General features: G+C 69.0%; 106 protein-coding genes and 1 pseudogene (1 of these 107 only partly in view). 47 read left to right on the top strand and 60 right to left on the bottom strand.

What is annotated here, in order from left to right; genetic code table 11:
* Positions 1-531, bottom strand: the 5' portion of a protein-coding gene (locus CLV71_RS37085) for an ABC transporter ATP-binding protein (RefSeq protein ID WP_208297941.1). Its footprint begins 327 nt before the window's first position; 531 of the gene's 858 nt are visible here — the first part of the coding sequence; its start codon is at positions 529-531; its stop codon lies beyond the left edge, outside the window.
* A gap of 177 nt (positions 532-708) precedes the next feature.
* On the opposite strand from CLV71_RS37085, the gene CLV71_RS37080 reads away from it, so the two are divergent.
* The 3 genes from CLV71_RS37080 to CLV71_RS37070 are packed head-to-tail and all read left to right on the top strand — an operon-like array spanning position 709 to position 2,950.
* Positions 709-1,146, top strand: a complete 438-nt coding sequence (locus CLV71_RS37080; protein ID WP_133907583.1) for a YbaB/EbfC family nucleoid-associated protein — start codon at positions 709-711, stop codon at positions 1,144-1,146.
* A gap of 23 nt (positions 1,147-1,169) precedes the next feature.
* Complete coding sequence (locus CLV71_RS37075) at positions 1,170-1,487, top strand: type VII secretion target (RefSeq protein ID WP_133907582.1); 318 nt, start codon at positions 1,170-1,172, stop codon at positions 1,485-1,487.
* The gene (locus CLV71_RS37070) at positions 1,484-2,950 is read left to right on the top strand and encodes a M15 family metallopeptidase (RefSeq protein ID WP_133907581.1); all 1,467 of its coding nucleotides are present in this window, start codon (positions 1,484-1,486) and stop codon (positions 2,948-2,950) included. Before CLV71_RS37075 ends, CLV71_RS37070 begins: the two co-directional genes overlap by 4 nt.
* 52 nt (positions 2,951-3,002) lie before the next feature.
* Here CLV71_RS37070 and CLV71_RS37065 read toward each other — a convergent pair whose 3' ends face one another.
* Positions 3,003-4,520, bottom strand: coding sequence for a glycerol-3-phosphate dehydrogenase/oxidase (locus CLV71_RS37065; protein ID WP_133907580.1), 1,518 nt, complete (start codon positions 4,518-4,520; stop codon positions 3,003-3,005).
* Complete coding sequence (locus CLV71_RS37060) at positions 4,517-5,116, bottom strand: TetR/AcrR family transcriptional regulator (RefSeq protein WP_133907579.1); 600 nt, start codon at positions 5,114-5,116, stop codon at positions 4,517-4,519. The genes CLV71_RS37065 and CLV71_RS37060 overlap by 4 nt, the downstream gene beginning before the upstream one ends.
* On the opposite strand from CLV71_RS37060, the gene CLV71_RS37055 reads away from it, so the two are divergent.
* Complete coding sequence (locus CLV71_RS37055; protein WP_133907578.1) at positions 5,115-6,776, top strand: FAD-binding oxidoreductase; 1,662 nt, start codon at positions 5,115-5,117, stop codon at positions 6,774-6,776. The two genes, CLV71_RS37060 and CLV71_RS37055, sit on opposite strands and share 2 nt — an antisense overlap.
* Here CLV71_RS37055 and CLV71_RS37050 read toward each other — a convergent pair.
* The 7 genes from CLV71_RS37050 to CLV71_RS37020 form a co-directional block, all read right to left on the bottom strand.
* Positions 6,773-7,207, bottom strand: coding sequence for a hypothetical protein (locus tag CLV71_RS37050; RefSeq protein ID WP_133907577.1), 435 nt, complete (start codon positions 7,205-7,207; stop codon positions 6,773-6,775). The two genes, CLV71_RS37055 and CLV71_RS37050, sit on opposite strands and share 4 nt — an antisense overlap.
* Positions 7,208-7,263: 56 nt before the next feature.
* Positions 7,264-7,878: a DUF4232 domain-containing protein gene (locus CLV71_RS37045; protein WP_133907576.1), complete on the bottom strand. Its 615-nt coding sequence runs from the start codon at positions 7,876-7,878 to the stop codon at positions 7,264-7,266.
* Between the two features lie 4 nt (positions 7,879-7,882).
* Complete coding sequence (locus tag CLV71_RS50515; RefSeq protein ID WP_133907575.1) at positions 7,883-8,932, bottom strand: gamma-glutamylcyclotransferase family protein; 1,050 nt, start codon at positions 8,930-8,932, stop codon at positions 7,883-7,885.
* Positions 8,933-8,945: 13 nt separating this feature from the next.
* A complete protein-coding gene (locus CLV71_RS37035) occupies positions 8,946-10,229 on the bottom strand; it encodes a C39 family peptidase (RefSeq protein WP_133907574.1) in 1,284 nt (427 codons plus the stop codon).
* 65 nt (positions 10,230-10,294) lie between these two features.
* Complete coding sequence (locus tag CLV71_RS37030) at positions 10,295-10,849, bottom strand: PadR family transcriptional regulator (protein WP_133907573.1); 555 nt, start codon at positions 10,847-10,849, stop codon at positions 10,295-10,297.
* A 63-nt stretch (positions 10,850-10,912) separates the two neighbouring features.
* Positions 10,913-11,314, bottom strand: coding sequence for a PaaI family thioesterase (locus tag CLV71_RS37025; RefSeq protein ID WP_133907572.1), 402 nt, complete (start codon positions 11,312-11,314; stop codon positions 10,913-10,915).
* A 29-nt stretch (positions 11,315-11,343) separates the two neighbouring features.
* Positions 11,344-12,981, bottom strand: a complete 1,638-nt coding sequence (locus CLV71_RS37020; protein WP_133907571.1) for a long-chain fatty acid--CoA ligase — start codon at positions 12,979-12,981, stop codon at positions 11,344-11,346.
* A 281-nt stretch (positions 12,982-13,262) separates the two neighbouring features.
* On the opposite strand from CLV71_RS37020, the gene mihF reads away from it, so the two are divergent.
* The 5 genes from mihF (at position 13,263) to CLV71_RS36995 (ending at position 20,099) form a co-directional block, all read left to right on the top strand.
* Positions 13,263-13,574 carry an integration host factor, actinobacterial type gene (mihF, locus tag CLV71_RS37015; protein WP_133907570.1) on the top strand — a complete coding sequence of 104 codons (312 nt, stop codon included), beginning with the start codon at positions 13,263-13,265 and terminating at the stop codon, positions 13,572-13,574.
* 109 nt (positions 13,575-13,683) lie between these two features.
* Entirely contained in the window at positions 13,684-14,814 is a 1,131-nt protein-coding gene (locus CLV71_RS37010; RefSeq protein ID WP_243867116.1) for an isochorismate synthase, read from the top strand.
* 64 nt (positions 14,815-14,878) lie between these two features.
* Positions 14,879-16,138 (top strand): ABC transporter substrate-binding protein, encoded by a 1,260-nt coding sequence (locus tag CLV71_RS37005; protein ID WP_133907568.1) that lies wholly within the window; start codon positions 14,879-14,881, stop codon positions 16,136-16,138.
* Positions 16,135-17,820, top strand: a complete 1,686-nt coding sequence (locus tag CLV71_RS37000; protein ID WP_133907567.1) for a sugar ABC transporter permease — start codon at positions 16,135-16,137, stop codon at positions 17,818-17,820. Before CLV71_RS37005 ends, CLV71_RS37000 begins: the two co-directional genes overlap by 4 nt.
* Positions 17,817-20,099 (top strand): hypothetical protein, encoded by a 2,283-nt coding sequence (locus CLV71_RS36995; protein WP_133907566.1) that lies wholly within the window; start codon positions 17,817-17,819, stop codon positions 20,097-20,099. Before CLV71_RS37000 ends, CLV71_RS36995 begins: the two co-directional genes overlap by 4 nt.
* Here the strand turns inward: CLV71_RS36995 and CLV71_RS36990 are convergent.
* The gene (locus CLV71_RS36990; protein ID WP_133907565.1) at positions 20,088-20,792 is read right to left on the bottom strand and encodes a 4'-phosphopantetheinyl transferase family protein; all 705 of its coding nucleotides are present in this window, start codon (positions 20,790-20,792) and stop codon (positions 20,088-20,090) included. The genes CLV71_RS36995 and CLV71_RS36990 overlap by 12 nt on opposite strands.
* Before the next feature lie 99 nt (positions 20,793-20,891).
* Between CLV71_RS36990 and pgfA the strand changes: the two genes are divergently transcribed.
* Positions 20,892-21,935, top strand: coding sequence for a cell envelope lipid trafficking protein PgfA (gene pgfA / locus CLV71_RS36985; RefSeq protein ID WP_133907564.1), 1,044 nt, complete (start codon positions 20,892-20,894; stop codon positions 21,933-21,935).
* 4 nt (positions 21,936-21,939) lie between these two features.
* Here the strand turns inward: pgfA and CLV71_RS36980 are convergent, their stop codons facing one another.
* Positions 21,940-22,668 carry a class I SAM-dependent methyltransferase gene (locus CLV71_RS36980; RefSeq protein ID WP_133907563.1) on the bottom strand — a complete coding sequence of 243 codons (729 nt, stop codon included), beginning with the start codon at positions 22,666-22,668 and terminating at the stop codon, positions 21,940-21,942.
* A 93-nt stretch (positions 22,669-22,761) separates the two neighbouring features.
* Between CLV71_RS36980 and CLV71_RS36975 the strand changes: the two genes are divergently transcribed.
* A complete protein-coding gene (locus CLV71_RS36975) occupies positions 22,762-23,835 on the top strand; it encodes a glycosyltransferase family 4 protein (protein ID WP_243867114.1) in 1,074 nt (357 codons plus the stop codon).
* Here the strand turns inward: CLV71_RS36975 and CLV71_RS36970 are convergent.
* Both CLV71_RS36970 and CLV71_RS36965 read right to left on the bottom strand, forming a co-directional pair.
* Positions 23,813-23,995 (bottom strand): hypothetical protein, encoded by a 183-nt coding sequence (locus CLV71_RS36970; protein WP_133907562.1) that lies wholly within the window; start codon positions 23,993-23,995, stop codon positions 23,813-23,815. The two genes, CLV71_RS36975 and CLV71_RS36970, sit on opposite strands and share 23 nt — an antisense overlap.
* 4 nt (positions 23,996-23,999) lie before the next feature.
* Entirely contained in the window at positions 24,000-25,586 is a 1,587-nt protein-coding gene (locus CLV71_RS36965) for an MmpA family trehalose lipid delivery protein (protein ID WP_133907561.1), read from the bottom strand.
* 90 nt (positions 25,587-25,676) lie between these two features.
* On the opposite strand from CLV71_RS36965, the gene CLV71_RS49750 reads away from it, so the two are divergent.
* Complete coding sequence (locus CLV71_RS49750; RefSeq protein ID WP_243867112.1) at positions 25,677-26,900, top strand: lipopolysaccharide biosynthesis protein; 1,224 nt, start codon at positions 25,677-25,679, stop codon at positions 26,898-26,900.
* 1,413 nt (positions 26,901-28,313) lie between these two features.
* On the opposite strand, the pseudogene CLV71_RS49745 reads toward CLV71_RS49750, so the two are convergent.
* Positions 28,314-30,692 (bottom strand): annotated as a pseudogene (locus CLV71_RS49745) (alpha-(1->3)-arabinofuranosyltransferase); the annotation flags it as partial.
* A gap of 77 nt (positions 30,693-30,769) precedes the next feature.
* Between CLV71_RS49745 and CLV71_RS36955 the strand changes: the two are divergent.
* Entirely contained in the window at positions 30,770-31,486 is a 717-nt protein-coding gene (locus CLV71_RS36955) for a class I SAM-dependent methyltransferase (RefSeq protein ID WP_243867111.1), read from the top strand.
* Here the strand turns inward: CLV71_RS36955 and CLV71_RS36950 are convergent.
* The 9 genes from CLV71_RS36950 to CLV71_RS48135 all read right to left on the bottom strand — a co-directional run bounded on the left by CLV71_RS36950 (position 31,483) and on the right by CLV71_RS48135 (position 43,831).
* Complete coding sequence (locus tag CLV71_RS36950; RefSeq protein ID WP_133907559.1) at positions 31,483-33,156, bottom strand: hypothetical protein; 1,674 nt, start codon at positions 33,154-33,156, stop codon at positions 31,483-31,485. The two genes, CLV71_RS36955 and CLV71_RS36950, sit on opposite strands and share 4 nt — an antisense overlap.
* Before the next feature lie 143 nt (positions 33,157-33,299).
* Positions 33,300-33,716, bottom strand: coding sequence for a DUF6924 domain-containing protein (locus tag CLV71_RS36945; protein WP_133907558.1), 417 nt, complete (start codon positions 33,714-33,716; stop codon positions 33,300-33,302).
* An 83-nt stretch (positions 33,717-33,799) separates the two neighbouring features.
* Positions 33,800-35,485 (bottom strand): substrate-binding and VWA domain-containing protein, encoded by a 1,686-nt coding sequence (locus CLV71_RS36940; RefSeq protein ID WP_133907557.1) that lies wholly within the window; start codon positions 35,483-35,485, stop codon positions 33,800-33,802.
* A gap of 79 nt (positions 35,486-35,564) precedes the next feature.
* Positions 35,565-37,352: an AMP-dependent synthetase/ligase gene (locus CLV71_RS36935; protein WP_133907556.1), complete on the bottom strand. Its 1,788-nt coding sequence runs from the start codon at positions 37,350-37,352 to the stop codon at positions 35,565-35,567.
* Positions 37,353-37,500: 148 nt separating this feature from the next.
* The gene (locus CLV71_RS36930; protein WP_243867108.1) at positions 37,501-38,646 is read right to left on the bottom strand and encodes a trypsin-like serine protease; all 1,146 of its coding nucleotides are present in this window, start codon (positions 38,644-38,646) and stop codon (positions 37,501-37,503) included.
* A 71-nt stretch (positions 38,647-38,717) separates the two neighbouring features.
* On the bottom strand, positions 38,718-40,361 hold the full coding sequence (locus CLV71_RS36925) for a M14 family metallopeptidase (protein ID WP_243867106.1): 1,644 nt from the start codon (positions 40,359-40,361) through the stop codon (positions 38,718-38,720).
* A gap of 804 nt (positions 40,362-41,165) precedes the next feature.
* Positions 41,166-42,710 carry a succinic semialdehyde dehydrogenase gene (locus tag CLV71_RS36920; protein WP_133907554.1) on the bottom strand — a complete coding sequence of 515 codons (1,545 nt, stop codon included), beginning with the start codon at positions 42,708-42,710 and terminating at the stop codon, positions 41,166-41,168.
* Positions 42,707-43,573: an SDR family oxidoreductase gene (locus CLV71_RS36915; RefSeq protein ID WP_133907553.1), complete on the bottom strand. Its 867-nt coding sequence runs from the start codon at positions 43,571-43,573 to the stop codon at positions 42,707-42,709. Before CLV71_RS36915 ends, CLV71_RS36920 begins: the two co-directional genes overlap by 4 nt.
* Before the next feature lie 99 nt (positions 43,574-43,672).
* Positions 43,673-43,831: a hypothetical protein gene (locus CLV71_RS48135; RefSeq protein WP_166664411.1), complete on the bottom strand. Its 159-nt coding sequence runs from the start codon at positions 43,829-43,831 to the stop codon at positions 43,673-43,675.
* An 86-nt stretch (positions 43,832-43,917) separates the two neighbouring features.
* On the opposite strand from CLV71_RS48135, the gene CLV71_RS36910 reads away from it, so the two are divergent.
* Positions 43,918-44,883: a helix-turn-helix domain-containing protein gene (locus CLV71_RS36910; protein ID WP_133907552.1), complete on the top strand. Its 966-nt coding sequence runs from the start codon at positions 43,918-43,920 to the stop codon at positions 44,881-44,883.
* Between the two features lie 5 nt (positions 44,884-44,888).
* Here the strand turns inward: CLV71_RS36910 and CLV71_RS36905 are convergent, their stop codons facing one another.
* The gene (locus CLV71_RS36905) at positions 44,889-45,680 is read right to left on the bottom strand and encodes a diacylglycerol/lipid kinase family protein (RefSeq protein ID WP_133907551.1); all 792 of its coding nucleotides are present in this window, start codon (positions 45,678-45,680) and stop codon (positions 44,889-44,891) included.
* Entirely contained in the window at positions 45,659-46,147 is a 489-nt protein-coding gene (locus CLV71_RS36900) for a MaoC family dehydratase (protein ID WP_133907550.1), read from the bottom strand. The genes CLV71_RS36905 and CLV71_RS36900 overlap by 22 nt, the downstream gene beginning before the upstream one ends.
* A gap of 172 nt (positions 46,148-46,319) precedes the next feature.
* Here CLV71_RS36900 and CLV71_RS36895 point away from each other — a divergent pair, with 172 nt between their 5' ends.
* Positions 46,320-46,967 carry a ScbR family autoregulator-binding transcription factor gene (locus CLV71_RS36895; protein WP_133907549.1) on the top strand — a complete coding sequence of 216 codons (648 nt, stop codon included), beginning with the start codon at positions 46,320-46,322 and terminating at the stop codon, positions 46,965-46,967.
* Between the two features lie 9 nt (positions 46,968-46,976).
* Here CLV71_RS36895 and CLV71_RS36890 read toward each other — a convergent pair whose 3' ends face one another.
* From CLV71_RS36890 to CLV71_RS36850, 9 genes are all read right to left on the bottom strand, one after another.
* Positions 46,977-47,633, bottom strand: a complete 657-nt coding sequence (locus CLV71_RS36890; protein ID WP_133907548.1) for an O-methyltransferase — start codon at positions 47,631-47,633, stop codon at positions 46,977-46,979.
* Positions 47,634-47,689: 56 nt separating this feature from the next.
* Positions 47,690-48,127 (bottom strand): nitroreductase family deazaflavin-dependent oxidoreductase, encoded by a 438-nt coding sequence (locus tag CLV71_RS36885; RefSeq protein WP_133907547.1) that lies wholly within the window; start codon positions 48,125-48,127, stop codon positions 47,690-47,692.
* On the bottom strand, positions 48,111-49,094 hold the full coding sequence (locus CLV71_RS36880; protein ID WP_208297940.1) for an N-acetylglucosamine kinase: 984 nt from the start codon (positions 49,092-49,094) through the stop codon (positions 48,111-48,113). Before CLV71_RS36880 ends, CLV71_RS36885 begins: the two co-directional genes overlap by 17 nt.
* The gene (locus tag CLV71_RS36875; protein WP_133907546.1) at positions 49,091-50,341 is read right to left on the bottom strand and encodes a family 4 glycosyl hydrolase; all 1,251 of its coding nucleotides are present in this window, start codon (positions 50,339-50,341) and stop codon (positions 49,091-49,093) included. The genes CLV71_RS36880 and CLV71_RS36875 overlap by 4 nt, the downstream gene beginning before the upstream one ends.
* 24 nt (positions 50,342-50,365) lie before the next feature.
* Positions 50,366-51,226, bottom strand: a complete 861-nt coding sequence (locus tag CLV71_RS36870; RefSeq protein WP_243867104.1) for a carbohydrate ABC transporter permease — start codon at positions 51,224-51,226, stop codon at positions 50,366-50,368.
* Positions 51,223-52,206 (bottom strand): carbohydrate ABC transporter permease, encoded by a 984-nt coding sequence (locus CLV71_RS36865; protein ID WP_133907545.1) that lies wholly within the window; start codon positions 52,204-52,206, stop codon positions 51,223-51,225. Before CLV71_RS36865 ends, CLV71_RS36870 begins: the two co-directional genes overlap by 4 nt.
* 1 nt (position 52,207) lies before the next feature.
* The gene (locus CLV71_RS36860; protein WP_133907544.1) at positions 52,208-53,527 is read right to left on the bottom strand and encodes an ABC transporter substrate-binding protein; all 1,320 of its coding nucleotides are present in this window, start codon (positions 53,525-53,527) and stop codon (positions 52,208-52,210) included.
* A gap of 9 nt (positions 53,528-53,536) precedes the next feature.
* On the bottom strand, positions 53,537-54,655 hold the full coding sequence (locus CLV71_RS36855; protein ID WP_133907543.1) for an ROK family transcriptional regulator: 1,119 nt from the start codon (positions 54,653-54,655) through the stop codon (positions 53,537-53,539).
* An 80-nt stretch (positions 54,656-54,735) separates the two neighbouring features.
* The gene (locus CLV71_RS36850) at positions 54,736-55,218 is read right to left on the bottom strand and encodes a MarR family winged helix-turn-helix transcriptional regulator (RefSeq protein WP_208297939.1); all 483 of its coding nucleotides are present in this window, start codon (positions 55,216-55,218) and stop codon (positions 54,736-54,738) included.
* Between the two features lie 64 nt (positions 55,219-55,282).
* Between CLV71_RS36850 and CLV71_RS36845 the strand changes: the two genes are divergently transcribed.
* Both CLV71_RS36845 and CLV71_RS36840 read left to right on the top strand, forming a co-directional pair.
* Positions 55,283-56,824: an LLM class flavin-dependent oxidoreductase gene (locus CLV71_RS36845; RefSeq protein WP_133907541.1), complete on the top strand. Its 1,542-nt coding sequence runs from the start codon at positions 55,283-55,285 to the stop codon at positions 56,822-56,824.
* Positions 56,825-56,992: 168 nt separating this feature from the next.
* Positions 56,993-58,282, top strand: coding sequence for a GGDEF domain-containing protein (locus tag CLV71_RS36840; RefSeq protein ID WP_243867102.1), 1,290 nt, complete (start codon positions 56,993-56,995; stop codon positions 58,280-58,282).
* Between the two features lie 163 nt (positions 58,283-58,445).
* On the opposite strand, the gene CLV71_RS36835 is transcribed toward CLV71_RS36840, so the two are convergent.
* From CLV71_RS36835 to CLV71_RS36825, 3 genes are all read right to left on the bottom strand, one after another.
* Positions 58,446-59,348 (bottom strand): LysR family transcriptional regulator, encoded by a 903-nt coding sequence (locus CLV71_RS36835; protein ID WP_208297938.1) that lies wholly within the window; start codon positions 59,346-59,348, stop codon positions 58,446-58,448.
* 79 nt (positions 59,349-59,427) lie between these two features.
* A complete protein-coding gene (locus CLV71_RS36830; RefSeq protein ID WP_133907539.1) occupies positions 59,428-60,273 on the bottom strand; it encodes an SDR family oxidoreductase in 846 nt (281 codons plus the stop codon).
* Positions 60,273-61,010, bottom strand: coding sequence for an SDR family oxidoreductase (locus CLV71_RS36825; RefSeq protein ID WP_133907538.1), 738 nt, complete (start codon positions 61,008-61,010; stop codon positions 60,273-60,275). Before CLV71_RS36825 ends, CLV71_RS36830 begins: the two co-directional genes overlap by 1 nt.
* Positions 61,011-61,109: 99 nt before the next feature.
* Here CLV71_RS36825 and CLV71_RS36820 point away from each other — a divergent pair, with 99 nt between their 5' ends.
* The 4 genes from CLV71_RS36820 (at position 61,110) to CLV71_RS36805 (ending at position 64,027) form a co-directional block, all read left to right on the top strand.
* The gene (locus CLV71_RS36820) at positions 61,110-61,448 is read left to right on the top strand and encodes a YciI family protein (protein ID WP_133907537.1); all 339 of its coding nucleotides are present in this window, start codon (positions 61,110-61,112) and stop codon (positions 61,446-61,448) included.
* Positions 61,439-62,647 (top strand): RNA polymerase sigma factor, encoded by a 1,209-nt coding sequence (locus CLV71_RS36815; RefSeq protein ID WP_133907669.1) that lies wholly within the window; start codon positions 61,439-61,441, stop codon positions 62,645-62,647. Before CLV71_RS36820 ends, CLV71_RS36815 begins: the two co-directional genes overlap by 10 nt.
* Positions 62,648-62,708: 61 nt before the next feature.
* Entirely contained in the window at positions 62,709-63,230 is a 522-nt protein-coding gene (locus tag CLV71_RS36810; protein ID WP_133907536.1) for a TIGR03086 family metal-binding protein, read from the top strand.
* On the top strand, positions 63,227-64,027 hold the full coding sequence (locus CLV71_RS36805; RefSeq protein WP_243867100.1) for an alpha/beta fold hydrolase: 801 nt from the start codon (positions 63,227-63,229) through the stop codon (positions 64,025-64,027). Before CLV71_RS36810 ends, CLV71_RS36805 begins: the two co-directional genes overlap by 4 nt.
* On the opposite strand, the gene CLV71_RS36800 is transcribed toward CLV71_RS36805, so the two are convergent.
* Genes CLV71_RS36800 through ybaK form a run of 3 tightly spaced genes read right to left on the bottom strand, consistent with a single transcriptional unit; the run spans position 64,010 to position 66,182 of the window.
* On the bottom strand, positions 64,010-65,293 hold the full coding sequence (locus tag CLV71_RS36800; RefSeq protein WP_133907535.1) for a cryptochrome/photolyase family protein: 1,284 nt from the start codon (positions 65,291-65,293) through the stop codon (positions 64,010-64,012). The genes CLV71_RS36805 and CLV71_RS36800 overlap by 18 nt on opposite strands.
* On the bottom strand, positions 65,290-65,646 hold the full coding sequence (locus CLV71_RS36795; RefSeq protein ID WP_133907534.1) for a hypothetical protein: 357 nt from the start codon (positions 65,644-65,646) through the stop codon (positions 65,290-65,292). The genes CLV71_RS36800 and CLV71_RS36795 overlap by 4 nt, the downstream gene beginning before the upstream one ends.
* A 59-nt stretch (positions 65,647-65,705) precedes the next feature.
* Positions 65,706-66,182 carry a Cys-tRNA(Pro) deacylase gene (gene ybaK, locus CLV71_RS36790; RefSeq protein ID WP_133907533.1) on the bottom strand — a complete coding sequence of 159 codons (477 nt, stop codon included), beginning with the start codon at positions 66,180-66,182 and terminating at the stop codon, positions 65,706-65,708.
* Positions 66,183-66,214: 32 nt separating this feature from the next.
* Between ybaK and CLV71_RS36785 the strand changes: the two genes are divergently transcribed.
* The 6 genes from CLV71_RS36785 to CLV71_RS36760 all read left to right on the top strand — a co-directional run bounded on the left by CLV71_RS36785 (position 66,215) and on the right by CLV71_RS36760 (position 69,792).
* Positions 66,215-66,532 carry a YciI family protein gene (locus tag CLV71_RS36785; RefSeq protein WP_133907532.1) on the top strand — a complete coding sequence of 106 codons (318 nt, stop codon included), beginning with the start codon at positions 66,215-66,217 and terminating at the stop codon, positions 66,530-66,532.
* 66 nt (positions 66,533-66,598) lie between these two features.
* On the top strand, positions 66,599-67,318 hold the full coding sequence (locus tag CLV71_RS36780; protein WP_133907531.1) for an alpha/beta fold hydrolase: 720 nt from the start codon (positions 66,599-66,601) through the stop codon (positions 67,316-67,318).
* Between the two features lie 45 nt (positions 67,319-67,363).
* Complete coding sequence (locus CLV71_RS36775; RefSeq protein ID WP_133907530.1) at positions 67,364-67,957, top strand: ArsR/SmtB family transcription factor; 594 nt, start codon at positions 67,364-67,366, stop codon at positions 67,955-67,957.
* Entirely contained in the window at positions 67,947-68,654 is a 708-nt protein-coding gene (locus CLV71_RS36770) for an SRPBCC family protein (RefSeq protein WP_133907529.1), read from the top strand. Before CLV71_RS36775 ends, CLV71_RS36770 begins: the two co-directional genes overlap by 11 nt.
* A gap of 49 nt (positions 68,655-68,703) precedes the next feature.
* Positions 68,704-69,495: an alpha/beta fold hydrolase gene (locus CLV71_RS36765; RefSeq protein ID WP_133907528.1), complete on the top strand. Its 792-nt coding sequence runs from the start codon at positions 68,704-68,706 to the stop codon at positions 69,493-69,495.
* Between the two features lie 111 nt (positions 69,496-69,606).
* Entirely contained in the window at positions 69,607-69,792 is a 186-nt protein-coding gene (locus CLV71_RS36760; RefSeq protein WP_133907527.1) for a hypothetical protein, read from the top strand.
* Positions 69,793-69,855: 63 nt separating this feature from the next.
* Here the strand turns inward: CLV71_RS36760 and CLV71_RS36755 are convergent, their stop codons facing one another.
* Positions 69,856-72,525: an alpha-amylase family glycosyl hydrolase gene (locus tag CLV71_RS36755; protein ID WP_208297937.1), complete on the bottom strand. Its 2,670-nt coding sequence runs from the start codon at positions 72,523-72,525 to the stop codon at positions 69,856-69,858.
* A 201-nt stretch (positions 72,526-72,726) separates the two neighbouring features.
* Here CLV71_RS36755 and CLV71_RS36750 point away from each other — a divergent pair, with 201 nt between their 5' ends.
* From CLV71_RS36750 to CLV71_RS36740, 3 genes are all read left to right on the top strand, one after another.
* Positions 72,727-73,734 (top strand): LLM class flavin-dependent oxidoreductase, encoded by a 1,008-nt coding sequence (locus tag CLV71_RS36750; RefSeq protein WP_133907525.1) that lies wholly within the window; start codon positions 72,727-72,729, stop codon positions 73,732-73,734.
* Positions 73,731-74,438 (top strand): GAP family protein, encoded by a 708-nt coding sequence (locus CLV71_RS36745; protein WP_133907524.1) that lies wholly within the window; start codon positions 73,731-73,733, stop codon positions 74,436-74,438. The genes CLV71_RS36750 and CLV71_RS36745 overlap by 4 nt, the downstream gene beginning before the upstream one ends.
* Positions 74,439-74,779: 341 nt before the next feature.
* The gene (locus tag CLV71_RS36740; RefSeq protein WP_133907523.1) at positions 74,780-75,199 is read left to right on the top strand and encodes a winged helix-turn-helix transcriptional regulator; all 420 of its coding nucleotides are present in this window, start codon (positions 74,780-74,782) and stop codon (positions 75,197-75,199) included.
* Here CLV71_RS36740 and CLV71_RS36735 read toward each other — a convergent pair.
* The gene (locus tag CLV71_RS36735) at positions 75,196-77,997 is read right to left on the bottom strand and encodes an MFS transporter (protein ID WP_166664410.1); all 2,802 of its coding nucleotides are present in this window, start codon (positions 77,995-77,997) and stop codon (positions 75,196-75,198) included. The two genes, CLV71_RS36740 and CLV71_RS36735, sit on opposite strands and share 4 nt — an antisense overlap.
* 115 nt (positions 77,998-78,112) lie before the next feature.
* On the opposite strand from CLV71_RS36735, the gene CLV71_RS36730 reads away from it, so the two are divergent.
* Entirely contained in the window at positions 78,113-79,027 is a 915-nt protein-coding gene (locus tag CLV71_RS36730; protein WP_133907521.1) for an SDR family oxidoreductase, read from the top strand.
* 247 nt (positions 79,028-79,274) lie between these two features.
* Positions 79,275-79,568 (top strand): hypothetical protein, encoded by a 294-nt coding sequence (locus CLV71_RS36725; protein ID WP_133907520.1) that lies wholly within the window; start codon positions 79,275-79,277, stop codon positions 79,566-79,568.
* 454 nt (positions 79,569-80,022) lie between these two features.
* Here the strand turns inward: CLV71_RS36725 and CLV71_RS36720 are convergent, their stop codons facing one another.
* The 5 genes from CLV71_RS36720 to CLV71_RS36700 form a co-directional block, all read right to left on the bottom strand.
* The gene (locus CLV71_RS36720; protein WP_133907519.1) at positions 80,023-81,033 is read right to left on the bottom strand and encodes a helix-turn-helix transcriptional regulator; all 1,011 of its coding nucleotides are present in this window, start codon (positions 81,031-81,033) and stop codon (positions 80,023-80,025) included.
* A gap of 50 nt (positions 81,034-81,083) precedes the next feature.
* Positions 81,084-81,518 carry an ATP-binding protein gene (locus CLV71_RS36715; RefSeq protein WP_133907518.1) on the bottom strand — a complete coding sequence of 145 codons (435 nt, stop codon included), beginning with the start codon at positions 81,516-81,518 and terminating at the stop codon, positions 81,084-81,086.
* Positions 81,519-81,575: 57 nt separating this feature from the next.
* Entirely contained in the window at positions 81,576-81,893 is a 318-nt protein-coding gene (locus CLV71_RS36710; protein ID WP_208297935.1) for an STAS domain-containing protein, read from the bottom strand.
* Between the two features lie 396 nt (positions 81,894-82,289).
* Positions 82,290-84,263 (bottom strand): ABC1 kinase family protein, encoded by a 1,974-nt coding sequence (locus CLV71_RS36705; RefSeq protein ID WP_133907516.1) that lies wholly within the window; start codon positions 84,261-84,263, stop codon positions 82,290-82,292.
* A gap of 91 nt (positions 84,264-84,354) precedes the next feature.
* On the bottom strand, positions 84,355-85,017 hold the full coding sequence (locus CLV71_RS36700) for a type 1 glutamine amidotransferase domain-containing protein (RefSeq protein WP_133907515.1): 663 nt from the start codon (positions 85,015-85,017) through the stop codon (positions 84,355-84,357).
* A gap of 70 nt (positions 85,018-85,087) precedes the next feature.
* Between CLV71_RS36700 and CLV71_RS36695 the strand changes: the two genes are divergently transcribed.
* Together CLV71_RS36695 and mug are read left to right on the top strand one after the other, a co-directional pair.
* Positions 85,088-85,945: a LysR family transcriptional regulator gene (locus CLV71_RS36695; RefSeq protein ID WP_133907514.1), complete on the top strand. Its 858-nt coding sequence runs from the start codon at positions 85,088-85,090 to the stop codon at positions 85,943-85,945.
* Positions 85,946-85,947: 2 nt separating this feature from the next.
* Positions 85,948-86,490 carry a G/U mismatch-specific DNA glycosylase gene (gene mug / locus CLV71_RS36690; protein ID WP_208297934.1) on the top strand — a complete coding sequence of 181 codons (543 nt, stop codon included), beginning with the start codon at positions 85,948-85,950 and terminating at the stop codon, positions 86,488-86,490.
* 41 nt (positions 86,491-86,531) lie between these two features.
* Here the strand turns inward: mug and CLV71_RS36685 are convergent, their stop codons facing one another.
* From CLV71_RS36685 to CLV71_RS36675, 3 genes are read right to left on the bottom strand one after another with little or no spacing between them, the layout of a single operon-like run.
* Positions 86,532-87,095, bottom strand: coding sequence for a DUF6292 family protein (locus tag CLV71_RS36685; protein WP_133907512.1), 564 nt, complete (start codon positions 87,093-87,095; stop codon positions 86,532-86,534).
* A 13-nt stretch (positions 87,096-87,108) separates the two neighbouring features.
* The gene (locus CLV71_RS36680) at positions 87,109-87,615 is read right to left on the bottom strand and encodes a GNAT family N-acetyltransferase (RefSeq protein ID WP_243867098.1); all 507 of its coding nucleotides are present in this window, start codon (positions 87,613-87,615) and stop codon (positions 87,109-87,111) included.
* Positions 87,612-88,520: an acyl-CoA desaturase gene (locus tag CLV71_RS36675; protein WP_424923937.1), complete on the bottom strand. Its 909-nt coding sequence runs from the start codon at positions 88,518-88,520 to the stop codon at positions 87,612-87,614. The genes CLV71_RS36680 and CLV71_RS36675 overlap by 4 nt, the downstream gene beginning before the upstream one ends.
* A 594-nt stretch (positions 88,521-89,114) precedes the next feature.
* Between CLV71_RS36675 and CLV71_RS36670 the strand changes: the two genes are divergently transcribed.
* Together CLV71_RS36670 and CLV71_RS36665 are read left to right on the top strand one after the other, a co-directional pair.
* Positions 89,115-89,303 carry a hypothetical protein gene (locus CLV71_RS36670; RefSeq protein WP_133907510.1) on the top strand — a complete coding sequence of 63 codons (189 nt, stop codon included), beginning with the start codon at positions 89,115-89,117 and terminating at the stop codon, positions 89,301-89,303.
* Positions 89,304-89,413: 110 nt separating this feature from the next.
* Positions 89,414-89,641 (top strand): hypothetical protein, encoded by a 228-nt coding sequence (locus CLV71_RS36665; RefSeq protein WP_133907509.1) that lies wholly within the window; start codon positions 89,414-89,416, stop codon positions 89,639-89,641.
* A 94-nt stretch (positions 89,642-89,735) separates the two neighbouring features.
* On the opposite strand, the gene CLV71_RS36660 is transcribed toward CLV71_RS36665, so the two are convergent.
* Both CLV71_RS36660 and CLV71_RS36655 read right to left on the bottom strand, forming a co-directional pair.
* Positions 89,736-89,939 carry a cold-shock protein gene (locus CLV71_RS36660; protein WP_133907666.1) on the bottom strand — a complete coding sequence of 68 codons (204 nt, stop codon included), beginning with the start codon at positions 89,937-89,939 and terminating at the stop codon, positions 89,736-89,738.
* A gap of 673 nt (positions 89,940-90,612) precedes the next feature.
* Positions 90,613-91,230: a hypothetical protein gene (locus tag CLV71_RS36655; protein ID WP_133907508.1), complete on the bottom strand. Its 618-nt coding sequence runs from the start codon at positions 91,228-91,230 to the stop codon at positions 90,613-90,615.
* A gap of 805 nt (positions 91,231-92,035) precedes the next feature.
* On the opposite strand from CLV71_RS36655, the gene CLV71_RS36650 reads away from it, so the two are divergent.
* The 4 genes from CLV71_RS36650 to CLV71_RS36635 all read left to right on the top strand — a co-directional run bounded on the left by CLV71_RS36650 (position 92,036) and on the right by CLV71_RS36635 (position 95,726).
* The gene (locus CLV71_RS36650; protein ID WP_133907507.1) at positions 92,036-92,782 is read left to right on the top strand and encodes a DUF2637 domain-containing protein; all 747 of its coding nucleotides are present in this window, start codon (positions 92,036-92,038) and stop codon (positions 92,780-92,782) included.
* Complete coding sequence (locus CLV71_RS36645) at positions 92,779-93,441, top strand: hypothetical protein (RefSeq protein ID WP_133907506.1); 663 nt, start codon at positions 92,779-92,781, stop codon at positions 93,439-93,441. Before CLV71_RS36650 ends, CLV71_RS36645 begins: the two co-directional genes overlap by 4 nt.
* Before the next feature lie 219 nt (positions 93,442-93,660).
* Positions 93,661-94,209 (top strand): hypothetical protein, encoded by a 549-nt coding sequence (locus tag CLV71_RS36640; protein ID WP_133907505.1) that lies wholly within the window; start codon positions 93,661-93,663, stop codon positions 94,207-94,209.
* 2 nt (positions 94,210-94,211) lie between these two features.
* On the top strand, positions 94,212-95,726 hold the full coding sequence (locus tag CLV71_RS36635; protein ID WP_133907504.1) for a hypothetical protein: 1,515 nt from the start codon (positions 94,212-94,214) through the stop codon (positions 95,724-95,726).
* A gap of 174 nt (positions 95,727-95,900) precedes the next feature.
* Here the strand turns inward: CLV71_RS36635 and CLV71_RS36630 are convergent, their stop codons facing one another.
* From CLV71_RS36630 to CLV71_RS36615, 4 genes are all read right to left on the bottom strand, one after another.
* Positions 95,901-97,604, bottom strand: a complete 1,704-nt coding sequence (locus CLV71_RS36630) for a hypothetical protein (protein WP_133907503.1) — start codon at positions 97,602-97,604, stop codon at positions 95,901-95,903.
* A 501-nt stretch (positions 97,605-98,105) separates the two neighbouring features.
* Entirely contained in the window at positions 98,106-99,926 is a 1,821-nt protein-coding gene (locus CLV71_RS36625) for a hypothetical protein (RefSeq protein ID WP_133907502.1), read from the bottom strand.
* A gap of 13 nt (positions 99,927-99,939) precedes the next feature.
* Positions 99,940-103,416 carry a DEAD/DEAH box helicase gene (locus tag CLV71_RS36620; protein WP_133907501.1) on the bottom strand — a complete coding sequence of 1,159 codons (3,477 nt, stop codon included), beginning with the start codon at positions 103,414-103,416 and terminating at the stop codon, positions 99,940-99,942.
* A 168-nt stretch (positions 103,417-103,584) separates the two neighbouring features.
* Positions 103,585-105,978, bottom strand: a complete 2,394-nt coding sequence (locus CLV71_RS36615; RefSeq protein WP_133907500.1) for a DISARM anti-phage system protein DrmE domain-containing protein — start codon at positions 105,976-105,978, stop codon at positions 103,585-103,587.
* A 259-nt stretch (positions 105,979-106,237) separates the two neighbouring features.
* Between CLV71_RS36615 and CLV71_RS36605 the strand changes: the two genes are divergently transcribed.
* Positions 106,238-106,684, top strand: a complete 447-nt coding sequence (locus tag CLV71_RS36605; protein WP_243867096.1) for an NUDIX hydrolase — start codon at positions 106,238-106,240, stop codon at positions 106,682-106,684.
* On the opposite strand, the gene CLV71_RS36600 is transcribed toward CLV71_RS36605, so the two are convergent.
* The 3 genes from CLV71_RS36600 to CLV71_RS36590 are packed head-to-tail and all read right to left on the bottom strand — an operon-like array spanning position 106,601 to position 108,340.
* Positions 106,601-107,485, bottom strand: a complete 885-nt coding sequence (locus tag CLV71_RS36600) for a helix-turn-helix domain-containing protein (protein ID WP_133907498.1) — start codon at positions 107,483-107,485, stop codon at positions 106,601-106,603. The two genes, CLV71_RS36605 and CLV71_RS36600, sit on opposite strands and share 84 nt — an antisense overlap.
* A gap of 11 nt (positions 107,486-107,496) precedes the next feature.
* On the bottom strand, positions 107,497-108,024 hold the full coding sequence (locus tag CLV71_RS36595; protein WP_243867138.1) for a DUF6879 family protein: 528 nt from the start codon (positions 108,022-108,024) through the stop codon (positions 107,497-107,499).
* Positions 108,011-108,340, bottom strand: a complete 330-nt coding sequence (locus CLV71_RS36590; protein ID WP_133907496.1) for a hypothetical protein — start codon at positions 108,338-108,340, stop codon at positions 108,011-108,013. The genes CLV71_RS36595 and CLV71_RS36590 overlap by 14 nt, the downstream gene beginning before the upstream one ends.
* Positions 108,341-109,205: 865 nt before the next feature.
* Between CLV71_RS36590 and CLV71_RS36585 the strand changes: the two genes are divergently transcribed.
* The 6 genes from CLV71_RS36585 to CLV71_RS36560 all read left to right on the top strand — a co-directional run bounded on the left by CLV71_RS36585 (position 109,206) and on the right by CLV71_RS36560 (position 113,821).
* The gene (locus tag CLV71_RS36585; RefSeq protein WP_208297933.1) at positions 109,206-109,310 is read left to right on the top strand and encodes an albusnodin family lasso peptide; all 105 of its coding nucleotides are present in this window, start codon (positions 109,206-109,208) and stop codon (positions 109,308-109,310) included.
* Between the two features lie 74 nt (positions 109,311-109,384).
* Positions 109,385-111,088 carry an albusnodin/ikarugamycin family macrolactam cyclase gene (locus CLV71_RS36580; protein WP_166664409.1) on the top strand — a complete coding sequence of 568 codons (1,704 nt, stop codon included), beginning with the start codon at positions 109,385-109,387 and terminating at the stop codon, positions 111,086-111,088.
* Positions 111,085-111,825 (top strand): lasso peptide biosynthesis B2 protein, encoded by a 741-nt coding sequence (locus CLV71_RS36575; RefSeq protein ID WP_208297932.1) that lies wholly within the window; start codon positions 111,085-111,087, stop codon positions 111,823-111,825. Before CLV71_RS36580 ends, CLV71_RS36575 begins: the two co-directional genes overlap by 4 nt.
* Complete coding sequence (locus CLV71_RS36570; RefSeq protein WP_133907493.1) at positions 111,825-112,424, top strand: GNAT family N-acetyltransferase; 600 nt, start codon at positions 111,825-111,827, stop codon at positions 112,422-112,424. The genes CLV71_RS36575 and CLV71_RS36570 overlap by 1 nt, the downstream gene beginning before the upstream one ends.
* 233 nt (positions 112,425-112,657) lie before the next feature.
* A complete protein-coding gene (locus CLV71_RS36565) occupies positions 112,658-113,185 on the top strand; it encodes a helix-turn-helix domain-containing protein (protein WP_166664407.1) in 528 nt (175 codons plus the stop codon).
* A 90-nt stretch (positions 113,186-113,275) separates the two neighbouring features.
* Positions 113,276-113,821, top strand: a complete 546-nt coding sequence (locus CLV71_RS36560) for a helix-turn-helix domain-containing protein (protein ID WP_133907491.1) — start codon at positions 113,276-113,278, stop codon at positions 113,819-113,821.
* The last annotated feature ends 83 nt before the right edge of the window (positions 113,822-113,904 follow it).

The raw sequence follows: 113,904 nt of genomic DNA, 5'->3' as shown, positions 1-113,904 counted from the left end.
CTCGTCGGTGGCCAGCAGGACGGCGGCCCCGGCCGTCGCGAACTCGCGCACCACGGTCACCACCGCCTCGGCCGTCTCCGGGTCGAGGCCGTCGAACGGCTCGTCGAGCACCAGCACGTCCGGCGCACCGACGAACGCGGCGGCCAGCCACAGACGTCGCTGGTCCTCGGCGGGGAGCTGCCGAACACGGTCGAAACGCACCGCACGCAGGCCGAAGCGGGCGGCCCACAGCTCCGCCGAGCGCAGTGCCGAGCTCGCGTCGAGGCCGTGCAGCGCCGCCAGGTACTCCAGCTGGTCGAGCACCTTCATCCTCGGGTACAGGCCGCGTGAGGCCGGCAGGTAGCCGAGGCGCTCGCCCGACCGCCGCACCGCGCCGTCGTCCGGCGTGAGCACGCCCGCCGCGATGCGCGCGACGGTGGTCTTCCCGCCGCCCGCGACGGCGTGGACCTCGCCGTACCGGACCGTGAGGCTGACGTCCGCGCAGGCCACCACGTCGCCGAACCGCTTGGCGACCCGGTCGAGCTCCAGCACCGCCGTGTCCTCCCTAGCCTGGTGTTCCACCCCAGTATCCAGGCCGGTGGGTTATGGAAGATTCCGGTGGTTACCTTTGAAAATTATTCCGCAAACTACATCCTTCGCCCGTGTCGGACCGCGTAGGTTCTGGCAGGGGTGCAGATGATCCACGAAGGACCATTGGAGTAACCAGGCATGGACCCGGAGAAGTGGTTCGCGCAGTACGACGAGAAGCTGAAGGCGGCCGCTGCCAGCGCGAACAAGGCTGAACAGGCGTTGCGCGAGGTCGGTGGGTCGGCCACGTCGCAGGACGGCGAGGTCTCCGTCCACGTGACCGCCAACGGGGGGTTGTCCGATCTCGTGCTGCGCCCCGGCGTCCGTGACCTCGAGCCGGAGCACCTCGCGCGCCTGATCCTCGAGACGAGCCGCAAGGCGCAGCGTGACGCCGGCCAACAGGTCGTGGACGTGATGACGAAGTTTGTCGGCGAGGGCGCGGCCCTCGACGCGGTGAAGGAACACCTGCCGCAGGGCTTCACGGGCGACGGCCGGGACAACCCGATGGACCTCGTGGCCAGGCGCGACAAGAGGTCCGACGAGGAGTACTTCGACAGCCCACCAGAGGTCATCAAATAGTTCTCAGGAGAGTGGCGGATCCCATGGGTGATGATTTCAACGTCAACGTAGGCGAGGTGCGCTCACACGCGCAGACCGTCGGCTCCGTCGCCGCGGGCGTCCGCTCGGTCGCGGGCGGGGCGACGGACTCGGTGTCCGGGGGTGCGTTCGGCGAGATCGCGGAGTTCTTCGCGTCGGCCATCACCGGGGCGGCGGACACCGTGCGGCAGAGCATGAACGACGCGGGCGCGACCGTCGACCAGGTGGGGGCCGGCCTCACGCTGGTGGCGGACGGCTACCAGGCGACGGAGGAGCGGCACGTACAGGTCTTCACCGTGGCCGAAGGAGAGGTCAGGAAGTGAACGACACGATCGTCGCGTCCACGGGTGGCACCGGCACGACCGGGACGACGACCGCCCAGGCGCAGAACCTGTTGTCGCACATCAAGACCACGGCCGACGCCATGGAGAAGGGCGACGTCCTCGGCTCCGCCATGGGGGTGGCGAACGTCGCGATGGACGTCATCGGCATCGCGGGCGACCCGATGGGCGCGATCACCTCGGCAGGCGTCGGGTGGGTGCTCAACGCGGTGTCGTTCCTGCGTGAGCCCTTCGACATCCTCAAGGGCGACCCGAGCGCCATCACGGGTTCCGCGCAGTCGTGGCTGTCCGCGGCAGGCGGCCTGACCACCACCGCGCAGCAGTACCGCGAGGCGTCGACGTCCCAGACCGCCAACTGGACCGGCACCGCGGGCAACGGCTACCGCACGGCGAGCGGCAACCAGGCCAGTGGCCTCGAGGCGCTCGCGAAGGCGAGCCAGGCGGTGTCCTCCGCGATCACCAACGCGGGGAAGGCCGTCGCGCAGGCACGCAAGACGGTGATGGACCTCATCAGCGAAGCGGTGTCGAAGATCATCCAGATCTGCATCGAGGCGCTGTCGAAGTCGTGGCTGTCCTTCGGCGCCTCGGTTGCCATGGGGATCGCGCAGTCGGTGCAGAAGGCCGTGTCCACGGCACAGAAGACGGTGTCGGAGATCCAGAAGGTCGTCCAGACCCTGCAGCAGATCATCAAGACCGTGCAGCAGATCGTCCAGACCGTGCAGCAGGTCAAGCAGCTGCTGCAGCAGATCGGGGTGCTGGCGAGCGGCGACCAGCAGGTGAGCCCGCAGGCGCAGGCCGTCGGGTACGCGCCGGACACGTCCGGCTACTACAGCACGACCGCCGCGGGCGCGTCCGGCACGCACACCCCGGCGGCTATCGAGTCGGGTGCCGGGCTCGGCGCACTGCCTGCCATCCCGCGGGTCCAGACGGCGACCGACGCCACGCAGGTCGCGCAGCTCGCCCAGCAGCAGGTGCCGGTGTCGCAGAACGGGTGGCCGGTCAACCCGCCGCGCGGCGCCAGGACGATCCCGGGCACGGACGTGCGGGTGAACGTGGCCGACGGCCCAGCGGGTGACGTGCTCATGCACGTGCTCGGCCAGGTGAACTCCCGCGTCGAGGGCGTCGCGTTGAACGGTCCCGCGGGCGAGCACGACGACTGGGGCTACGCGGAGCGCAACGTCCGGGGCAGCCAGGCGATCTCCAACCACGCGAGCGCGACCGCGGTCGACATCAACGCGACCCGGCACGTGCTCGGCGCGCAGGGCACGTTCACCACCGACCAGACCGCGGAGATCCACCGCATCCTCGGCGAGGTCGACAACGTGGTGCGGTGGGGCGGCGACTACACCGGCCGCCGCGACGAGATGCACTTCGAGATCATCGGCAGCCAGGAGCAGGTCGCGGCCGTCGCCGCGCGACTTCGCGCGGAACGGGAAGCGCCGTAGCCGGACACCCGGTGGACAGGACCCCTTCGGCAGCCTGCCGGAGGGGTCCCGCTCATCGGGGGACCGGGTCGGCGAGGGCCTTGCGGACCAGCTCGGTCACGGGTGTCACCGCGGCGGCCAGCCTCGCGGGCACCAGGCCGATCCGCGTGCGGCGGTGCAGGACGTCCTCGGCGTTCAGCGCGCCCTCGTGGCGCACGGCCCACTGCACCTCGCCTGCCGTCACGTCGAAGCCGGGCGCCACCGGGGTGGGGTCAAGCGCCGCCACGCGCTGCGCCTCGGTGCCGTACTTGGCGATGAGGCGTTCTGGTGCGTCCACTGTGGACAGAATGGACCTCGGTGCCGCGCCGACCAGGGGGAGATGGCGGGTGCGGGACTCACCCGCCGTCAGACCGCCCGCCGCGACGGCCGCGTCGACGGCGTCCTGCGCCATGCGGCGGTAGGTGGTCAGCTTGCCGCCCACGACGGTCAGGACCCCGTCCGGCGAGGTCAGCACCGCGTGCTTGCGGGAGAGGTCCGCGCTGCGGCCGGGCGCGTCGAGCAGTGGCCGCAGGCCGGCGTAGGTGCCGAGCACGTCCCGCGAGGTCACGGGGCTGGCGAGCACCGAGGACGCCACCAGCAACAGGAAGTCCACATCGGACGCCGGTGCGACGGGTTCGTCCGGGATGTCGCCGTCGAACGGCTCGTCGGTCAGGCCCAGGTACACCAGGCCGTCGCGCTGGGGGAGCAGCAGCACGAACCGCGAGCGGGAGCCGGGCACCGGCACGGTCACCGCCGCGCTGCCGAGGCCGAGGTCGGGGCCGGACAGCACGAGATGCGTGCCGAGCGAGGGTCGCAACCGGACGGACGGGACGAGTCGGCCCGCCCACACGCCCGCGGCGTTGACCACCGTCCTCGCGCGGAGCTCCACCAGCCGGTCGCCGTCGCGGATCTCCGCCGCGTCGCCGGTCAGGCTCACCACCGGGGTGCGGGTGAGGATCTTCGCGCCGAGGCCTGCCGCCGTGCGGGCGAGCGCCACCACCAGGCGCGCGTCGTCCACGAGCTGGCCGTCGAATGACAGCAAGCTGCCACGCAGGTCCGTGGCACGCAGGCCCGGCGCGAGCGCGAGGGTTTCTGGCGCGGACACGCGGCGCGGCGGCGGCAGGAGCGCGGAGGGCGTCCGGGCGGCGCGGCGCAGGACATCCCCCGCACGCAGGCCCGCCGCGATGAACGCGGCCGAGCTGCGGGAGATCTGGCTGTGCAGGGGGATCAGCTGTGGCAGCGGGCGGGTCAGGTGCGGCGCGGTCGAGGTCATCAGGATGCCGCGCTCCACGGCACTCTCGTGCGCGAGCCCCACGTCTCCCTTCGCCAGGTAGCGAAGCCCGCCGTGCACGAGCTTGCTCGACCAGCGCGACGTGCCGTGCGCCAGGTCGTGTGCCTCCAGCAGCGCCACCGACAGCCCGCGCGAGGCCGCGTCGAGCGCGATGCCCGCACCCGTCACGCCGCCGCCGACGACGAGCACGTCGACCACCTCGCCACCCGCGAGTGCCGCCAGCTCGGCGGCGCGCCTGCCCGCGTTGAGGGAGGTCGTCACGGACGTAAGGCGACGTCGAGCAGTCGCCCGAGCTCGGTCAGCAGGTCCTCCAGCTCGATGTCCGAAGTGGACGGTCGGATCGCGAACACGTACGGCTGCAGCAGCATGAAGATGGTGCGTGCCTGGACCTTCAGCGTCCCGGCCCGGATCGAGCCGTCGCCCTGGCCCGCGGCCAGCTGCGCGTGCAGGTACTCCTCGGCCATCCGCTGGCTCGTGCCGATGCGCTCGAAGATGTAGGGCACCAGCATCTCCGCGTCCCGCTCGATGATCGCGTGCATGAACGGGTTCGCGGCCAGCGCACGCAACGTGTGCACGGACGCGACGACGAGCTGCCCGCGTGCGGTGGTCTCGCTGCGTGCGGCCTCCGTCGCGGCGCCGAGGATCCTGCCGAACTCGCGGGTGATCAACGCGGACAACATGCCGCGCACGTCGGGAAACCTGCGGTACAGCGTCATCCGGCTCACACCGGCAGTGCGGGCGACGTCGCTCAACGTCGTCCTGCGTACGCCGACTGCGAGCACACACGTCAACGCCGCGTCGAGCAGAACGTCATCAGCGACACGGTTGGGTGACGGTGTGTGACGGATGGTGGCCATGTGTCACACTATACTCGTGAGTAAGAACTATGACTACCTCGACCGATCGGTTCGTCGCGCGTGGACGCCTACGGGTGGTAGTGACGCCATACTGCCTTCTCACGCCACTCGGTGGCTAGCGGATCGCACCGGTCTGCCCGTACGCACAACCCCGGCTGTCCCCGATTCCGCTTTGACGGTCCCGGAATCCGGGCTGCCCGAGGACGCGTTCGATGCACTGTGCACAGTGCTCGGGCAGGCGCACGTGCATACGGGCCGTGACGACCGGCTGGGCCGTGCCGGTGGTCTGTCCTATCTGGATCTGCTGCGCCACCGCGGGTTCGGCGAGCCGGCCGTGCCCGATGCCGTGGTGGCGCCCGGCGACCCGGACGAGGTGCTCCGGGTCGTGGAGGTCTGCGCGGCCCACGATGTCGGCATCGTGCCGTTCGGCGGCGGGACCTCGGTCGTCGGCGGTGTGGCCGCGCTGCGCGGTGACAAGGCCGCGGTCGTGGTGGTCGACCTGTACCGGTTGGACCGCCTGGTCTCCGTGGACCCCGTCTCGCGGCTGGCGGTCTTCCAGGCCGGCGTGACGGGACCGGAGGCCGAGCGCCTGCTCGCCGCGCACGGGCTGACTCTCGGTCACGTCCCGCAGTCGTTCGAGCGGGCGACGATCGGCGGTTTCGCCGCCACCCGTTCGTCCGGTCAGGCCTCCGCCGGCTACGGCAGGTTCGAGGACATGGTCGAGGGTGTGCGCATCGCCACACCGCGCGGAGACTGGCGGCTCGGCGCCGCACCCGCGTCCGCGGCGGGACCGGACCTGCGGCAGCTCGTGGTGGGCAGCGAGGGTGCGTTCGGCGTCGTCACCGAGGTGACCGTGCGGGTGCGGGAGCTGCCGACCATCCGCCGCTACGAGGGGTTCGTGCTCGACGGCTGGGACGCGGGGGTGACCGCGGTGCGCACGCTCGCGCAGCGGCGCGTGCTCGCGGACGTCACGCGACTGTCCGACCCGTACGAGACCGACGTCGCGTTCGCCATGTCCGGCGGCTGGAAGACCGCGCTGGTGCGCAGGTACCTGCGGCTGCGCAAGGTGCACGAGCCGTGCCTGCTGGTGCTCGGGTGGGAGGCCACCTCGAAGGAGGAGCTCGCCGCGCGCAGGCACGCGACACTGCGTGCGCTGGCCGGGTCACGGCCCGTCTCGCTCGGCACCCCGGCCGGGGAGTCGTGGCGCCACGGCAGGTTCGCCGGCCCCCGGCAGCGGGACGCGTTGCTGGACAAGGGAGTCTGCGTCGAGACACTCGAGACCGCCGCCTACTGGGCCAGACTGGGCGAGCTGCGCACCGCGGTGCGGGACGCGCTCGTCGGGTCACTGTCCGCGCCGGGCCGGACCCCCGTCGTCGCGTGCCACATCTCCCACGCCTACGAGACCGGCGCCTCGCTGTACTTCACCGTGCTCGTGCCGCGCGACGCCGACGACCCGGAAACCCAGTGGCGGCGGGCGAAGGCGGCCGCGTGCGCGGCCATCGGTCCACTCGGGACGATCACCCACCACCACGCGGTCGGCGTCGACCACGCGCCCTACCTCGCCGCCGAGATCGGCACCCTCGGCGTCGACGTGCTCGCGTCGGTCAAGCGGACGCTGGACCCGGACGGGGTGTGCAACCCGGGAAAGCTGTTGGGCTAGGGGGTTTCGCCGGGGGCGCGGACCACGCCCCGCCACGCGATCACGAGCACGCCCGCGAAGAACATGGGCCACGAGAACAGGAGGCGGGTGGTGATGGCGCTCTCGCACGTGTTCACGTAGGTGGCGAGGACGTCCTCGTCCGGCCGGCCCAGGCCGTCGCCGAGCGGTCCGGTCTCGACGCCGCCGATCGTGTTGCCGCACGCGACGTACCCGGGGTTGGCCGGGTCGGCGTTCGCCACGTGGACCGGCAGGAGTGCGAGCAGCAGGCCGAGCAGGATGCCTGCCGCGGCGAGGACGGCCCAGAACTGCCGCGGCGTGAGCATGACCTTCGCCAGCGGGTCGGTCCTGGCCGTGGTGGGCGGTGTCTCGGTGTACTCCGGCACCGGGTGCCGCACCGTCGGCTCCTTCGCGAGGTCGGGCTCGGTGTTCATGGACCAAGCGTGCACCCGGGGACGGCGGTCTGACCAGAAGAACCGGAGAAAAGGGCTCAGCGCGCGAAGTACGCGCTCGTGTCGAGCCTGCCGTGGTCGCAGACCGAGCCGAACGTGTACTCGACCACGAGCGGCGCGGTCTGGTCCGGCGGCAGGACGTTGATCGAGGCCGCCTTCGGCTGGCACGGGCCCGCCGTCGGCTCGTCGCCGGTCGCGACCACGGTCCAGCGCACGATCTTGCCCGCCTCGTCGCCCGGCTCGAGCGTGACGAGCGCGGGCTGCGGGTCGAGGGACCGCCTGGCGTCCGTCGGGAGCGGCCGCTTCGCGACGTCCAGCAGTTCGAGGCCGCCGAAGCCCCACAGCGAGCACGTCTGCCCGCCGGTGTTCCGCAGGACCAGCGTCACGTACCTGTTGCCGGGCGCGGCATCCATCGACTCGACCGAGCCGGTCAGCGACTCGGCAGTGCAGGGGTTGTCCTGGTTCGGTGGCGAGGACTCGCTGCCGGTCTGGGACGGCGGGCTCGAGGTGGTCGTCGTGGTCGTACCGCTCCCCGTGGTGGTCGTCAGCCTCGGCAGTGTGGATTCGCTGGCCGCGCCCTGCCGTGCGCCACAGGCGCTCAGCACCGACAACGACAGAGCCGCGATCACACAGAGTCGGTAATGTCGGGCCACGCCCTCACCTCCGAGACGGATCCGCGCCTCCCCACGGGGCCGTCAGCTTACGCATCCCCTCGGTCGAGTTGACCCACACGTATGTCCAGCACCACATTCCGCCTGGTAGAGCCACTCTGACCCGTCGGTACTCGCTGCCCTCGTAGCCGTCCAGCTCGGCGAGCGCCCGAGCCGGTTCGCCCAGATGGACGACCCATCCCTCGACACCGGGCCCGTCGCCGAGCAGTAACCCCGGGTAGCCGAGCCCGGTGTCGTACAGAGTGCCCGGCATCCGAGCCTGCCTGCTGCCCGTCGCGTGGGGTTCGAGGCGCCACCAGTCCGACGCGGTCGGCTGCAGGGTCCCGTAGACGAACACGCGGCCGGGGAAGTCCTCCGGCAGCGGGACGTCCACCTCGCGGACCGTCAGGCCGTCCGTGTCCGCGGCGACGCCGGTGAGGGCCGCCGCGCCCGCCTGGGGCACGTCGGCGCAGCGCACGGGCCTGCCGTCGCACAGCAGCGGCATGCGACGTGGTGCGGCTGCGGTGTAGGCGAGGGGGCCGTCGACGAGCGTCCCGTCGGTCAGGCGGACCTCGCCGGTGTCGACGCGGCCGAGGCGGTACCGCTCGCCGCGGCCTTCGCAGACGTCGAGCACCTCGACCTGTTCCAGCGTGGCGAACCAGAGCGCGTGGTCCTCGGTGTTGCCAGGCAGGGCGGCGAGGGTGGCGGGGCGCTGGTCGTCGACCACCCGCAGCCCGCTGGCCCAGACGGCGGCGAGGTCGTGGCAGCGGGCCCGCATGAGCACGGCGGGACCTCGCAGGCCCAGCGCGGAACGCAGCCAGGTGATCTTCGAGGGGCAGATGTTCGAGCCGTAGCACAGGAGCGGGACGCGGTCGGCCATCGGCGCCGCGCCCCGGGCCGTCAGCCAGTCGTCGAGGTCGGTGTCGCCGACCCGCCCTGCCCTGACGTACCAGCCGCCCCCGTCGTCGTGCACGAACGAGCCCGGTGGGCGGCGCCCCGGGTAGGGCGCCGCCGGGTAGTCGTCGTCGGCGAAGTCGGGAGACGGCGGTCCGCTCACGCCTTCGACTGTCTCAGAGTTTCGGCAGCCGCTTCCACGGCGGCGCGATGACGTAGGCCACGCCGCCGGGACCGCCGGAGATGCCGCCCGTCGCGTTGACGCGCTTGGTCCGCAGCCAGATCGTCGCGAACTGGTCACGCTTGTAGACGTTGCGCACGGCGTCGTTGCTGCTGGAGGCGGGGTCGTTGGCGATGACGTCCCCGTTCTCGGTGAAGCCGACGACGACCATGATGTGGCCCGACGTGCCGTAGCCCGCGCCGTCCAGCTCGCTGGCCATGAACGACTGCGACGTGATCACCGGGATGCCCGCCCTGATGAACCGCTCGATGTCGGTCAGCGAGGACAGGCGGGTGATGTGCCCGTTCAGGCCGAGCGACGCGGCATAGGCCGTGTTGAACGGCCAGTTTCCGGTGCCGTCGTAGTCGTGGTCGTAGGTGTGGCGGGCGGCGTGCGGGACGGTCGGGTCGGCGATGGCCGGGTCGACCCACGACAGGTCGTGCCTGCTCGGCCGCCTGCCCCAGTACTCGACGACCATCTCCGTGGACGTCGGGCTGCACCACGCCTCACCGCCACCGCCGTACTGGGGGTACTGGCCCGCGTGGATGTTCTGCGAGTAGCGCGGCACGGGAAGCTCGATGCCCCACGCGCCCGCGGACGGGCCGGCGGGCGCGGTGTAACGGTCGGGGATGTTCGAGGTCATCGCGCCGACCATCGAGACCGAGGGAGTCACGCGGGTGTGCCGCTCGCGGTAGAGCGTGACCCGCAGCTGGTAGCTGCTGATCGGCTGCGTGGCGACGAAGGTGTCCACGTCGATGTAGCCGACGGCGTCCTCCTGGTCCGGCACCGTCGTGCGGACGATGTCCGTGTCCTTCAGCGCCCAGCGGCCCATCGTGTACCACTGCGACTTCGCGCCCGCCGCCGTCGTGCCCTGCATCTCGACGGTCAGCCACGTGTCGTCCGGGGTCGACGCGTTCCACGAGGCGACCAGCTGGGTGGCGTCGAAGCCCTGGCGGTAGGCGGGGGAGGTCCAGCGGCCGTACTCGTACGTGCGGGTGGTGCCCAGGTCGGGCTCGGTGTGCTCGACGGTACCGACCGGACGGCTGATGACCAGGCCGGACGGGGTCGGCAGCACGCCTTCCGACCGGCCCTTCCTGAAGTCCGTCTGCGACGTCCACTGGTGGAAGTCGACCGGGGCGTCGTCCGCGGCGGGCTCGGCGACCACCGGCGCGGCGGACAGGGACATCACCAGAGCCGCTCCGAGACCTGCGGCGACCAGGCGTAAGGGGTGTGCACGCATGCCAAGGATTTTCCTGCTCGTCCAAGGTCATGTAAACAGTTCGCGCGAGCCGGTGCCGGGTCGAGTTAGCGGCGGTCTTCTTCCTCCTCCAGTTCCCGGAGGAAGTCGGCCCAGAACTGCTCGACGGTCCGCTCGTAGCGGACGCCCAGCTCGATCGTCTTCACCTGCCAGCGGTCGGCGTAGTCGACGATCTCGGCCCGCTGCTCCTCGTAGGCGTCGGCTCGCGAGCGGTGCGACTCCCTGCGGTCCCTGGCCAGCTGCAACAGGTCCTTGCGGGAGCCGAAGTTGACGAAGAAGAGCTTCAGCAGACCGAGGTCGCGCACTTCCGTCTGCTCGTCGGTCGTCGTGGACAGCCACTCACGCAGCGCCTCGCGACCCGCCGGGAGGATCGAGTAGGTGCGGCGCCTGCGGCCTCCCGACTCGACCTCCTCGCTGACCAGCCCGTCCGCGACCAGCCGCGCGGGCTCGTCGTACAACTGCGAGTGGGCGAACGCCCAGAAGTTGCCGATCGTGTTCGCGATCCACTGCTTCAGGTCGTAGCTCGTGGCGGGGGAGAAACTGAGCATGCCGAGCACGACGTATGACGTCGCGGTCAGCTTCCGCGTCCGAGGCTCGGGCACATGCGCGACGATACCGATCTCCAACCGTCGGTGCCGACCATTTGGGCTAGACCACGGAGAGTATTACAGCACCGCCTGGCTCTGCGTAACCCTCCCCACCAGGCGTTCTTCGTCATCGAGAACATCGGATTCGACTACGATGATTCGCTTGCCAACGTGAAGCGGACGGGCGACGGAGATGGTATGACCACTTCTAATCGCACGCAGAAAGTTGGTTTTGGACTCGATCGTGGTAGTTCCGCCCGCCCCGGCGGGCAGGTTGAGGAACGCGCACAGCGCGCCGATGTTGTCCGCCAGCGCCATGATCACGCCGCCGTTCAGCGCCCCGCCCGCCGTGCAGAGCTCCTCCCGCCAGGCCAGCCTGCCGGTCACCCGGGCCGGGGTCGCGGCCAGGACCTCAATCCCGAGATGCCTCGCGAAAGGCACCAACGCGTGCAGTGAGGCCGTGGCCGCGGCGTCGGTCAAGCTCCGCCTCCGAATTCAGTGAATTCGTTTCATGAAAGGTGCGCGATGTCGAGCGAGCCGTCGGCGGCCGCCGCGCGCAGGCGTTTCTTGTCGAACTTGCCGACCGACGTCTTCGGCACCTCGTCGATGAACGCCCAGTTCTCCGGGAGCTGCCACTTCGCGACCTTGTCGGCCAGGAACTCCTTCAACTCGCCCGCCGACACCGACTCGCCGTCGCGCAGCACCACCGCGACGAGCGGGCGCTCCGACCACTTCTCGTCCGGCACGCCGATCACCGCGGCCTCCGCGACCGCCGGGTGGGCCATCACGGCGTTCTCCAGGTCCACCGACGAGATCCACTCGCCGCCGGACTTGATGATGTCCTTGGACCGGTCGGTCAGGCGAAGGAAGCCGTCCGGGGTGATCGCGCCGACGTCGCCGGTGCGCAGCCAGCCGTCCGGCGAGAACTTCTCCGAGCCCTCCTGACCGGGCTCGACGCGGTAGTAGGCCGCCGCGACCCACGGCCCGGCGCACTCCAGCTCGCCGACCGCCTCGTTGTCCCACGGCAGCTCGTTGCCCTCGTCGTCCATGATCCTGGCCCGCACGGACGCCGGGAACCGGCCCTGCAGGATCCGGTACTCCCAGGTCTCCTCCGGCGGCAGCCCGGCGGGCGGCCGGGACACCGAGCCGAGCGGCGAGGTCTCGGTCATGCCCCACGCGTGGATGATCGTCACGCCGAGCTTGTCGAACGCCGCCATCAGCGACGGCGGGCACGCGGAGCCGCCGACGACCGCGCGGTGCAGCGGCGCGAGGTCCTGGGGCTTCTGGTCGAGCAGCGCGAGCAGGCCCTGCCAGATCGTCGGTACCGCACCCGCCATCGTCGGCTTCTCGGCCGCGATCATGGCGGCCAGCGGCTCAGGCTGCAGGAACCGGTCCGGCATGACCAGCGACGCGCCCACCATCAGCGCGGCGTACGGCAGGCCCCACGACATGGCGTGGAACTGCGGCACGATCACAAGAGCCTTGTCCGCCTGCGACAACGCCATCGAGTCGGTCATGCAGACCTGCATCGAGTGCAGCCAGATCGACCGGTGCGTGTAGACGACGCCCTTCGGGTCGCCGGTGGTGCCGGACGTGTAGCACATCGCCGCGGCGGAGTTCTCGTCCACGACGGGCCAGTCGAACTCGTCCGGCTGGTCGGCCAGCAGGTCGGCGTAGGAGTGGACGGTCACGCCATCCGGTGCCTGCAGCGAGCCCGGGTCGCCGTTCACGACCACCACGTGCCGCACCGTGTCGAACGTCGGCAGGACCTTGGCGAGCAGCGGCACCAGAGTGCCGTCCACCAGCACCACGTGGTCCTCGGCGTGGTTCGCGACGTAGGTCAGCTGCTCGGGGAACAGCCGGATGTTGAGCGTGTGCAGCACCGCGCCCATGGCGGGCACCGCGAGGTAGGCCACCAGGTGCTCGGTGTTGTTCCACATGAACGTGCCGACCCGCTGGTCGGACGTCACGCCGAGGCCGCGCAGGGCGTGCGCGAGCCGCGCGGCCTCCGTCGCGACCTCGGCATACGTGCTCCGCCGCGTCCCGTCCCCGGTCCAGGTGACGACCTCGGCTCCCGAGTGGACCCGGCTGCCGTGGCGCAGCAGGTTGGCGATGGACAGTTGACCGTCCTGCATGGTGCCCAACATCGCTGTTCAAGCTCCCTGTACTTCGGGCCGGTGTGGGGTGGCTCTCTACTACTGAACAGTAGTGCCGAAAGCGCGGGTGTGAATACGGGTAACGCTGCGTGTCAGACCACCAGAAGGTGGGTTACCTGCGGTTTCGGCGCGAAGTCTTCGCGTGTCGCGCGTATGTTCCGAGTCGTTGATGTGTTTACTGGCAGCGGCGCCGCGGGGGAGCGGTCCAGGTTTTGCCTGGTCGTCGGCCTGCGCGGACGTGCCAGAAAGTCGAGTTAGGAAGGAACACCACGGTGGCTCTGCCCACGTTGACTCCAGAGCAGCGCGCTGAGGCGCTTGCCAAGGCTGCGGAGGCGCGTAAGGCCCGCTCCGAGCTCTTGGCGTCGATCAAGTCCGGCGAGCGGACCATCGCGTCGGTGCTCGGCAAGGCGAAGGAAGACAAGACCATCGGCAAGACCAAGGTCGCCGCGCTGCTCAAGGCAGTGCCGGGCCTTGGCGCCGTCAAGGTCGCCGCTCTGCTCGAGCAGACCGGCATCGACCCGGACCGGCGCGCCGCCGGTCTCGGTGACCGCCAGCGCGCGGCGCTCATCGACGCGCTGAACTGACGACACGCCTCTTCGGGGCCCGTGGGTCATGCACCCACGGGCCCTGAACGTGTTCAAAATCCTACGCCGGGCCGGTTTCCACCGCCCGGATCGCGGGCATGATGGACAGGTGATCGAGGACTATCGCCCCGGCTCGTTCCTCCTGACCTCGCCCCGGCGGGCGCTGCTGGCGACCGGCGAACGCCAGGTCGTCACCGACCCCGACCCCGACGAGCTGGCCAAGCGCGTCACCAAGCTCCTGGTCGACTCCCCCGTGCCGGTCGCGGTCGGCGCCCTGCCGTTCGACGACCAGGCCGCCCCGCACATCGTGCTCCCGGACACCGCACGCTGGTCCGGGCCGCTGCCCGCCTACCCGCGCGCCCCGGTCGGCGCCGCCGTCTCGGTCGAGCCGGTGCCCTCCCGTGCCGGCTACGCCAGAGCCGTGGCCTGCGCCGTCGACTCCCTGCGGGCCGGTGAGCTGCGCAAGGTGGTGCTCGCCCGCTCGCTGCGGCTGACGATGGCCGCGCCGGTCGACGTCCGCACGCTGCTGGCCAACCTCGTGTCCGACAACGCGGCGGGCTTCACCTACGCCGTCGACCTCCCCGCCACGACCGGCCGCCGCACGCTCGTGGGCGCGACCCCCGAGATGCTGCTGTCCCGCACCGGCACCACGGTCGTCGCGAACCCGCTGGCCGGCTCGATCCCGCGTGACCAGGACCCGGACAAGGACCGGGCGAACGGCGAGGCCCTGCTCGCCTCGGTCAAGGACCACGAGGAGCACCGGGTAGTCGTGGAGGCCGTCGCCGACGCGCTCGCGCCGTTCTGCCGGTCGCTCGACGTGCCGGAGAAGCCGTCACTGATCAGCACGACGGCCGTCTGGCACCTGTCCACCCGCATCACCGGCGAGCTGCTCGACCCGGGTGTCACGTCGTTGCGGCTGGCCAGCGCCCTGCACCCGACCCCGGCCGTCTGCGGGACGCCCGTGTCAGCGGCCCGCGCGACGATCACCGCGCTCGAGCCGTTCGGCCGCGGCTTCTACGCGGGTGCGATCGGCTGGTGCGACGCCGACGGCGACGGCGAGTGGGTCGTGGGCATCCGCTGCGGCGAGCTGGTCGAGCCGGTGACCGGCCCGTCCACCATGACGCTGTACTCGGGCGCGGGCATCATGCCCGCCTCGGTACCGGACCTCGAGGTCACCGAGACCTCGGCGAAGTTCCAGACGCTGCTCCGCGCGATGGGGCTGCACCTCGACCTGACCTGAGGGTGCGCCCACCAGCGGCTCTTACATCACCTAGAGTTGTGTCCCAGTCGACTACTGGGGCGGTATGCGTCGAGAGGTCCACCGGAGAACCCTGCTGCGCACGGCGGCGCTGGCGCCGCTCGCGGGGCTCGTCGGTGGCTGCGGCGAGCTGGCCGCCGTCGCGGGTCTCGGTGACGACGTGCGGGTCGCGGTCAGCTGGAGTGCCGCGGAGCTGGCGGCCTTCGCGCACGTGCTCGACGGCCGGGGCGTCCGCGACTACGAGCTGATCCCCCTCGGCGACGACATCGGCGCCGCGCTCAACGCCCGCACCGCGGGCCGCCCGGACGTCGTCGCCGTGCCGCAGGTCGGGCACGTCACCGCCAACCTCGACCACGTCGCGCCGCTGCCGGACGGCGTCTGGCACGACGAGTACGAGCGCATCTGGCCGGCCGCGTCGGCGGACGGCCGCCACTACGCGCTGCCGTTCAAGCTCGCCAACGTCTCGGTCGTCTGGTACCGCGCGGACCTCGGCATCACGCCCCCGACGACGTGGGAGGACTGGCTCGAGCTGAACGAGGAGCTGATCGACCGCGGCGTGACACCGCTCGCGCTCGGCGGCGCGGACGGCTGGGTGCTGGCGCAGTTCTTCGAGAACGTCCTCCTGCGCACCTACCCGGAGACGTTCGACGAGCTGGCCGCCCGGCGCGACCCGAAGCTCTGGGACGGCACCGAGGTGTTCGAGGCGTTCGAGATGGTCGCCACCATGTGGGGCAGGCCGGCGGTGCTGTCCGGCGGGGCAGGCAACTCGCTCGTGCGGCAGTTCCCGGACGCCGTGCTGGAGATGTGCCGCTACGGGCGGGCGGCCATGGTGCCCGCACCGGACTTCGCCGAGTCGGTCATCCGCCGGTTCGCCCCCGACCCCGACGCGTTCGACACCTTCACCTTCCCGCCAGGCAACGGCGGCGACCCGCCGCTGGCCGTGTCCTCGGACCTGCTGGTGCTGACCAGGCCCGCGAGCGGCCCCGCGCAGGACCTCATCCGCTACCTCGCCACGCCGGACGCGCCGGTGCCGTGGATCCGGGAGACGGGTGGGTTCATCGCGGCCAACCCGCACACCTCCTTCCGCTACTACAGCCCGACCCTGGAGCGGCTCGCGACGGAGCTTCGTGAGCACGACATCCGCTTCGGGCTCGCGGACCAGCTCGGCAGGCTCGGCGGCAGTGAGGGGCTCCAGCGCGTCCTGCAGAACCTGTTACGTGGCACGGCGGCGGGCACCACGCCGTCGGTGAGCGCCCGTGCGGCCTGCCGGGCCATGGTCGACGCGGCACGCAGGACCGGGTCGTGAACGTCGAGACGAGGGACGGTCTGGTCCTCGAGGTCGCAGGCCGGGAGCTGACCGACGGGCTCGTGGTCGCGCAGCCGCACCGGCGCCGCGACCAGTACCTCTACGCCGTGCCCGCGGTACTGCTGATCGCGTTGCTCGTCGTCCCGATGGTGTGGACCTTCGGGTGGGCGCTGGACGCGGACGTGCCGGTGGTCGGCAACTTCCGGGCGCTGTTCACCGACCCCGTCGCGCTGCGGTCCGCGTGGCACAGCCTCCTGTGGGTGGGGATCGCGCTCGTGTTGATCGGGTTCGGCTACTGCGTCGCCGTGCTGAGCAGGCAGCTCGGCAGGCTGTGGCGGGTCCTGCTCTACGTGCTGATCCTGCCGTTCGGGGTGTCCGCGGTGGTGTCCGGCGCGGTGTTCCGGCTGATCTTCGACCCGACCCCCGAGCGGGGCATGGCGACCGCGTTGTTCGGCGGCAACGTCACCTGGCTCGGGCCGGACCTGATCTGGTGGGTGCTCGCGTCGGCGTTCGCCTGGTCCTGGCTGGGCTTCATCGTCGTGCTGTTCCGCGCGGGCCTCGACTCGGCGGGTGGCGCCACGTTCCGGCTGTGGCGGTTCGTGCTGCCGAAGGCCGGTTCGGTCACGGCCATCGTCGTGCTGACCGTGCTGGTGGCCGCGATCCGCGTGTTCGACCTGGTGCTGATCGTCGCGCCGGGGTCCATCCAGGACGACGTGGACATCGTCGGCCTGCACTGGTGGCGGATGACCCTGCGCTCGGCGGACACCGGCGGCCCCTCGGCACTCGCCGTGCTGCTCTTCGCCGTGGTCGCGGTGCTGAGCCTCGCGGGCATGCGTGCCATGCGGCGCGGCGACGGCGCGAAGGCGGTCCCGCTGTCCATCGAGTCCATCGACGACAGCAGGCCCGCGCGGTGGTGGAGCTGGCCGCTCGTCGGCGGTGTCGGTCTGCTGTGGATCATGCCGGTGCTCGTGCTGGTGCTGACCGCCTTCCACAGCCCCGAGTCCGCAGGCTCGGTCGGCTGGTGGCGGTTCGACCCGTTCAGCCTCGACTCGTTCGCCGCGACCGGCGCCACCTGGCTGTGGCCCGCGGTCGCGGGCAGCTTCCTCATCGCGGGGCTCGCGGCGGCGCTGGTGCTCGTCGCGGCCGTCCCACTGGCCTACCTGCTGACGTGGGTGGCACCCAGGCGGCTCGCGCGGGTGGTGACGGGGCTGCTCGCGATCCTCGCGGTGGCGCCGGTGCAGATGTACGTCGGCCCGCTCCGCGCCGTGTTCACCGACCTCGGGCTGGCCGGCGGGCGGGCGCCGCTCGCGCTCGTGCACGCGGCGGCGGGCCTGCCGTTCGCGACCCTGGTGCTGCGCACGGCCTTCCTCGCCGCACCCGCCCGCGACGGAAGGCCGGCGCTGGACGGAATGTGGCGGCGCGGGCCGTACCGGACGGCGCTGATCGCCGCGGGTGTGCTCGAGTTCGTGCTGGTGTGGAACGACTTCATCGTAGGCTTCCTGATCAGCGGGTCCGGTTCCGGCCCGCTGACACGGCTGCCCTGGGGTGAGGCGCGGCAGTTCGGCACGTCCGCGGGCACGGTCGCGGCGGCTGCTGTCGTCTCCGCGGTGGTGCCGGTCGTGCTGCTGCTCGCGACGTGGCGCAGGGTCGTGGTCGGGCTCACCGGGGGGATCGGCAGGTGAACAGGTCGGATCGCGAGTGGTTCCGGCGGCTGCCGGTCCTGATGATCGCCGTGGTGACCTGGTTCGTGGTCACGGTGTCCGGTGAGCTGATCGGCAACCAGGCCAACGACACCACGGCGGGCCGGACCGTCGGCCACTACCTGCTGCTGACCGCACTCGTCGTCGCGCCGCTGTTCCTGCTGTTGTGGGGCGGGATGGAGGTGTGGGAGCGCCGTCGCCGCCGCAGTGCGATCGCCGTCGACGAGACCCCGCCGCCACCCCGCCTGTTCGCCCCGCCGACCTGGCACGAGCCGGTCGCGTTGCGCGGCAGGCGGGTCGAGGTCGAGCGGGCCGTGGAGTCGTTGCGGAACAACGGGATCGTGGCGGTCGTCGGTGACCGCGACGTCGGCACGTCGGCCGTCGGACAGGCGGTCGCGCAGGAGCTGATCGACGACGACGGCGTGGATCCCCTCGCCACCACCAGGTTCGACCTGCGCAGCCGGTCGGCGAGTGCCCCGGACGACGCCCTCACGACAGCGGGCAGGCTCGTCTCGGTGTTCGGCATCGACGAGCCCGCCGACGAGGCGGCACTGCCTGGCGTCGCACGGGAGCTGGCCGGGGTGTTCCACGCGTCGGACGGAACCCTGTTGCTGGACAACGTGAACACGCCCGAGCAGGTGGCGTGGCTCGTCGACGCGTGGCCGTCGGGCGGGCCCCGGCTCGTGCTCGTCGGCGAGACCGTGCTCGAGGAACTGGTGCCCCACAGCGTGGTCAGGGTCGACGCCATGTCCGTAGAGGACATGCGGGAGCTGTGGCGGGTGGCACGCAACGCACCGCCCCCGCGCTGGTACCGGCGTTTCACGCGTGCGCCCGAGCCGGACCGCGACCTCGACGAGCTGCTGGCCGCGTGCCTCGGGCGGCCCCGCGCGGTGAAGGCGCTCGCCGCGGAGATCAGCAGGCCGGGCAGCACCGTCCAGTTCACGCACCTGCTCGACGAGCTGCGCGGGGAGGGCCCGGCCACCGGCACGTTCGAGCGGGTGTGGCGGGCCATCCTCGCGAACGTGCGTGCCGGGCTGTCGCCGGAGGCCGTGTGGTTGCTCTCGGCGCTCGCGAGCCTGCCGGTGACCGGGCTGAGCAAGGGCGCCGTCGCCGCGATGCTGGGTGTCAGCGACCCGGACGCGTTGGACGAGCTGCGGGCCCGCAACCTCGTCGACCTGGTGGACGGGCGCTACCGCCTGCCGCAGGAGTACCGGCGGGCCATCGAGGGCACGACCTCCGACGAGGAGCGCGGTGAGGTCGCCGCCCGTGCCCTGCCTGCCCTGCTCGGGTTCTACCGGACCTTCGCGGAGCTGTGGGTGACCCGGCTGGAGACCGATCCCAAGGGCGCGCGGCAGTGGTTCGAGGAGTCGGAGCCGTCGTTCCGCCCGCTGTACGCGGCGACCTACCGCGGTGAGGACCTGCTGCGGTCGGTGCTCGACGACCTGTGCGTCATCGCGGACGCCCTGGCCCGCTGGTACGTCCGCGCCGGGCTGCCGACGAACCTGCTGACCGTGCACCGGGGCCTGCACGACCTCGCGGTGACCGCGGGCTGGCTGGACATCGCCGCGCACGCCGCCATCCGCCAGGCCACCGCGCACCGGATGGCGGGCGCCCACGGCGCGCCGCACCGCTTCGGCGACGCGGTGAAAGAGCTGGACAACGCACGTTCCTACCTCGAGCAGGTGCAGAACCAGCGGGTGCGTGCCGAGCTGGACGTGCGGGAGCGCTCGGAGCGGGCGCTGGTCGCGATCGACCGGGGCACCGGGCTCTCCGACGCCTTCACCGACATCGCCGACCTGCACGTGGCATCGCCGTCGGTGCTGGTCAACCTCGGGGTGCTGCACCTTGGACGCGGCGACCTGTCGGACGCGGCGTGGCACCTGCTGCGTGCGGAGACCCTGGCCCAGGAGGCGGGTGACCACGGCGCGTGGGCGCACAGCCTCGAGCTGCTCGGCGTCGTGCTGTCGCACTGGCGGCTCGTCGACGCCGTGCGGCTGTGGCAGCTCGCGCGGACGACGTTCAACCGCATCGGCGAGAAGCAGGGCGAGGCCCGGTGCCTGCAGCACCTGGCGTCCGCCGCGCTGGTGGACTCGCGTGCGGCCGGTCAGCTGCTGTGGGGCGACCCGGAGCCGGTGGCGGAGCGGGAGGCGGCCCGTGTCGCGCTGACCCACCTGCTGGAGGCGAGGTCGCTGCGGCCACGCCAGCAGACCCCGCTGGCCGACCACTACCGCCTGGTGGCGGTGCGCCGCCTAGCCGAGTGAGGTGATCAGCTCCCCGGCCTCGTGCTCGTCGACCTTGGGCGCGGAGTCGGAGAAGACCGCTATGCAGGCGCGGTAACCGGGCCCCCGGTCCAGGTCGGCCATGCGCACGGCCGTGATGTCCACCTCTGTGGTCTCGGACGCGGTGACGCGGGGCGGCTCGTCGTGCGCGGCGAGGGTCAGCTTGCTCATCACGACCCACATGCCCTTGCCGGTGGCCTTCAGCACGGCCTCCTTGCGGGCCCAGTAGGTGAAGAAGGCGCCACGCCGCTCCTCCTCCGGGATCGACTTGAACGTCGTCAGCTCCGGCGGGGAGAAGCAGATCCCGGCCAGGCCGTCGACCTCCGCGTCCCGCACCTCCTCGACGTCGACGCCGACGGACGCGCCGTCGGTCATGGCCAGCACCACCCACTCGCCGGAGTGCGAGATCGACACCTCGAGCGTCGAACCGACGACCTGTGGCTTGCCGTGCGGCTTGCCGCACTCGAAGCAGGAGCTGTCCAGCACGACCTCGCCGGGCGCGATGCCGAGCTCCCGGGACACCACGCCGCGGATGAGTGCGCGGCCGGTCAGGAACCGCAGCTTGTCGGCCTCCCTGCGATATCCCGCGTAGCGCCCGCGCTCCACCTCGTCGAGCAGCTCGAAGAGAGCAGGAGTCCCCGCGGCCGGGTGGGCCCACCACACGTCGCATCGCATTCCTGAATCATGCCGTAACGATGCTCCAGATGGGCCTTGTGTTCGGGTTACTGTCCGGTAATTTGACGCCCATCGTCTACACCTCGACGAGGAGGTCCGGTGCGTCGCGTTGTCGGCTTCGTCCTGCTGGGACTGGGGGTCTTCGCGGTGGCGCTCGGTCTGCTGCTGCGGTTCTACGCCTTCCCGCAACTCGCCAAGGTCCCACTGGACAACGAGACGCTCTCGGTCGCCGAGGGTGTCGACATCACCGCGCTCGTGGTCGAGTCGGAGGACGGCGTCCCGGTGCCGGAGGTCCGCGACCACCTCAGCCTGAAGTCGACGACCTATGTGACCGGTGACCTGACCAAACCGGAGGTCAGGTCCGACGGCGACGTCGCCGTGTACGTGGAGGCGATCAGGACCGAGGACCAGGCGAGCCACATCGTCGTCAACGCCTCGGTGCGGTCGCTGTGCTTCGACCGCCACACCGGCGAGGCCGTCGCGCCGTGCGAGGGCCAGTACATCGAGACGCAGCAGGGCGAGCGGGAGACCGCGAACCGCAACACCGTGCAGCAGCCCGGCCTCTCGTTCAAGTTCCCGTTCGGCGCCGAGCAGCACGACTACGGGTTCTACGACCTGCAGGTGCGCAAGGCGGTCACCGCGAAGTTCGACGGCGAGGACACCGTCCAGGGCCTCGACACCTACCGGTACGTCATGCAGGTGGGCAACACCAAGATCGGTGAACGCGAGGTGCCCGGCTCGCTGGTCGGCCTGCCCGAGGAGCCGCTGGTCAAGGCTTCCCTGTACTACACGGGCAAACGAACGCTGTGGGTCGAGCCGGTGACCGGGGTCATCGTGCTCGGGCAGCAGGAGATGACACAGGAGCTCGTCCCGCCGGGTGAGAAGCCGGGCGACGGCACCGTGGTGTTCGACGGCACGCTGCGGCTCAACGACGCGACGGTCAACGACAACGTCGGCAAGGCCAACGACGCCATGGGGCAGATCAGGCTGCTCACGACGTGGCCGATCTTCATGTGGATCGGCGGTGCGGTGCTGGCGCTCGCCGGTCTCGCCATGCTGTTCCTGCGTCGGGGCGCCGACGGGTCCGGCCCGGTCGACGGGTCGCCGCCCCGGCACCGGCAACCCGTCGGCGCGTCCGGCTGAGGGTTCAGCGTTTCCGGAGTACCAGAACCAGGTTCCAGGAGGCGAGCTCACGCAGGACCGGCACCCGGACAATCCAGGTCGCCCACCACGGGTGATATCTGGGCAGCGCCCGGACGAGAACCGCGTCACTGGTTCCGCGTGCCCACCGGAGTGCTTTTCCGATGGTGAGCACGAACAGGCTCTCGCCGAATTTGTTCTTCGGCTCGTGTCCTTTTTCTCGAATATACCTCTGTCGTGCGTAACGGCCACCGAGAAAATGCCACGGCGCCGTCTCGTGGCCGCCCCACGGGGAGAACCACGGCGTGAACGACGCGAACACGGTGCCGCCCGGCCTCGTCACCCTGACCATCTCGTCGAGCATCCGGACCGGGTCGGCGACGTGCTCCAGGACGTTCGAGGAGTAGCAGATGTCCACTGAACCGGTGCGTATGGGCAGCTCAGTGCCGCTGGCGCGGATCATGCCGGCCGGTAGGTCGCCCCGGGCGGACAGCTCGCCGACGTCGGGGTCGATGCCGACATAACGGGCGCCGGCCGCCCGGAAGGCGTCGGCGAAGTAGCCGGGCCCGCCGCCGACGTCGAGAATGGTTGCGCCGTTCAGCGGCACGTACTCCGATATCTGGCGGACGGAGTCGGCGGCGAGAACCCCGTAGAAGTGGTCCGGGTCCGTCTGTTCCTTCAGAAATGCGCGGAACAGTTGGACCGAACGGTCGACGGTATTGGTCCGACCTACCATCGAGGGGTGTCTTTTCCGTGAATTTTCTGATCCACTGTACCGATCGGTAACCTTCCCGCTGGAGCATTCGTGAGTCGTCCAACGGTACTGCTCGTGAACTGGCGCGACACCCGGCATCCGGAGGGTGGCGGCTCGGAACGCTACGTCGAGCGCATGGCGGAGGGTCTGGCGCGGCGTGGCTTCGGCGTGACGGTCCAGTGCGCGGCGCACCCCAACGCCCCGGCGGACGAGGTGGTCGACGGCGTGCGGTTCCGCAGGCGTGGCGGGCGGTTCTCGGTGTACGTGTACGCGTTGGTGGCCATCGCGCGCGCACGTGTGGACCTGGTGATCGACGTGCAGAACGGGGTGCCGTTCTTCTCGCGGCTCGTCGCGCGCTGCCCGGTGCTGGTGCTGGTGCACCACGTCCACCGTGAGCAGTGGCGGGCAGTGCTCGGCCCCGTGCTCGGCAGGCTCGGCTGGTTCGTGGAGTCGAGGCTGGCGCCGCGGCTGTACCGCCGCTGCCGCTACCTGACGGTCTCCGAGGTGACCAGGGCGGAGCTGGCCCGGCTCGGCGTGTCGTCGAGTCGGACCACGGTGGTGCACAACGGTTTGGACCCCGTTCCGCTCACCAGGGCGGGCAGGGACGCGGACCCGACGCTGGTGCTGGTCGGCAGGCTGGTGCCGCACAAGCAGGTGGAGCACGCCATCGACGCGGTGGCCCGGCTGTCGACCCGCTGGCCGAAGCTGCGCCTCGAGGTGGTCGGCGATGGCTGGTGGCTCGCGAACCTGCGTGCACACGCGCTGCTGCGGGACGTGCGGGACCGGGTGACGCTGCACGGCTGGGTGGACGAGCAGGACAAGCACGAGATCATCGCGCGCTCGTGGCTGCACGTCTGCCCTTCCGTGAAGGAGGGCTGGGGCGTCGCCATCATGGAGGCGGCGGCACACGGTGTTCCCTCGGTCGCCTACCGGGCCGCCGGCGGTGTCGCAGAGTCCATAGTGGATGGTGAGACGGGCCTGCTGGCCACGGACTTCGACGACTTCGTCCGCAAGGTCGACCGCCTGCTGCGTGACGAGGAGCTGCGTGAGTCGATGGGTGTGGTCGGGCAGCTCCGGGCGGCCGGGTTCGACTGGGACCGGAGCGTCGACGCGTTCGAGAAGGCCGTCAGGGCGTCGATCCGTAGTTGACCGAGTCGGCCGAGCCGCCGCGCATGTTGTTGGGGGACGCGGGGTTCTCGAGGTTGACGCTCTTGTCCGGCGCGGACGCGTTCGACACCGCGAACGTGACACCGGTGGCGGCCGCGACCGCGACCAGCACTGTGGCGACGACGCCGATCAGCTTGCCCACGGGCTCACTCCTGTCCGCGACGATGCAGGGCTGTCAATCTACCGGTCGGTAACGCCAGCCACAACAAGCTGAACAGGATCAACGAACCCGCGGCGACGAAGGCGACGAGTACGGGCGCGACCGGTGGGCCATCCGGTGGATCGCCGACTGGTCCGCCGACCCGGTACAGGTCGAGCCAGCGCCCCCGGTAGACCGGTTCGAGCCCGGCGGTGTCGACGTGGCTGGGTGTCCCGCGTTCGACGAGCACCCAGCCGATCCCGAGCCTGCCGAGCGGCTCTCCCCGTCGCACGGCCGCGGCGCGGGGATCCTCGCCCGCGAGGGCACGTCCGTTCACGTAGAGCGTGTCGTCGACGACGGTCGACCGGGGCAGGAAACGCGGCGCGGGGTCGAGCTGTGTGCGGTCGGCGTTCCAGCCGAACTGCCGGAACGCCCCGAAGGGCATGGTCACGACGTCTCCCACACGATCGTCACGCGCCAGGATGTCCCGCACGGCGGCCCAGTCGGCCGGGTACTCGACGGGGTGCAGCCGTCCCCAGGCGCCGAACGCGAAGTCGGGCAGGAGGAGCACCGGCACCGCGACGGCCGCGGCAAGTACGGCCTTCCGGTTGAGTCTCCCGACGGCCATGGCCACCCCGAGCGCGGCGGGAAGCGCCCACCAGGCAACCCACTTCTGGGAGTCCCGGAGCAGGCCGCCACCCGGCACGTTGGCGACGGTCCAGCCGAGCAGCTCGCCGCCGCCCGGCACGGTGGGGAGCGCGGCCAGCAGGACCCCGAACGCTCCGAGCAGGGTGATCCGCCGCGCCCACCTCTCCCGGATCTCCCGCAACCCGAGCAGTGCCACCGCGACCGTGAGAACGGTGACGACGGGCAGCACGGGGTTGCCCCGGCTGCCCGGCACGACCTCCGCGTTCCAGATCCCACCCAGCCCGAGAACGCTGAGCACGGGTCCGCCCCAGGTCTCGCCGCGCGCGGCGAACGCGGCCACGCCGTCCTCAGTGGACAGGGAGTTGGCCGTGTGCGACAGGGCGGCCACGAGCCACGGCGCGTTGAGCACGAGTGCGACGGGTACGGTGACCCTGAGCCGCCGCGTGCCGCCACCCACGATCGCCGCCCCGGCAACGAGAATCCCGCCGGTGGGCGTGAGGATCCCCGGCACACAGGCGAGAACGAGCCTGGCGGTGCCGCTCCGCGAGGCCGTCACGACCCAGGGGAGGGCGGCGTAGGCGAGCAGGTAGGGCCAGTGCCCCATGACCAGCCGCTCGGCGAGGTAGGCGGTCCAGCCGTAGGAGACGGCCGCGACGACCCGCACCCCGATCGCCTCGGACGGCACGAGCCGGGCGGCGCCGAGGGGCCCGGCGAAGAGCGCGCCGAACAGCAGCACCTGCTGGACGAGGTCGCCAGGCACGAGTGAGGTCACGGCCGCCATGACGGCGTCGGCGGGGACGGACCTCGGCAGGGCCGACCCGAGCCCGAAGGCGTCGGCCAGGAGGAACTGCCGGGGCGTGAACACCATGTCGTAGGTGAGGACGAACCCGCGCCCCAGGAGCGGCCCGAGCACGAGCAGGGCCATGCCGAGACACACACCAGGCACGACCAACACCCGCGGGTTCACGTCCGAGATCCCACCACACGCCGGCCTCGGAACCCAGCTCTCGTGCGACGCCTCGGTTACAGTCCCGGCGTGACCGCGGGCGTTCCCACCAGTACGAAGGTGTCCGCGCTGCTCGTGTCGGCAGGCATCGGCGGCAACCAGCTCGCCTCCTACCTGCTCAACGTCCTCGCCGCGCGGCTGCTCGTGCCCTCGGCCTTCGGCGAGCTCGGGTCATTGCTCGCCGTGCTGGTCATCGGCTCCGTGCCCGCCATGGGAATGCAGACCGTCACCGCGCTGCGGGTCGCCAGGCGGGACAGCGCGGGCGAGCTGGTAGCACTCGGGCTGGTCACCGCGGGCGCGATCACGGTCGTCGCACTCGCGGTCTCGCCGCTGCTGGTCGTGTTGTTGCACCTCGGGTCGCCGGTCCCGGCGGTGTTCGTCGCCGTCGCGCTCGCCGGGGTCACGTTCACCGGCCTGTGTTACGGCATCCTCCAGGGGCGGCACCGGTTCACCGCGCTCGCCGCGTTGCTGCTCACCGACGCCGTCGTCCGGATCGGGGGCACGCTCGCCGGGCTGCTGGTCACCGGCACGGCCACCGGGGCGCTGGCAGGCACGGCGATCGGCGCCGCGGTCGTCGCCACGGCCGGGTGGGTGGTCTGCGGGCGGCCCCGGCCACGCGGGCACGGGAAGGCGCACGTCAGCGAGGTCCTGCACGCCGTGAGCGCCATGCTCGCGCTCGTCCTCCTCGTCAACCTCGACCTCGTGCTCGCCCGGCATTACCTGCCCGCGCACGAGGCAGGCGAGTACGCGGTCGGCGCGATCGTCGCCAAGATCGCCTACTGGCTGCCGCAGGCCGTGGCCATCCTCGTGCTGCCGCGCCTCGCCAGTGAGCGGGGGCGGCGGCGGATGGTGCCGATCGCGCTCGCCGTGTGCGCGGCGCTCGACCTGGTGGTCGTCGCCGGGAGCGCGGTCATGGGGCCGACCGTCGTGAGTGTCGTCGGCGGCGCGGACTACGCCGCGAGCCCCATCCCGGTGTGGCCGTTCGCGCTGGTCGGGTCGGCCCTGTCGCTGGTCCAGATACTGCTGTACTCCCGCATCGCGGGCAACGACCGGTGGTCAACGCTGCTGATCTGGGGCGCGGTCGCGGTCGAGGTCGTCCTCGTCACCGGCCGGCTCCACGGAGCCCTCACGCAGGTCGTCACCGCCGCCGTCGTCGCCACCGGGACGCTCGTGTGCGCGAGTGCCGTGGTCGAGCTTCGCTCGCGGCGCGAACCACTCCACGCACCCGGCGACGACCGAGGCCACGGCGAGTAGCAGCAACGCCTGCGCGACGGGTCCGTGCGCCCACTCCTGCCCGTTCCGCAGCACGCGGCCACTCACCGCGACCAGACAGGCGAGCCCGGCCGCTCCGACCGCCACCCACCGCGGTGCCGGCGGCCACAACGCCCTGACCAGCAGACACGCGATCAGCAACACGGCGGGCAGCATCCCCCCGAGCACCGCGAGGAGTACCACCAGCACGACCGGCACCCACCGCTCGCCCCCGGCCTGGACAGAGACCCGCGCACGGCGCCGAGTCGGGATCAGCAGCGACAGGACCAGAGCGGCCGCGGCCAGACCGCCGACCAGCAGGCCGGTCCGGTACTCACCGTCCGGGGCGAAGTCCAGCGTCACCGTCCCGCCCCTGCCTGCCGGGACGAGCCACGCCTGCTGCCAGCCGTCCACCCGGACCCGCCGCAGCTCCTCGCCGTTCAGGTGCGCGACCCAGCCGGGGTTCGCGTTCTCCGGGACGGACAGCACCGCCGCCGAACCCGCGCCCACCTCGACGCTCCGGTGCGTCACGTCCCAGGTCGTCGCCCTCGTGGCGCGGGTCGTCGGGCGGTCGGCGTCACCCGAGAGCAGCCACAGGTCCTGCACCACGAACGACGGCGACCGCGAGGTCGCCACCTCGTGCCGTCCCGACGGCAGGTCCAGCCCGCCGGTCAGGTCCTCGCAGGTCCGGAACCCGAGTGGCCGGTGTGCCAGGTAGTCCGCGAGCGAACCCGACACCGACGTCGCATAGGTGACGCCGTCGACCGTGACGGCAGGGCCCTGTCCACACGGGACGGTGAACGTCCTCGGCGGCGCAGGCAGGTCCATGCCGAGCAGGCGCAGCTCGTCCAGTGCGGGCGAACCGCCGATCAGCCGGACCTCGATCGAGCCGGTCGTCAGCGAGAAGCGGGCCACGCCGTCGTGGACGGGCACGGTCTGGACGCCTTGCGGGACCGTGATCTCCACGTCCGTCGGCAGCCTGGCGCCGGTCAGCCGCAGGCCGGTCAGTGCCCGAGGGGTGCCCCACGACAACCGCAGCGTCGGCCGCAGGTCCTGGACGTCCGGTCGCCAGGCCGACGACGGGTTCCCGTCCACCGAGGAGAGCGCACCAGCCGTCGGGTCGCCCGCCAGCTGGGAAGAGGCCGACACCGTGACTCCCGGCAGCGACACCGGGTTCTCGCCGCCGAGTGCCGGCAGCACCGTGCCGGACAGGCGGTAGTTCGCGGCGGACGTCGTCGCGAACAGGCGCCGCACGCCGCCGGGCTCCTCACCCGCCCGTGTCAGACCGGCGTCACAGACCCCGCCGACGCACGCGTACCTCGGCTGCGAGCCCCGCGTGAACACGTACTCCGCCCGCTGGTTCATCGCCGGGGTCGCGTCAGGGGGCGTCGTCAGCATCCGTTGTGGTGTCACGCCGGGGATCGTCAGCTCCGAGACGCCGACGTTGCCGTTGTCGCGGTCGGCCGCCACCGACAGGACCGTCACCCGCACTCGGCTCGTCACGCCTTTCGGCAGGGGAAAGCGTTGCGGTGCGGGCCCGGTCGCGACCTCGCTCTCGACCGAGCCCGCGTCGGTCGTCAGCCGGATCCTCGTGACCGGCCAGCCGACCCTGATGTCGTCCACTATGGACATGTCGACATACGGCACCGTGCGAGGCGTGTCCAGCTCCACCTCCAGCCACTGACCCGCCGGGCCGGTGAAGCTCGACGAGCGCCACGACGTCAGCGGATCCCCGTCCACGGCGGCGAAAGGCAGTCCCGACGGGTCGCTCCCGCCGACCGCGTCGGCGAAGGCGACCGACGTCGACGCCGTCACCCCGCGCACGCCGCGGTAGGCCGCCGTCGTGAGGTGCCCGGTCCCGTCGAACGGCAGCACGTCCGTCGACGGGCGGTCCTGCCGGGGCGCCTCGTCCGGCGCCAGCGTCTGGCTCAGGTTGTCCCGCACCCGCCCGATGTTCCGCTCGCGGTGCCGCAGGCCGTCCGTGACCAGCCAGTCCCGTGAGTCCGCCAGCCCGCCGTCACCCGCGAGCACGGTCGGCGTGGACGCGCCGAGCGCACCGGACTCGAGCAGCGGCAACAGCGACTCCGGTCCGCCACTGACCGTCGCCACGTCCGAGGTGGACACCGCGGACACCAGCGCCGCGGAGCGGCCGACCGAGTAGATCTCCAGCGGCCCGAACGTCGCCACCCGCGTGACCCCGGTCGACCTCGCGAGGCCGGCACGGATGACCTCGACGGGCGGCGCGTCCGTCGCCGTGCGGTCGATGTCGTTGCGCAACAACAGGAAGCGGTAGCCGCCGCGGTTCAGGAAACCGGCCAGCGCGGGCGAGCCCCGGCCGTCGGACAGCACGTCCTCGACCGCGTCCATCAGCCGCGTGTTGCCCTCGGAACCCAGCGGCACCTGACTGCGCACCCCCCACGGTGACTCGGCGAGCGCCTGTGCGGGCTCGTCGATCGTGCGGCCCCACGTGTACTCGCCGAAACCCGTGCCGGGCAACAACAGCGTGCGGGCGTGTCCGTCCTGGTCGGACAACCAGGTCATCGCCGAGTGCCAGTAGCCGGGCACCTCGGTCCAGCCGGGACCTGGCCGCAGCGTGAACAGCCACGCGGGCGCGGCCGTCAACGCCACCAGCAGCACGCCGATCGCGAGACGTGCCCGCACCGCGACCACCGGCGTCGCCGCCCGCGCGAGGCCGGGCAGGCGCCCGGTGAGGGCGTGGGTGAACGCGAGCATCAGCGGCAGGCGGAGCACCGGCTCGAACTTGTGCACGTTCCGGAACGGCGCGAGCGGCCCGTCCAGCAGGGTCCTGACCACGGTGGAGAACGGGCTGTCGAGCACGCCGACGTAGCCGATCGTCAGCAGCACGAGGCCCGTCACCGTCGCCAGCACGAGGAACCGCCGCTCGGGCAGCCGGTGGCGCGCGAGCCCGTAGAGCCCGATGGCCGCGACCATGCCCGTCGCCAGCATCAGCAGCGGGTTGTCGATCAGCATGAACCCCGACGGCCACCACGGCGTGCCCTCGACGACGTAGGCCACCCACTGGTTGGTGCCGCGCAGCACCTCGAACAGCGACATCGGCGCGGTCGTGTTCGTCGCGGACTCGATGTAGTTCAGGAACGGCATGCTGTACTCGCCGAGCAGCAGCAGCGGCAGGATCCACCACAGGCACACGGCGGCGACCGAGCCGACCCACCACGACACCAGCGCGACGTGCTCGCGTGTCCACCGGCGGGTCACGAGCCACAGTCCCGGCAGCACCAGTGCCATGAGGACCACCGAGGCGTTGATGCCGCCCATGCAGAGCACGGCCAGTGCCGACAACCCGGCCGCGCGTCGCGTCGAGCCGATCCGGTTGGCCCTGACCAGCGGTAACAACACCCAGGGCAGCAGTGCCGCAGGCAGCATCTCCGACGACAGCGGCCCGATCTCGGTGAGCATGCGGGGTGCGACGGCGTACCCGAGCGCACCGGCGAACCGCGCGGGCTCCGAGCCGACGTTCAGCGCACGGGCGAGGGCGAGCATGCCGCCGAACGCCACGCACAGCAGCAGCGCGCACCAGAGCCGCTGTGTCACCCAGGGCGGCAGCCCGAGCAGCTGCCCGCCCGCGAAGAACGGACCCATCGGGAACAGGTAGCCGTACGCCTGGTTCTGCAGCTCGCCCGCGGTCGCCTCGGGGTTCCACAGGTGCAGCGCGCGGCCGAGGAACGCGAGCGGGTCGACGACGAGGTCCAGCTTGGTGTCGAACGTCGTGCGGCCGGGCCGCTGGAGGAACGAGACCACCGTCAGTAGTGCCATGACCCACGCGGCCGGGTTGCGCGGCCAGGTCCGAACGGTGGCTAACATCCGTCGCATCCTAGGGCTAATGTGCCCTGGTGCCAGGAGGTACGACAATCGGTTTCGAGTCGGCGTGGGAGTCGGTGCGGGCGGTGCCCGGCTGGCTCACCGAGGGACAGGCCCGCATGCTGTGGGACGCCGTGTGCCGCCTGCCTGCCGGTGCGACGGTCGTCGAGATCGGCAGCCACCAGGGCCGGTCCACGATCGTCCTCGGCCACGCGGCGCGGACGATCGGCGCTCGCGTGGTCGCCGTGGACGCCTTCGTCGACGGCAGGCTGTTCGGCGGCGCGTCCACCCGCGCACGCTTCGAGGCGAACATCGCCGCGGCGGGCCTGACCGACGTGGTGGAGCTGGTCGTGGGCTTCTCGACCCGGTTGCGGCCGACGTGGACACGGCCGTTCGACCTGCTCTACGTCGACGGCAAGCACGACTACTGGACCTACGTGGACGACCTGCGCTGGTCGGCGCACCTGCCGTCCGGCGGGGAGATCCTCGTGCACGACTGCTTCTCGTCGATCGGGGTCACCTCGGGCACGGTGGCGAAGGTGCTCTGCGGGTCCCGTTACTCCTATGTGGACAGATCACGGTCGCTGGCCCGTTTCACCGTGCGCAGGCCGGGTTTGGCGGACCGGTGGCGGGTCGTGGCGCAGCTGCCGTGGTTCGCGGGCAACGTGGCGCTGAAGGTGTTGCTGCGCCTGAGGTTGCGGCCGGTAGCGCGGTTGTTCGGACACCGGGGTTCCTACGACCCGTTCTAGCCCTTCGGCAGGCCGACCGTGACGTCGGTGACGCACAACGGCTGCAGGTTCAGGTTCCTGGCCACCTCGACGTGCGTGTAGGTGCCGCTGACGACCACGTACAGCACGTGCAGGCCGCTGCGGAACTGGACGGGCACGCGGGTGTCGCCGACGGTGACCGTGCCGTCGCCGGTGTCGCCCGTGTAGTAGCCGAGCCGGAGGATGCGGCGACCGGTGACCGGGCTGGTCAGGGGGATGCGAACGGGTTGCTCGTCGACGAGGTGGCCGCAGTCCGGGGCGGGGCCGCGCTCGCCGAGGACCTCGTCGGTCAGTTCGGTGACCGGCTGCGCGTGGCCGGTGTCGTCGAGCTGGTACAGCGCCTCGGCCGGCCGGTCGAACCGCGGTTTCTCCGGCACGAGCCCGACGACACGCGAGCTGAAGTTGTCGTAGATGAACCAGTCGAGAATGATGCCGTTGGGCACGGTCGTGTCGTACAGGACGATGTGTGGTTGGTCGGTGAGCGCCTGTCGTGCGTTGGCCACGTAGTCGCGGGCCTGCCGGAAGACCAGACCGGGCGCGAGGGTGAGAAAACTGACGACACTGGCCGCGACCAGCAGGGCCGTGACCCCGACCATGGGCCACCTCCCGGCACGTCTGCCCTGGAACGCGAAGGCCGCGCACAGCACCGCGACGGGCACGGCGTCGGCGACGTAGCGGGGATCGGTGCCGATGAGCGGGCCGACGACCGAGAGCCGCGTGACCGCGACGAGCGCGAGGTCGACGGCGAGGTAGGCCGCGAGGAAGAGCCAGGGCTTCTTGCGGCTGAGGAGGACGAGCACGAGCGTGACGACCAGGGCGCCGACGCGGACCGCGAGCGGTGGTGTGGTCCAGGTGGCGCCCCCACCGGGCGAGGCGAACGGTCCGCCGAGCAGGCCCGGCAGGAAGACGTGGACCACCGCGTTGCTCGCGAACTCGGCGACATCGTCGGCACGCACGGGTTCCTGACCGATCTGGTCGGCCGTGAGTCCGAAGTAGAGGATCAGGTAGCCGAAGACGAGCACGAGGTGGGTGGCCCACACCCGCCAGTGCCTGACGAGCGCCTCGGCCGGTTTCTCGCCCCCGAGCACGGTGACGGCGAAGAGGATCCCGGCGAAGAGCGCGGCCTTCTCGTAGAAGAGCATCCCGACGAGGGTCCAGGCGATCGCGTTGGCCGCACGCGTTCCCGTCTCGAGGTAGCGGAGGTGCGCGAGCAGGGCCGCGGCCATGGTGGCGAGCAGGGGGAGCAGCTGCATCCCGTAGGCCCACCAGAGAGTGGGGTGCAGGACGAGAGGTGAGGCACTGAGGACGGCGAGAGCGGGGAGAAGCCCCCAGCGGTGGCCGAAGAGCCTGGTCAGGACGCGCCAGAAGAGCCAGAGCGTGACACCGTGCAGGGCCAGCAGGGGAATCGTGGCCACGGCGTAGTTGAGTGGCGCGATCGCGGTCTCGACCCACGCGACGAGGAACGTGCCTGGCGCGAGGTGCCCGTTGTAGTCCTGGAAGAGGTACCCGAAGTCGAGCGGGTCGGCGTGCGCCGCGTGGTAGGTGATGACGAAGTCGTCCTGCCCGAAGTACCCGTGCAGGGCGTACCAGGCATGTACGAGAAACGGCACCGCGGCGGTGAGCAGCGCCGCCACCCGCAGCTGGGACGCCACGGGATCCCGACCCCGAAGATGCCGCCGCCGGGCGGTCGCGACAACGGCCAACGCAGCTCCCGACATCCTCGAACAGGACCTTGCCAACTTATCGCCGGGCCGCCCGTTCCGTTACGCGACAGCCAGGTGCGCAGGGCGAAGCGTCAGAACCCGCGAAAGACGCCGTCGTCCCCGACGGACCCCGTGAAGTCCGCCCAGTCCATGTTCGCGATGTTGATGTTGTTCTCCACACTCCACAGTGCGAAGGGCACGACCCGGAACGACCTGTACTCGGCCTGGTCGTCGTCACTGGTCGGGAGTACCCAGACGGCCAGGACGGGGTGCTCGACACTGGTGAGGGTCGTCTCGTCCGCGAGGAACGAGACAGTTGCCCCGCCTGGCTGCATCTCCTTCAGCGCCTCGGCGTCGAGCCCCTCGAACGCCGGGTCGTCCACCAGGGTGACGTAGGCCAGGAAGCCGTCCTCGTTGGGGGTACCCACTTCCAGGACAAGCGTCTCCCACGCGTCGTCGTCACCGAACCAGGTACGGACGAGAACGGACTCGCGGGGCAACGTGGTCATGCGTGCACGCTACTGTGCCGCGACGCGGGGACTCTGTCCCGGCTCGCGGTGGATCACGACCTCGCGGCCCCCGCCCGGCTGGGTCAGCTGCCCGGTTTCGCCGTGCACTTCGGGGGTTGGCAGAGGGTGCGGGACAGCGCCGCGTAGAAGATGTCGCCGATCTTCGTCGGGTCCGGGGTGGTGAAGGCCTGACCACCCGTCGCGCCTGAGATCGCCTGTAGCTCGTCGACGTCGATGTCCGGACCGATGCCGATGCCGACGATGAGGATCGGGCGGCGCGGGTCCTGTAACTTCGCCAGCTCCGCCAGCAACGACTCCCGGCTGATGCTGTTCGGGTCCTCGTTCTTGCCGTCCGTCAGCACGATCACCACGTTGATACGGCCGGCCTCGTAGTTCTGCCGCGCCGACTGGTACGCCGCCAACACGCTGTCGTACAACCCGGTCGCGCCGTTCGGCAGGGCCTGCACCGTCTGCAGCTTCTCCAGACCGCCGTTCGCCGCCTGCTCGCTGATGGGCAGTACCGGCAGGAACTCGCGGTAGTCCTTGTCGCCGTCCAGCTTCGTCGAGAACAGCCACACGCCGATCTTGGTGCTCGGCTTCATCAGTCCGATGCCCAGCCCCGCCGCCTTCAGGGTGACCGCCAGGCGGTTGGCGTTCGTACCCGGCACCGGCTCCGCCATCGAGCCGGACACGTCCAGCAGGATCTGTACCCGCCCACTCAGGTTGACGCCCGCCCACACGTTCAGCAGGTCGTCCACGTCGGTGGCCTGCGGGATCTCCGCGGGGGTGACCTTCGCCGTCGAGGTCAGGTCCGCGCCGCCCCTGCTGCGGAGCATCTCGCCGTCGGGGGTCCTGAAGCCCGCGTCCGACAGGGCGTCGGCCGTGTCCTGCTGCATCAGCGTGGTCAGGAAGTCCTCGGCCGCCTCCCGCTTCTGGGCCTGCGCCTCTGGTAAGACCACGTACGGGTAGTCCAGCGCGGGCACCGGCGGGTCCGCGTACGCCGCCACCAGCGGCGTGCCCCCGCGCGCGTTGTTGCGCAGTACCGCGTTCTCCGACACCGGGAAGCCGTCCAGCGGCGATTCCTCCGAGCCGTTGCCCGGCAAGCGGTCGAACAGGCCGCTGACCGACGACGACACGTTCGGTGTCAGGCGGCGTAACTCCGTGGTCAACGCGGTGGCCGGGTCCGGCGCGGCCTTGGTCTGGTCGCGGACACCGAACAGCAGCGACACCCCGACCGGCTCCTGGGCCGGGTCCGGCAGGCCGATCTTCAGCGACGAGCCGAGCACGTCACCCCAGGTCGGCTGCTTCGCGGGCCAGCCGAGCTGCGTCGCCGCGTCCTCGGTCACCGCGAGCACCACCGGCGAGCTGGCCACCGACGTGCCCGTGACCGGGACGCCCGACGCGCCGCGGGCCTGCGCGCGCTGTAACCAGATCGTCGACTCCGGTATCCACACGTCCGGCGGCTCGGTGCCGTCGGACACGACCAGTGACTCGGCCGTCGCCTCGGAGTCGGTGTCCGTGACGCGGACCTCGTAGCACTTGTCCTCTTTGGACACCTCACGTGCCGTGCGGCTGATCACCGGGGCGATGTCCGGCGAGGCCGTCACGTTGAGTGTCGTCGTGGTGTCGCAACTCGACGCACGCAACTTGTCGGCAAGGAAGTCGAAGGTGAACCAGCCGACCAGGGCGAGCACGAGCAACGCGGACAGCGCGATCACCGGCGACCTGCCCCGCCACCCACGAGCCTTGACGGAGGAGTGCCGACCCATGGCAGTCAACCTCCCAAGCTGGCGGGTAGGGCGAGAAAACCATACCCATTACGGTCCGGAGTTCAAGAGGTCACGCAGGTCAGGAGTAGAGCGCGTCCACCTCTTGCGCGAAGTCCTTCATGATGACGCTCCGCTTAAGCTTCAATGACGGCGTCAGGTAGCCGTTTTCCGGATTGAACTCGGTGTCGAGGATCCGGAACTTCCGGACCGACTCCGCCTTCGACACGGCGAGGTTGCCGTCGTCGATGGCCTTCTGCACCTCCGAGAGCAGCTCCTCGTCGTCCGCGAGGTCGCTCACACTCGCGCTCTCGTCCTTACCGACAGTGCTCTTCCAGTAACCGAAGTACTCCGCGTCGATGGTGATCAGTGCGGCGATGTACTTCTGCCCGTCACCGACCACGAGTGCCTGTCCGACCAGTGGGTGCGCGGTGATCCGGTCCTCGATGACCGAGGGCGCGACGTTCTTGCCGCCGCTCGTCACCAACAGCTCCTTCTTGCGTCCGGTGATCTTCAGGAAGCCGTCCTCGTCCAGCTCGCCGAGGTCACCGGTCGCGAACCACTCGTCGCCGTCGATCGCCTCGGCCGTCGCGGACTCGTTCTGCCAGTAGCGGTCGAAGATGCCCGCGCCCTTGAGGTGGATCTCGCCGTCGTCGCCGATCCGCACCGCGGTGCCCGGCAGCGGCTTACCGACCGTGCCCGGCCTGGTGGCGATCGGCGAGTTGGTCACCGACGCCGCGGACGACTCGGTCAGCCCGTAGCCCTCGTACACCGTGATGCCGACGCCGTGGAAGAAGTGCAGCAGCCTCGGCCCGAGCGCGGCACCGCCCGAGATCACGTACCTGACCTGGCCGCCGAGTGCGGCACGCAGCTTGGAGTACACGAGCCGGTCGAACACCGCGTGCTTGATCCTCAGGCCGAGCGCGGGCCTGTCGCCCGCCTCGCTGTAGGCGATCGCGGTGGCGGTCGCCGCGTCGAAGATCTTGCCCTTGCCGGTCGAGTGCGCCTTCTGCCGCGCGCCGTTGTAGACCTTCTCCAGCACGTACGGCACGGACAGCAGGAACGTCGGCTTGAACGCGGCCAGGTTGTCGGTCAGCGTCTTGACCTCCGCCCAGTGGCCCAGCGTCGCGCGGGCCATGAACGCCGCGACCTCGACCATCCGGCCGAAGACGTGCGCGAGCGGCAGGAACAGCAGTGTCGACGCCTCGTCGCCCTTGAACAGCGCACCGAGGTACTCGACCGCGTTGCGGCAGGCCGCGTACATGTTGCGGTGGGTGAGCGCGACGCCCTTGGGTCGTCCGGTGGTGCCGGAGGTGTAGATCAGCGTCGCGAGGTCGTCCGGCCGGACCTCGGCCCTGCGCTCGTCGAGCGTCTCGTCCGCGATGTCCGCGCCCGCGGTGACGAGCGTCTCGACCGCCTTGTCGTCGATCCGCCAGACGTGCTTGAGGTCGGTCAGCCTGTCGCGCACCGACTCGACCCGCTCGGTGAGCGGCGCGTTCTCCGCGAGCACGGCCACCGCGCCGGAGTCGGACAGGATCCACTCGACCTGTTCGGCCGACGACGTCACGTAGATCGGCACCGACGCCGCGCCCGCCACCCAGATGGCGAAGTCGAGGAGCGTCCACTCGTAGCAGTTCGCGGACAGGATGGCGACCCGGTCACCCGGCCCGATGCCCGACGCGACGAGTCCCTTCGCGACCTCCACGACCTCACCGAGGAACCGCTCGGCCGTGACGTCGTGCCACGCGCCGCCGACCTTTCTGCGGAACACGACGTCGGTCGGCGCCTCCTTGGCGTTGAGGTACACGACGTCGGCAAGGCCGCCGCTGTCCGGCACGCTGGCAAGCGGAGGGACGGCGAGTTCGCGCATTGATCTGCTCCTCGAGACGACGAAGGGCGCCGCCACGTCCGGCTCCGGCGACGCTACCTCACAGTAACCTCGGTTATCTTGCCTGTGCACGTCGCGGAGGGCCACCTCCGGCCAGACCGGGGGTGGCCCTCTGGAGGAGCGGACGTGACTAGACGGTCAGGCGCCAGTTCTTCAGCGAACCGGTGTCGCCCCGGAACATGTCACGCACCCGCAGGTGCCACGTCCCGGTCGCGACCTCGCTCGACGCGTTGACGGTGTACGACTCGTTGATGTCGTCCGCGCCGTCGTCGCCCTTCGCGTTCTTGAGCCGGTAGGACGTGCCGTCCGGCGCGATCAGGTCGATGATCAGGTCGCCCCGGTAGGAGTGGTTGATGTTGACCTCCACCCTGGTCTGGCCCGACGCGTTGCCGTCGCAGGTCACGGCGAGGTCGCTGGTGATCTCGCCGACGTCCGGGATGGCGGTCGCGTTCGTGTTGACCGCGGGCGCGCACCTCGGTCCGAGCGACGCCGCCGCCGCGTGGATCGCCTCGTGGAAGTAGCTCGCCTGCATGTAGACGCCCGGGTTCTGCGGGCGGGCGCAGCCGATGCCCCAGCTCGTGGTGCCGATCAGGACCCACTCGCCGTTCGCGTCCTTGTTCAGCAGCGGGCCGCCGGAGTCACCCTGGCAGGTGTCCACGCCGCCCGCGGTCCAGTTGCCCGCACAGATCTCCTCGGCCGGCACGAGGTCGAGGTAGTCGCTGCCCGCGCTCTGGCACTGCGCGTCGTCGATGAACGGCACCTGCGCCTTGAGCAGGAACCGCTGCTGCGGGCCACCCTCGGTGGCCGCGCCCCAGCCGGCGACGGTGAACGTGCCGGAGTCGAGGTCCGGTGTGGTGGCGATCGGCACGGTCGGGACGTCGACCGGGTGTTCGAGCCGGATCAGCGCCCAGTCGTCACCGGGCGGGCCGCCCGCGCCGGGTGCCCGGTGCACGTAGTCGGACCGGACCACGATCCGGTTCGGGTCCTGCAGGTCGATGGCCCCCAGTGTGGCCGTGATGCTGGTGTTGGGTCCCGTCGCGGGCACGCAGTGCGCCGCCGTCAGCACCAGCTGCTGGGTGATCATCGAACCGCCACAGCCCATGGACAGCCGAACGATCCACGGGAACTCGCCCTGCGCGGCGGGCGTCCCGCCGATGACCTGCGGTTGCACGTCGTCCGCTGATGACGGGGCAGCAACCGCCTGCCCCGCCGCGGCCCCCAGAACGGCCACGACGCTCACGAGCGTGAACGCGAGCCGCTTTTTCCAAGAGGTCATCCACATCCCTTTCTCGAATGGCACAAAAAAGCCGGTCGCCGTCCTCCGGGGAGGACGGCGACCGGACGTCACTAGAAGGTGAGCTTCCAGGAGTCGATGTAGCCGGTGTCGACGCTGTAGAGATCGCGTACCGACAGCCGCCACGTGCCGTTCGCGACCTCGCTCGACGCGTTCACCGTGTAGGTGGCGATCACGTTGTCGGCGGAGTCGCTGGTGGACGTGCTCTTCAGCCGGTAGGCGGTGCCGTCCGGCGCGAGCAGGTCGACCTGGAGGTCACCCCGGAAGGTGTGCTTGATGTCGACCGACACCTGCAGGTCGTTCGGCGCGTTGCCGGTGACCCCGCTGACGACGATCGAGCTGGTCACCGCGGCACCCGCGTCGGGAATGCTGACGTCGGCGGTGTTCTCGAACGTCGGCCCGGCAGGCGGCGGCTCGGACCCGTCACAGGTCAGGCCGATGACGCGGGCCGGGCAGTCCGAGTAGTCCAGCAGCAGGACGGCCGCCCGGTTGCGGGAGACCTCACGGCTGATCACCTCGTCGGGCGGGTAGAAGCTGCTGGTGCCGCCACTCGACGGGTACATCTCGAACGTGTAGGAATAGACGCCCTGGGTCGCCCACAGCCAGTCGTCGATCGAGCCGTCGGTGATGTAGAGGTCGGAGGCCTGCTCGGGCGTGTAGTTGTTGGTGGCCGCCATCTGCTGACCGAGCGTCGCGAAAGTGTTGTACTGCTGCTGGGTCATGTCCGGCCCGGTGTTCGCGTTGGTGTAGCCGAGGGGCCACAGCACGAGCTCGCTGAACGTGTGGAAGTCGATGTTGGTCTTGATCTGCTGCGTGCCACCGATCCGACGCGAGTTGACGAAGTTGATGACGTTCGTGACCTCGGGCGAGCTGGCCGCAGAGGGGCCGCGGTAGGTCTCACTGGAGGTGCTGCCGGACGAGCCGCCGCAGCAACCCCACTTGTAGGGCCAGTTGCGGTTGAGGTCGGTGCCGACGTTGGAGCTACCCGAGTTGGGCTGCCGGTTCTTGCGCCAGGCCGCGTAGGACCCGGTGCGGATGTCCCACTCACCGCCGTCGGGGTTGAGGTCGGGGACGATCCAGATCTCGCGGCTGTTGACCAGGTTGGTGATGTGGCTGTCGGTGCCGTAGAGGTCGGTCAGCTGGGCGAGCAGGTAGAGCGCCATCTCGATGGTGAGGTGCTCACGCGCGTGCTGGTGAGCCGTGAACAGGACCTCGGGCTCGTCCTCGTCGGTCCCGACGTTGTCGGAGATCTTGAGGGCGACCATCTGCCGACCCTCGTAGGAGGTGCCGATGGAGGTCTTGCTCAGGATGTTCGGATGATCCGCGACGGCCTGGTTGATCTCGGCGGTCATCTCGGCGTAGTTGTGGTAGTTCGAGTCGGCGCTGGGGAAGTCGAGCGGCGTGGCGTCACTGGCCTGCGGCATGCCCTCCTCGCGCTCGGTCCGAAGCCCCAGCCGCTGGATCGCGCCGATCTCGTCCGGGGTGGCCGTGACGTAGAGAATGCCGTGCTCGAAGGAGTTGACCGCTGCCCCGGTAGCCGCCACCGCGTTGCGGTCCGCGCTGGTCTTGACCCCGGTGACAAGGTATTCGGCGGAAGCACGCCCTTGCGGGTCGGACACCGCGGAACCGTTCAACGACAGGACGAGGGCCACGGCAGCAAGCGCCGCAACCACGATGGACGGGCGTGTCTGTCTCACTCTTCCTCCTGCAGGGGACGCCGGCAGCCCGGCGCTGGAGGTTGATGTTCAGTTGTGGGGACGGCAGACCACCCTCACGGTCCGTTTCCGCCCGATAGCTGATAGTTCCCCGCAGAAGGTCCACTTCACAAGAGGCCGACTGGCCGCTACTTCTTCCCACGTTCACAGAAAGCCATGCCCGAAATGCCCAGTTCACAAGGGTGCCCCCACCCCCAAGGAACGCCGGGCCCCACCGCACCGAAGGACGCCTTCGGTGCACCTACTGCAACGAAGGACGCCTTCCTAACGCCCAGCGTTACGAAGGACGCCTTCGTAACGCCCACCGTTAGGAAGGCGTCCTTCGGTACGGAGGCCCGGTGGGGCGGGGGGAGCCGGTGGGGGTTGGCGTGTGGAGAGGGGTTTGGTCGACTCAATCCTGTGGGGTGGTGAATGGCTGGAGTCCAGTGATCGGGTTCGGTGGTTGTGGGGGGCGGGGCAGGCAGGCGCCAGCCTGCCCCCGGAGGTGGCTGCCCAGGGCGGCGGAGACTCGCAGGTCAAGGGTGGCGGAGCCGACGCCGAAGGCGCCCTTGAGGTGTGAGTCGCCGTCCGTAAAGTCCCCGCCGCAACCACCGAACAACGTGGGCAACGGGTCAACCAGTCAACCCGCAAAGGGTCACTGACCAGCGAAAACTCGGACGCGCAAGATCGACCACGGCCGCCGGCCCCCCAAACTCCAGCGTAACGGCAAGCACCGACACTCAACGAGAAGCCGACGGCCACGAGAACCGACAAGCAACAGGCCGACGACAGGCGACAAGCGACCGATCAACGAAGCCGCAACGCCTTCATCACCCGAAGCGTCGCAGCCATCGACTTCGAGAACACCCGATAAGGCACCCACCGAGGCGGATTCAACATCTCCACCCGCTTGACAGCCACAGCCTGAACCTCGGTATACCGCAACAACCCCTCCGCCCCATGCCGCCGCCCAAGCCCAGAAGCCCCCATCCCGCCCATAGGCGCATCGGTACTCCCAAAAGCCGAAGCATACCCATCATTCACATTGGCTGACCCAACTCGAAGACGAGCAGCCACAGCCCCAGCCCGCACCACATCCCGCCCATAAACACTGGCATTCAACCCAAAAGCAGTATCATTGGCCAACGCAACAGCATCATCAACCGAAGAATAAGAATAAAGCGAAACAACCGGCCCGAACGTCTCATCCATGAAACACGACATCTCCGGCGTCACCCCGGTAAGCACAGTCGGCTCATAGAAGAAAGGCCCAAGATCAGGCCGAGGTCGACCCCCCACAAGAACGGTAGCCCCCTTGGCCCGAGCATCATCCACATGCTCCGACACAGTCTTCAAAGCCCGCTGAGAACTCAACGACCCGACATCCACCTCATACCCGTACCCAGCCCCCTGCCGCAAAAGCTCAACCTCATCCACGAACGTGGCAGCAAACCGATCAAAAAGCCCCTCAGGCACATAAACCCGCTCCAGCGACAGGCACAACTGCCCGGCATTGGCAAAACACCCACGTACCGCCGACCGAGCAGTAGCCGCGATGTCCGCGTCATCAAGCACGATCAACGGATTCTTACCGCCAAGCTCGAGCGAACACCCAACCAACCGAGCCCCCGCCTGCGCCGCGATCAACGCACCAGTACGAGACGACCCCGTGAACCCGATGTAGTCACACGTGTCGACAATCGCCCCACCAACCCCCGGCCCGTCCCCCAACACGACGGCCAACAAATCAACGGGCAGACCCGCCCGATACAACAGCTCAGCCCCGAAGAGCGGACTCAACGCGGTCTGACTGTCCGGCTTCAACACCACCCCGTTCCCCGCGACCAACGCCGGAACAAGATCACCGAACGACAACGCGAACGGATAGTTCCAAGGCGAGATGATCCCGACAACCCCCTTGGGCTGCCGCAACTCGCGAACCGCGACCGCCCCGGGCACGAGCCCCGCCCGCTTCCGAGGCCGCAGCAGCCGCCGAGCGGAACGCAGGTAGTAGCTGGTCACCAGGGCGGGCTCGCTCAGCTCCTCGAAGGCATCCCGCCGAGCCTTCCCGGTCTCCGCCTGCAGCAGGTCCGCCATCGTCTCGCGCTCACGAAGCAGCAGCTTGTGAAACCGGTGGAACACGGCGAGCCGATCGTCCAACGGCAGCGCGGCCCACACCCGCTGCGCACGACCAACCCGCTCGTACGCCGTGTGCACATCAGCCACCGACGACTCGGGCAGCGTCGCCAGCGGTCCGCCGGTGAACACCTCCACCGTCGTGTACGTGTCCGAAGTGGACGAACAGACACGAGCCGCGAGCGTGCTCAGCAAACCATCCGTCAGCGGACTCATCCGGTGCTCTCCCGCTCGGCACCCGGCGCGCTCGCGGCGGCACGGGCCTCGTACTCCTCGCGTGCCTCCGGCGATGCGCCGAACAGCACCTGGTCGCTCTTGAAAGTACGCGCCACCCACTCCGCGGCTCGCCTCGGCAGCATCCTGGTGATCCGGAACGTCGCGTCGAGCGAACGCGGCACGAACACCTCGAACCTGGGGTACCGCAGGGCGGCCACGATCGCGTCCGCGACCTCCGACGGCTCGACCGGCTTGATGAACCGCGACTCGGTCAGCCCGACGGCCAGCTCCGTGCGTACGACCGCGGGCATGACCACCGACATCTCGACCCCGGACCCGCGCAGCTCGACGCGCACCGCCTCGGAGAGCCCGACGACCCCGTGCTTGGTCGCGCAGTAGGTCGCCCCACCGGGGAAGCCCGCCTTACCCGCCGCCGAGGCGATGTTGACGATGTGCCCGGTCCCGCGCGGCCGCATGCGCTTCACGGCCTCGCGTGTGCCGTGGATGACGGCGTGCAGGTTGATGGCCAGCTGCTGGGCGGTCGAGCGGTCGTCCTCGTCCTCGAACGGGCCGAGTCGCATGATCCCGGCGTTGTTGACGAGCACGTCGATGGGGCCGAGCTGCTTCTCGACCTCGTCGAGGAACTGGGTGAACCTGGCGTGGTCGGTGACGTCCAGCGGCAGGGCCAGCGTGTCGCCGTCGATCTCGTCCGCGGTGCCCTTGGCCAGGTCGAGGTCCAGGTCGCCGATGGCGACCGAGGCCCCGAGTCTTGCCACCGCCGACGCGGTGGCGGCGCCGATTCCCCGTGCGCCACCGGTGATGACCACAACCTTGCCGACCAGGGACCGAGCCTGTCGTGCCATGACGACTCCCGTACATACAATCCGGCTGGAATGTTTCCTTGAGCATCCCAGCCGTGCATGTCCCGGTCAACGGGCAGTTCTACGGGTCCGGTCCGCCGTTCACGCGCGACCCAGCAGCTCCGTCGAGAGGCGTTCCTGGTCACGGTCCCGCACGTCCGTGCTTCCTGCCAGATGAGGATGGGTGACCTGCCTGGCGTTGTTGCGCTCCAGGCCGTAGACGACGAATCCGACGATGAGGGCGGTGATGAGAAGTTCCATGGCACTAATTTTGCGCACGTCGCGTTGCTGCCAACAGTGGCAGAACAGACCTTGTGCCACAAAATCCTGCCACGTAGTCTCGGGGCATGCTCAGGACCGTCGCCGCGATCGTGATCGACCAAACCGCGCCCTTCGAGTTCGGTGTCCTCTGTGAGGTCTTCGGGATCGACCGCACCGAGGAGGGCGTGCCACCGATCGAGTTCCGCGTGTGCGGCGAGCGGGCGGGTGAGCCGATCCGGACCAGCGTGGGCGCCATGCTCGTGCCAGAACTGGGCCTCGACGCGGTCGAGGGCGCGGACCTCGTGGCCGTGCCCGCTGCCCTCATCCGCGACGAGTACCCGGAGGCGGTGCTCGAAGCGTTGCGCAAGGCCCACGACCAGGGATCGACGCTGCTGTCGGTGTGCAGCGGCGCCTTCATCCTCGGCGCGGCGGGACTGCTCGAGGGCAGGCACTGCACCACCCACTGGCGTTACAGCAAGGAGATCCTCGAGCGCTTCCCGTCGGTCCTGCTCGACCCGGACGTCCTGTTCGTGGACGACGGCGACATCATCACCAGCGCGGGCACGGCGGCGGGCATCGACGCGTGCCTGCACCTCGTCCGCCGCGAGCTGGGCTCCGCGGCGGCCAACGCCATCGCGCGGCGCATGGTCGTGCCGCCCCAGCGCGACGGCGGTCAGCGCCAGTACGTCGAGCTGCCGATCCCCGAGTGCACGGCCGACAGCCTCACGCCGCTGCTGTCCTGGGTGCTCGACAACCTGAGGACCGAGCACACGGTCGCCGACCTCGCCAGCCGGGCGAACATGTCCGAGCGCACGTTCGCCCGCCGGTTCGTGGCCGAGACCGGTACGACCCCCAACAAGTGGCTGACCATGCAGCGGGTGCTGCACGCGCGACAGCTGCTCGAGGACACCCGGCTGACCGTCGACGAGGTCGCCGAGGAGAGCGGGTTCGGCTCGGCGGCCCTGCTGCGCCACCACTTCAACAAGATCGTGGGCGTGTCCCCGAAGGACTACCGACGCACGTTCGGCGCCACGCGCGAGGCTCCCGTCTGAGCGTCCTATGCCGCGACCGCGAGCGAAGGCGTGGTGAGCACCGGGACCGCGGCAGGTACGACGTCCACCGTGTACTCGGCGGGGCCAGGCGGCAGGACCTCGCCGTCGTGCTCGAACCACAGCGGGCCGTCGTCGGTGCGTTCGACCGTGACCCGGCGTCCGTGCACGGTTCCGTGCTCGCCGTCGAGGACGCTGACGCCGAGCAGACCGTCCCGTCCGCCGGTCACGTCGACCAGCCGCGTCAGTCCACTGTGGATAACGCGGCCGTCGACGGTGACACGTCCGGGACAGGGCTGGGACTCCTGGAAGGCGCGGGCGGCGAATGCGAGCCGCCCGGCCACGCGGGCCAGGTCGAGCAGGCGGATCTCCGGCTCGCGCAGCACCGAGGACAGGGTGGACTGCCACGGCGCGGTGCCGAAAAGCCTGTGGTAGCAGGAGTTCGCGGTACCGGCAGGCACGACCAGCAGCGGTGCCTGCGAAGCACCCCGCCACGCGGACGCGAGCCCGGCGGCCACCTCCCGGACGGTCCCGTCGCCGCCGACGGCCGCGACGACCAAGCTTCGTTCCTGTTGCGGCGCCGGCACGAGCGTCGGCAGCGCGAGCGCCCGCTCGGCGAGCGTCGGCACCGACTCCGCGGCCTTCCTGGCGATCCTGGTCGCCTCGCCGGGGCCGGTGGTCCAGCGGACCGACACCTGCCGCCCCTCGCGGCGGCACAGCCTGACCACCTCCCACACCAGCGCAGGCGTGACCGTGCCCGCGTGCGGGTTGGCGACGATCAGGACGCGACCGGTACCCATCCCTCCGCCACCTCCTCCTGGTACAGCAGGCGGAGGTCGGCCGTGCACACCGGCCACTCCTGGCCGGCCACCTCGACCGCGATCGCGATCACCGCCTCGGTGAAGCCGCGGGGACGGGGCGCCGCCGACCGGACCTCCGCCGACACCCTGATACGGGAGCCGACCGCCACCGGCGAGGAGAACCGCACGTGGTCGAAGCCCTTGTTCAGCACCACGGACGCACCGTCCACTGTGTACAGCTCGGCCAGCATCGGCGGCACGAGGGACAGCAGGTACAGGCCGTGCACGACAGGGCCGCCGAACGGTCCCGACCTGGCTCGCGCGGGGTCGGTGTGGATCCACTGGTGGTCGCCGGTCAGCGCGGCGAACACGTCGACGTCGTGCTGGAGCACCGGCTGGTACGCCGACCTGCCGAGCCTCGCGCCCGCGGCGCCGACCAGCTCACCCGGAGTGGAGAAAGTCCTCATGACAGTGCCGCCTTGCTCACCTCGCCGAGGTGGCACGCCAGGAGTGGCGCCGACACCTCGTGGTACGGAATTCCGTACGCGTCGCAGTAATCTCGAACGTTACGCCGGGCACCTCGAAGGTTCGGTCGAGCCGTGGTAGGAAACAGATGGTGTTGGTCGGTCTGGGGACGATGTGACGAAACAGTCGAGATCGGAGCACACGCGGTCGCACCTGGTGCGGTCCGCGGCGGTGTTGTTCGAGCGCAACGGGTTCTTCGGCACCACGCTGGCGGAGGTGTCCCGGGCCGCCGGGGTGACGAAGGGCGCGTTCTACTTCCACTTCTCGTCCAAGGACGAGCTGGGCGGCGCGATCCAGGCCGAGGCGTGCGCGATGCTGCGTGGCGCGCTGCAGGCCGCGACGACGTCCCGGCTGCCCGCGTTGCAGTCCGTGGTCGACCTGTCACACGAGCTGGCCGGCTGGCTGGCCGAGGAGCCGCACGTGCGGGCCTCGTTCCGCACCGCGCGCGAGTGCGGCCACCTCGGCAAGCCGTTCCTCGACTTCTACATTGACTGGCAGGCGGCGGTGGAGTCGTTGCTGCACAACGCGAGACAGCGTGGCGAGCTCGCGCGCGGCATCGACGTCGAGCACGCGCTGACGGTGGTCCTCGCCGTCTCGGCCGGGCTGGAGATGTTGTGGGCGGCCCAGCTCCGGCGCGGGAGCATGGCCGAGAGCCTGACCGGGGTGTGGGCCGTGGTGTTACCCGGCCTCGCGACGCCGGGGCTCGGACGCCGGCTGCGGCCCGCGGGCTCACGGCACGGGCGCACACCACCGGACGGGTGAGGGACGTCCTCACCGCTCGACGAGTACCAGCGCGAACCCGTCGTAACCCTTGCTGCCCACGGTCTGCACCATCGTGGCCGAGACCCGCGGCTCGCCCGCGATCACCGAGCCGAGCTCCCGGGTGCCGAGGACCGACGGGTCGGTGCTGTCGGCCTCGATCACGCGCCCTTCCCGGATGACGTTGTCGACGATGATCACGCTGCCCGGCCGGGAGTGATCGAGCGCCCACCGGAAGTACGTCGGGTTGTTGACCTTGTCCGCGTCGACGAAGAACAGGTCGAACACGCCGTCGATGTCGGGCAGGGTGTCGAGTGCCTTGCCGACCTTCACCTCGACGCGGTCCGCGAGCCCCGCGGCGGCGATGTTGGCCCTGGCCACCTCGGCGTGGTGCGGGTCGGCCTCGAGGGTGATCAGCTCGCCGTCCGCCGGCAGCGCGCGGGCGAGCCAGATGGTGCTGTAGCCGGCGAGCGTGCCGAACTCGAGGATCCGCCGCGCACCGTGGACGCGTGCGAGGAGGTTGAGCAGTTTGCCCTGGTTGGGCGCGACGTTGATCTCCGGCAGACCCGCCTCGTCGCTGCGCCGGAGCGCGCCGTCGAGCGCCTCGTCCTGGCCGACCAGGAGGCCGGAGATGTAGTCGTCGACCTCGGACCACACGTTTTGTGTCATGAGATCATTATCCCCGGTCGTGCGGCTCCCCGGCAGCCGCCGGGGAGCCAACCAGGTCACTTCTTGGGCGACAGAACGAAAAGCGGGATCTCGCGGTCGGTCTTCTCCTGGTAGTCGGCGTACGGGGGGAACGCCGCGACGGCGGTGTCCCACCACCTGGCCTTCTCCTCGCCGGTCACCTCGCGGGCCACCATGTCCTGTTTGGACGGGCCGTCCTGCAGCTCGACCTCGGGGTTGGACTTCACGTTGTAGTACCAGACGGGGTGCTTCGGCGCACCGCCGAGTGAGGCGACGACGGCGTACTCGTCACCGTCCGCAACGCGCATCAGGGGCGTTTTGCGGATCTTGCCCGACTTCGCGCCCAGCGTGGTCAGGATGATCACCGGCCGACCGTTGAGCGTCGTGCCCTTGGTGCCGCCGGAGCTCTCGTACTCTTCCACCTGTTGACGAGCCCGGTCGGACGGGCTGGGCTCGTACTCACCTTGCAGAGACATGTCTCCAGTAAACACGCAGGCGTTCCTCCGCGCCCGGTGTCGCGCCGAGCGACGCCAGTCCCAGCAGGGCGGAGCCGACGACCGGCGGATCCGTCACCACCGTGATCTCCGCGAGCGGCGCGTCCACCCCCAGCCGCGCGTCGATGACCTCGTACAACAGGGGGTCGCGGCTGCGCAGCACACCACCGCCCAGCACGACGGTCGACGGTCGCGTCACGAGGTCCAGCCTGCGCAGGGCGGCGATGGCCATCAGCGCCACCTCCTCGCCCTGCCGGGTGACGATCGAACGGGCTACCTCGTCACCCGCCGCGGCCACCTCGAACAGCAGCGGGGTCAGCGTCCCGAGCCGTTCGGCGGCCGTCGGGTCCAGGTGGGCGGCCGCCGCCACGTCCGCGGCGCTGTCCAGACCGAAGAACCCCGCGATGGCCGCCGCCAACGCCGTCGCGGGCCCCCGGCCGTCCTCGGCGCGCGACGCGTGCCACAGCGCGGCCAGCCCCAGCTCGTCGCCGCCGCCCCAGTCGCCCGTGATCGTGCCGAGCGCGGGAAACCGGACCGTGCGGCCGTCCGCTGCCCGGCCCACGCAGTTGATGCCCGCGCCGCACACCACCGCGACCGCGTCGGGGGACTCCGTGCCCGCGCGCAGCAACGCCAGCGTGTCGTTGTCCACGACGGACTTGTCGGCCCAGCCCGCCTTCGTCACCGCGTCGGCCAGCATGGTCAGCTCCACCGGCAGGTCGGCGCCCGCCAGGTACACAGAGGCCAGCGCCACGCGGTCCGCGTCGGACAGGCCCGCGGCCGCGCGGGCGCTCGCGACCAGCCCGTCGAGGCGTCGCATGGACTCCGTCAGCCCGTAGGTCTGGTGGTTGGTGCCGAGCCCGCGTGCGTGACCGAGCACGGCACCGGTGTCGTCGCACACGAGGACGTCGGTCTTGGAGTTGCCGCCGTCGACGGCGAGCAGCAGGCTCATCTCGCCCACGCCAGGAACTCGCTGTTCGCGGCCAGCAGGCGGTCGGTCAGCCCCCGCGCCTGGTCCGCCTGCCCCACGAGGGGATGCGCCAGCAGTGCGCGGAAGACCCGGTCCGCACCACCCCGCAGCGCCGCGTCGACCGCCAGTTCCTCGTAGGCGGACACATGCGACACCAGTCCGGCGTGGTCCGGTGCGAGCGGCGTGGTCGGCACCGGCACGGCACCACCGGCGGACACGTCGCACATGACCTCGACCACCGCGTCCGACGGCAGGTTCGGCAGCGTGCCGTCGTTGCGCACGTTCACCGCGTGCCTGCCCGGCGAGCCGTGCAGTGACGCCAGCAGCCCGATCGCGGCCTCCGAGTAGTACGCGCCGCCTCGCTGCGTCAGCAGCTCCGGCTTCTCGTCGAGCGCGGGATCCCGGTACAGGTCGAGGAGTTCGCGCTCGATCTCCGCGACCCGGGCGCCACGCGGCTTCGACGTGCGCTCCTCGGCGACGACGCTGTCGTGGGCGTAGAAGTACCGCAGGTAGTACGACGGCAGGGTGCCGGACAGCCGCAGCAACTCGGCAGGCAGGCCCAGGGGCTCGGCCAGGTCGTCACCGTGCTTCGCGATCAGCTCCGGCAGCCGGTCCACGCCGTTCACCGTGGCCGCCCGCGCCCAGGTCAGGTGGTTCAGGCCGACGTGGTCGAGCGTCACGGCGTCGGGCGTGACGTCCAGCAGCCCGGCGAGCGACCGCTGGACGCCGATCGCGACGTTGCACAGCCCCAGCGCGCGGTGCCCGTCGTCGAGCAGTGCGCGGGTCACGATGCCGACGGGGTTGGTGAACGCGATCACCCAGGCGTCCGGCGCGGCCCGCCGCCTGGCCGCACGGGCGATGTCGAGCACGACCGGCACCGTGCGCAGTGCCTTCGCCAGCCCGCCGGCGCCGGTGGTCTCCTGCCCGACGCACCCGCACTCGAGCGGGAACGTCTCGTCGCTGATCCGCGTCTCCTGCCCACCGACCCGCAGCTGGAGAAGCACCACGTCGGCGTCGGTGAGCCCGGCGTCGAGGTCGTCGGTCCAGGTCAGCCGCACCGCACTGCCGTAGCGGGCGACGATCCGCCTCCCGAACTCACCGACGACGCCCAACCGCGACACCGCCGGGTCGATCAGCACCACCTCGTCCACGGCGAACGGCAACCGGGCGAACCCGTCGACCAGCTCGGGAGTGTAGGTCGAGCCACCACCGACGACCGCGACCTTCATGCTGTGTCCTCTCGCTCGGGCCGTTCACTTGACCCCCGTCAACGTCACGCCCTGCACGAACGCCTTCTGTGCGAGGAAGAACACGATGACCACCGGCACCATCACGATCAGCGTCGCGGCCATCACCAGGTTCCACTCCACGTGGTGCAGCTGCTTGAACTGCGACAGCGCGATCGACAGCGTCCAGTTCGACTGGTTCTCACTCGTGTAGAGCAGCGGCCCGTAGTAGTCGTTCCACGCGTAGAAGAACTGGAAGATGGCCGTCGCCGCGATGCCCGGCCTCGCCATCGGCACCACGACCCGCAGCAGCACCTGCCACTCGCCGCAGCCGTCGATGCGTGCGGCGTCCACGACGGCGTCCGGGATCGTGAGCAGGAACTGGCGCAACAGGAAGATGCTGAACGCGTCACCGGCGAGCATCGGCAGGATCAGCGGCCAGAGCGTGCCGGTCAGTCCCGCGTTCGACCACATCAGGTACAGCGGCACGGTGACCACCTGCGGCGGCAGCATCATCATGCAGATGATCACGATGAACACCGCGTTCTCGCCGCGCCACCGCAGCTTCGCCAGCGCGTACGCGGCGGGCACGCTCGACAGCAGCATGAACCCGGTGGCGAGCGCGACGTAGACGACCGTGTTGACGAGGTAGTCGAACATCGGGAACTTCCTGAAGATGTCCAGGAAGTTCTCCGGGTGCCACGTCGTCGGCCACAGGTTCGACGTCAGCGCCTGGTCGCTCGTCATGAACGACATCAGGATCACGAACACGAACGGCAACACGAACAACACCGCCACCGCGATCGCGATGCTGTTGCGTGCCACCGCGATCAGCAGCGACTCACGCACCGCCGTCCCACTGCGCCTCCGCGCCGTCACCGCGGTCACCGCCCACCTCCCGCGAACGCCCGGAAACGTCGCAGCAGCAACAGGGTGACCGCGAACGCGACCACGAACAGCATGACCGCCAACGCGTTCGCGTAACCCATGTCGTAGTACCGGAAGCCCTCGACGTACAGGTGCAGCGGGTAGGTGAGCGTGGACTGCTCCGGATAGCCGAACGTCGAGGAGATGCCGCCGCCGGTCGTGGCCGTGCCACTCGCGACACTCGCGGCGACCGCCGCCTGCGTGAAGTACTGCAGTGTCTGGATCACCCCGGTCACCGCCGCGAACAGCAGCACCGGTGACAGCGACGGCAGCGTCACGAACCGGAACCGCTGCCACGCGCTCGCCCCGTCGAGCGAAGCCGCCTCGTACAGAGGTTTCGGCACGTCGAGCAGGGCGGCCAGGAAGATCACCATGAGGTCGCCGACGGCCCAGGTGCCGAGCAGCACCAGCGACGGCTTGGCCCACTCCGGCGAGTCGAACCACAGCGGACCGTCGACGCCGAACCAGCTCAGCACCCCGTTCACCGGTCCGGTCGCCGGGTTGAACAGGAACACGAAGGCGATCGTCGCCGCCACGGGAGGTGCGAGCGCCGGCAGGTAGAACACCGTCCGGAAGAACCCGCCGCCGCGCTTGAGCGACGTCAGCAGCATGGCCGTGAGCAGCGCCCCGACCATCCGCGCGGGCACCAGGATCAGCACGAACCACAGTGTGTTCCACGCCGCCTCGTGGGCGAGCGTGTCGTGCGCGAACAGGTACACGTAGTTCCTGAACCCCACCCACTGCGGCACGGTCAGCAGGTCGAACCTGGTGAAGGAGAAGTAGATCGCGGCGAACAGCGGGTAGACGAAGAACACCGCGATGCCCACGAGCGCGGGTGCCATGAAGCTCAGCACCGTCAGCCGGTGCCGCCACCGGCGCGGCACCCGCCGTCGCGCCGGTCGTGCGTCCACTGTGGATGGACGGGTGAGGACGGCGGTCATGCTAGCGCCCGAGGTCCAGTGCCTGGTCGATCTTCCCGTCGAGGTCCTTCAGGCCACCGGCCAGGTCCGGAGTCGCGCCGGACAGGTACGTGTTGACGAACTCCTGCGTCATCTCCACGTACTTCGGGCCGGACGCGTTCGGCGGCGTGGTCGAGGTACCGGGGTTGGCGAAGATGTCCAGGAACGGCCTGAACCGCTCGTCGGCCTCGAGTGCCGGAGAGGCGAGGGCGTCCTTCGTGGTCGGCACGTTCTTGATCGAGTTCGCGAGACCCACGATCGCGTCCGTGTCGGTCGTCAGGTACTTGACCAGTTCCCAGGATGCCTCCGGGTTCTTGGAGTTGGCCGAGATGCCCATGATGTTGCCGGTGACGAAACCCGCGCCGTAGCGGTCGGCCTGCTTGTCGGCCACGGGCAGCGCAGCGGTGCCGAAGTCGAGGTTCGGTGCCTGGTCCTCCACGAACGCGACGCGGTACTCGCCGTCGACGGCCATCGCGATCTTGCCCGCCTGGAAGGCGTTGTCCGCGTTCCACTCGTCGCCGAGGCCCGCGGTGAACTGCTGCAGCCTGTCGTAGCCGTACCAGTCGACGAGGTCCTTGTGCCACTTGAGCATCGGTTGCCAGTTCGGGTCCGTCCCGATGACCGACTTCTCGTCCCCGCTCAGCCACTTCGCGTCCCACAGCGGCGCGAGGTGTTGGGGCGTGTGCTCGTAGAAGTTCAGCAGTGGCACGAAACCCGCGACCTCGATGGTGCCGTCCGGCGCCCGCTTCGTGAGTTTCTTCGCCATGTCGGCAAGCTCGGTCATGGTCTTCGGCGGCGCGGTGTAACCGGCCTGCGCCAGCAGGGTCTTGTTGTAGTACAGGCCGTAGACGTCGGCGAGGAACGGCATCGCGCAGCGGCGGTCGTGATAGGACGTGTACCCGCGCACCGTCTGTGGGAACTGCTCGAGGTCGACCTTGTCGCGGTCGATGAACGGGGTGAGGTCGCGCCACGCGCCTCCGGAGCAGAACTTCCCGACGATGTCCGTCGAGTAGGACAGTCCGACGTCCGGGCCCTTGCCGGACGAGATGGCCTGCAGCATCTTCGCGTCGTCCTGCCCGGAGGTGACCTTCACGTCGATGTCCGGGTGCAGCTTCTCGAACTTCGCGATGGCCGCGTCGATGGCGTCGGACTCGCGGTCGGTGAAGAAGTGCCAGAACTCGACGGTGCCCTTGGCCTCCTGACCGGCAGGCGCGATCTCGTCGTTGGCGTTCGTGCCGGGGGTGCAGGCGGCCAGCAGGGCGGTGGCGGCGGACAGTGCGAGCAGGGTTCGGCGGCGGAACATCGATGCCTCCTAGCGGCGGTCGAGCAGGGCGGTGCGGACCGCGGTGAGGGTGGTGTCGAGTGCGCCGAGCAGCACGGCGTCCTCGGTGAGGCCGGTGGCGGCGACCTCGGTCTCGAGTACTGACAGGTCCCGCAGCGCGCTCGCGACGGCGGCGGCGAGGGCGGGGCCGCCCGCCTGGCCGACCTCGCCCGCGAGGACGACGAGCGCGGGGTCGAGCACGGCGACCACGGCCGAGATGCCGACGGCGATGCGTGCGGCGAGCGCCGCGTGGAGCACGTCGTGGGTGGCGGCGGTCGCGGCCCGCTCGACCTCGATGCCGTGCTCCGCGGCCAGCGCCAGGATCGCCGGGCCGCCGACGAGGTCCTGGAAGTCGTGCACGCCGTCCCGCTGCGGCAGCCCGACCGGCATGTAGCCGATCTCGCCCGCACCGCCGCGTGCGCCGTGCAGGATCGTGCCGCCGAGGTCGATGCCCAGGCCGAGGCCCTCCTCGCCGAGCCACAGCAGGGCGAAGCTGTCCGCCTCACGCGCGATGCCCCGGGACCGCTCGGCCGCCGCGGCCAGGTTCACGTCGTTGTCCACACTCACCGGTGTGCGCAGGCGCGTGCGGATGTCCTCGATGAGGCCCGGCCGCGACCAGCCCGGCACGTCGACGTACCGGATCGTGCCGTCGTGGTGCGCGCCGGGGACGCCGAGCTGCACGTGGTCCAGGCGCTTGCGTGGGATGCGGGCCTTCTGGCACGCCAGCCCGACCGCGTCGCCCACCGAGCGGACCGGGTCGTCGACGAGCTTGGTCGTCACCCGCGCGCGGACCTCGCCCGACAGGTCGCACACCGCCGTGACCAGCGTGGAGTCCTTCTCCTGCAACGAGACCGCGGCGGCGAAGGCCGCGTCGGGGTTGACGTCGTAGATGTCGGCGTTCGGGCCGGGGCCCCCGCTCGTGCGCCCGACGACCCGGACGAGGCCCGCGTCCTGCAGGCGGCGCATCACGTCCGAGGTGGTCGGCTTCGCGAGCCCCGTCAGCTCCCGCAGGTCGCCACGGGTGAGCGGGCCGCGTTCGAGCAGGAGGCTGAGCGCCGCGGACTCGTTGATCTCGCGGAGGAGTCGGGAGGAGCCGGCCTGTTGCGTCAACGTCGTGCCTCGCAGGTTGATAGTTAGGCAATCTGCCTAACTATCAACGAGGCCTACGACTCAGTCAAGATGCGAACAGGTTACGAGCGCGATGCCGCTATATCTTCCACGACCGTGCAGGTGTCCGCCACCGGGTCCAGCTCGTTGACGTGCGAGGCGAGGCGGCCCAGCAGCGCCTTGAGGCTCCGCTGCTCGTCCTTCGACAGGCCGGACAGCACGTGGGTCTCGGCGTGCGCGAGCCTGCGGTCGAGGTCGGCGAGGCGGGCGCGGCCGGTCTCCGTGGCGACGACGTGCCGGGTCCTGCGGTCGGTCGGCGCGGCCCTGCGTGCGACGAGGTCCGCAGCCTCGAGGTCGTCGAGCAGGTAGGTCATCACCGTCCGGTCGATGCCCAGCTGCTGGCACAGCGCCGACTGGCTTTCCGGCTGGTCACGCGTGGCGGCGGTCAGGATCTGGTACCCGCGGTGGCCGCCGGGCAGGTCGCCGACCGCCGCGTTCGTCGCCTTGACGTACGCGCGGAAGACCACGCCGAGGGTCCAGCCCAGGTCGCCGTCCAAAGCCGTCACCCCGCCAATGATAGCCCTCACAGAACGTCTGCGCGACAGAACATCTGTCTGGCATACTGTCGGCATGCCAGACTACGGCCACCCACTCGAGTTCGGTGTCTTCCTGCCGCCTGCCGCGGCCGAGTTCGGCGAGGCGCTGCAGCTCGCGCAGTCCGCCGACGTGCTGGGCCTCGACCTCGTCAGCGTGCAGGACCACCCGTACCAGGCGGCGTTCCTCGACACGTGGACGTCGCTGTCGGTCATCGCGGCGGCCACCCAGAACGTCCGCGTGTTCCCCAACGTCGCCAACCTGCCGCTGCGCCCGCCCGCGGTGCTCGCCCGCGCCGCGGCCAGCCTCGACATCATCACCGGCGGCCGCGTCGAGCTGGGTCTCGGCGCCGGTGCCTTCTGGGACGGCATCGCCGCCATGGACGGCCCGCGCCGCACGCCCGGCGAGTCGATCGAGGCGCTGTCCGAGGCGATCGACGTGATCAGGGCACTGTGGACACCGGGGCGCGGCATCCGCCTGCCCGGCAGGCACTACTCGCTCGACGGGGCGCACCCCGGCCCGTTCCCGGCACACCCCGTCGGCATCTGGCTCGGCGCGTACAAGCGGCGGATGCTGCGGCTGACCGGCGCGAAGGCCGACGGCTGGCTCCCGTCGAGCCCGTACGCGCCGCCGGAGCAGCTGGCCGGGATGAACGAGGTCATCGACGAGGCGGCGCAGGAAGCAGGCCGGTCGCCCTCGGCGGTCAGGCGGCTCTACAACATCTCGGGTTCCTTCAGCGGCAACGGTTTCCTGCGCGGACCCGCCAAGGCGTGGGTCGAGCAGCTCGCCGAGCTGGCGCTCGCCGACGGCATCAGCGGGTTCGTGCTGATGGTGGAGGCAGGCGGTGACGACGACGTGCGCCGCTTCGCGGAGGAGGTCGCGCCGGGCGTGCGCGAGCTGGTCGACCAGGAACGGAACATGCTGGCACGCGAGGAGGACGCGCCGGTGCTCGTGGCCGCGACGGCACCGGTGCCGGAACACCTCGGCATCACCCCGACCCCCGACGACGGCACCCGCCTGTCGACCGAGCGCCTGTGGGACGAGTCGGTTCGCCCGACCGGACCGGCACCCGAGGCGGACGCCGTCTACACCGCGGAGGGCCGCGTCGGCGGCCAGCAGCTGATCGCCATCCACGACCACCTGCGTGCCGAGCTGGCCAGGATCCGTTCGCTGATCCGCCAGGTCGCGGACGGCGCGACCGACGTGGCCGCGGCCAGGTCGGAGATCAACACGATGACCATGCGCCAGAACAACTGGACGATGGGTGCCTACTGCGAGAGCTACTGCCGCCTGGTCACCATGCACCACACGCTGGAGGACCGGACCCTCTACCCGCAGCTGCGCCGCGCCGACGGCAGGCTGACCCCGGTGCTGGCGCGGCTGACCGAGGAACACCACGTCATCCACGACGTGCTGGAGCGCGTCGACGCGGCGCTGGTCGCGACGGTCGCGGACCCCGCGCGGATCACCGAGCTGTCGGCGGTGGTCGACCTGCTCACCGACACACTGCTGTCGCACCTCTCCTACGAGGAACGTGAGCTGATCGAGCCGATGGCCCGGATCCCCATCCGGCACTGAACGTTCGTCACTCGAACGGAGGCACGACACCCGGAGGGCCGCCCGATACCGTGAAACCTCGATTCGCGAGGGGGATCTGCGGTGGGCGAAGGAGAACTTCCTGGCCCGACGAGGGGGAGGGCTCGGTACGCGCCGGCGAACTGGCAGCTGTGGTCACGCGCGCGACCGGTGGTGGTGTTCGTCCTGATCGTCGAGGCGGTCACGCTCGTCACGGCGGCGAGCACGGTCACGGTCGTCCCGGTCACCAGAACGCACTGGCTGTGGTTCGTGCTGCTCGTGGTCGCCTCCGTGGCGTGCCTCGAGGCGGCCAAGGGCATGGAGCGGATGCGCGAGGACACCGTCGAGGGCACGCCGTACGTCAACCTCCTGTCGGTCTGGATGTTCGCGGGCGTGCTGCTCCTGCCACCGCCGCTGCTGTGCGCGCTGGTGACGCTCGGCTACCTGCACTCCTGGGTGCGCGTGTACCGGTTCGAGGCACCAGCGCACCGGAAGGTCTTCACGGCCGCCTCGGTCATGCTCGGCTGCCTCGCCGCCTACTGGGTGCTGCACTCGGTGTACTCCGGGGTGGCGGAGACGTTCGCCGCCGCGCTGGACGGGCCGGCGGGGTTGCTCGCCGTGGTCGCCGCAGCCGTGGTGTACCGGGCGGTGAACTACGGGCTGGTGGTCGCCGTCATCCTGGCGACGAACCTCGACCGCCCGGTCCGCACCGCGCTCGGTCCGGCCACCGACCAGCTGATGCTGGCGGGTGCCGTCGGGTTGGGTTGCGGCGTCGCGGTCGTGATGACGGCCCGGCCGTGGTGGACGCCGCTGCTGATCGTCACGGTCCTGGCCCTGCACACGGGACTCCTGATGCCGCAGTTCCGCGACGCCAGCCGCAACGACGCGAAGACGGGCCTTCTGGACGCGATGTTCTGGGCGAAGCTCGTGACCGACGAGCTCGCCCGCGCACGCCGGATGGACTGCACGGTCGGCGTGCTGCTGCTGGACCTCGACCACTTCAAGCGGGTCAACGACGGCTACGGGCACCTCGCGGGCGACATGGTGCTGCGTGCGGTGGCCGACGCGATCAAGCGGACGGTGCGCGGGCGCGACCGGGTGGGCCGCTACGGCGGCGAGGAGTTCGCGATCGTGCTGCCGGGGTTGGGTGTCGACGACGTGCGGCAGGCCGCGGAGCGCGTGCGGGCCACGGTGGCCGAGCTGTCCGTGACGGTGTTCGACTTCGACGGTGAGGAGAAGGACGTCACCGGCCTCACCGCCTCGGTCGGCGCCGCCGTGTACCCGGTGCACGGCGGCGACCGGACATCGTTGCTGCTGGCCGCGGACGCCGCGCTGTACGGGGCGAAGACCGCGGGGCGCGACTGTACGCGGGTCTCCGGCGAGCACTCGGGGAAGATGCCCGCGACACGCCGTCCGCCGGGCATCCAGCTGGTGCCGCGTCAGGCCGACGGCGGGCGCTAGTGCCGTGTCCAGGTGGGGAGGGTCGTTTATCCGTGGATCCAGGTGGTCGCTGGCAAGGCGCCGGGAAGCCGCTCGTACCGGGTTGTACTCGGGCTTTCCGGCAACGCCGCCAGCGGCCGCCTGGATCCACGGAGAAACGTGCCCTCCTCGCCTGGACGCGGCACTAGGTCTGCGCGGCCACCACTCGAACCAGGTCCCGCAGCCAGCGCTGCGCCGGGTCGTCGTCGAGACGTGGGTGCCAGGTCATGAGGTAGGGCATGGGCTCCACCTCCGGTGGCGCGGCGACGACCTTCAGCGCCGGATTGTCCAGTGTGGACACGAGGCGTTCCGGAAGTGTCGCCACCAGCGGGGTTTCGGGGATCGCGAGTATCGCGGCCGTGTGGTAGGGCACGGACAGGGTCGCGCGGCGGTGCAGCCCGAGTTCCGTGAGTCGTCTGTCCACTGCGGACTGCTCACCCTGCAGCACGTCGACCACCACGTGTGCCACGCCGAGGAAGTCCTGCAGCGACAGGGCTTCCCGGTCCGCGAGCGGGTTCGCCGCGGCCATCAGGCAGACGAACCGCTCGTCGAAAAGCAGCTCGCTGCGCAACGTCGGGTCGATGGACACGGCCGCGAAGGCCAGGTCGACCAACCCGTGCGAGACGTCCTCGAACACGCCGTCGTGCCACTGCCGGAACGTCATCGAGATGCCGGGCAGGTCGGACAGCCGCCGCGCGAGACCGGGACCGAAGATGGTCGCCGCGAAGTCCGTGCCCATCAGGCGGAAGTCGTCGGTCGCGGTCGCGGGGTCGAACCCCTCGGTGCCGAACAGCACCTCGAGACGGGGGAGGATGCCGGCCAGCTCACGCTGGATCCGCTCGGCGCGGGGCGTGAGCTGGTAGCCGTCGCGGGTGCGCACCAGCAGCTCGTCGTCGAGCGTGCGACGCAGCCGCTGCAGGGCGCGGCTGGTCGCGGGCTGCGACAGCCCGATCCGGTCGGCCGCGCGGGACACGTGCCGCTCCTCGAGCAGCGCGGCCAGCGCGACCAGCAGGTTCAGGTCGACGCGCTGGAGCTGGGTGGTGCGCACGACCGGAATTGTCGGTGCCCACTGATAGCGTGGAAACCGGGGGACCCCCTGCGGCATGAAAGTCCCTTTCGTTCGGGGTTCACGCGACCGGGTGAAGCAGGTCCGCGAGGCCGATGCGGTGCAGGAACTCGGCTCGGATCCGGTCGGCCACGGCGTTGACCACTGTGGCGCCGTCGTCGGACGGGTCCACGTGCACGCGGAACGGGCGGGTGCCCTTCGGTGCGGCCACGACCCGCACGATCGCGCGTGCCACCTCCGCCGCGTCGGCGTCCTCGGGCATCAGCGTCGCCAGCGCCGCGCCGGCCTGGTCCATCAGGCCCGGGTACCGCGTCTCGTACACGTCGGCGACAGCCGTGTCCGACGGGTGACCGCTGTGCGCGAAGTGGTTGGTACCACTCGTGAACGCCCCCGGCACGATGATCGACGTCTCGATCCCGAACCGCGCCAGCTCCAGCGCGTAGCTCGCCGCCAGCGCGTCGAACGCCGCCTTCGCCGCGAAGTACGGCGCCAGGTACGGCGGGGTGCCGCCCCGCGTGCTGGAGCTGCCCATCCACACGACCAGCCCGTCACCCCGCGCCCGCATCGCGGGCAGCAGCTTCCGGTTGACCCGCTGCGCGCCGAGGACGTTCGTGTCGTACAGCGCCGCGTACTGCTCCGGCGTGAACGCCTCGGCGGGACCGGTGACCATGTGCCCGGCGTTGTGCACCAGCACGTCGAGGTCCGGCAGGTCCAGTGCGTCGACCGACTCGTCGGACGTCACGTCGAGGTCGACGGGACGCAGCCCCGCCCGCCGGGCCTCGGCCGCCTCCGGCCGGGTGTCCGCGTGCCGCATCCCCGCGTACACCGTGTGCCCTGCCTCGTGGAGCGCGTTGGCCGTGAGCAGGCCGAACCCGCTGGACGCGCCGGTGACCAGGATCGTTGCCATCAGGCGATACCTCCGTTCGCGTACAGGACCTGGCCGTTGACCCACCGCGCAGGCCCGGCGAGGAACGCCACGACCTCCGCGATGTCACCCGGCGTGCCGAGCCGCTCCAGCGGCGGGGCCGAGGCCAGCCGGTCGATGGCCTCCTGGGGGTTGTTGTCGAGGAACAGCGAGGTCGCCGTCGGGCCGGGCGCGACCGCGTTCACCGTGATGTCGCGGCCCCGCAGCTCGCGGGCGAGGATCAGCGTCATGGTCTCGACCGCGCCCTTGCTCGAGCCGTACGCGCTGTAGCCGGGCTGGCGGAGCCGCGTCACCGAGCTGGAGAAGTTGACGATCGCGCCGCCCGCCCGCACCCGCCGGGCCGCCTGCTGTGACACGACGAACGCGCCACGCACGTTGGTCCGGTGGATGCGGTCGAACTCGTCGAGCGACAGCTCCACGAGCGGGGTGCCCGGGTTCATCACCCCCGCCGCGTTGACCACCACGTCGACACCGCCGAACTCCTCCTCGGTCCGCTCGAAGGCGGCGACGACCGCCTGCTCGTCCGCGATGTCGGCCTGGACGGCGATGGCGCGACCGCCCTTGGCGGTGACCTCCTCGACGACCGCCTCGGCGTCCGCCGTGCGCCCCGCGTACACCACGGTGACGGCGAACCCGTCCGCCGCGAGCCGCGAGACCGTCTCCCTGCCGATACCGCGTGACCCACCGGTCACGATTGCCACTCGTCGCGTTTCGCTCATGCCACTAACGTGCCGTGACGTGAACTATGTGTCCAATGCAATGTGTCGATGCTGTTCATGTGTGCGATGCATTGTGAAAATCGTGAGAGCATGACGCCCATGCGCTATCTCTTACTCATCGGCGGCGAGGACGACGGGTCCTCGACGACCTCACAGGAGGTGTGCGGTGAGGACGACGCCGTGGCCTGGGCCGACGAGATGACGCGGCGGCGCGTGCTGCTGAACGGCCAGGTGCTGCGTCCGCCGGAGGACGCCACGACGGTGCGGGTGCGTGACGGCGAGATCCTCCTGTCCGACGGCCCGTTCGCCGAGACCAAGGAGCAGATCGGTGGTCTGTGCGTGATCGAGTGCGCCGACCTCGACGAGGCCCTGGAGATCGCGGCCGCCCACCCGGTGGCGAAGTACGGCATGGTCGAGGTGCGTCCGATCTGGGAGTGAAGGAAGCCGTAGCGTCGGCTTTTCGCGACGAGTGGGGCCAGGTGGTCGCCACCCTCATCGGCCTCACCGGCGACTGGGACCTGGCCGAGGAATGCGCGTCAGAGGCGTTCGCCACGGCCCTGATCACCTGGGAACGCGACGGTGTGCCGCGCAGGCCGGGTGCCTGGCTGACCACGACCGCCCGCAACCGCGCCACCGACCGGCTTCGTCGCGAGAAGGTCGGCGCGGAGAAGCTGCGTGAGCTGGCCTTCCTCGCGCCGGACACCGAGCCGCCGCAGGAGATCCCCGACGACCGGCTGCGGTTGGTCTTCACGTGCTGCCACCCCGCGTTGGCGTTCGAGGCCCGCGTGGCCCTGACGCTGCGCACCCTCACCGGCCTGACCACACCCGAGATCGCGCGGGCGTTCATGGTGCCCGAGGCGACGATGGCGCAGCGGCTCGTGCGGGCGAAGCGCAAGATCCGCAACGCGGGCATTCCCTACCGGGTGCCCGGCCCCACGCAGCTCCCGGCCCGGCTGAACGCCGTGCTCGGCGTGGTCTACCTGCTGTTCAACGAGGGCTACTCGGCGTCGGCCGGCGAGGACCTGGTGCGCCAGAACCTGAGCGCCGAGGCGATCCGGCTCGGCCGGGTCCTGGTGTCGCTGCTGCCTGGCCAGCCGGAGGCCATGGGGCTGCTGTCGCTGATGCTGCTGCACGACGCCCGGCGCGCGGCCAGGGTGTCGGCGGATGGCGAGTTGGTCACATTGGAGCACCAGGACCGCTCCCGGTGGGACCACGAGGAGATCGCGGCAGGGGAGGGACTGCTGGAGTCGGCGTTGCGACTCGGCTCGCCCGGCCCCTACCAGGTGCAGGCGGCGATCGCGGCGTGCCACGCGACCGCGAAGACCGCCGCCGACACCGACTGGCGCCAGATCGCGTCCCTCTACGGCGAGCTGCGCAAGTACCTGCCGTCGCCGGTGGTCGCGCTCAACCACGCGGTCGCGGTCGCGATGGCGGACGGCCCGGCCGCGGGTCTGGCGCTCGTGGACGGCCTCGACCTGCCCGGCTACCACCTCCTGCCCGCCACCCGCGCGGACCTGCTGCGCCGCCTCGGCCGAGGGGCGGAGGCCGCGCGGGAGTACCGCGCGGCGCTGGCCCTGGTCACCTCCGAGGTGGAGAGGCGCTACCTGACCGGCAGGCTCGCGGAAGTTTCCCCGTAGGTGTCGATCCCGGCCGTCGCCGTTCGTCGGTGGGCCGAGAACCGGTACGAGGAGGAAACTGATGGAGCTGGTGAAGGCCTATGACGCGACGGGGACCGTGCTGGCGGCGGTGACCGACTGGGACGCGCCGAGCCCGTGTGCGGAATGGACGGTGCGGGACGTGGCGAACCACCTGGTCGGCGTGCTGAAGACGTTCGCGGCCGCCGTCGAGGACGGCACGGAGGTGCCCGACGGCGACCACCTGGGGTTGGACCCGCTGGGTGCGTACCGGGCGGCCGCCGACCGGTGCCTGGTCGCGTTCGGCAGGCCGGGTGCGTTGACGGCGCGGCACCCCTTCCCGTTCGGCCCGACGCTCGGCTCGGTGATCGCGGAGATCAGCCTGTCGGAGGCGCTGGTGCACGGGTGGGACATCGCGCGGGGCGCCTCGGTGCCGTACTCGCCCGCGCCGGAGGTGGTCGCCGACGTGCTCTCCCGCGCGGGCTCGAGTGAGAGTCCCGACGGCGCGTTCGCGCCACCGCTGCCCGCGCCGCCGGGTGCGCCGCCGCTGACCGTGCTGCTCGCCAGGCTGGGGAGGGTCGCGTGATCTCCACGTTCGGTGCGGCGGACGACCCCGCGATCCTGCTGATCGGCGGCGCCAGCTCGTCGATGGACTGGTGGCCGCCGGAGTTCTGCACGTCGCTGACCGGCCGGTACGTGATCCGCTACGACCACCGCGACACCGGCGACGCGCCGAGCTACCCGCCCGGCGAGCCCGGCTACACCGGCGAGGACCTGGTGACCGACGCCGTCGCCGTGCTCGACGAGCTGGGCGTGGCCTCGGCACACGTCGTCGGCATCTCCATGGGCGGCGCGCTCGCGCAGGTCATGGCGCTGGACCAGCCGACGAGGGTCCGCTCGCTGACCGCGATCGCGACGACCGCGAGCGCGGGTGACGACGACCTCCCCGGTATGGCACCCGAGGTGGCCTCGGCGTTCGGCGCACTGTCCGAACCGGACTGGACCGACCACGACGCCGTCGTGTCGTACCTGGTGGCGAGCCAGCGCATCCTGTCGGCCGAGCCGTTCGACGAGGCGGACACCCGCGAGATCGCGTCGATCGCGGTGGCACGCACGAAGAACATCGAGTCGAGCCAGCGCAACCACCACGCCACCAAGGGCGGGCGGAACTCGTGGCGTCACCGGCTGCCGGAGATCGCCGTGCCGACGCTGGTGCTCCACGGCGACCGGGACCCGCTCTTCCCGCTGCCGCACGGCGAGGCACTCGCCAGCGAGATCCGGGGTGCGCGCCTGGTGGTCCTGCCGAACACCGGGCACGAGTTCCCACGTCGTGTCTGGCCGCAGGTGGTGCCGCTGCTGCTCGACCTAACCTCGGGCGGCTAGGAAGCGCGCACGCCCTTCGGCGAGGTCCACGATGGGCAGTGGGTAACCGTTGCGGGCCTTGGTGGACAGCGTCCACGGCCGCCTCGCGTCGTCCACGCCGGACAGTTCGGGGACGTACCGCCGGACGTAGTCGTCACGTGGATCGAACCGCTCCGCCTGCCGCATCGGGTTGAGCACGCGGTTGGGCCGCGTGTCGGTGCCCGTGCCGGCGACCCACTGCCAGTTCAGGGAGTTGTTGGCGATGTCCCCGTCGATGAGGTGGGCGTAGAAGTGCGCGGCACCCGCACGCCAGTCCAGGTACAGGGTCTTCGTGAGGAAGGACGCGACGACGAGGCGGGCGCGGTTGTGCATCCACCCCTCGGCGAGCAGCTGGCGCATCCCGGCGTCGACGATCGGGATGCCGGTCTCGCCCGCCCGCCACGCGTCGAACGCGTGGTCGTCGTCGCGCCAGCGGTCGCCACGCGGCCGATAGTCCTCGTGCGCGGCGTCCGGCCGGGCGTTGAGCACCTGGTGGTGGAAGTCGCGCCAGGCGAGCTGCCGCACGAAGTCGGGTGCCTTGTCGCCCCGCCGCGCCAGTTCCAGCGCGGAGAGGCAGCCGAGGTGCAGGTAGGGCGAGAGTCGGGAGGTCCCGTCGACGGCGACCATGTCGTGGTTGTCCGTGTAGGACTCGGCGTTGGTGCGCAGCCAGGAGGTCATCCGCCTGCGTGCCGCGCTCTCCCCGCCCTCGCCCCGCACGCTGGGTGCCTTGCGGCCCTTCACCTTGGGCACCTCGATGCGCCGGGGTGTCGGGACGGCCTGGCGCCAGCCGTGTGCGTCCCACTGCCGGTGGTAGGCGCTGAACACGGCGAAGTGGTCCTTGCCCGACGGGGTCAGCAGGCCGGGCGGAACGACCGTGTGCACGTCGTCGTGCACGACGAACTCGCAGGTCAGGCCGCTCCGCAGGCGTTCCTCCCGCGTGCGGGCGTACGCGGAGACGTCGCCCGCGATGTGCACCCGGTCAGCGCCCACCTCACCGGCGACCCGGCAGACCTCCTCGACGGGGTCTCCCTCCCTCAGGACGAGCCTGCCGCCGAGGTGCCGCAGCGAGGCGTCCACATCGGACAGGGACTCGTCGAGGAACCGGGTGCGCCGCGCGGAGAACGCGGCGACCTTCCCGTCACGCACGAACAGGGGCACGACCTGGTCGGCACCGCGGGCCGCGGCGGCGAGCATCGGGTTGTCCCGCACCCGCAGGTCCCGCGTGAACACCGCGACGGTCGTGGTCATCGCCGGGTGGCCAGCGCGGACAGCGCACAGAGCAGCGCCCACCCGCCGGCGACCGCGATGATCTTCTTCTGCTCCGGCTTCCCGGCGAGTGCCCGACCCAGCACGACCAGGTCACCCGCGTCGGAGGCGACACGCAGGGCGATGGCGAGCCGCATGGCCTTCCGCGACGGCGCGACCGCCATGGCGACCCCGGACGCGAAGTCCCGCACCGCGAGCACCCGGACGAAGGCGTGCAGGTCGGTGTCGTGTGGCGGCATGCCGGACGGCTTGAGCAGCATCGCGGGCCTTGCGAAGATCGCGGCACCGTAACCGGCGGTGGCGACTCCGAGCAGTCTGGACGGCAGAAATCTCATGTGGGTCACTCCAGGCTAGAGGTCCGTCCATCCTCGCCGAAGCACCCGGATCCCGCAGTTCAGGCGGCGATGGCGGCCACGGTCGCCTGCGCGAGCGCGATCAGGTCGCCGGGTGCCACCTCGATCTCCAGCCCCCGCCTGCCGCCGGAGCAGAAGATCGTGTCGAATCCGGTGGCGGAGTCGTCGACCACGACAGGCAAACGTTTGCGGTGTCCGATCGGCGAGATCCCGCCCGCGACGTACCCGGTGGCCCGCTCGGCCGCCGCGACGTCGGCCATCCTCGCCTTCTTGCCCCCGGCCGCCGCGGCGAGCGCCTTGAGGTCGAGGTGCCCCGCGACGGGCACGACCCCGATCACGAGCCGCCCGTCGACCTCGGCGACGAGGGTCTTGAACACCCGCTCGGCAGGCAGCCCCAACACCTCGGACGCCTCGGTCCCGTAGGACTCCGCCCTGGGGTCGTGCGCGTACTCGTGCACCTGGTGGACCACCTTCTGCTTCGCGAGCAACGCGGTGGCCTGCGTCCCCTTCCCTGCCATGCCCGGAAACCTATCGGTGCACAATCGCGGGCATGAAGTACATGCTCCTCCTCGGCGCCGACGACGAGACGCCAGAAGTGGACATCGCGGCGGAGTGCGTCGCCTGGTCCGCCGACCTAGGGGCGAGGCACCTGCTCGCCATGGGCCTCTACCCGCCCGCCGAGGCGACCACGGTCCGGGTGCGCGACGGCGAGGTCCTCGTCACCGACGGTCCCTTCGCGGAGACGAAGGAACAGATGGGCGGCGTCTCGGTGATCGAGTGCGACTCGGCCGACGAGGCCAGGAAGATCGCCGCGACACACCCGTGGGCCCGCTACGGGATGATCGAGGTCCGACAGCTCCTGGGGTGATTGTCGATCCGGTGGGGTGGCGTTCGTCGGTGGCACGAAACGACCACCTCACTGGAAGGCACACCCATGGTCATCTCGAAGGACGGCACCACGATCGCCGTCGACCGGGTCGGTGACGGCCCGGCCGTCGTCTGCGTCGGCGGCGCGCTCAACGACCGTCACGCCACCGGCTGGGTCGCCGCGGAGCTGACCGGCTTCACCGTCCACTCCTACGACCGCCGAGGCCGGGGCGACAGCGGCGACACCCCGCCCTACTCGGTGGACAGGGAGATCGAGGACCTCGCCTCGGTCGTCGAGCACGCAGGCGGCGAGGCGGCGGTCTACGGCATGTCCTCAGGTGCGATCCTCGCCCTCAGGGCGGCGCTGGCAGGCGTCCCGATCACCCGCCTCGCCCTGTACGAACCGCCGTTCACCGCCACGGTCGCGCCCGACTACGCGGAACGCCTCGCGGCGGCGACTCCGGCGGAGGCGCTCGAACTGTTCCTGGACAGCATCGGTGTCCCACTGGAGACCGTGACCCCGTACTGGGACGCGATGGTCGCCCTCGCCCCGACCCTTCGGTACGACGCCGCCGTCGTGGGTGACGCCACCATCCCGCCGGTCGACACGCTGACCATCCCGGTCACGGTCCTGGTCGGTGGCGCGAGCCCGGAGTGGATGCGTCGGGCAGGCCGCACCCTCGCCGTCGCTCTTCCCTCCGGCGCCGTGACCGAACTGCCGAACCAGACCCACAACGTGGACCCCCAGGCCCTCGCCAAGGCGCTGACCTCAGCCTTCACCGAATAATAATTTTGTCTTGACAGTGGAAGTTGTCGGTGACACGCTACTGACATGTTCGACGTAGCGGTTATCGAGGATGCGGCGGCGGCCGAGGTGTCGCTGGATCCCACCAGGGCCAGGCTGCTGGCCGCACTGGCCGACCCGGGCTCGGCGGCCACCCTGGCCGTCCGGGTCGGCCTGCCTCGGCAGAAGGTCAACTACCACCTCCGCGCCCTCGAGAAGCACGGCCTGGTCGAGCTGGTCGAGGAGCGTCGCAAGGGCAGCATGACCGAGCGGATCCTGCGGGCGACGGCGTCCTCGTACGTCATCTCGCCGGTCGCGCTCGCCGCCGTCGCGCCGGACCCGTCCCGCGCGCCGGACCGGCTGTCCGCCCGCTGGCTGCTCGCCCTCGCGGCGCGGCTCGTCAAGGACGTCGGCTCGCTGATCACCGGCGCCGACCGGGCGAGGAAGCGGGTCGCCACGTTCGCGATCGAGGGCGAGATCCGGTTCGCGAGCGCCCAGGACCGCGCCGCGTTCGCCGAGGACCTCGCCGCCGCCGTCACCACACTGATCAGCAGGTACCACGACGAGGCTGCCGAGGGCGGCCGCACGCACCGCCTCGTCCTCGCCGTCCACCCGAGCACGGAGGTCCCCGATGGGGCATGAGTTCTCCTCCGTCGACGAACTGCACGTCGACGCGACACCCGACCAGGTCTGGCAGGCCATCGCGACCGGCCCCGGCATCGACTCGTGGTTCATGGGCCGCAACGAGGTCTCACCCGGCGAGACGGTCCGCACGGCGTTCGGCGGCTACACCCCGGAGCACCCGGTCACCGCGTGGGAACCGGGCAGGCGCCTGGCCTACGGCGACGACCGGATCGCCTACGAGTTCCTCGTCGAGGGGCGCGACCAGGGCAGCACGGTCGTGCGCGTGACCACGAGCGGCTTCCTGGAGGGCGACGACTGGGCCGACGAGTACGAGGCGATGACCAGGGGCGGTGCTTTGTTCATCCAGACGCTGGCCACCTACCTCGACCACTTCGCGGGCCGCGTCGCCACCCCGGTGACCGCGTTCGGCCCGATGATCACCGACTGGCCGCACACCCGCGCCCGCCTCATGGCCGCCATCGGCCGCGACGGCGACCGCGTCCACTTCGCACCGGCGGACCTGCCGGTGGTCGACGGGGTCGTCTACTTCGAGAACGAGGACACGATCGGCATCCGCACCGACGACGCCATCTACCGGTTCCTGCGGGGCTTCCGCGGCCCGGTCATGGCGTGCCACCACCTCTTCGCCGAAACCGACGCCGCGGCGACGGAACAGGCCTGGCAGACCTGGCTCACCAAGGAGGACCTGACATGAGTCCTGTCAGCGAAGCGTTCCGGCACCACGGAGCGGGCGAGGTGGCGGCATGAGCACCGTACTTTCCCCGGACGGCACCAGGATCGCCTACGAGGTCGCCGGTGAGGGTCCGCCGCTGCTGATCGTGGACGGCGCGATGTGCTACCGCGACTCCGGTCCGTCCAGGCCGCTCGCCGCCGAGCTGTCCGCCGACTTCACCGTGTTCACCTACGACCGCCGCTCGCGGGGTGAGTCCGCGGTCGCCGAGTCGTCGCCGGCCCGGGAGGTCGAGGACATCGCCGCACTGGTCAAGGAGGCGGGTGGGGCCGCGTACGTCTTTGGTGCCTCCTCTGGCGCGATGCTCGCGCTGGAGGCCGCGAACACCGGCGTCGGCGCGACGAAGCTCGCGATGTACGAGCCACCGCTGATCGTCGACGCCGAGCACGCGCCGGCACCCGAGTCGGCGCTCGCGGACATGCGCACCCTCGTCGCGCAGGACCGTCGGGGTGACGCGGTAACGGCTTTCATGCGGTCGGTGGACGTGCCCGGCTTCGGCATCGTGATGATGAAGATGCTGCCCGCGTGGAAGAAGCTGAAGGGCGTCGCGCACACGCTGCCGTACGACCTCGCGCTGCTGGAGGGTCTGCGGCAGGGAAAGCCCTTGCCCCAGGACAGGTGGACATCCGCGACCATGCCGACGCTCGTCGCGGACGGCGGCAGGAGTCCCGCCTACATGCGCAACGGCGCGGCGGCGATGGCGTCGGTGCTGCCGAACGCGACCCACACCACGGTCCCCGGCCAGACCCACCTCGTGAAGGCCAAGGCACTGGCGCCCGTACTGAGGGGTTTCTTCCTCACCTGAGGGGCCCTTACCCGCCCGGGTAAGGGTCGGCATGGGTGATCGCCCGATGCCGGGGTGGGTGCCTCAGGACGAATGTTCTCGACGTCAGCACAGGAAGACGAGGAGAACACGATGAACTGGGCACCTGAGTACCTGCAGGCGGAGATGGACTACCGGATCGAGCGCGCGCAGGGCGACCCGAGGACGACCCTCGAGCACCGGCGTGCGGCGGCGAAGTCCCACCAGTCCTGGTGGCATCGCCATGTCGCCCACCCCGCCACCCACCACGACGAGTCAGAGGAGTCCAGGGCCGCCTGAGCCCGTGTTCTCCTCATCGACAACAAGGGCCCGCGACCGTGGTCGCGGGCCCTTCGGCGTACCTCAGGGTGTGGCCGGCTGGGCGGAGTAGACGGTCGGGTCGCCCTGCTTGATCCACACGGTCGGGTGGTCGATGGGCAGGAACGCCCGGTCGCCGCCCGGCTCGCGGGTGTCCGGCACCGCGTCCCCGTTGGGCAGGTGCATGATGAAGTTCACCGGCTTGGTGTCGTCCTGCAGCGGGATCTCGTAGACAGCCCAGCCGTTCTCGACCCTCGCGAGCGGCCACGGCTTGTCCCAGGCGACCTGCGCGAGCACGGCCGGGTCGACGGCGTCGCCCCACAGGTGCAGGCCCCACTGCCCGTAGTCACCGCCAGGCCGGTAGTACCGCAGTTCGGCGGTCTCCTGCTGTGGCCCGGCGTACCGCACGGTGCGGACCTCCGACCGCGCTCCACCCAGCGTGGCCCGGTACCGCACGGACGTCCCCGCCGCGAGGTTCAGGGCACCGAGATCGTCGAACACCGTGTAGGCCGGTGAGGTGTCGTCCCGCCCGACCGTCGTCCACTGCCCGCCCGCGACACTGCGTTCGAACGACACGACGTTCGAGGCCTTCTCCGGGTCGGCCACGGCCCGGACCTGGACCACGCCGCGAACGCCGCCACCCTCGACGGGTGTCTCGATGGTGAGCCGGGGCTGGGGGACCCGCCCACGCACGGTGTTGCTCGCCCGCGTGTGGTTGCCGTTGTCCAGTACGACGGCCCGGTACTCGACCGGTGTCCCCGGCCGCAGTGGGGACACGTCGTGGAACACCCGGTACGGCGCGTTGTCGTCGGTCCCGATCGGCGTCCACCCCCCACCGTCGACCCTGGCCTCGAAGGAGACCTCGTACAGCGAGGACCCGCCGACGGACGCGGCGACCTCGACGCGCCCCTGCTGTGCCGCGACCGGCGCGGCGAGGGAGACGGCAGGCGCGTGGCCAGAGCGGGGAACCCGCCCGTCGAGCGCGTAGACCACAGTGGACAGTGGCGGCACGGAGACCGTCAGCTTTCCGTCCCGTCCGGACGAGACCTTCGCTGGTCCACTCCCGTAGAGCCGGCTGTAGGACTGCCGGGTGGTGTAGGTGGGCACCGCCGCGGTCGCAGGCGCCTCGCTGTTGTTGAGCGCGACGACGTACTCCCGCTGCTGCGACCGGTCTGTCCGTGAGAAGGCGTAGATCCCGGGGCCGTTCGAGGACAGCCTGCTCTGCTGCACGCCGTCGCGAAGGGCCGGGTGCCGGGCGGTGACGCCCGCGAGCGAGGAGATCGTCCGGTAGAGCGGGTGCCGTGGGTCGAAGTTGGCGACGGCGTGCGTGGAGTCGGTCCCGAGGAGGTCGTCGTCCAGGTACTCGGGCACCTGCGAGGCGAAGAGCGTCTGCCTGGCGTCCTGGTCGCCGCCCGGCCCGGTGAACCCCTGCTCGTCGCCGTAGTAGACGACGGGGTTCCCCCGCGAGAAGTACATCAGCTCGTGCCCGAGCGCGTCCCGCCTGACCCACTCGGCGTCCCCGGCCCCGGGGTTGTCGGCGACGACGAACCCGCCGAACCGCCCCATGTCGTGGTTGCCGAGGAAGGTGGGCAGCTCGTAGACGTTGGAGTCGGCGTCGGTGTACCAGTCGTCGTCGGCGAAGAAGGTGGCCAGCGCGTCGGTCGGCCCGCCCCCCGACGCGAACTGCCGTGCCGCGGCCTGGAACGGGAAGTCCAGCACGGACTGCATCTTGTCGGTGGTGGTGAAGTGCGACGTGTAGCTCTTGGTGGTGTCGAACACCTCGCCGAACATGAAGAAGTCGCGCTTGCCGTGCTTCTTGGCGAACTGCAGGATCCTGGGGCCGAACGACTGCCAGAACTCGTCGTTGACGTGCTTCATGGTGTCGATGCGGAACCCGTCGATGCCGAAGTCGGCGATCCACTTCTCGTAGACGTCGACCATCCCGTCGACGACCCTCGGGTTCTCGGTGAACAGGTCGTCGAGCCCGAAGAAGTCCCCGTACTGCGAGTCCTCGCCGGTGAACGTGGTGTCCCCACGGTTGTGGTAGAGGGTCACGTCGTTGAGCCAGGCGGGCACCTTGAGGTTCCGCTCGGCCGGGTCGAGCACCGGGGTGTAGGGGAACGACGAGGTGTCGAGCGCGGGGAAGGACGACCCGCCCGCGTAGTCCCGGTCGTCGAAGGCGACGCCGTGGGACGTGTAGGGCGCGAGGTCCTTGGACGTGTAGCTCTTGCGCGGCGCGTCGGAGTACCCGATGACGTCGGCGGTGTGGTTGGTGATGATGTCGAAGTAGACCTTCATCCCGCGCCGGTGGGCGTCCTTCACGAGGGCCGCGAGGTCGTCGTTGGTCCCGAGGTGGGGGTCGATCTGGGTGAAGTCGGTGATCCAGTAGCCGTGGTAGCCGGCGGAGGGGCCGTCCTCCAGTTGGACGGCCTTGTTCTTGAAGCTGGGCGTGAGCCAGATGGACGTGGTCCCGAGCCCCTGCACGTAGTCGAGCCGGTCGCGGATCCCCTCGAGGTCGCCCCCGTTGTAGAAGCCCTTCCTGGTGGGGTCGAACCCGGAGACCAGCGGGTCGGCGGGCAGCCCGCCCAGGTCGTTCGCGCGGTCGCCGTTCTCGAACCGGTCCGCCATGACGAAGTAGAAGTTCTCATCGGTGACAGGTCCGCGCACCGAGTGCTCGGCCTGCGCGCCCCGCTCAGCGGAAGCGGGCGTGGCCACCACCCCGGTGGCTAACAAGACCCCGGCCACAATGCCGAAAAACCGACGACCAACCATCGAAAGGCCCTCCATCGACAACCAACCAGGCCGAAGACGATAACCGCCGCGAACCCCCCGGGCGAGCGCCAACCAGACCAAAACTTCCAGTGCCCGACCACTCCGCCGGGAAGAAACGACCGCTCACGGGTGTTCCCCTCTTGCGTGACACAGGTACCGCTCTCCGTCCTGGAACTCGCGCCCGCCGCCCGTGACGCCACCGCCACCGACGCGCTGCGCAACACGACCGAGCTGGCCAGACGCGTCGAGGAGCTCGGCTACCGGCGCATCTGGGTCGCCGAGCACCACAACATGCCCTCGATCGCCAGCTCGTCGCCCGCGGTCCTGATCGCGCACCTCGCCGCGTCGACGTCGACCATCCGCGTCGGCTCGGGCGGGGTCATGCTGCCCAACCACGCGCCGTTGGTCGTCGCCGAGCAGTTCGGCACGCTCGAGGCCCTGCACCCCGGCCGCATCGACCTGGGCATCGGCCGCGCGCCCGGCACCGACCAACGCACCGCCCTCGCGCTGCGCCGCACCATGGCGGGCCTGTCCGCCGAGGCGTTCCCGCAGGAGCTGGGCGACCTCATCGGCTACTTCCAGGGCGACAACGACCTCATCCAGGCGGTGCCGGGCAAGGGCAACGAGCCGGACATCTGGCTGCTGGGCTCCAGCGGGTTCTCCGCGCAGCTGGCCGGGATGCTGGGCATGCCGTTCTCGTTCGCGCACCACTTCAGCTCGGCGAACACCGTGCCCGCCCTCGAGCTGTACCGGTCGAACTTCCGGCCGTCCCGCTACCTGTCCGAGCCGTACGCGAAGGTCGCGGTGAACGTGATCTGCGCGGACACCGACGAGCGGGCGCACTGGCTGGCCGGCCCGTCGGCGCTGGCGTTCCTGAAGCTGCGCACCGGCAAGCCAGAGGCACTCGCCACGCCGGAGGAGGCCGCCGAGTACCCGTACAACGAGATCGAGCGGACCTTCGTCGAGGACCGCTGGCGCGGCCAGGCCGTCGGGTCCCCGGAGACGGTCGAGCGCCAGCTCAAGGAGCTGCTGGGCCGCACGGGTGCCAGCGAGCTGATGCTGACGACCATGGTCTACGACATCGCCGACCGCATCCGTTCCTTCGAGCTGGTCGCGGAGAAGGTGGCGCCCTCCCTTAACGTCACCGTGTGACGCTCATCCTCCCGCTGGTCGTCCTCGCCCTCCTGGACAGCACCAGCATCGGGACGTTGTTCGTACCGGTCCTGCTGATGCTCGCGCCCGGCCGTGGACGGACCGCGCCACTGGTCGGCTACCTCGTCACGATCGCCGTGTTCTACCTCGCGCTCGGCGTCCTCGTCGCGCTGGTCGCCCGCCCGCTGCTCGCCGGGGTCGGCGACTCGCTGGGGGAGACCGGCTACTGGCTGGAGCTGGGTGCCGGCGTCGTGCTGTTGGTGCTGAGCTTCCGCTCCAGCTCCGGGGACCGGCCCGAGGTGAGCGGTGACCTGGGCAAGAAGTGGACGGAACGCGTCCACAAGGCCGCAGGGTCGCCGCGTGCGCTCGTGGTCCTGGCGCTCACCGCCGGTCTCGTCGAGGCCGCGACCATGTTCCCGTACCTCGGCGCGGTCGCGATGGTCGCCACGGCGGGCCATGGCACGCTCGGCATCGCCGGTGTCCTCGCCGCCTACTGCCTGGTGATGGTCCTGCCTGCCCTGACGCTGCTCGGGCTGCGGGCGGCGCGGTCGGAGCGGGCCACACCAACGCTCACCAGGGTGCACGGCTGGTTCGACCGGAACGCGGTCGGTGCGACGGGCTGGGTCCTGGGGATCGTCGGGTTCCTGCTCGCCGTCGACGCCGTGTCGCAGCTCGGTTTCCTCGACACCTGGCGGGCGGCGTGACGGTGGCCGCCTGAGGGGCGACTCAGGCGGCCGGGAATGCAGGCCGACGGTGGCACCGACAAACGCGGATGAGGATGGTCACCCACGGCTCGGATTGTCGTGGTGCCACCGCCGTCCCGGCTCCCCGACCCGCGGCGTAGCCGCCGCGGTCTCCCCTTTCGTACAGGTCGGCACTCGGCGCACTGCAAGGTGCGTAACCCGCCGACTTGCGAGTGTGTCGCTTCGACCTGCGGTTATGTTGAGATCTGTTCACTCGTTTGGCCTAACACGGCCGGGGGAACACGGAAAGTCGCCAATCGGGCACACTGGAGATCCGCGTGTCGCTGAGGGAGGTGGGAACGATGGGCGACGAGAGCCTGCCCTACCGGCACGGCATCCACGAGGCCATGGGCGTGCTGTCCGGGCAGTGGGTGACCGCCGTCCTGGCGTCGCTCACCGCCCGTCCCATGACGTACTCGAAGTTGCTCGAACACATCAACAACACCGAGGAACGCCTCGGATGGGTGACGCACGAGCGGCCGTTACGACAGAAGGTGCTGACCGACACCCTGCACCGCATGCAGCGAGACGGCCTGGTCGTCAAGATCGACCGCCCGAGCCGGTTCGGCTCGACCTGGTACCAGCTGACGCCGATGGGCCGCTCGCTGCTGCGCGCCCTCCTCCCGCTGGCCAAGTGGGCCGAGGACAACCGGGGTGACCTGTCACAGGCACGCGCGGCGCACCAGGCGGCACTGGAGGCGGCCGCGAAGCCCGACCGCTAGCGCCCGAGGTCCCCGATCGCGGCCACGATCGTCTGCACCTGGTTGCGGCCGGAGTCCTTGGCCACGAACAACGCGTCGTCCGCGGCGAGCAGCACGTCCTGCAGCTCCGGCCCGAACTCCGGGTACACCGCGATCCCGATCGACACCGTCAGCCCGTCGACCGTCGCACCGTCCAGCGGCACCCGCAGCTGCCGCACGTCCTCGCAGATCCGCTCGGCGATGGTACGCAGCTCGTCCTCGGTGACCTCGGGGCACAGGACCACGAACTCCTCGCCGCCCCAGCGGCCGACCACGTCGTAGCGGCGCACCGAGGCCGACAGCACGTCGGCGACCGCCTGCAGCACGCGGTCGCCGACCAGGTGGCCGTGGGCGTCGTTCACCGCCTTGAAGTGGTCGAGGTCGACCATCAGCACGCCGACCTGCGCGCCGTCGCGAGCCGCGCGCTGGACCTCGGCCGTGGCGAGGTTCGTCCAGGCCGTCGCGTTGGTGAGACCGGTCTTCTGGTCGGTCGACGCGGCCTCCTCGAGCTGGCGCATCAGCACGCTGCGGTGCAGCACCAGCAGGGCTGGCACGATCATCACGGCCCACATCGGATCGATGCCGATCAGCAGGCCGGTGATGGCGCCGAGCCCGAGCGTGCCGTACTCGAGGGCGTTCTCCTTGCCGGTGCCCAGCGCCCGCCGCAGGTCGAGGTGCCGGTCGTGCAGCGTGATCGCCAGCCCGACCAGGCCGGAGTTGACGCACGAGTAGCCGATGACCGCCAGCACGACGACGAGCACCACCGCCGGACTGCCCCAGGCGGCCACGTCGGCGGGGGCGTAGAGGTGCCGGATCAGGAACGCGGTGTGCGAGGCGAGCACGACCGTCGAGCCGGTGAACACCAGCCGGTAGGGCCGCACGCCGCGGACCCGGTACCAGCTGCGCCAGAAGAGGTGGACGTACAGCACGCCGACCAGAACGGGTGTGAGGACTGGCGGCAGCACGAGCGCGGCGGAGAATGTCCACACTGAGGTCAGGTTGACGTGCGGTGTGTCGTTGAAGCGCCTGCGGACCCGCTCGACATGCCGGGACAGCTCACCCATGGTCACGCCGAGGAAGACGATGATACCCAGCGTGACGAAAGCGTGCCGGTCGACGACCCCGTGGCCGGCCAGGAGTGCCGTGAGGGCGACCATCGCCGTCTCGACCAACAGGATCAGGAACAGCACGCGCCCGGGTTCGTCCCACAGTGCCCAGTGCCACGGCTTTCTGGACCGCTCATTTGTCGGCAGGGATGCTGGTCGGGCCGATTGGGCGAAGATGACCTGATCAGCGCCCCCATTGCCGTGCTCGGCGGCAGTTCCCGCGGGAGGAGGTGCCAGTGATGACGAACAAGGACTGGTGACTGTGCCAACCAAGTCGTTTTCGTCGGTCTCTTCCCCGGGAGGGGGTGCCTCGGATGATGAACAAGGACTGGTGAGCTCGCTGTCCCTATCGGTGTCGTCTTCGCGTCCGCCTGGCCGAAGGGGGGAGCGCCCCTGGCGGCGGGAGCGGGCGCGAAGCCACGACACGCCACTGAGCCCGGTGAACACCACGCCGGCAACACCTCCGGTTGCGACCGCGAGGACAGGATCCGTCGCGTCGGCGAGCACGCCGGCCGCGAGGACCGCCACGCCCTGTGACGACAACACCCCCGCGCCGACGAGCCCTGACGCGGCGCCCCGACGGTCGTCGGGAACGCCCAGGACGAAGGCCGCCTGCGCGAGGATCAGGTATGCGGTGGAGCACGCCCCGGAGGTCGCCCAGAGCAGCACCACCACGCCCAGCGGTGGCTGGAACAAGCACAGAACGAGTGGCACGCCGGCCGTGACCGCCAACCAGGTCGTCAACGCGGGACGCCGGCCGCTCGGCAACTTCGCGACGAGCCACGCACCCACGATGCTACCGGCGGGATCGGCCGCCATCAGCAGTCCAACGGCGGCGGTCGTTACGCCGAGTGTCGCCGCATAGGGCGCCGCAAGCCCTTCGGGGATGGCGAAGACACCGACGAGCCACGACAGCGCGACCAGCGCCCGCAACTTCCGGTCCCGCCAGATGAGCCGAACGGTCCCACCCGGCTCGTGCCGCGTCTCGCGCACCGGCACAGGCCGATACCCAACCCCCACCGCGATGACGATGGCGGAAACAACGAAGGTGACGGCGTTGAGCCCCAGCGCCAGATGCGGGTCGACGAAGGTGAGCAGTGCGCCGCCCCCGAGAAACCCGGCGACCTGCGCGGACTGCCCAGTGACCATGCGGAGTGACAGCCCGGAGAGGTACTGCTCCCGAAGAACCGAAGGCAGCAGTGCCTGCTGGGCAGCCTTGAACGGCGCCCCGGCGAGCGTGAGGAGGAAGACAAGGGCGAGCAGGAGAGAGATCGGCAGCCCCGGCAAAGCCATGAGCAGGGCAAGAACGCCCCGCACAAGGTCGGCTCCGACCATCAGCTCCCGGCGAGGGAGCCGGTCGGCGAGCCCGGAGAGCACAAGCCCGCCAAGTAGGGCAGGAAGGAAGGTCAGGGCGTAGGTGAGCGCGGTCCAGCCGGCGGAGTTGGTCCGCTGGTAGACGAGGACGGCAAGGCCGACGCGAGCCAGCTGGTCACCGGCGACGGAGAGCAGCTCCGCGGCAAGCAGCGCGCGAAACTCACGCACCGCGAGAACACCGCGAAATCCCGCCTGCCGCATCCCGCCGCCCTCTGTCACGACAACAACGAGGCCGTGCGCCGAACCCGCACGACCCGCCGATACGACCCTAGATAGAAGGAGGACCAAGAACGCGGTCACAGTGGTTGTCCACCCGAATGGCCGATCGAGATGACCGAGCGTAACCCGAGCCTGTCGGCCTTTGATCAAGAAACCCTGCCGGCGGATGTCAGGTTTAACCGGCAGTGTGGGCGCCATGGACGAGCTGAAGGGCAAGGTAGCGCTGGTAGCGGGCGCGTCAAGGGCGGCAGGCCGCGCGATAGCGGTGGAGCTGGGCCGCAGGGGCGCGACGGTCTACGCGACGGGTCGTACGACGAGGACACAACGCTCGGAGATGAACCGCCCGGAGACGATCGAGGAGACCGCGGCCCTGGTAACCGAGGCAGGCGGCAGGGGGGTGGCGGTACAGGTGGACCACCTGGATGCCGGCCAGGTGAAAGCGCTGGTAGCCCGGATGGAGCAGGAAGAGGGCCGCCTGGACGTACTGGTGAACGACGTCTGGGGCGGTGATGTGTACCTGACGTTCGGCAAGAAGCTGTGGGAGCAGGACCTGGAGGGTGGCCTACGCATGCTCCGCCTGGGCGTGGACACTCATGCGATCACGAGCCATTACGCCCTACCGCTCCTGATCCGCAACCCAGGCGGGCTGGTCATAGAAATGACGGACGGCACAACGGAGTCCAACAGGAAATATCGTGCGGAGGCGGGCTTCTTCTACGACCTGGTGAAGGTCTCGGTGCAGCGGATGGCCCTGGCCCAGTCCGAGGAACTAGCGTCGTATGGCTGCACAGCGCTGGCGCTGACGCCGGGTTGGCTCCGCTCAGAAGCAATGCTGGAAGCCTTCGAAGTAACAGAAGAAACCTGGCGGGACGCGACGGAGAAGCAACCACACTTCGTGATCTCGGAGTCCCCGACGTTCGTCGGCCGTGCAGCGGCAGCGCTGGCCACGGACCCTGAGGTGTCGAGGTGGAACGGCCAGTCCGTGTCCTCAGGCCACCTGGCGAAGGTCTACGACTTCACCGATACGGACGGCAGCCGCCCAGACGCGTGGCGCTACATAGAAGAGGTGGAGAGCAAAGGAAAGCCGGCAGACGCAACAGGTTATCGCTGACCCAACCCACCACCCCGGACTGGCTTCGCCGCAGTACACAGACAAATCAATCCGCAAACTCACCCAACTCGAATTAACTCACCCAACACCTCAAGTTCGCCGCACCACGCCAACTCACGCACCACACCCATCGGCGGACCTCAACAAACCGCCCACACAACAACCCCACCACCTCAACCGCTCACCAACTTCAACCCCGATCTGCTTACCCTCAGACCTGCTCGCCAATCCCGATCTGCTCGGCGACGTGGGGCGGTTCGCCAATCCCGATCTGCTCGGCGACGTGGGGCGGTTCGCCAATCCCGATCTGCCCGGCAACGTAAGGCGGTTCGCCTACCTCGATCTGCTCGGCAATGTGGGGCGGCTCGCCAATCCCGACCTGCCCAGCAACTCGAACCGGCTCGCCAACCTCAATCCGCTCCCCAACTCAAACCCGCCCACCAAGCCCAACCTGCCCCGGCAACCCAAACCCGCTCGCCAACTCGAATCCGCTCACTCAGAAGTCATCCACCACCCCACCCGCGACCGACCTCGCCGCTGATCGCGACCTCATCCCCGTTCGCGACCTCACCCCCGTTCGCGACCTCCAACCGTCGCCGACCTCAAAACCGTTCACGGCCTCACTCTCGTCCACCTCCTCAACCTTCCACCTTTCTAAATCTTCCACCTCCTAAACCGTCTACCTCCTAAACCGTCTACCATCTCGAACCGCTCGCGGTCTCGAACCGTTCGCGGGATCAAATTCGCCCCCACCTCTAATCCCCTCGCTGTCTCAACCTCGTTCACCGCTCAAAACCTGCTTTTCATTTCATCCGCTTACCATTCCCAACTCGCGCACCGGCAGGTCTCAAATCGCGCGGCAGGTTGCAACTCGCCACCGCCTCCGACTCGCCCTTACCAATCCCACGCGAGTCCATCACTCCGCTCGTCCATCACCTTCATTCCCGAAGGCCGACGGTGAGTTGATCAGTGGCTCAGGTCACTGCTGGTGACCGTCATGCGGAGGTGGGTGGCACGTCACCCTTGTGCCGGTCACTGACCGGTGCGTTGCGGGCCGCGATCGCCAACCCCAGCTCGGCGAGCGTGGTTCGCAACGCCTCCGGGGCCACCACCTCGACGTTTACCCCCAGTGCGAGCAGTTGGGTGGTGGCCACCGGAAGGCTCTCCACCTCCAGGGTCACCTCTCGCCAGCCTTCCTCGTCCGGTGGTCCCGCCGTCGCTATGGCCATGGCCGCCGTGTCCGGGTCCGTTACGGCCCGTAGTGACTTCATCCCCCGCTGGCTCAGGCGCAGTCGCACTGTCTCTCGTAGCAGTGAGCGTTCGAACTTGGTGGACGCCTGCGCCCACCACTCGGTCAGTGCGAAGTCCTTCGGGCGGTCGAATGTCTCGGGCAGCACGTCCGCTGACACGATCTTCGCCACTCGGTAGGTCCGGATGTCCGCGTCGATCTGCGCCACCAGGTACCAGACGCCCGCTTTCACGACCAGGCCCAGTGGGGCCAACTCCCGACTCACGGTTGTCGCGCCGCGTTGGTACTCCACCCGTAGTCGCTTCGACGACGCGACCGCGTCTGCCACGACTGTCAGTTGGGACGTCGACTCGACCTCCTGGAACCAGCCGGGTGCGTCCAGGTGGAAGCGGTCCGCGATGCGTGCGGCGTAGTCCCTCAGTTCCGTGGGCAGACCTGCCATCACCTTTGCCCGCGCGGCGACCAGTGACGAACCCAAGCCCAGTTCGGCCAACAGTTCCGGCACGCCGATCGCGAAGATTGCCGCTGCCTCGCGGCCGGTCAGCCCGTCCAGTCGGGAGCGCCACCCCTCCAGCAGACGGATACCGCCGGCTCGCCCCTGCTCGGTCCACAGCGGAACGCCCGCGGACGACAACGCCTCGACGTCCCGGTACACAGTCCGTTCGGAGACCTCGAGGGCCGCGGCCAGCTCGGCGGCTGTTGCCCGCTGCCGCTGCTGCAGCAGGAACAACAACGCCACCAACCGTTCGGCTCGCATGTCGCGATTGTGCCGCAGCGGTCCGACACGTGATCGGGTCGCGCGGTGGCCTACTGGTCGGCGGCGGGCAGTGGCCAGAACATCGTCACGGTGGTGCCGTCGGCCGTGGGGGTGACTGTGGACGTGCTGGTCAGTCCCTGGATGAGCGACAGCCCGCGGCCACGCAGGCCGCCGCTCATCTGCGGGGGTTTCCATTGTCCGTAGTCGGTGACGGTGACGACGACGCGCGCCTGTTCGTCGTCCACGCGCGCTCTGAGGTCCAGCAGACCCTGGGTCTGGTCGCGGTAGGCGTGTTCGACGGTGTTCGCCATCGCCTCATAGCTGGCGAGTACGAGCGCCTCCGTCTCCGCCTCCGGCAACCCGACCCGTGCGGCCCATTCGGCGAGGACGTGACGCAGGCCGACAAGTCGGCTGGGTACGGCAGGAACCCGGAAGTGCAGGTCCCCCTCCGGGACACCGTCCAGGCCCTGCTGCCCCAGGTTCACGGCCGAAGCTCCAAACTTTCAGCCTCCGGTGGTCACTCGCGCGACCGGCGCGGTCCTTCAGTCGGCGGTCAAGGCCTCGTCGCGAGTGTGGTAGATCGAGATCTCTTCTGTCATGCCCGTCAGTTCCATCGGGCGGAAGGTGGCACTGCCCGTGGCGACTATCCGGAACCGGATGTTGCCCTGGGCCTGTTGGTGGCACCCGATGAGCACCGCCATGCCCGCGGATGCCAGGAAGTCGACCCTGCTCAGGTCTACCACCAGCGTCTCGGGCCGTTGCTCCATCGCGGCGTTGATCGACTCGCCGAGTTGCGGAGCGGTGGCCAGGTCAATCTCCCCGGCCACGTCGAGAACCACGGCTTCGCCGTGCGGTTCCACCAGAACGGACAGTCCCGGTGAGGCAGGCTGGCTGACACCAGCGTCTTGGAACGACTCTGAACTCACCACACCATCATCCCGTATGTCGCAAGCCGATGTGCCGACCCCCGGCGGGGTGCACAGACCTCCCATGCGGGGCGGAGGTCCCGTGAGTCCACTCGCATATCACCTCTTCAAGTCACGAAGCACTGGCACCGGACGACATCCGGCGCAATGGACGGGATAGCCCCAATCCACGACGTTCAAACCTCGCGGTCCACATCTTTTTTTTGCCGAACGCTGTGCGCTTGGCCACAGGCAGTGTGCGGCTCCACACGGTGACAGAGCGGGACTCTCCGTGAGTGTTCGGCCCTGCCTCGCACTGTCGTGTGCCACGTCGATGGTCAGCAGGCACCGTCAGTCGGGGTCGTCCACCTTGCCCGTGTTCCGGCGTTGCGAGCGGAACACCACGAACAACAGCCGCAAGCCCAGTAGTGCGCTGATGACCAGAAGGTTGTAGCCGACCACCTGGTTCAACGTCAGCTCCTGGCCGACCCGGGGACCGCCCGTGCTGGCCAGCAACAGCACCGCCATCACGCCGGTCGCCATGCCGGTGAACGCCAACAGAACCTCGTGCAGCATGCCGGCGACCACCGCACGGTCCCGTTCGTCCGCGAACAGCCGGACGTTGACCGACAGACGTCCCTGCTCGAGCGCGGACGTCACCCGGTCGACCCGGCGCGGCAGCCTGCGTAGCACCGGCAGCAACGACATCAGCTCGTCGACGGCCGTGCGGCGCAGTGACTCCGGCTGCAGCCGTTCGCCCACGAGCTTGTTCGCGAACACCCGTGACTCCACCAGGATGTTGAACCCCGGCGACAGCAGCGCAAGCGTCCCCTCGACCGTCGCGAGCGCCCGGAACACCGCCGCGATCGCCGGTGGGATCGACAACCGGAACTCGGCCACCACCCGGAACAGATCCGTGAACATGTCGAGGTCCGGCGCCTGCCCATGCGAGACGTGTTTGGCGATCAACGCGCCCAGCGCCCGTTCCAGCTTCTGCTCGTCGATCTCGTCCGGCCGGTCCACGATCTCCAACAGCCCGTCTCGCAAGCCGGCCGGGTCGCCCCGGTCCACGGCCGCGAACACGTCCCGCAACCCGCCCCGCAGCGCGGCGTCGAGCCGGCCCACCGAGCCGAAGTCCAGCAGGCCGAGCTTGCCGTCGGTGAGCAGCAGCACGTTCCCCGGATGCGGATCCGCGTGGAACACACCGTGCAGCAGCACCTGTCGCAACACGCAGTCCAGCAGCGTCCGCGCGAGGACGTCCCGCTGCTCGACCGCCACGTCACCGATGGCCAACCGCACCGGAGTGCCGTCGAGCCGCCGCATCACCAGCACCCGCTCACCCGACAGTTCCATGTGGACAGTCGGCAACGTAACCGCGGTGGTCGTGTCGACCGCGCTCACCGCGGCGATGTTGCGTGCCTCGACCCGGAAGTCGAGCTCCTCGGTGAGCGCCGCGGCGAACCCGTCCGCCAGGTCGACCACCCCCAGCGCTCGAGCCCACTTCGCCCGCAGCTCCAGTGATCGTGCGACGCGGTAGACGATGTCGAGATCACGTTCCACCACCCGGTCGATGCCCGGCCGTCGGACCTTGACCACGACGTCGCCGCCGCTGTGCAGCCGTGCCTTGTAGACCTGCGCCACCGACGCGGCGGCCAGCGGCTCCCGGTCGAACTCCGCGAACACCTCGGCGAGGGGCCGACCGAGTTCCTCGACGAGTTGCTGCTCCACCAGATCGAACGGAACCGGCGCGACCTGGTCCTGCAGCCTGCTCAGCTCGTCGATGAAAGCCGGCGGCAACAGGTCCGGCCTCGTCGACAGCACCTGCCCGAGCTTCACGAACGTGACCCCGGCGTCCTCGAGTGCCCGCCGAAAGGATCGGGCCAGTACCGCCTGCCGGGTGCCGTCCGTGCTTCGCCGCCCGACCAGGTACTGACCGATCCCGTGCTTCACCGCGATCCTGCTGACCTGCGAGTACCGCCGTGCACGGGCGGCCCGCCGCCGGATCGAGCGGAGCCGTCCGACGAACCCCAGCCCGCCGCCACTGGGGAAGGCCATCTCGGCGATGAACAGGAACGTCAGGGTCGCGAGGAACGCACAACCGGCGATCGGGATGATCAGCCCGGCGATCATGCCTGGTGACGCGGGTGGCTTCGGGAACAGCCAGGCGACAATCTGTCCGGCCACGATCCAACCGACCAGGGCGCCGAGCAGCGCTCGCACGGTCCTGATCCGTACTCCGAGCACCCGACGCGAGGCCACCACGAGCGGCCACAGCATCAACAGGTAGACAGGGAGCGTGAGCAGACCGAAGAGCAAGGCGGACATGTAGTTCCGAACGTCGACTGGGCTGACCTGGTCGTGGTCGATCGAAACACACGAGGCACCTGGGCTACTGGCTTACCGCGAGGATCCGCCCTCATGGTGTGTCGGCCAGCAGACGCACCACCTCCTCCGCCGTGCGCGTGGCACTCGCCGGGTTCTGTCCGGTGACCAGGCGCTCCGCCACCGAGACCTGACACCTGAAGTCGGGCGCGGACACATGTTTGGCGCCGCGCTCCACCAACGCCGTCTCCAGTAGGAACGGCACGGCGTCCGTCAGGTGGATGGCCGCTTCCTCGGAGTTGGTGAACGCCGACACCTCCTTGCCCTCGACGAGGTAGGAGCCGTTCGAGAGTGTCAGGTTCACGAGTGCGGACGAGCCGTGGCAGACGGCGGCCACCACGCCGTCCATCTCGTAGATGTCGCGACCGAGGCGTGCGAGGTCGCGATTGTCGGGAAAGTCCCACATCGTGCCGTGACCGCCGACGTAGAAGATCGCGTCGTAGCCCACGGCGTCGACCTCGGCCGCCCGGCGAGTGTTCGCCAGCTCCGGAAGGCGGGTGAACTCGCGTTGTGGCGGGTCTGAACCGTCGAAGCCGTCCATCGGTGGTCGTCCGCCTCGCACGCTCACCAGGTCGACGGCGAAGTCGGCCGTACGGAAGACGTGCCACGCGTGCGTGGCCTCGGGGACGTGGAAACCGGTCATGTGGATGCCGGCGAGGTCGTCGTGGCTGGTCAGGGCCAGGAGGATTGCTTTCATGAGGACAAGGTTGCCATGAAGGAGGCATCGGTGACCAATAGAACTTGTGGGCTGTATTATCAGATTTCTGATGACTTCCCTTGACCTGCTCAGAACCTTCCTCGCCGTGCACCGCGCGGGCTCGGTCACGGCCGCGGCGCAGCTGCTCGGCCTGTCCCAGCCCGCCGTCACCGCGCAGCTCAAGGCGCTGGAGAAACACCTCGGCAAACCCCTGTTCAACCGGCACGCGCGCGGTGTCACCACTACGGCGGCCGGGGAGGACCTCGCACGAAGGCTCGCAGGCCCGCTGGACGACCTCACCGCGGCCGTCGGCGACTTCGTCGGCGGCAAGGTCGCGCTGCACGTCGGTGGCCCCGCGGAACTCATGAGCCTGAAGGCAGTGCCCAGCCTGGTAGAACTGCGGGACACCGCACTGCGCGTCACGTTCGGCACGGCGGAGGAACTGCTCGACGAACTGGCGAAAGGCGGCCTCGACCTGGTGATATCGACCGTGCGACCACGTGTCCGCGGCATCGTCTCCGCGCCGTTGTTCGTCGAGGAGCTCACCGTCGTCGCCGCCCCACGCTGGTACTACCCGGACACGACCGGCGTCCTCGGCGAGGCACCGTGGGTGTCCTGCACCGAGGACCTGTCCCTCATCCGCCGGTTCTGGCAGGCCGTGTACCGGACGACACCGCCTGGCAACGCGGTCGTCGTGGTGCCCGACCTGCGTGCGGTGCTGGCCGCCACTCTCGCGGGCGCGGGCGCGACCGTCCTGCCGAGGTACCTGTGCGAGGACGAGCTCGCGACCGGTGCCCTTCGTGAGCTGGTCATCCGTGGTGAACTGCCGACCGACACGCTGTACCTGGCGGTCAGGACGGGTGCCTTCGGCGAGCCCCACATCGCGCGGGCACGCGACCTGCTCATGGCGCACGCGGCGGAGTGGTGACCGTGCCGAAACCCACCGCGGCCGAGTTGGCCGCCGCACGCGAGAAGACCGTGCCGAACGTGATCGCCCCGGGCTTGTCGGTGCTGTTCTGCGGCATCAACCCCGGCCTGTACTCCGCCGCGACCGGACACCACTTCGCCCGGCCCGGCAACAGGTTCTGGCCCGCCCTGCACCGGTCCGGCTTCACGCCGCGCCAACTCGACCCGACCGAGCAGGACGAGCTACTCGAGTACGGCCTCGGCGTGACCAACATCGTGGCGCGTGCCACCGCGCGAGCCGACGAGCTGACGCGTGACGAACTGCGGGCGGGTGCGCTCGTGTTGACCGACCTGGTCGGCCGGTACGCGCCGGCGTGTCTCGCCGTCGTGGGCATCTCCGCGTACCGCACCGCGTTCGATCGACCCAAGGCGGGGATGGGTGAGCAGCGGGGAGGGATCGCCGGCGCGCGGCTGTGGGTGTTGCCCAACCCGAGCGGGCTCAACGCGCACTACCAGCCGCCCGCACTCGCGGCGGCGTTCCGGGAGCTGCGTACCTCGCTCGGGTGACGCCCGAATGAGTACAAGCGGGTCGACACCGTTACCTGAGGTCAGGCGGGCACCGGACACACGGCGCCCATCCGCGTGGCCAGCTCGGCACGGTCCGTCGGTGGGGAGACCGGCCGGATCCTGGTCGCGGAGCGGTCGGACGCCAGGTCGGTGACGAACCGGGCCACCGCGTCGGGCGTCGGCACGGTGTCGCCGTCGAGGTAGGCGACGACTGCTGGTCCTTCGGCGGGGGTGGTCTCGACGGCGACGTACCAGCCGAGGCGTTCGTCCCAGAGCAGCATCAGGTCGTGGTCGGGACGGCTGGGCAGGCGTCGGTCGAGGCCGAGGTAGGCGGTGGCGGTGTCGCTCACCTCGTACCCGGTGGCCTCCGTGGGCACACCTACGGCGGCGGCCACGTGGTCGACGTATACGGCCAGTCTCCTGCCGAGAGGCGTCGGGCTGGACATGCACTGCTCCAGGCCCAGCATGGACAGCATCGCGGTGAACTCGGTGTGGTCGCGGGCCTGCCCAGCGACCGTGCGCACGGCCCGTTGCTGCTGGTCGGTGCGTTCCCGCGCGGCATGCGTACGGGCCTCGACGAATTGTGATCGTGGGTGGGACGTCATGGTGCTCCTGCCGTCAGGCATAGCTCGGCGGCCGGTGCGCGGTCGGCGCGGTCCGGTCGAGGTCGGCTTGCCGGAGCCGGAAGACCTGCAGCTCCAGCCCGAAGTACTTGGTGGTCTCGCCGACCCAGTGCATACCGTTCTGGCGCACCGTCGCGGCGGTCTCCGTGTTCTCCGGACGGATGACCGTGAACAGCTCGTCGACATCGTGGTCGAAGGCCCACGACGCGACCGCGAACATCGCCTCGTCGGCATATCCGTGACCCCACGCGGCGGGGTTGAGCTGCCAGGCGATCTCGAGGTCCTCGTCGCCGGGAGGTAACGGGAGCAGTTCGGCGCCGCCGATCACGTACCGGTCGGCGGTGCGCTCGACGGCCCACCGCCCGGCCGGCATGGCCAGCCAACGAGCCACGTCGGCGTCGCCGTAGATCTCGAGTGCGGCCTGCGCGTCTTCGGGCTGCCACGGCCGCAGGGGCAGACGCTCGGTGGTCAGAGTCCCGGTCGTGGTGGGCGACCCGGTCACTGTCCCGCGACCGCGGGCTTCGTGAGGCGCGCCAGGCGCTGCGGCGTCGGCCAGCGAACCTGCCACGCCCAGCCGAGCTTCTCGAACGCCCAGATGAGGCGGGCGGAGATGTCGATCTGACCGCGCCGCACGCCGTGGCGGGCGCAGGTCGGGTCGGAGTGGTGGGAGTTGTGCCACGACTCGCCCATCGACAGGATCGCCAGCGGCCAGAAGTTGGCCGACTTGTCCCGGCTCACGAACGGCCGGTCGCCGATCATGTGGCAGATGGAGTTGACCGACCAGGTCACGTGGTGCTGGAAGGAGATGCGTGCGAGTCCTGCCCACAGGAAACCGGTGAGCGCACCGCCCCAGGAGAGCGTGATCACACCACCGAGCACGGCAGGCAGCAGCACGCTCAGCGCCACCCACAGGGGGAACAGCGCGTCGACGGCCTTGATGCGCCGGTCGGCGACGAGGTCGGGTGCGAACCGGTCGATGTTGGTCTTGTCCCGGCCGAAGAGCCAGCCCATGTGGGCGTGCCAGAAGCCTCGTGCCAGCGCGAGCGGCGAGGTGCCGAACAGCCAGGGTGAGTGCGGGTCGCCCTCACGGTCGGAGAACGCGTGGTGGCGTCGGTGGTCGGCGACCCAGCCGATCACGGAGCCCTGTGCTGCGAGTCCGCCGGCGACGGCCAGTGCGGCGCGCAACCATCCCGTGGCCTTGAACGCACCGTGGGTGAAGTAACGGTGGTAGCCGACCGTGATGCCCAGCGTGGAGATCGTGTAGAAGACGCCTGCGAGCATCAGGTCGACCCAGGTCATGCCCCAGCCCCAGGTCAGGGGGATCGCCGCGGCGAGCGCCAGGAAGGGGATGATCAGAAAGGCGCGGATCGTCACCAGCTCGCCGACCGAGCGCTGGCCGGACAGCATGGGTTTCGGCGCCTTGCGGGGCGGTTCGGGACGGGTGAGAAAAGTGGTCATGCGTGCTCATTCCGTGGGCGGGCTGAAAACTGCCCGGAGTACGAGCAGCGCGGTGAAGGTCAGATGGACGCGATTCCGCGATCGCCGTTGACGTGTCCCGGCGACATCAACCGGATGGTGTGGCGGACCAGCCTGACGTGCGGGGGACTGGGCGGCTGCCGAACTGATCGAAGGTCGGGTGTGTGGACCCGACCGCACGTCTGGGTCGCTAGGTCCCGTGGCCGTCGTCGCGGCCAGACCTGGGTCCGTCGACGACGAGGTCGGCTCTGGTGCCGACATCCGAAATGCCTTCGACAATTGCACGTTACACCATGAGGGGTGGTCCGTGGTGTACGTTGGGAGGCAGCTGGGGGTCTTGAGAGCGGCCACGATGTGACGCACGGTGTCCTGAGCGGCGAGCATGCTGCCGCGGCCCGTCCAGCCCCACCACTTCGCCGGCCGGCAACCCCGGGGCGACCAGGATTTCACTGTCTCGAAAGGACATTCATCATCAACACGACACCGCCGAACGGCGTGCAGTTCAGTCATCCAGCCAGCGAGCCGGTGCAGCACGCGTCCGCCCACCCCGACGCGAACTACCAGGACCTCTTCCGCGAGCCGGACTTCGCTCCCGGGACCGAGCCCGCGGAGCTGCCCGTCGACGACTTCCCGACCGTGCCCAGCCGTCGTTACGGCGGTGCGTCGCGGACGTCCACGGGTACGCCGACGAGGAATCGTCGCCGGGCGGCGTGACCTCGCTGTCCACCCTGGACAGCACGGTGCGGGGCCGCCGGGCAGCCGGCGTCCCCGTTGACACGGCGCTGGAGTCACGCGTGCGCTGAAGAAAAGTAGGGGTCTTGCACATGGCCGACGAAGGTGGCGGACCGGCGCTGGAACCCGCGCTGGCCGAATGGCTCAGCGCGCGGGAGGAAACCGGACGCCACCTCGCGACGGCGACGCCGCCGGTTGGTGTGGCCTGGGTGCAGCGGCTCGCGGACCTTCTGGCCACTGAGCGGTCCTGGCAGGACCAGTACACCGAGTTGATCGCACTCGGCAGGAACGATCGACGGTTCCCGCCCTCGAACCGCTGACAGGGCTCGCGCACAGTCCACTGTGTCCGATCGAGCCCGTCGAACGCCAAAACGGGCGTGCGGTCGCAGATGTGACCGCACGCCCGAGGCTTAGTCAGAGAGGCGTGACGGCAGTTGCCTGCGGACCGCGGTTGCCCTGGCCGATGTCGAACGCGACGCGGGCGTTCTCCTCGAGGCTGCGGAAACCGCCGCCGCTGATCTCGGAGTAGTGGACGAACACGTCGGGGCCACCCTCATCCGGGGTGATGAAGCCGAAGCCCTTTTCGGAGTTGAACCACTTCACGGTGCCTTCTGACATGCGCAAATCTCCTTGTCGCATCTGAACAAGCGGCACGCGCTCGGATGAGCGGGCCGGGCCGCGAGCATGCGGACCAGGAGTCGCTGAAGACACCAGAACACGCTCGCCAAAAACTCCTGCGAGCGTCACAAGAACAACGAACACAAAAATCTTCAACCAAAACCAGTAGAGCACGGTTCGGGGGAGAGCGTCAACTGGACACGCTCAGTCGAGCGCGCAAGTGCTCCATTCGGTTGTAATATCGTGTCGGACGACGATGGTGCCGCGTGGTGCTCAACGGACTCGGTCACGTCGTCGACCAGCCCGTGATCAGCGTGAATCCACGGCTGCGCAAGGTGTCAGGGGCGGATCCGGTGATCGTAGCCTCCTTGGATCGGTGATCAACACCATCTTGACACGTCAGTGCCGCCTCTGCCAGTTGCGGGTAGCGTGCTAGGTGGACGGCGCCTGGGAAGTGGATGCCGGCGAGATCGCTACAGTGATATGTGATGACCTCGCGGCGAGTATTTCATGGCGCAACGCATGGAGGACTGCGCCCGCGCGTGCAATCGGAGCAGCGACCCGTGCTGAGGGGTCGCTTGTTCCTGAGTGGACGTCCGATGTGGACGTGCACTCAGGGTCTTGGTTCACCGTTTGCTTGATTCTGAAAGAGGATCACGCGAAACGCGTTCGCTCAGTAGAGGCCTGCGGCAGGCGTCACTCCTATGGGTGTGAAGATGTAGCTCAGTCGGCTGGAGTTGACCACCACGATCGTGAGGTCATAGAACGATCCGACGCTGATGGTCGTGCGCTTTTGGCTCAGCGATGACAGCCGCGGCAGCACGTCCCGACTGAACGCGGAAACCGCCTCGACTGACATGGTGTACAGCGAGGCACCGATGCCGCTGAGAAGACGGGCCGGTGTGGGCACCACACCCGCTGGCCCGGTCGTTCGTACGACGATCGCGGACACAGGTTCGAAGGCGTTGCCCTCGGGCACGATGCGGACCTCGGTGTTCGAGCTAACCGGTCCCCCGAACGTTCCGTCCCCTGAGATCGCCAGGGGGATTGGCGTGGGTGCCTCGTTCTCGATCAGCAGCGGCAATTGTACGTTGAGCTGTGTAATGAAGTCATTCACCGAGCCGGTGAAGGGGTTCCCGGGCTTCTCGGTCGTCGTTGTAGTGGTCGTTGACTCCGTTGCGCTTGCCTTGTGTCGCGCGATGGGCGAACCAGTGGTGTTGTTGCTGCAGGCTGCGCTGAGAAGTATTGCCAGCGTTGTAAGTGCCACATGTCTTTTCACGTCGATCCCCAAGTGTGTGAGCGTGATTGACTGTAGAACGTCAGTCGCTTTTGGATTGTGGACCGTTACTCGCGGGCAGCTGGTGCGGATGGATGCGGCCTGCCGCATCCTGGGTGTGCCCGAAGCAGCGGTAGGCGGCCACGCAACTCCTCGCAAGACACATGGTGATGTGCCGGTCCCACATCACCATGCCCAGGCGATACCTACGTCACGACGGCGTTGTCAGAAGACATCGTCAAGCGGTCGAGGGGTCTGGCTATGGAGCCGGACTGCGGATGACCAATGTCCAAGGTGTGGTCAAGCCGCGTGCGAGGTCACGAACGGCTATCCGCGCAAACGCCCACAGCGACGACTCTCGCCCACGACTGTCCTTGATTTGTCCTGTCTGCTGATTTTTTTTAATCAGGTACGACGCTGGGGCGATCTTCGGGTCTGGGCTGGAGGGACCACACGCCCACGATGAACGCGAGTAGAACAGCGACAACCAGCGCACACCACTGCCAGAGGGTCGGAGACGAACCGAAACCAGCGCTGACTTGGCTCGCGGCCGCAACTGCCACGACGACCCCGATCACGGGGACGGACGGCGGCTGAAGCTTCACCTCACCAGTGCCTTTCGTAATCAGGTGAGACGGCAACCGAGACGCTGTGCCCAGTCGCAGACCATGACTGAGGACGTTCGTGCTGGTCACCAAGGTGCCCCCGGCCAGGTTCGTACAGCATCCGCACGATCCCGTACCCGTCGTGAGCTGCTGGTTTCCGCCACGGTTGAGATCCCTCGGCGGCGGCGCTCGGGCGGTGGTGCCCAGTGACCGCGATGACCGAGCCGGCCCGGTCGCGCGAACGGGCAACGGCCGAGGAGTGGGCGCGCCGTACATGCACGCTGGTCGTGGCTGGAGTGGCGGCGTACGCCTCCTATCAGCACCAGCGCGAGTATGCACGGGTCGGTGGTTCCGATGCGGTCGGTGCGGCGTTGTGGCCGCTGTCGGTGGACGGCCTGCTCGTGTTGGCCACAGTCGGGGTGCTCAGGGCCGAGCGGCTGACCCGCCGGGGCCGGATCGCGGTGTGGTTGTCGTTCTGGCTGGGCATCGCGGTCTCGCTGGCGGCCAACATCTCCGCCGCCCCCACGCTGACGTGGCAGCCGGTTCTCGTGGCTGGCTGGCCGCCGGTGGCTCTGTTGCTGGCCGTCGAGTTGCTGGCCCACGGTCCGCGCTCTCGCGAGCACACCGAGAACGAGCACGCCGCATCCGAGACCGGAGGCGTCGCCTCGATCGAAGTTCGAGACGGCGAGACCGAGAACGAGAGTGGTGGCGAGACCGCGCAGGTGATCAATCTCGCCGGTGTCTCGTCACATCACGGGTCGGCGGTCGAGCCGACGGCTCAGGAGGTCATGTGGGAGCACTACCTGCGGGAGCAGGCCCTCGGTCGGATCCCGACGGGCGCCGAGTTGGACCGGGTGGCCGGCACCAACAACTATGGCCGCACCGTGCTGCGCCAGTGGCGCACCGACGGCCGCATCCCACAAGCCGACCAGGGCCAGCGCAGGCGTGGGGGTGTGGGATGACCGACCAGATTCCGCCTGTCCCGCCGGGTCCGGCCGACACCACGCATCCGCGACGGGCGCTGGCCCGGCTGGCGCTCTCCTCCGCCTACCGAGAGACCGCCGACTTCGCCGCTGGCGGCGTGCCGACGGTCAGCGACGAGTACGGCGACGCCTACGACGACGTCGACCACGCCGCTCGCCTGCTATCCATGGCCCAGGACGTCCTATCCCGTGCTGTGGTCAACGCCCGCGAGCGGGGCGGCCGGTGGGACGACATCGCCGAGGCCCTGAACCTCACCGCCGAGCAGGCCCGCGACCAGTACACAGCCACGATTGACCAGTGGGAAGACGCGCTCAACCGACCATGGGAACGCTCCGGCCGACTCCTGGCCAGCCGGATGCCGGACGGCACCACCGAGCCCGACGAGACTGCCGCCGACCTCGACCAGTGGTGCCTGCGCCACCTGGAGGAGAACCACGGCGCCCGGCACAACCCCCGCCACGACGGCATCGAAGACCGCATGGTCTCCGCCAACCTGCCCCGGCACACACCACTCACCGAACTGAACTGTCTCACCCGCACGGCCGCGTACCTCATGCGGCGCGGTGCCGAGGCAACGGAAGCAGAACGGGAAGCCTACGAGAACCGCAAGAAGGCGATGATGACCAAGCTCTACTGATCAACAACGCCGGACACAACGATCACGGTATAGACCTTGGACCGGTGACGACGGGGCATGGCCAGAATGAGGTTGCCGTTCACTCGGTTGGCGGTAGGCAGGCTGTGGATTGTGCCGTGCGGATTAGTGGACGCAATGATCGGCTGACGAGGCGGTGATCCGCTACTAAGCTGTATGGTTATGCCTGCTGAGAGGTCGCAAGAGACAGGCCGAGAGGGCGTGTTCCGAGCGAAGCAGTACCTGGAGAGCACGACGCATCTTCAACTGCCCTGGACTGCATACGACCACGAGTCGATGTGCAAGCGTCAGCGGCTCGACGGCAGCAAGAAGGTTTACGACTTGTCCGGCTACTTTCTTGGTCAACGGCGGCATCCACTGTTGGTGGAGGCGAAGAAGTATTCGGTGGTCGGCAGCCAGGCTGCCATGTACACGGAATATCTCGCCGATATATACAGCGTCACGGCCCGCGCCCACCAGAACGATATGGACGACGACGCCGAGTTCATGTGGGTCACCTGGCATCCGTTCAGTCAGAACAACTGGGCCAAGCTGACCCACCACGAGTATGTGCGTGAGGCGGTGCGTGAGCACGCGGAGCGGCTGAAGCTGCGGACCGGCGAGGGCGGAGTTGAGATCGATGACGAGCTCTGCCGGCTCGTGTCGACGCGATTGTGGCTGTTGGTGTTGTCGGATCGGCAGCACGAGCTCGTGTTGAGTCCTGAGGAGTTGAAGTTGGCGATGATGAACTTGAAGAGGGATGGTGCATAGCCATGCCAGGCAACTCGTTGCAGGACGCCGTCGCTGCGGCCTTGAACTCGACTGATCAGATCGATGTCGTCGAGGGGATCAAGGGTGCGGTGATCAGTAAGATCGAGAGCCTAGACCCCAGCGCCGCCATCACCAACACGGACTACTTCAACCACTCCTATGCCCCGGATCTGGTGTTGTCGTGGACGGGCAACAGGCAAGAACGCGAAGTATATCTGCGCTACAACCTGAGGTCGGCACAAGCGGGGCGCGATGTCGATCTGTTGGGCCGCACGGCTCCGGTGTTCTTCTCGCTTGATTCCCGTCATGACGACGCCTCGGTCGCGGCCGAATTTCGCGGTGAGCTAGAGAACGAGTCGGGGTCGCTGGTGACTAATGCGCCTGCGATCGACGGATTCACTTCAGGGCAGGATACCGCTGACACCGGCTCGGTATCGGAGCCGTTGCTGAGCTTGTTCCGCCGCAATATTGTGCGCGGCGGGCGAGGCTTGTTGATCAGTGGTACCGCGCAGCGGCTGCAAGACACACCGGCCGCGGGCGACATCGAGGCAGACCTTGCATATCTGAGGTCGTTCGAGCAGACGATCACCGAGATCCTCCGACCGGAGGTCGCCGCCCGGTTACGGCGGGCCGCCGACATTGTCCGCGTCGTCCGCACGGGCAACACGTCGCTGTTCGAGCGGCGCGACGACGCCGACGAACCGCAGCGGGTGATCGGGGGGAAGCTCGAGACTGACGAGTTGCGGATCTTGCTTCCGTACCTGCTGGAGCGCGCCAGCGCACTCGACAGCGCCGCGTTTTGGCGCTACGTAGGCGGGATGATCTCGCTTAAGCAGCTCGAACAGCTCGCGGAGACGATTGCTCTCGAAGACCTCAATCGTCTGGTCGTAGCGAATCTCGGCGTGTGGCGCGCGGCGCGGGCAGTAGTGTCGTTCTCATCAGAGGCGCTGGAGCGGGAGCGTCCTGCTCCGTCGTGGACGGTGCGGGCGAAGATGCTGGCCGCGACGGCCGGCGCATGGCGGGTGCACTTCACCGCGGACAAGCGCAAGGGCGGCAGCCGAGACGACTCGACATTGGTGAGGTGGGAAGACGTGTGGCCAACGCTGTCGACGTCCGCGCTGTCATCGGTCGATCTGCAGAGTAGGACCCGTCGGGTGCGTGTCTCAGCGGAGGATGATGGCTCGAACGTATTCGCAGATGTCGACACGATTAGCTCGACGATCGAGGATGATTTCCGGGTCCGTTCACTGACGTTGCGACCGACTGATGAGGAGTCGTCGGATTTGGAGTTGGACTTCAAGACGATGACGGTTGAGGGCAGAAACGTTGTCCTGGGTGATTTGGCATTCGCAGCGTTTGACGTGCTGGGGTGGCGATACCCGTTGTCAGAGGATGAGCGTCGGCAGCTCCTGGGTGCGTCGTTCCCATCCGGCGGGCAACTTGGCGCGTCGCCCCCGGTGGACTTCGAGCCGCGCGACGTGGAGCCGCCACGAATGGAGGGAACCGATGGGGCATGAGTAAGTGGCGGTCAGTGCGATTGTTCTTGCGGTTGTGCCCGCAGAGGCAGCGCGCTAAACAAGGAAAAGGCTCCTAACACAACCGCCTCAGTTCTGGCGAATTCGCGGGTGAACGGCGTCAGGCTCCGAACCGGATTACCGCGACTATGAGTTAGGTGTTGCGGGAGTCGGCGCTCAGGCCTTCTTCTTGTCTACGAACGGGTGCGTGGTGATGGAGTGCTTCAGCGTCTCGCGCCAGGTGTCCTGGAGGTTCCCGACTCGGAGGGCAAACGTCCCAAGCATGTGGCAAAAAGCGTCCTCGTGGGCTCCGACTCGTGACACGGGTGGCGCGAACCGCTTGAGCGGGCGGCCGTCGGCGACCACGAGGTCGAGGATCACGTCGAGGTTGCACGCGCGGCGGTTTGCCTTCGCATGGTCCGCGTCGTTCTCGGCGTGTACAACCTGATAGCCGATGGTTGTGAACCCGGCGGCCTGGAGTGCGCCGAAAAGCGCCGCCCATGCGGTTGGTTCCCGGTTCGCGTAGGACAGGACAAGGTGGCCGTCTGGTTTCAGGACACGCCGCATTTCACGGAAGGCAATTTCGAGGGTCGCCTCGTAGTCAGCCGTGTCGAGGCCGTCGGCGCTGACTACTGCCTCGCCGTCGAGGCGTGCAAGGTCGAGCCCAGCCCACGCCCGAAAGATTTCGGAGAGCTCTCCGTACTTCACATCGTCGTGGTACGGCGGATCCGTGCACACTAGATCGATCGAGTCGCTGGAGGCCAGCAGTCTAGTGCTGGACCCTACTACGACCCGGACGTCATGAGCGCGGGATCCGGCTGAGCGCCGCCTTCCTGCGGGTAGAGGCCCAACGACGTTGGGGATGCGGCCGAGGCGTTCGGCGTACCAGTTCCCTGCCTTGGCGAGGTGCTCAAGTCGCCGCCCAACGGTGCCACGCCCCGACTGTGGGGCGCCCCACACGTTTGGCTCGGCAGACAGGGTAGTGACGTTGTAGCGATGATTGGCGACCGCTTCGTAGGGCTTGAGGTAGCGCGAATCCCATCTGGACAGGTAGCCAGCCATTTCGACGGAGCCAAGCACCGCTGCGTAGAGCACCGAGGCAACAACCCTATTTCCCGCAGCAGAGGAATCGATCGCGCCGATAAGCGCATTGAGCACGGCGGACTGGCGACGTGGCATGACGTGGTCCCAACGGGTCATGCCATAGCGGCGCAGCACGCTGGTCTCTTCGCCCAGAGAGATCGAGGGCAGGTGAGGTTGGGTCGGCCACGATGCGTCTGCGGAGGCGACGAGTTCTGGCTCTGATGGCGGGCTGATTTCGCGACGGCCAGCGATGGTGCGCTCGACGAGAGTCGGTTCCCAGCGGATGCGCCCTGCTTCCCAGATTCGGCCAACGTGGCCACACCGACAGCGGAATTGACGTCCGGCCGTATAGCGCGCTGCGGGGTCGATGAGTTGCTTGCAGGTTCGGCACCGCGTGCGCCGATCTGCGGGGCCATGCTGCAGGTGACCGGACGGGCAGGCGAGCCAGCCTGCGTTCCCGCCCCTGTCGACGCGTTCGCTGAGGCTGACGATTCCCGATGGGAAGAGCCGCACGTCCTCGGAACAGTTCGGGCAGTCGATCACTGCGACCCGGATGGTGTGCGCGACGGTCGCTGGGGTCGCGTCCGCGAAGGAGGTGGCATATGCAGTGTTCAAAAGATCCGCTACGTGTGCGCGTAGCCGGGCAACTGCAGGCTCTAGGTGCTCGGCCAGCGGGAGCGACAGCATTGTCGTGAGGTTCTGGGTCGCCCAGGGATTGATGTCCTGGGCGTACACTCGGTGGCCACGCAGCAGGGCAGATAGGGCGATCACACCACCGCCAGTGAAGGGGTCTGCCACGACGAGCCGACCCGGTTGGTCCGCGTTAGCGGCGTCGATGAGAGCTCCGGATACAGCCTCTGTGCGCCGGGCCCACCACCTATAGGTCGTGATCGGTGGCAGGACTGTCTGCCGGGACCGAGCTTCCGCACGTGCCCCGACATTGACGCTGACCACATCAAGGTGGCGTAGCACGCTGTGGCGAGCGCCGGCTGGAGCGATCATCGCTCCACTATGCCCGACATTGGTTGCCTCGTATGGCAGGACCCCCCAAGAGTTGGTGCGGCAACGAACAAGCCGATGGTATCGAACTGCTGGAAGAACACGCCGAACTGCTCCGCCTGGCCTGTGGTGAACTGGACGCTGGCCGGGTCGGCGATCACACACCTTGGCATGGACCCATGGTGGTTGGGGAATGTCAGTGCTCCGGATGAAGCTTTCGCCGCGAAACTACCCGTGCCTTGGTGGCTGCTGCCGGTATCCGCGAGCAACTTCGGCGTGCGGGCGAGCCGTACCTGTGGGTCAGGGCGTCGCGGCCCGCTGACGCGTCCACAACCAAAAACTGCGCAGTAGCCTACGGTCGAGGTCGGCGTTCCAGGTCCTGCATCCAAACGATAGGTGCAGGCAGCGGTCGCAGGCGGCGTGTGGTCGGTGTCGCGAGGTTTGGGAGCACAGCGGGTCGTTGTCGCAGTGGTCGATCTCATCCGCGACCCGATTGAGCCACGGTCCAATTCGGCGTCGCTGAACGGTGTCGAACGCTCCGAGGGTGAATTCAGCATAGGACGCCACGTAGATCGCCGAGGTCAAAGCGTTGGGCACGATCCATTCTGCGAGGCTGGACTCGCCGAACCCGCTCTGGCCGTCGTCGAGAGCGCGGAGCAGGGCGTGCGAAGCTGAGTGCACTAAGCGACGGACAACCCCGGCGGTGCCGTCACCACCGACGTCGAGGTCGGCTGCCAGGATCTCGGCGACCGACACCTTGGCATCGCGGCTTGTTGCCGGAGCTAGGCCCGTCCACAGGCCGCGATGCTGGAGGAAGCCGAGGATTGTCGCCGCGTCGAAGGTGATCAGCAGCGCTTCCGTGTTTGCCGGCACGGCAAAGATCGGGGTCTTGTTGCTGTACTGGCGCGGTATTGCGTAGGTGCGTAGATGCGCCCGGCCAGGTTCGCGCACCGCTCGGGTGTAGCCGTAGCTGGCGACCACGATCGGGAAGCGCTGCGTGACGGAGATGTCCTCCATGCCCAGGGCTGCCATGGTTGCGGAGGCAACGAACACACCAGCGGCCGCGGCGGTCCCAGATACGGCCGCCTGGACGTCGTCGAAGCTACGGCGGTCGTTGATGACGTTGTGGTCGAACAATCCGGCGCGTTCCACCATGGGCAGAGCGCGGGCCATGTCGATGACCTGAGCGCTGACGCCAGCCACGATCGCCGACGGCCCGGCCGTGGCTGGGCCCTGCATCGAGCGGACATTGTCGATGACGTCCTCAGCGACGCCAGCTGCCCGTAGCTTCCCTTCGGTCTCGGCCCACTTCCTGGCCGACATCCGCGTGCCCGTCGCGGGCCGGTCGAGCTCGGCGAGTGAAACGGCGAGGGACTGCTGGTCTCCGAGCCACGATGCCAGCGCTGGGATCCCGCGGTTGTTGTGGCGCTGCAAGTTGTCGTAAGTCTGATTGGAGATGTTCAGGATGGTTAAGGTCTGCGGGTACCAGAGGCGCTGGTCCCGGGCGGTGTACCCCTGGCGGTAGGGCTGGCTACCTGGCCGGGCGTACTGGCGGCAGTCGCAGGGCGTGAAGCGGGTGCTCAGAGCGCTGCCGCAAGTACGGCAGCGCCACGATGACGTGCGGAATGAACCCAGGTCCTCAAGGTACATGTTCGTGGCGTTGTTGCAGGTGGGGCAGCTTGGGGTGTGGAGGGGCTCCATCGCGCCACAGTTGTGGGCGGTCAGGTATCGGAGCTGGCGCAGCTTGGAGGAGCAGTGCGAGCAGCGGAGCTGACCGGTGGCGTTCGTGTCGTTGATGAGCTTGTCCTGGCGCCACCACCGTGAGATGCGGCCGCAGCCGGAATTGGTGCACTCGAAGGTGAGTGGGAAGACGTCCCACACAACCTCCTCGGGCTTGAGGATCACGTATTCGTCGGGGTTGGTTCGCGGGTTGGGAATTCCGACCTGGCCGGGATACCAGCGGCTGATCTCCTCGGCGAGCTCGCCGAGCAGGACCATCTGGTTGATGTTGCCGACGCGGGATCCACCAATGTGGTGGACGCGCGCGTAGAAGCCCTCCTCGTGAGAGAAAACGGCGTCGGGAAGGTAGCGGTATAGGACCTGTGTGGTGGAGCGCTGCATGGTCTGATTCCTCTCAAGCGTAGAGGCGAGAAATGACCTGCTCGGCGCGGTTGCCGCCCCGGAACTCGGCCGGGGGGTCCACGTCGCGGAGGCTGGTCATGGCAGGGCTGGTGAACAGGTCAGTGAGGTAGTCGGACTGCCATTGCTGGATGCGCGGTCGTTCTATCTGGTCCCAACGGCGCATGGCATCGTCGACGAGCCGCTGCTCGTCGGCCGCCATGGCGGGGTCGGGAACCGGACAGCGGTACGCCCGTGCAAGTCGGTCAGCGACCTGGGGCAGGAAGTTGGTGGCTCGAGCATTCCACCAGTCACGGAACCGGCGGGTGGTGCGGATGTCCTCGGTCGTCCCCCAGGTGGCGGCGCGGGTCTCGTCCCACAACAGGGCGCAGACGATGCCAGGCAACGTCCGCTCGACGGCGCGGCTGGCGAAGCGGTTCACCGGCACAGGCTCGACCATGCGCTCAAGCGCGGCGTGAGTGGTGAAAAAGCTCTGGTACATCGAGGTCTCGCGACGGTTGGCACGGTCGAAGATGTCGATGACCAGCCCGACGTGGCTACGGCCGGCACGCGCGGTTGCCTGGATGTAGTGGGCGTAGGAGGGCGGCATTCCGGCGAGGATCTCGAAGTTGAGGCGGTCGAGGTCCACGCCGTGGGAGACGACCGAGGTGCCGACCAAGCCACGGATGCGATCCGCTCGTCTGGTTCTTGAGTTGGAGTCCTGAATTGCGGCGACGATGGCGGCGAGCTCTCCGAGCGACGTCTCGCCGCTGAGGTACTCGGACCTCACCCGGTCGGTGCCGGAGTTGATGAGGTGCTCTGACAGGCGGTTGAGGTCGTCAAGGATGGCGACTCCGTGCGCCTTGGAGTTGACGTAGGCAAGGGCCAGCTCGTAGTAGAAGAGCATCGACCGGGCTTCGGTCACTGTGCGCGTGACGCCGACGGCGGTCATCGTGGCCAGCAACGGGGCCGGGTCGTCGGTGAGGTGGTGGATGCGCTCGATGATGCGGGCGGTGACGATGCCGGCGAGGTCGACCTTGACCGTCCCGCCGCCGGCGGGGAGCACACCGAGGTAGATGCGTCGCACGTCGTCGGTGGTCGTCGTGTAGAAGGACCGGGCCAATGTGCCGCCGCCGGTAGGGAACATTCTGGGGCGGCGGCCATAGACCTGTGACAGTTGGTCTTCGAACTGCTCGATGGTGGCGGTGGCGGCAATGATCTTGGATGGCTCGTTGCCAGCGCCGCGGGCGAGCTCGGCCAGGAGAGTGTGGTAGTGGGCGGCAAACACTCCGAGCTCTTCCCTAACCAGGTGCAGCTCATCCTGGATCCACAGGGCTGGTGTCGGGTCCTTGAAACCCGTTGGCGCCGTGTGCGTCGCCGGTGGCGCCGAGCAGTCCTTGGCGATGCAGCTCTTGTGTGTGTACCAGCCGTGCTGGGGGCATTTGGCCCGGGGGCCGCGGTTGATGGCCGTGAGCTGGCCGTTGCGGGCGAAGGCACAGATCTTGTCAACCGTCGACACGATGACCGAGGATTGGTAGCGGGTGACCTCATCGTCGCTGGCGTGGATCGGCAAAATGTGCCCACAGGCACGGCACCGGTGGAGGAGGCGCTGGTCGGCAAGGTCGACGTCCAGACCGATGCTGTTCTTGTTGCTGCAGGCGGGGCACGCGCCGACGAGGCGCTTGGTGTCACGGTCAGGCTCGGACCATTGAGCAAACTCCATCAGACCCGGCCACCAGCCGTGGGCGTCTGGGTAGGCGAGACGGTTCGGGGTGTTGCCTGCGCCGACGAAGTAGCCGAGGGTGAAAGCGTCCCCCCTGAGGTTCTCTGCCGTGCGGGCCGCGTCGGCGTGGTGCAGGATCTCGTTGACGCGCGAGAGTTGCTGCACGGATAGCATCCGTAGCGGAAAGAGCAGCCATGCGCTGGTCCCTCGCTGCTTGCCACGCAGTCGGTCGTAGAAGAGGGCGACGATGATCAGCCCGAGGTACGCCTCGGTTTTACCGCCGCCGGTGGGGAACCAGAGCACGTCGACCGCATCGAGTTCGCCTCGAAGGCGCGGATCGGTCGGGTTTTCGCGGCCGGCGAGCGCTGCGAGTTCGGAAACAATGAAGACTAGTTGGAAGAGCCGCCATTGTGCGGTTGAGCCGCGCGAATCGGCGAAGGCGTTGTTGGCGAGCTCGAAAGCTCGGGCGAGGTTAGGATCGGCTCGGAGCAGGTCCAGGCCAAGTACGAAGCGCTGCACCTCCGCCTCGAACCGATCGCGGAGGTCTTCGATCTGGAGCCGTTCATCCGGGGTTCTGGCAGCGCTGAAGTCCCAGCCGTGATGGAACGCTCGCATCTCCAAGGCTAGCGCGGGCAGTGCGGCCGCCCAGTTGGCGGCGAGGTTGCCGAAGGAGATGTCGACAGGCTGGGCGGAGTTGGCGTGGTATTGGGTGTGTATCGGGAGGGTCTCAGCGACCACGACGTTCGGTGCGTCCCCTGCGCGGGCGACGCAGCCGCGCCCCCGACCAGGGACCGTGGCGAAGCCAGCGTAGCGACAGTCGTCGTCCGCGAAGCCGAGCCGCCGCGGCAACAGCGCAGGCGCGTTGACGGTCACCGATATCTTGGTGTCGTACAGGGAAAGGTCCTGTAGGTCGCGCGCCGGAAGCTCGAGGGCGTTGGTGATCGACACCGACACGGCAGTGTTCCCGTCGACGGTCGGCAGCGTTGAGACAGTCAGGCGCGGCACCGGTGCGACTGGGATCCACGATACGTCGCGGCGGGCGCCGACTGCCTGACGAAAGGCGGCCTCAGTGCCCGACGCGGCCGCGACCGGTAGCGTCTGGTTGTTCGTGAGTTTCCACAGTGCCGCCGGGTCGGTGTAGTGATTGGCCACAGCCTTCGTCGCGTCGGTCGCCAGAGGGCAGCCACCACTCAATTCGCTGCTAGTGATGGTGTGCTCGTTCCCGGTGACGGGGAGCAACAAGCTCAACGTGACGTGCCGCTGGTCGCGGCGCCAGGTCGGACTCAAGGGGACTGTGGGTCTGCGACGGGGGTTCGTCACGGCTGCCGCGGCTCGCCGTGCGGCCTCCGCGGACACGTCAGTAAAGGCAGGCAGCAGCTGTTGGTAGATGGCGTAGTCGACGTCGATGGTGAGGTCAACGGTTGCCGGGGTGCCATCCACGACGAAGTCCAGGCCGATCACTCCGCGGTTCTCGACCGGGGGCGCGGTGGCGGACGGCGTGGTGCCAGCGCTGTCCTCCCCGCCGTTCGGGGCGGCGGAGCTGCTTCCGGTAACCGCCGGCGGCGGGGTAATCGTGACCCCAAGCACGCCGACGCAGACCTTCTGCTCAGGAGACCACGGAAAAGGATGGTCGCCGCCACTTCGGTCGGTCAGGGCTTCCACCAAGTCCTGAAGGATGTGGTGGACGAGGATTTCCTCGGCCCGGTTGGCCGAACCCTGAGATGCGCCGGCAGGCGGAATGGGGCTGGTGGAGCCACGGGGGCCGGTCATAGACATTCCTCCTTCTACGAAAGGTGAGATCCGGCTGGACACCGGCGTTGCATGCGGGCCGCCCCAACCCCAAGGGGTTCAACAAAAGGACCATGTAGTTGTGCGTCGCGCGGTCGCGGCGGTTCGGCAAAGCCTACGCCTCCTCGACGACAAGGACGGGTGCCGCGATCAGCGGAGCCGCCCGACGAGGTTTGCGGGCACGTTTGTAGAAGAGCCGACTTCGGTGACCGTAGCGGCAACGAATTCATCGAGGAGCTCGTCGGCGCTGTCGCCGACGAGGCGGCGAAGCTGTTCGACGGTGTCGTCGGCACGGCCGGCTGCAAGTGCCGTCACGAAGCGGCCTAGTGAGCGGTGCAGGGTGCGTAGTGTCCCGGCGACGCTATTTAGTAGCTGCAGGTCGGGGGCCGGCTGCTGTGCGGCGCGGAATACCGCGGCGATGTCATCAGGAGATTTTGGGGCGATCGTCTGTCCGCTGGCCCAAAGACCGAGTTGACCTGCGGCATGCGCGCCGGTGTCGCGAACCGCCTTTATTGCCGCCTGTCGTGTGGATTTAGTGTCCATCACCTTGCGGGCGGCGCTGCGGAATTGCTCGAGGATCGCGTCGAGCGAAGCGACGTCGTCGTTGGTATGGCTAATTGCGACGAGCCGTGCATGTACGGATTCGGTCCCGTCGCCGGCCGGGACAATGATCACGTCGCCGGGCGAGACCTGGCGCAGAGGCATGTACTTCTGGCGGGCGGCAGTGACGACGAGCACGGGCGTCGCCAGATCGCCGTTGCGGTCTTCTTCGTTGGGTACCCACCATGTCCGGCCGTCGTCGAGCTTGACCGGAATGCAGCTTCGGATCGTACCGGAGCTGCGCCAGCCACCGGGGGGTGCGCCGATGATCGATGGCGAATCCATCGCGGTGCTCGCGCGGTCGAGCACATCGAGGATCGACAGGCCGGGCAGGCTCAGCTCGGGTGGATCGCTGAAGGCGGGTTCGCCTTCAGCGTCGGATATCGGGCCCGCGACGGGCGCGGGCTCCGCCGCACCGAGTGCTCGGAACGTGGTGCTCCGCCGCGCGTCGGTGCTGTCCTGCCAGCGACGCACCTGCCGTCGAAGGGCGGCATGCTCGGCGTCGTAGGCGAGTAGCCAGTTTGCGGATGCCTCGCCGCCAAACAGTAGCGAGAAGTGCCATGGCGGCGGGTTGCCAGTGAGGATCTGGACGTCGGCGTGGCCTGGTGAGTACCTCGTAGCGAAGGTGGTGACCTCGACCCTCGCACCGACCCGCTCCCACAGGGCGAGCTGCGCGTCGGTCCGTCCCTCGCCGGTGAGCGAGGCCTTTGTGGCTGCCGCTGCCGCCTTGCTGTGGCATCGGATCAGGATCTGGCCAACGCCGCTACGGTCGGCCTGGTCGAGCATCTCCCACAGCAAGGAGAGCTTCGGATTGCACTCGTCGAGTTGCCGCCACAATGTTTCGACCGCGACCTTGAGTTCTCCCCAGCGGGCAACGCCCCATGGCTGCCACGGCCCGTGCCCGCTGAACGTCTGGCGCTTGAGCACTCGTCGAAGTGGCTCCGGTCCCTCCCCAGATAGGTTCGCCAGAGCGCAGGCTCTGCGGTAGTCACGCACTGTCGCCGCAAGGCGGGTGCCAGCGTTGAGCAACTTAGTCGGACAATCGAGCGCCAGCGGCATTTGCCCATCGGGCCGAGTGGCCAGGCAGGCGAATGCACGGGCGATCGCGGCGTTGAGTTCAGCGTCGCCGGCATGATGGATGTCGAGCGGCGGAAAATTTTGCTGCCAGAGCATCCACATGCTCGACAGCGGACTCGGCGCAGGCTCCTGGCGGTTGAGGTCGTAGACCAGCGCGGTCACTTCTGCGTTGGTCACGGGGAGCACGAGGGGTGTGTGACCAGCTGCGTTCACGGTCCGCAGGAGTGACTCGTCGCCGATGTCGCCGACGATGATAGTCGCGACGGCCGAGTGGTTCGAAGCCCAGGCCAGCGCCCGTGCGCGGCTGTCTGGATTGGTGATCGAGGTCGCGTCGATAACTACCAGCGGCGGGTTGCATCCCAGCCGGGGGTTGCCAACGCGGGTGTTGAAGTAAATCAGTGAACTGTTGGCCGACCCGGGCGTCGAGCCGACCAGCGGAGCGAGCTCGCCGGTGCGTGTGAGCCGTTGCGCTGATAGCGGGTTATCCCGACTGAGAGAGATGCTCGAGTAGTTGCGCATGCTGAGCGTCCGCAGCCGTTGGGTCATGTCGACGTCGAGCGCGGCGAGCACGATCGGCCCACCTAGCAGCCGCTCCTTCAGGCGCAGCAGGTGCATACAGATGGCCAGCGTGAGCGCGATCCGGTGGCGGGCGCGCGGAAGCTGTAACACTGCCATATCAGCCGAGGGGACCTCGCGGATCAGACGACGGCTGACCGCAACCAGTAGCTGGTCGACCGGAGACACCGGCACGGACATCGTGCCGTCGATGAAGGTGCTGAACGCTAGACCGTCCAGCACCGGGTCGTCTCCCGTCCCGGGGAGTAGCAGGCTGGTGAGTGATTCACTACCACCCGCCAACTGGGTCATGCGTCTACCCCCACAGGCAACTCTGCATCCGGCACATAATCTTCAACTTAGCCCCTCGGATTGTCGGGACCGGGGCGGTCGCGTTGCGAAGACCCAACCGATAGATCGAACCGACAGCGACTGGCGCTACCATGTGCAGACGACAGTGGCAGAAGATCGCGCCACCGGACTTGGAGTCGGTGCTACCGCGTCCCCACAACCAGCCGCCCTCGACGACGGCGGAGGTGGGCGGCGGCGTTTGGGGGGCATGGACATTTCGGTGGCCGCGGCGCTGCATCGGGAGCTGGCCGAGGAACTAGGCGCCCGTGCCGCGCACGCCACACAGGTGTTCCTGTTCACCTCACCGTCGGACGCCGAGGTCGCCGTACAGCACTTCTTCGTGGCCAGGCTGGTCAGCCTGGACGAATCGGCCCGGAGCGGCCCAGAGTTCGATGATCCATCGCGCGGTGGGTACGAACTGGACCGGGTAGACCTACTTGGCGACGAGCTGGCGTCGATCGACCTGAAGCCGACCGCCCTGAAGGAGTTCATTACTGGCCAACCGCGAAGCGCTGCTGGCCGAAGCCGGGTACATCGGTGGCGGGGCCGTGTAGACCTGCATGTCGCCCGCGACGATCGTGCCTCACGGCTCCTGTTCAGTCGAGACGGCGGGGCCGTTCTCGATTTCTTGTTCTGCTCGGAGATTGTCCAGAGCCTGGCTAATTAGATTTCTTGCGGCTTGTCCGTAGACAGCTTGGCGGGCGAGTTCGTGGAATGCTTTGGCGTAGAGGCTGATCTCTCGTGGTTGGCTGATTGACAGCTCGGAGGAGATGGTCTCGACCTGGACCAGCCGGTTGTCGAACATGATGAACTGGTTGGTTGGGACTCGGTATTCGGCCTGCGGTGGGATGATGCCAAAGGTGACACGGGAGAGGGAAATAGTGGCCAGGAGTCGGTCCAGTTGGCCGATCATGACCGCGGTGTCGCCGACCTTGGTGAGAAGTGCCTGGTGAGCGACGATGAAGTGGAACCGGTGGTTGCCTCGGTAGAGGATCTGCTGGCGTTCCATCCGTGCGGCGACGCCTTCTTCGAGGTCGTCGGGAACCTGGTAGAAGTCGATGACCCTTCGCAGGATGGCCGCAGCATACTCTGCGGTGTGGAGAATGCCAGGTATCAAGAGGGGTTCATACCAGCACATGAGTTGGGTCTGTTCTTCCAACTCTCGCGATGCTTGCTGGCGACGACGGGTACCGGTGCCTAACATCCGTCGCCATTCCACATACATCGCTTCTATGTGGCGAACAGTGGCGATCAAGTCCGTGAACTGATCGCCACTGTTCGTGTGCAGGCACCAGGTCCGAATGTCATCTTCGGAGGGTGTCTGTTTTCCGTACTCAATCTTGGACACTTTTGAGCTGTGCCAGCCGGCCAGGTCGGCGAGCTGCCGCCCGTTGAGACCTGCGTCCCGGCGGAGATCCCGGAGTCGATGACCAAGAGCCTCGCGGGCCTGGTGAAGCGAGCTTGTCACAACGCACGGCTCTACGCTGAGACGTATTCGCTATCGACGTACTTGTCCTGTGGGATCGCCGTCCGCCACACCCCGTCTCGCACCTCGCGACAACGAGCCACGATGGTCGGATCGGTGGTGGCGGCTCCGCCGACGAACTGGCCGTCCGGCTCGAACAGTGTGAAGACCACTCGCTTGTCATCGAACAGCCAGTAGTCATCGGTGGTGAGTTCTGCCGGATCGATCAGGTGGCGGGGTAGCCACCTGATGTCTTCCCCAGCGGAGATGTTGTGCGGGGCGACGGTGAGCCCCCACCGGGTGTAGTCGCCATGAGGAACGGTGACGACTCGCGCACGCCGGATGCTCCTGCCAGCGCCGGTAGCGACTCGTACGAGGTCCAACCACGGCCGATGCCATGCGAAGTCATCCTGCTGGCCGGTCAGGAACAGATGAAACGGGCCGCTCTCTTCCGAGGTGTGGTAGCTGTCCTGCACCTCAAGGTGAAACGCGTCCTGTGTGAAGGTGCGGAACAGGTCGTCGAACGCTTCACCCCGTAGCATCTCCACTGGTCTCATCCTCTTCTGCTTTGGGGACTTCCACCGCGGTCTCATGACCCGGAATGTCCATCTGTGACAGTGCTTGAGCATCCGTGACCGGAGCACCCGACACGATGAACGTGCCCTTGCCCGTGTCCTGGAGGTCGACACCCAGACGTGTGCCCTGCAGGAGGTAGGTGAGCAGGCGCGCGGGGATCTCCACGCTTGTATCCTGCCCGGTCACCTTCCAGCCCTGGACCACGTAGGTGTCCGTGTCTGTGGCAAACAGCGTCGGCGAACCGCCGCCTTGGGTCTCCTTGCCGAGGAACGTTAGCTGCATGTCTACTCCTCCCACCAGATCCGTGCAGTAGTTTGCTCGGACTACTTGATAGTGCCTCTACCTGGGAAGATGAGTCAACAAACTAACGCAAGATGACCCTTTGTCGAGCAAACTCTAGCAAACTTCTGGCTCGCGTGAGGGGATGCGTCGTAGCGTCATCCGTGCTGCGTGCGCAGCGTCGGCCCGCTGTCGGGGGCACCTCCCCGTTCCCGACACCGTGAAGGGCCGTGCTGGTGGCCGGCTCCAACCCACGTTCGTGCAGGCCAAGCCATCCTGGCCGCCGAGAGAGAGTCGGTCACCAGCCCCCCATCGCAGGTCAGTGACAGGACGAGGATGCAAGCCGCGACGAGGCAGGCAGATCGATGAAGAGCACGTTGATGGGCAATCGCGCCGGACGCCGATTGAGGGCACACGTGATATCGGTTCAGGTCCAGGAGTGCGATCGTGACTGACTCTCCGGGCCACGAAGACCGCGTAATTGCCACCGAGGATCGAGCGTTGATCGAGCGTGTGCGGATGGTCAACAAGACCCTGTCTATCTTTGTCTTCGCGATCCAAGAAGGCGGCGCTGAGGGTCACATCGAAATTGCTGACGCGCTAGTCGCACTGGCAGACGCGATTCGCGACCGGGTGTCCGGACAGAATAGTTCCGGGCCAGTGCTTGACAGCGCGTTTGCGCAGCTCCAGCTGGAGTCCGGGCGGGGTGGCGATGTTGAACAGTCCGGCAGACAGCCCGCTCGATGTGGGCAACGTGCGTAACTTCAAATGACGTTCCCGGCCGCATCGCCGGAATGGTCGGGGCGAGAAGGAGCGGCTATGCCGCACCATCCAGAAGGGAATGACAGTGCAATACGAAACGCGGGATTTGACCGACAGTTCGATCCTCGTGATCGGCCTGGGGGACGTGGTCACGCTCACCACCGGTGGTGAGGAGCAGAGCACCGAGGCCAAGCGCAACGCGTACGACTAGGTCTGCACCTCGGCGGTGGCGCTCGCCCAAGCGCCACCGCCTTCATCGTGGGGCTGGAGAGGAAGCGAACACACGTGCGCTGGTTCGGTGGACACAGCGGCACCGGGAACAGGCCGGTACCGGTCGAAGCGCGTATCATCTGGCCGCGACCGGCTATCTGGGTCTGCGACGCATGGCCAGAGCGCCACATCCAGATCGTGACGAGCCTGGACGAGTCGGAGGCCGTCGTAGCGATCGGCCCATGCTCAGCGACCAGTCAGGAACTCGCGACACTGGTAGGCCACCACGTGCCCGACCGGGTCATCACTGAGTGGGCGGGCGCGTACACAATCATCCGTGCCCAGCCTGACCAGGTGACCATCTGGACCGACCCGGCCGGCGCCTGCCCGATCTACACCGTCCGGAGCGACGACGGCGCACTGACTTGGGGATCCAGCTCACGCGCGCTCGCCTCACTCAGCCGCGCAGAGGTCGACGAGGCATGGCTGGCCGCGTTCCTCGCCGACCCCTACGCCGAGATCACCGGCAGCGCCTTCTCGGGAGTCACACTGGTGCCGCCCGGCACCCGTCTGGTCTTGGCGGATGGCCAGGTCAAGGAGCTGACCCAGATCTGGACGCGGACGCCACGGCGCTGGTCCGAGGCTGTTGACCAGCTTCGGAGCACTCTTGCTGCCAGCGTGCAGGTTCGGATGACGGGCATCGTGGCGGCGGACTTGTCGGGCGGCATGGACTCGACCACCCTTGCTGTGCTCGCTGCCCGGCACCGTGCAGTCAACGCGGTGACCGCGCACCCGGCCGAGGTCACCTCTGGAGGCGATCTGGACCACGCCCGCGTGACTGCCGCCGCACATCCCACGATGCGCCACGTGCTCATGCCGCTCACCGACGATCACTTGCCCTACCGCGGCCTGGACACGCTGCCATCGACAGACGAGCCCGCGCCATCCACCGTCACCTGGGCCATGCTCTCGGCGCAGTTCGAACTGCTCGCGGACATCGGTGTGACGTGCCATCTGACCGGAGACGGCGGCGACACCCTGTTCCTGCCACCACCGGTCTACCTGGCGGACCTGGCCCGTCGCGGCCGATGGCTCCGATTAGCAGCCGACGCCCAAGGATGGGCGCGGTTACGCCGGACCAGCCCATGGCCGCTGATCGCCCAAGCCATCCGGGGCCAAGCACCATCCACTGCCGCTGCAGCCCCAGGATGGCTCACGGCTCATGCGGCGCATCTGTCCTCGACATCGCGTGCCGAGGTCAAGATGCCTGAACTACGGGATCATGCCGACCGAGACCTGATCACCCGAACACGGTTCACCGCACGCACCGCTCACACCGAGAACCAGCTCGCAGACGCCTTCGGTATCGCCATGCACAACCCCTACCTGGACGCCCGATTGCTCGACATCACCCTTGGTGTGCACGGCTGGCTTCGCGGCTCCCCACGTCAGTACAAGCCGCTGCTGTCGGCGGCAACCGCCGGGCTCTTGCCGGAGACCGTGCGCAGCCGCGCTGCCAAGGGCACCTTCGTTGGCGACCACCACCAGGGCCTTCGTCGCAACCTCCACCATGTGCTCGACCTCGCCGACGGTCGACTTGCTGGCCGCGGACTCATCACCTTGGACAAGCTCCGCAGCGAGATCCACATGGCCGCAGCCGGTCGCAACATCCACTGGGGTCACCTACAGCGGGTCCTCGCCGCCGAAGTCTGGCTGCGCTCGCTCGAGTCCGCCCGCCCAGTCGACTGGGCCATGCCCACCAACGTGAGCGCGACATGATCCAACAATCTCGACAACTCGGCGGCGAGCAAGAGAGCCCAGCGCCATGGCTTCGAACGGTCCAGACGAGCCACGCCACGCTGGTCGTTGACTACCAGACCGGCGAGGTCACCATGCTCGGTGGCGAGGCCATGCGCCTGTGGAACCTGTACGTCGCCGGACAGCAGCCAGAAGCCCTGAACACAACCGTGGAGACGATCAACACGGACTTCTCGAACCGAGGTTGGTTCACGGGGTCGCCACAGGCAGCGCCAGCACCGGTCGTCATCCGTCTCAACGGCTCCACCGTGTCCTGGGGAACACAGGAGACCGCCGCCGCACTACCTGCCATCGGGAACGCACCGTGGCCATGGCGCCTCGCTGCCCTGCCGATCGTCGGCCTCGTCCTTCTCGTCCGCCAGTCCGGCCGTAAACATCGATTCGCTCGACTGGTGCGCTTGACCCAGCTGGGAGCGCGGCACCTGTGGGCGACCGATCTGCAAGCACGTCACGCAGTGCGAGCCGTGCGCTACGCCGCCCGCTACATCCCCGCCCGGATCGCGTGCCTGGAAGAGTCCGTGGCCGCCAAGCTGCTGCTCGCGGCCGCCGGCAAGCGGGCCACGTGGTGCCACGGCATCGCCATCGACCCCGTCCGCCTTCACGCCTGGATCGCCGGCCGCGACGGCGACCCAATCGACGAGCCACCCAGTACCCATCGATACACAATGATCAACCACAAGCGTGAAGGAGACCGTTGATGAATCAGCCGAAGTATTTGCTTCGGGGTGAGCGCCTGGCACTTGCCCAACCTCGTGCGGAAATGCTCCCCGAATACCACCGCTGGGAGAACCACCCCGGCACGATCCTTGGCTACGGCAACCAGGTGCCGCAGTCCTGGGAGACTCGCGCAGCTGGCTTCGAACGCCAAGCAAAGTCCGACCGCTACACCCAATTCGAAGTCGTCCACACCGAGGACGAGCAACCCGTTGGCATGACCATCCTGGCCATCGATCACCAGGTGCGAACCGCCGAGTACACCATGCTCCTCGCTCCCGAAGCCCGCGGCCGAGGCTTCGCAACCGAGGCAACACTGCTCACCCTCGACTGGGCCTTCCACCTCACTGCCCTACGCATGGTGTGGCTGAAAGTCCTCGAACAAAACGCCGCCGGAATCCGCGCGTACGAAAACGCCGGCTTCAAATCAGGGGGCCGCCTTCGCCAGTCAGGTTTCTGGCTCGGCGACCCATGCGACGAACTCCTGATGGACATCCTCTCCGCCGAATTTCCCGGCCCCTCAGCCGTCAAACGCGAACTCGGCGGCATCGTAGAACTCGGCGGCACTCGTAACGAGACCTGACGCCAGACGTCACGGCGAGTGGTAATGGCAGGAACGGGGAGCAGGCTGCTGTGTCGGCAGCCTGCTTCCCGGAGATGACAAGAACCGGAGGACTGGCAGGCTCGACTCTTTGTCACTTCCTTGTCATTCCCCGCTCGCGAACACCGGCACGATGATCGGTGAGTACCTGTTCAAACACGATCAGTAGGAGAGGTGTCGGCCATGCAGGGCGTCGGCGGGCGGCGGGACCGGTCGTGACGCGAGAGTCAGCACACGTCACCGCACAACGTGCCGAGCTGGGCAAGCGTCTCGCCGAGCATCGCGAGCGAAACGGTCTCAACAAGACAGGGCTCGCGGAGCGGCTGTTCTACGACCGCACGTCGATCTCGAAGCTTGAGGCCGGGCAGCAATCCGCGCCCAGGGAGTTCTGGTGCGAGGCGGACACTTTGCTGGGTGCGGACGGCGAGTTGGTCGCGGGATTCGACGCGCTCACCGCTGCGAAGGCAACTGACGCGCTCCACGACGTACTGACAACGGCAACACTGCGGATAGCGCAGGCACGGGCTCGAATCCCGTCAGTCCCGGCCAATCCAGATCAAGTCGACGCTGTGATCGAGCTGGAGGAGCTGTCACGCGCACTCACCGAGCACAACCGACGTGTCCTGATGGGCGAGCCAACCGACTGGGCCGAGATCACCAAGCGACTCAACCAAGCAGCCACGATATGCCGAAGCCGAGTCATCGCCGAGCCCTGCACGGCGGGTGATCGAGGTCGTAGTTAAGCCGATGACGTACATGGCTCGACGAGGCATCAGTTGGGTACCCGGCCAGGGAATGGCATCGTTGGAGCCGAGAACCGGGAGGGGTTCGTCGTGAACGAGGACGACGCCGCAGGCGTGGGCAGGCGGGTCGCCGACGCGCGAAAGCTCGCTGGGTGGACGCAGACCGAACTTGCTCGTCGCGCGGCTGTTTCAGTGAGTCTGGTCCGCGCCGTCGAGCAGGGCCGTGCACCTGCTTCACCAGCGTTCGTCTCGGCATGTTCCCGCGGGCTGAACGTCAGTATCGCCGACCTGTTCGAACTGCCGTACCCCAAGATCACCCGCGAAGAGCACCGCGTGCACGCCGCCATCCCAGCTATCCGGCGAGAGTTGGCTGCCTACCGCGTTGAACCGGAGGAGAGCGTTCGTCCCCGCCCGCTCCGCGAGTTGTCGGCCGCTGTCGCTCACGCCTCGCAACTGCGCCACGAGGTGAGCCTGGGACAACTCGGCATGGAAGTACCTGGCCTGCTTGAGGAGTTGCGGGCCGCCACCTACAGCCTCTCCGGCCACTCGCGGGAGCGTGCGTTCGGGTTACTGGCCGAGTGCTACTACGCCGCCTCCCAACTCGCCTACAACCTGGGCTACACCCAATGCCACTGATTTAGATCGTCTTGGCTGATCGCTTGCGGCGTGTGGGCCTGGACGGTGGCGTGATCGTGACTGCTGTCTGGGATGGGCGGCTG

This window comes from Actinophytocola oryzae (assembly GCF_004364325.1).
GTDB classification, from domain to species: Bacteria; Actinomycetota; Actinomycetes; order Mycobacteriales; family Pseudonocardiaceae; genus Actinophytocola; species Actinophytocola oryzae.
Note: the sequence above shows the minus strand (reverse complement) of the source record. Positions and strands in the feature narration are given on the sequence as shown.

What these genes read in the sequence shown, in the direction of transcription:
- CLV71_RS36795 (WP_133907534.1), bottom strand. Translation starts at nt 65,646, where the DNA reads ATGAGATTTCTGCCGTCCAGACTGCTCGGAGTCGCCACCGCCGGTTAC.
- CLV71_RS36635 (WP_133907504.1), top strand. Translation starts at nt 94,212, where the DNA reads ATGCCAGGCAACTCGTTGCAGGACGCCGTCGCTGCGGCCTTGAACTCG.
- CLV71_RS36920 (WP_133907554.1), bottom strand. Translation starts at nt 42,710, where the DNA reads ATGAGTCCGCTGACGGATGGTTTGCTGAGCACGCTCGCGGCTCGTGTC.
- CLV71_RS36880 (WP_208297940.1), bottom strand. Translation starts at nt 49,094, where the DNA reads ATGAGCCTGCTGCTCGCCGTCGACGGCGGCAACTCCAAGACCGACGTC.
- CLV71_RS36780 (WP_133907531.1), top strand. Translation starts at nt 66,599, where the DNA reads ATGGTCATCTCGAAGGACGGCACCACGATCGCCGTCGACCGGGTCGGT.
- CLV71_RS37080 (WP_133907583.1), top strand. Translation starts at nt 709, where the DNA reads ATGGACCCGGAGAAGTGGTTCGCGCAGTACGACGAGAAGCTGAAGGCG.
- CLV71_RS36810 (WP_133907536.1), top strand. Translation starts at nt 62,709, where the DNA reads ATGGAGCTGGTGAAGGCCTATGACGCGACGGGGACCGTGCTGGCGGCG.
- CLV71_RS37005 (WP_133907568.1), top strand. Translation starts at nt 14,879, where the DNA reads ATGCGTCGAGAGGTCCACCGGAGAACCCTGCTGCGCACGGCGGCGCTG.
- CLV71_RS36875 (WP_133907546.1), bottom strand. Translation starts at nt 50,341, where the DNA reads ATGAAGGTCGCGGTCGTCGGTGGTGGCTCGACCTACACTCCCGAGCTG.
- CLV71_RS36785 (WP_133907532.1), top strand. Translation starts at nt 66,215, where the DNA reads ATGAAGTACATGCTCCTCCTCGGCGCCGACGACGAGACGCCAGAAGTG.
- CLV71_RS36945 (WP_133907558.1), bottom strand. Translation starts at nt 33,716, where the DNA reads ATGACCACGTTGCCCCGCGAGTCCGTTCTCGTCCGTACCTGGTTCGGT.
- CLV71_RS36760 (WP_133907527.1), top strand. Translation starts at nt 69,607, where the DNA reads ATGAACTGGGCACCTGAGTACCTGCAGGCGGAGATGGACTACCGGATC.
- CLV71_RS36940 (WP_133907557.1), bottom strand. Translation starts at nt 35,485, where the DNA reads ATGGGTCGGCACTCCTCCGTCAAGGCTCGTGGGTGGCGGGGCAGGTCG.
- CLV71_RS36800 (WP_133907535.1), bottom strand. Translation starts at nt 65,293, where the DNA reads ATGACCACGACCGTCGCGGTGTTCACGCGGGACCTGCGGGTGCGGGAC.
- CLV71_RS36645 (WP_133907506.1), top strand. Translation starts at nt 92,779, where the DNA reads ATGACCGACCAGATTCCGCCTGTCCCGCCGGGTCCGGCCGACACCACG.
- CLV71_RS37035 (WP_133907574.1), bottom strand. Translation starts at nt 10,229, where the DNA reads ATGCGTGCACACCCCTTACGCCTGGTCGCCGCAGGTCTCGGAGCGGCT.
- CLV71_RS36900 (WP_133907550.1), bottom strand. Translation starts at nt 46,147, where the DNA reads ATGAGGACTTTCTCCACTCCGGGTGAGCTGGTCGGCGCCGCGGGCGCG.
- CLV71_RS36575 (WP_208297932.1), top strand. Translation starts at nt 111,085, where the DNA reads ATGATCCAACAATCTCGACAACTCGGCGGCGAGCAAGAGAGCCCAGCG.
- CLV71_RS36730 (WP_133907521.1), top strand. Translation starts at nt 78,113, where the DNA reads ATGGACGAGCTGAAGGGCAAGGTAGCGCTGGTAGCGGGCGCGTCAAGG.
- CLV71_RS36700 (WP_133907515.1), bottom strand. Translation starts at nt 85,017, where the DNA reads ATGAAAGCAATCCTCCTGGCCCTGACCAGCCACGACGACCTCGCCGGC.
- ybaK (WP_133907533.1), bottom strand. Translation starts at nt 66,182, where the DNA reads ATGGCAGGGAAGGGGACGCAGGCCACCGCGTTGCTCGCGAAGCAGAAG.
- CLV71_RS36705 (WP_133907516.1), bottom strand. Translation starts at nt 84,263, where the DNA reads ATGTCCGCCTTGCTCTTCGGTCTGCTCACGCTCCCTGTCTACCTGTTG.
- CLV71_RS36865 (WP_133907545.1), bottom strand. Translation starts at nt 52,206, where the DNA reads ATGACCGCCGTCCTCACCCGTCCATCCACAGTGGACGCACGACCGGCG.
- CLV71_RS36685 (WP_133907512.1), bottom strand. Translation starts at nt 87,095, where the DNA reads ATGACGTCCCACCCACGATCACAATTCGTCGAGGCCCGTACGCATGCC.
- CLV71_RS36930 (WP_243867108.1), bottom strand. Translation starts at nt 38,646, where the DNA reads ATGACCTCTTGGAAAAAGCGGCTCGCGTTCACGCTCGTGAGCGTCGTG.
- CLV71_RS36830 (WP_133907539.1), bottom strand. Translation starts at nt 60,273, where the DNA reads ATGGCAACGATCCTGGTCACCGGCGCGTCCAGCGGGTTCGGCCTGCTC.
- CLV71_RS36885 (WP_133907547.1), bottom strand. Translation starts at nt 48,127, where the DNA reads ATGTCTCTGCAAGGTGAGTACGAGCCCAGCCCGTCCGACCGGGCTCGT.
- CLV71_RS36660 (WP_133907666.1), bottom strand. Translation starts at nt 89,939, where the DNA reads ATGTCAGAAGGCACCGTGAAGTGGTTCAACTCCGAAAAGGGCTTCGGC.
- CLV71_RS36595 (WP_243867138.1), bottom strand. Translation starts at nt 108,024, where the DNA reads ATGCTACGGGGTGAAGCGTTCGACGACCTGTTCCGCACCTTCACACAG.
- CLV71_RS37055 (WP_133907578.1), top strand. Translation starts at nt 5,115, where the DNA reads ATGTGTCACACTATACTCGTGAGTAAGAACTATGACTACCTCGACCGA.
- CLV71_RS36615 (WP_133907500.1), bottom strand. Translation starts at nt 105,978, where the DNA reads ATGACCCAGTTGGCGGGTGGTAGTGAATCACTCACCAGCCTGCTACTC.
- CLV71_RS36665 (WP_133907509.1), top strand. Translation starts at nt 89,414, where the DNA reads ATGGCCGACGAAGGTGGCGGACCGGCGCTGGAACCCGCGCTGGCCGAA.
- CLV71_RS36720 (WP_133907519.1), bottom strand. Translation starts at nt 81,033, where the DNA reads ATGCGAGCCGAACGGTTGGTGGCGTTGTTGTTCCTGCTGCAGCAGCGG.
- CLV71_RS36910 (WP_133907552.1), top strand. Translation starts at nt 43,918, where the DNA reads ATGCTCAGGACCGTCGCCGCGATCGTGATCGACCAAACCGCGCCCTTC.
- CLV71_RS36820 (WP_133907537.1), top strand. Translation starts at nt 61,110, where the DNA reads ATGCGCTATCTCTTACTCATCGGCGGCGAGGACGACGGGTCCTCGACG.
- CLV71_RS36845 (WP_133907541.1), top strand. Translation starts at nt 55,283, where the DNA reads ATGCCAGACTACGGCCACCCACTCGAGTTCGGTGTCTTCCTGCCGCCT.
- CLV71_RS37050 (WP_133907577.1), bottom strand. Translation starts at nt 7,207, where the DNA reads ATGAACACCGAGCCCGACCTCGCGAAGGAGCCGACGGTGCGGCACCCG.
- CLV71_RS36625 (WP_133907502.1), bottom strand. Translation starts at nt 99,926, where the DNA reads ATGCAGCGCTCCACCACACAGGTCCTATACCGCTACCTTCCCGACGCC.
- CLV71_RS36935 (WP_133907556.1), bottom strand. Translation starts at nt 37,352, where the DNA reads ATGCGCGAACTCGCCGTCCCTCCGCTTGCCAGCGTGCCGGACAGCGGC.
- CLV71_RS36905 (WP_133907551.1), bottom strand. Translation starts at nt 45,680, where the DNA reads ATGGGTACCGGTCGCGTCCTGATCGTCGCCAACCCGCACGCGGGCACG.
- CLV71_RS36915 (WP_133907553.1), bottom strand. Translation starts at nt 43,573, where the DNA reads ATGGCACGACAGGCTCGGTCCCTGGTCGGCAAGGTTGTGGTCATCACC.
- CLV71_RS37075 (WP_133907582.1), top strand. Translation starts at nt 1,170, where the DNA reads ATGGGTGATGATTTCAACGTCAACGTAGGCGAGGTGCGCTCACACGCG.
- CLV71_RS36775 (WP_133907530.1), top strand. Translation starts at nt 67,364, where the DNA reads ATGTTCGACGTAGCGGTTATCGAGGATGCGGCGGCGGCCGAGGTGTCG.
- CLV71_RS36770 (WP_133907529.1), top strand. Translation starts at nt 67,947, where the DNA reads ATGGGGCATGAGTTCTCCTCCGTCGACGAACTGCACGTCGACGCGACA.
- CLV71_RS36695 (WP_133907514.1), top strand. Translation starts at nt 85,088, where the DNA reads ATGACTTCCCTTGACCTGCTCAGAACCTTCCTCGCCGTGCACCGCGCG.
- CLV71_RS36860 (WP_133907544.1), bottom strand. Translation starts at nt 53,527, where the DNA reads ATGTTCCGCCGCCGAACCCTGCTCGCACTGTCCGCCGCCACCGCCCTG.
- CLV71_RS36590 (WP_133907496.1), bottom strand. Translation starts at nt 108,340, where the DNA reads ATGCAGCTAACGTTCCTCGGCAAGGAGACCCAAGGCGGCGGTTCGCCG.
- CLV71_RS36675 (WP_424923937.1), bottom strand. Translation starts at nt 88,520, where the DNA reads ATGCTGTCCGGCCAGCGCTCGGTCGGCGAGCTGGTGACGATCCGCGCC.
- CLV71_RS36980 (WP_133907563.1), bottom strand. Translation starts at nt 22,668, where the DNA reads ATGGTAGGTCGGACCAATACCGTCGACCGTTCGGTCCAACTGTTCCGC.
- CLV71_RS36620 (WP_133907501.1), bottom strand. Translation starts at nt 103,416, where the DNA reads ATGACCGGCCCCCGTGGCTCCACCAGCCCCATTCCGCCTGCCGGCGCA.
- CLV71_RS36570 (WP_133907493.1), top strand. Translation starts at nt 111,825, where the DNA reads ATGAATCAGCCGAAGTATTTGCTTCGGGGTGAGCGCCTGGCACTTGCC.
- CLV71_RS36650 (WP_133907507.1), top strand. Translation starts at nt 92,036, where the DNA reads ATGACCGAGCCGGCCCGGTCGCGCGAACGGGCAACGGCCGAGGAGTGG.
- CLV71_RS36765 (WP_133907528.1), top strand. Translation starts at nt 68,704, where the DNA reads ATGAGCACCGTACTTTCCCCGGACGGCACCAGGATCGCCTACGAGGTC.
- CLV71_RS37060 (WP_133907579.1), bottom strand. Translation starts at nt 5,116, where the DNA reads ATGGCCACCATCCGTCACACACCGTCACCCAACCGTGTCGCTGATGAC.
- CLV71_RS36990 (WP_133907565.1), bottom strand. Translation starts at nt 20,792, where the DNA reads ATGCGATGCGACGTGTGGTGGGCCCACCCGGCCGCGGGGACTCCTGCT.
- CLV71_RS36890 (WP_133907548.1), bottom strand. Translation starts at nt 47,633, where the DNA reads ATGACACAAAACGTGTGGTCCGAGGTCGACGACTACATCTCCGGCCTC.
- CLV71_RS36825 (WP_133907538.1), bottom strand. Translation starts at nt 61,010, where the DNA reads ATGAGCGAAACGCGACGAGTGGCAATCGTGACCGGTGGGTCACGCGGT.
- CLV71_RS48135 (WP_166664411.1), bottom strand. Translation starts at nt 43,831, where the DNA reads ATGGAACTTCTCATCACCGCCCTCATCGTCGGATTCGTCGTCTACGGC.
- CLV71_RS37020 (WP_133907571.1), bottom strand. Translation starts at nt 12,981, where the DNA reads ATGTTGGGCACCATGCAGGACGGTCAACTGTCCATCGCCAACCTGCTG.
- CLV71_RS36740 (WP_133907523.1), top strand. Translation starts at nt 74,780, where the DNA reads ATGGGCGACGAGAGCCTGCCCTACCGGCACGGCATCCACGAGGCCATG.